Here is a 115,343-nt window from a genome sequence, read left to right as displayed (position 1 = left end):
TATTAACGCGCTTGTCGCGTGGAGAGCTATTTAATGACTCAGTCGCATGTAATGAACACCTATGGTCGGCTACCCGTTAGCTTCGTCCGTGGTGAGGGCGTGCGACTGTTTGATGAGGCCGGAAAATCTTATCTAGATGCCATCAGTGGTATTGGCGTAAACGCCCTTGGCCATGCTCACCCTGCGGTTACCGAAGCCATCTGCCAACAAGCCGGCGCGCTGCTGCACACCTCTAACCTTTACAATGTGCAGCGCCAAACTCAACTGGCCGACGCCCTCTGCGACGCCAGCGGCATGAGCAATGTGTTTTTCTCCAACTCCGGCGCCGAAGCCAACGAAGCGGCCATTAAACTGGCACGGATGCACGGCCACAACCGGGGCATTGAAATTCCACACATCATTGTGATGGAAAGCGCCTTCCACGGCCGGACGCTAGCCACCATGACCGCCTCCGGCAACCGCAAAATTCAAGCGGGCTTTGAACCCTTGGTGCAAGGTTTTACTCGCGCGCCCTATGGGGATCTCGCCGCTCTGGAAAGCATTGCCAAAAACAACGACAGCGTTGCTGCGGTATTGCTAGAGCCATTACAAGGCGAAGGTGGCATTAATATGCTGCCAGAAGGCTTCCTCGCCGCACTGCGTGAACTCTGCGATGCCCATAATTGGCTGCTCATGCTAGACGAAGTGCAAACCGGCAATGGCAGAACCGGCAAATACTTTGCCTTCCAACACAGCGGCGTTATGCCCGATGTTGTTACTACCGCTAAAGGCCTGGGTAATGGCCTACCTATTGGTGCCTGTTTGGCCCACGGCGCCGCCGCAGAATTATTTAAACCCGGCAATCACGGCTCCACGTTTGGCGGTAACCCATTGGCCTGTGCCGCCGCATTGAGCGTGGTGAACACGGTCGCACAAGACAGCTTTTTGGCCGACGTTACCCAGAAAGGCGAGTTGCTGCGCCAAGGTCTGCGGGAACGGCTAGCCGACTGCGAACAGTTTGTCGAAGTTCGCGGCTTGGGTTTGATGGTGGGCATTCAATTGAAATCACCCTGTGGCCCGCTGGTCGGCAAAGCCCTTGAACAGGGCTTGCTGATCAATGTCACTTCCGAGCGCGTGGTACGCCTGCTGCCACCGCTAATTATTAATCAACAAGAGATCGACCAATTGCTCGATCTCCTCTGCCCACTCATTAAGCAGTGGTGCCCCGATGCCAGTTAAGGCGTCGTTTTATTTGTACAGGATTTGCCAGCATGGCTGTAAGACACTTTTTAACCCTGAATGATTTAAGCCCCGAAGAACTGGATCAACTCATGCAGCGCGCGATTGAACTCAAAGCGCTGCACAAGGCCCGCCAACCGGAGCCACAATTCCCTAACTATGTTCTCGGCATGGTGTTCGAGAAGGCATCGACCCGCACACGTATTTCCTTTGAGGCCGGCATGGCCCACTTCGGCGGCCACGCCATGTTTCTTTCGCCCCGTGACACCCAGCTGGGTCGCGGCGAGCCAGTAGAAGACAGCGCCCGCGTAATCTCGTCCATGTGCGACATCGTAATGATTCGCACCTTTGAGCACAGCATTATTGAACGCTTTGCCGCTAATTCTTCGGTTCCCGTTATTAATGCTCTGACCGATGATTTCCACCCCTGCCAATTACTGGCCGATATCCAAACCTTTATCGAACACCGGGGCAGCATCAAGGGCAAACAAGTGGCCTGGATTGGCGACGGCAACAATATGTGCCAGTCCTATATCAATGCCGCCTGCCAATTTGACTTCACCCTCAAAATTGCCTGCCCGGAAGGTCACGAACCCCGCGCCGACCTGCTTGAGCAAGCCGGGGACCGCGTTGAAGTATTGCGCGACCCAGCCGCGGCCGCCAAGGGCTCTGACCTGCTGGTCACGGATGTGTGGGCGTCGATGGGACAGGAAGATGAAAAAGCCGAGCGCCGTCGTGCCTTGGCCGGTTATCAAATCAATCGCGCCCTGCTCGACTGCGCCAACCCTGATGCCTTATATATGCACTGCCTGCCCGCCAAACGCGGCGAGGAAATCAGCGCCGACCTAATGGACGACCCCAAGAGCGTCATTTGGGATGAAGCCGAAAACCGCTTACATGCGCAAAAGGCATTGATTGAGTTTTTGTTAACGCACTAATCAGAATTCTTGGTGGATTAACCTCGCTCTTTTGCCCAATCAAAGAGCGAATATCTACCCCTTATTTCTCCCCAAATTCAGTTCCTGCTAAAAAAAATTTTTCTTATAAAAACTCGTTCTAGAACAACAGAACACAGACTTATCCACACCCTTTTTCCCCAAGTTCAGAAACGGCGCGGCCTGCGCGGCTTCGCCCCTTATCACCGCGCAATTTACCCACAAGTTGCCCACAAGACACCCACAATATTTAGTGCTTGCACCCCAGGATAAACCGCATTATCTTGTATCCAAGTTTTTCGAAACCCCATATATAGCGTTTTAACCCAAACAGAAACACTAGACCGAAACCAGCGCGATACAAGAGAGACACAAGCGCCCAAAAGGGCCAAAAAGTCTTCAAACTGACGCCGTTTGGTCGCCTAAAACGCCATGCTTCCACAGTATTAATCACAACAATAAGTACTGCGCATTAAGCAGTCGGTTGAAAACAAACAACAAAGCCAGCAGAGCAAGGGTCTACCATGCAAACTTATCAAGACAGCGCCAGTTCAAGTAATACCGTCCCCCCCGCCGTTCCGCAAACCGACGACCTCAGCAGCACCGCCCCAGGGCAACTGCGTGTCATCAAACGCAACGGCTCCGTAGTGCCCTACACCGACGACAAAATCAGCGTTGCCATCACCAAAGCCTTTTTGGCGGTAGAAGGCGGCAATGCAGCGGCCTCTACCCGTATTCACGAAACGGTTAAGCAACTGACCGAACAAGTGAGCGCCATTTTCAAGCGCCGTATGCCCTCTGGCGGCACCATGCACATTGAAGAAATTCAAGATCAGGTCGAGCTGGCCCTGATGCGCAGCGGTGAACACAAAATTGCCCGTGCTTACGTTCTCTATCGCGCGGCCCGTGCCGAAGAGCGCGCCCGCCAAGTACCCGAGCCCGACAAAGCCCACCCCAGCATTCGTGTAAAACAAGCCGATGGCACTTTAATCCCGCTGGATCTGGGACGCTTGGAATTTATTATTAAAGAAGCCTGCGACGGCCTGCCTGAAGTCTCTTACGAGCACGTTCTAGCGGAAGCGCTGAAAAACCTGTACGACGGTGTATCAGAGAAAGAGGTCAACACCTCACTGGTTATCACCGCCCGCGCCATGGTGGAAAAAGAGCACAACTACAGCTTGGTAACTGCCCGTTTGCTGCTGGACAAACTGCGCGCCGAAGCTCTGAACTTCCTGGGTGTGGCCGACAACGCCACCCAGCACGATATGACCGTGTACTACCCCAAAGCACTGGCTGCCTATATTGAAAAAGGCATCGAGCTGGAACTGCTGTCTCCAGAATTGCGCGACTATAATCTGGCCGAACTCGGCGCCGCCCTCAAACCAGAGCGCGACCATCAGTTCCATTACCTCGGTCTGCAAACCCTGTACGACCGCTACTTTATTCACAGCAACGATGTGCGTATTGAATTGCCACAAGTTTTCTTTATGCGCGTTGCTATGGGCTTGGCCGGACGTGAAGCCGACAAAAACGCCCGCGCGATTGAGTTCTATAACCTGCTGAGCTCCTTCGACTATATGAGCTCGACCCCAACCCTGTTCAACGCTGGCACCCTGCGTCCACAGCTTTCAAGCTGCTACCTGACCACCGTTCCAGACGACCTGCACGGCATTTACGGCGCGATTCAAGACAACGCCATGCTGTCTAAATTTGCCGGAGGTCTGGGCAATGACTGGACCCCAGTACGCGCACTGGGCGCTTACATCAAAGGCACCAACGGCAAATCGCAAGGTGTGGTTCCGTTCTTGAAAGTGGTGAACGACACCGCCGTAGCAGTTAACCAAGGTGGCAAGCGTAAAGGCGCTGTGTGTGCGTATCTGGAAACGTGGCACCTCGACATTGAAGAATTCCTCGAGCTGCGTAAAAACACCGGTGACGACCGTCGTCGTACCCACGACATGAACACCGCCAACTGGATTCCCGACCTGTTTATGAAGCGGGTTTTCCAAGACGGCGAATGGACCCTGTTCTCGCCAAACGACGTGCCCGATCTGCACGACCTGTACGGCAAAGCCTTTGAAGAGCGTTTCGAACAGTACGAAGCCATGACCCGCAGCGGTGAAATGAAGCTGTTCAAGCGCGTAAAAGCCGCTGACCTATGGCGCAAAGTGCTGTCTATGCTGTTTGAAACAGGCCACCCTTGGATCACCTTTAAAGATCCTTGTAACCTGCGCAGCCCGCAGCAGCATGTTGGTGTAGTGCACAGCTCCAACCTGTGTACTGAAATCACGCTGAACACCAACAAAGATGAAATTGCGGTTTGTAACCTCGGCTCGGTAAACCTCGCCCAACACATTGTTGATGGTGCGCTGGATATTGCCAAGCTGGAAAAAACCGTTAAAACCGCTGTGCGCATGCTCGACAACGTTATCGACATTAACTACTACAGCGTACCGCAGGCGGAAAACTCCAACTTCAAACACCGCCCTGTTGGTTTGGGCTTGATGGGCTTCCAAGATGCGCTGTACAAACTGCACATCCCTTACTCTTCAGACGAAGCCGTACAGTTTGCCGACACCTCAATGGAAGCAATCAGCTACTTTGCTATTAAATCGTCTAGCGATCTGGCGGTAGAACGTGGCCGTTACCAGAGCTACGAAGGTTCACTATGGAGCCAAGGCATTCTGCCCATCGACTCTGTACAAATCCTGCAAGAACAGCGCGGCGCCGACTTTATCGATGTAGACGTGAGCATGACCCTCGACTGGAACAGCCTGCGCGACACCGTTAAAGCCCAAGGCATGCGCAACTCCAATGTCATGGCTATTGCACCTACCGCCACCATTGCTAACATCACCGGTGTGTCGCAATCCATTGAACCGACTTACCAGAACCTGTACGTAAAATCTAACCTGTCTGGTGAGTTCACCGTTGTGAACCCCTACCTCGTTCGCGACCTGAAAGAGCGCGGCCTGTGGGATGCGGTTATGGTTAACGACCTCAAATACTACGAGGGTAGCGTTCAGAAAATTGATCGCATTCCAGACGACCTCAAAGCGCTGTACTCCACCGCCTTCGAAGTGGAGCCACGCTGGCTGGTAGACGCCGCAAGCCGCCGTCAAAAATGGATCGACCAAGCCCAGTCGCTAAACCTCTACATTGCTGGTGCATCCGGTAAGAAATTGGATATCACCTACCGCATGGCATGGCTGCGCGGCCTGAAAACCACTTACTACTTGCGCGCCTTGGCCGCCAGCAGCACCGAGAAATCTACGGTGGATCGCGGCTCAATGAACAAGGTTGCCTCCGCCCCGGTTGCCGCTCCCGTTGAGGCAGCACCGGTACCCAAGGCTTGCTCACTGGACGATCCAGACTGCGAAGCCTGCCAATAACCAACACCATCGCGAACCGGGGCGCTAAGCGCCCCGACTTAAACAACGCCGGAAACGATCACACAAAGAGGTGAATACACAATGCTGAGCTGGGACGACTTTGAAAGCGAAGATCCAATTGCGCCAATCAAACCCAACCAATCTGCGGTCGCTAAACCTGCTGAAGCCAAGGCATCTCTGGCCGAAGCCGCAAAACACAAACCCGTTGCGCAAGAAGCGGTAGAAAAGCCTGCGGCCAAACCTGCCGTAGCCAGCCAAACACCACCCGCTGCTAGCGTAGACAACAGCGCGTCTATCGTTGAGAAAGCCGCCGCTGCGGTAGAGAATCTTGACGTTGCCGCCGGTCTTGAAGAACTCGACATGGGCGCCGCGCGCCTGCGTGTGGAAGACAAGCGCATCATCAACTGCCACCTCGACCTCAACCAACTGGTTCCCTTCAAATACGACTGGGCGTGGCAAAAATACCTGGACGGCTGCGCCAACCACTGGATGCCACAAGAAGTAAACATGACCGCCGATATCGGTCTGTGGAAAAACCCAGAAGGCCTGACCGATGACGAACGCCGCATCGTAATGCGCTCGCTGGGCTACTTCTCCACCGCCGACTCACTGGTCGCCAACAATCTGGTGCTGGCCGTGTATCGCCACATCACCAACCCAGAGTGCCGCCAGTACCTGCTGCGCCAAGCCTTTGAAGAAGCCATCCACACCCACGCCTACCAATACTGCGTAGAATCATTGGGCATGGACGAAGGCGAAGTCTTCAATATGTACCGCGAGCTGCCCTCCATCGCCAAAAAAGCCGCATGGAGCCTCAAGCACACCCGCGCACTGGGCGACCCGAACTTCAAAACCGGCACCCCAGAAACTGACCAGGAACTGCTGCGTAACCTGATTGGCTTCTACGCCGTGACCGAAGGCATCTTCTTCTACTGTGGCTTCACCCAAATCCTGTCTATGGGCCGCCGCAACAAAATGACCGGTGTTGCCGAGCAGTTCCAATACATCCTGCGCGACGAGTCCATGCACCTGAACTTCGGCATCGACATGATCAACCAAATCAAACTGGAAAACCCACAACTGTGGGGCGAACAATTCCAGCAAGAAGTGGCGCAAATGATCGTAGAAGGCACCCAGATCGAAATCGAATACGCCAAAGACTCAATGCCCCGTGGCGTACTCGGCATGAACGCCGCCATGATGGAAGAGTACCTGCAATTCATCGCCAACCGCCGCCTGAACCAGCTCGGCCTTAAAGAGCAATTCCCCGGCGCGCAAAACCCCTTCCCGTGGATGAGCGAAATCATGGATTTGCGCAAGGAGAAAAACTTCTTCGAAACCCGTGTTATCGAATATCAAACGGGCGGTGCACTGAGCTGGTAAGGTCAACTCATCTGCCAAAACTTATTCCCACCCATAAAAAAACCGCTTCACAGCGGTTTTTTTAATTGGCTAGCTTCAAACTCACAATGCCATTATTTCAAATAAATCGCTTCGTACCTTTCTAAAGCATCACCCAATCCAACTGCCATTTGCTGCATATGCGGCACGGTATCGCGACAAGCGGTAAGGCCAAAATTCAGCACGCCGTCATAACTAAAGCAGGTGAAGTTAATAGCCGAGCCGTGAGTGGGAATACTCACTGGATAGAGGTGACGCAGCGGAGCGCCGAATAGGTATCGCGTTTCATTTGGGCCGGGCACATTCGACACCACAATGTTAAAGGTGGGGCGAATACGGCCCGCAAGCCCAAACAATACCGTAGCGGTATACGGAACAAGGGCCAACGAACCAAACACACCCTGCGCACCATCGGGCAGTGCGCGCAGGCGTTCTTTGGCGTCGTTGGTGGAATCCATAATGGCTTCTAAGCGCGACTGATCATCGGCGATGTTGGTGCCCAGTGTTGCCAGAATCAGCGCGATATCATTTTTGATTTCGCGGGTTCCCGGCTTGTGTAATGACACCGGAATATTGGTAGTCAGGCTTTCACGTGGAAGGGCATCATGGGTTTCTAGATATTCCCGCAGCACCGTGCCACATAGCGCCAGCACAATATCATTTAAGGAACATTCGGCAGCCTTGGCCAAATTTTTAATACGCGCCATTTCCACCGCGAAAGTGGCAAAGCGGCGCTGACCGTGAATGCGCTGATTAAGCATGGTCATTGGCGCCGAGCGCAGAGATACTAATTCATCGCCACTGCTAAACCAGGTGCGTCCCGCTTCTTTAGCGATATCTATGGCGCCGTCCAGATTCGGGATTTTCGGCAGCGTTAGTTTGCTGCGCTCTTTTAATACTGGCTTTTTACTGCGTTCTTTCTTCGCCGCCGCCCAAAATGGCATTTGCGCGGGATCATTGGCACTGGCTGAAAGACCTTCAAAAAGCAGCTTGGTGGCAGACACCCCATCAGCAAGGCAGTGATGAATTTTGATGTAAACCGCAAAACGATTGTTTTCCAACCCTTCAATCACATGCAGTTCCCACAGGGGTCTACGGAAGTCCAAACGCTGGCTGTGAATACGCGAAATCAATTGCCCCAATTCGCGCTCACCACCGGGAAAGGGCAAGGCCAAATGGCGCACATGGTATTCCATGTCGATATCAAAATTTTCTTTCAATACCGGCTTGAATTGTAAACGGCCCGGACGTTGTAAGCAGTAATTCCACGGCGGACGAAACACCTTGCAGCCACGAAACCGTGCAACTAACTCAGAAACAAATTCCTTACCTGCACCTTCTGGAAGATCAAAGATCAACAAGCCGGCAACATGCATTGGCGTTTGCGCAGATTCCAGTTGTAAAAAACTGGTATCCAAAATAGATAACTTCCTATCACCCATAGAACACACCCTGAATCGTTTTTTTAGTCTGGGTATCCTAATCTCGATTTTGTGTCATTGCCTTGTGGCAGCTGGACAGCATTTTGGGAAATTAGGTCAAATGAGGCGTTATAAAACTTGCTGTTTCACAGTTATGTAAACTGCCTTTACGATTGATGACGCTTTCGCCATTGCAATGGAGAAAACCCAGTCCATTTTTTGAAATTGCGACTGAACACCGCCACCTCGCTATAGCCAAGATGGATTGCCAACTCGGTCATACTGACATCACTGCGCAACAAATGTTCGCGAGCGAGCTGTTCCCGCGCCGACATTAAAATCTGGCTAAAACTCTGCCCTCTGGCCTTTAGGTGTTCTTGTAAAACGCGGGGATGAAGATCAACGATATGCGCGACATTATTCAGATTGCAGTCGCCGGTTGGCAACAGGGCCACCACCGCCCGCTCGACCTGTTGAGAAAGACTCAAGCCCAATGCCTCGCCGCGATCAAGACGCCAAATTCGACTTAAGCGCTCGCGCAATTCCAATTGCACCTTCACCGGCTTGAGCAATAAATTAGCGGGATATCGCAGCCGGTCATAGGCCTGCTCATAAAGAATATTCTGACCAAATAATTGAATGCAGCCAGATTCTGAAGCGGGCCGGGCCTGCCGAAGTTCTACCCGCAGTGGCGCCAACACATCGCCATAGAGTTGAGTCAAAATACGGTGTAATAACCCTAAACTGAGCTGGGCCAATTGATCGCAATCCACTTGCCTAACAAAGGCAAAATTCATGCTTAAGACCAGTTCCGCGTTTTCTTTTTCTGCGGTAATCAACACACCCCGCGCATGAAAATCCACATGCCGTTGAATCATTTCCAAGGCTCGCGCCATCGTCGATTGCAGGCACAGCATAGAGGCCAATGCACCGGTCACTTCCAAGCCCTGATAAGCCCCAAGCAGGGCACCAAAATCATCGCGAGCGCAGCGCCGCGCAGAAGAATTAAGCAAGCGCGCTAAGTTGAGATAGGAAAGATAGAGTTCACTATTTTGAAAAATCGCCGGCGGTAAACCCTGCTCAGCAATCAATTCCGCAGGGCTTTCACCCAGAGAAGCAACCAGCTCCGGGTAGCCCAGTAATGCACCGCTGCGAACCAAATAATCCACTCTTCACCCATTAAAATGGCAATATAACTCGTAAATAATCAAAAATTACTCGCAAAAAATCAAGAAATTCGACGGATATCCCCGCAGTATTATTGCCCTCTATAACAACAAGCGATCCGCAATCGGAGGCAACACCCTATGATTCCAACTCCAATCATCGACCACAAAACCCTGCTCACCCTGAATACCAATGAGCTGCCGATCTTCGAAGAAGCCATGCCCGGTGTTGATGCACAGCCGTTGTACCTCGACCCACACGAAAACGTTTGGGTTGTTCGCGCGATCTTCAAACCCGGTGTGACTCTGCCCAAGCACTACCACACCGGCACCGTGCATTTGTTCACCCTGTCTGGCAAATGGAACTACGTGGAATATCCCGACCAGCCACAAACTGCAGGCAGCTATTTGTACGAGCCCGGCGGTTCTATCCACACCTTTATGACCCCAGCGGACAACACCGAAAACACCGACACCCTGATGGTGGTTCACGGTGCCAATATCAACTTTGATGCTGAAGGTAACTATGTAGGTATTATGGATACCACATGGTTTATGCAGATTTTCGACACCTTGGTGAAAGAGCGTGGTATGGAACCGGCCAAGTACATTACGCCAGCCCAACACCGCTACACTACCGACAAGTAAGTCGCTAAATAAGCGATAAAATCGAAGCCCGGTCAAAAGATCGGGCCTACCGAGAACAATAATGACAATTTCTGAAATGCCCAAAGGCAGTCAGGGACAAAGCCCGGCTGTACCAAAATCCGTATTTATTACCGGCGCCAATGGTTTTATTGGCCGCTGCTTAATGGCACGTTACCGCGCCGTTGGCGCAGAAGTGCGCGGCATGGACTTAATGGCCGACCCCGAGCGCAATGTGATTGCCGGTGACTTAACCCGCCCCTCGGAGTGGGCCAAACACGCCGAAGGTTGCGAGCTGTTTATTAATACCGCTGCGGTAGTGTCTTTTGCCGCCGAATGGCAAACCTATAGAGACATTTCAGTGCAGGGCGTACGCAATGCCTTGGACGTGGCAATTGCGGCTAAAGCTAAGCGTTTTTTGCAATATTCCTCTGTTGCCGCCATGGGTTACGACTTCAGCGATGGCGCCGATGAAACCTGCCCCACCGTAGTTGGTGAACAACTCCGTTACGGAGTGACTAAAGCCGCCAGCGAACATTTAGTATTGGCCGCTCACGCTGCCGGCGAAATTGACTGCACCATTGTTCGCCCCGGCGATGTTTACGGCCCCGGCTCTCGCGCGTGGTTGATTGAGCCGCTAAAAATGGCTCGCGCAGGTCAATTGCTGTTACCCAATGGCGGTCAAGGCTGCTTCGCACCCGTGTTTATCGATGACCTGTTAGACGGCACCATGCTTGCCGCAGGGCTGCCAGAGGGCATCGGCCAAATCTTTATTTTATCGGGCGATGAGGCCATCAGCTGCCGCGACTTTTTTAGCCATCACTGGCAGTGGGCAGGCCGCAAAGGGGCACCGAAAAGCATCCCCTTAAAACTGGCGCTCGCCTTAACCACCACCATTTGGAATATTAATCGCAAGTTGGGACGCGCCGCCGAAGTCACGCCCGACACCATGCTGTGGTTCAGCCGCAAAGGCAATTACTGCATCGACAAAGCCCGTACCAAACTAGGCTATGAGCCCAAAGTTAAACTGGACGAAGGCTTTAAACGTTCAGAGCAGTGGCTTAAAGAAATCGGTGAGCTATAACGTTCTTTCTACAAGAAAAGATAATTTTTAGCACAAGAAAAATAGTAATTAGAGACAACAATAATGAGCACAGCAAAGCACAATCTCATCACTGGCGCAGGTAGCGGTCTAGGTTTGGGCGTGGCAACACGCGTACTGCGTCGCGGTGAAAATGTCAGCGTTTTAGATTTGGCAGTCAGCGATGAAAGCCGCGCCAAACTGGATCAAGCTGCAACTCAGGGTAAATCAAGCTGGGCGTTTTTCGAAACCAATATCACCAACGACGAGCGGGTTCACGTTGCAGTAAATGAGGCAGTAGACCAATTTGGCTCCGTCGATTTAGCACTAAACTGCGCCGGCGTAGTACTCAATAAAACCATGACCAATATGAGTGGTGAAGAGTTTAAACGAGTTGTCGACATCAACCTCAACGGCAGTTTTTACTTTGCCCACGCGCTAATACCAAAATTAAAAAGCGGTGGCAGACTGGCCTTTATCGCCTCGCTCGCCGGCTTTACCAGCAACTATGCGTACACCGCCTATGGCGCTTCTAAAGCAGGTGTTATCGCCTTGGCAAAAACCCTGCGCTATGAATATGGCGACAGTGATTTTGAGATCAGCTGTGTCTGCCCACCTGAAGTTGAAACCCCTCTAGTCTACGGTGAGCGCGCCCACGGCGACCCCATTGCACTGGCGATAAAAGAAGTGGGCGGCTGCCTGAATGCAGACTTTGCCTGTGACAAAATTCTTGAAGGATTGGACAAAGGCGATTGGTTAATTATTCCGGGCTTCCAAGCCAAGTTGTTAGCCAAAGCCTCGCGCTTTGTCCCCGAGTTTTTTACCCGCTATATCCAGCGCCTGGTCAGAACTCATCGCAAGCGCCTGTCCGCCAGTTAAACGGCTTTCGCCAAAAGGATAAAACCATGTCTGCCGACTTTCCCATTCGCAACAGCTTCACAAACCGTGGCTTAACCCTGTCTTATCTGGACTCTGCTCCGGGCGACACCGAGCGCCCCGTGGTTTTATTTCTACATGGTTTTCCCGATACCGCCGAGATGTGGCAAGCGCAAATTCAGTTTATGCACGACGCCGGTTATCGCTGCCTTGCACCAGACACCATCGGCTGCGGACACTCGCAAATTGCACCGAAATTAGCGGATTACAACGCCCGCACCATTATCGAAGACAGTGTCGCCCTAATGGATCAACTCGGCATCACCAAGGCCGATGTCGTCGGCCACGATTGGGGCGCCGCACTGGCTTGGTTGCTTACCGCATGGCATCCGGAGCGCGTTCGACGCTTGGTTGCCATGTCGGTTGGCCACCCCAGCGCCTATGCCAAATCTGGTTTGGAGCAAAAACTGGCTGGCTGGTATATCGCGTTTTTTACCCTCGGCGCCTTGGCAGAACGCCTACTGCTTGGCAGCGGTCGCTTCAGTTTACGTCGCGTATTTGGCTCCCACCCCGAAATGGACGAAGTGATGAGTCGCGTTTCCCAACCCGGACGACTCCGAGCGGCCTTGCGTATTTATCGCGCCAGCTTAGTGACGGCACTGCTGAAAACCCATCCTCGCGTCACCGTACCCACCCTCGGCATTTACAGTCGCGGCGATGTCTTTTTAGTAGAAAGCCAAATGCGCAATTCCGAAAAGTGGGTGGATGGACCTTGGCGTTTGGAAATTGTTAACGGCGGACACTGGATTCCACTGGAGCAGCCAGACTACGTTAATGCACAACTGAAGGAGCACTTTATCGACGCTTAAGTGCATTTTTCTTCTTATTTATTACTAGCAATTTTCATCATTGCCGGGGGCTCAGTCGCAATTAGTTAGCGACTTCCCAACCAAAGTTAGGTTTATCGTCGCCCCCAATTGACTAGCATCCGTTTTATTTTTCGACATCCCATTACAAAAATTCTAAGCCCACTGACAGGGCTCAATAATCTATAAGCAGAGGACAATAATGACTACGTTTTGGACGCCCGTAGAAGGCGCGCAGCATTGGGCGGAGCAACAACCAAACGCCATTTACCTGAGCCAGCCGAATAAAGGCGAAGTGCGTGACTACACGTGGGCGCAATGTCTGGATGAAGCCAAACGCATGGCCAACTACATCCAAGGCATGGACCTGCCGCAGGGCAGCCGCATTGCCGTTTTGTCCAGCAACTGCGCGCATATGATCTTAGCGGATCTGGCAATTTGGATGAGCGGTCATGTCAGCCTCCCAGTTTACCCATCGCTCAATTCAGAAACCCTTGGCTATATTCTTGAGCACAGCGAATCGCAAATGCTGTTCGTCGGTAAACTCGATAATTGGGCAAGTATGGCTCCCGGTGTTCCCGACAATATGCCAATGGTATTAATCAATGGTGCGACTCACACGGGAGTAGAGGCACCAAGCTGGGACGAAATTGTTGCCAATACCGTACCCACCGAGACGATCATTCCGCGCGATAAAGACGAACTCGCGCGAATGATTTACACCTCGGGCAGCACCGGCCAACCCAAGGGCGTCATGTGCTCGTTCACCGCACTGGAAGCCGGCTCACGAGTCATTGGTCACCTGCTGGAACTGACCCCTGAAGACCGGATGCTCTCTTACTTGCCACTGGCCCACGTATTTGAAGCGGCTGCAGTAGAAATGAATTCCCTGCGCCACGGCTTCCGGGTTTATTTCAGCGAAGGACTCACAACCTTTGCCACCGACCTGCAACGCGCTCGCCCCACGGTATTTCAATCGGTTCCGCGCCTGTGGGTGAAATTCCAACAGGGCGTTTTAGCGGCAGTTCCGCAGGAAAAACTCAGCGAGCTATTAGCCGATGAAAACACCGCCAAGGCCACCCAGCAAAATATTCTGACCAAACTCGGCCTGCAAGACACCCGTATTGCCGTAACCGGCTCAGCACCACTGGCACCTTCAGTGATGGAGTGGTACCGCAGCATCGGTCTGGAATTGCTGGAAGGCTACGCCATGTCTGAAGACTTTGCCTATTCTCACCTCTCCTTCCCCAACCGTTCGCGCATCGGCTACGTGGGCGAGGCCGTTCCCGGTGTAGAGCGTCGCCTTTCTGAACAGGGCGAAGTGCAAATCAAAAGCCCCGGCGGCATGATGGGTTACTTCAAAGATGCGGAAAAAACCACTGAAGCCTATACCGATGACGGCTGGTTCCGCACTGGCGATCTCGGTGAGGTAGATGAACTGGGTCGCCTTAAAATCACTGGCCGCCTGAAAGAAATTTTCAAAACCAGCAAAGGCAAATATGTCGCCCCAGTGCCAATTGAATGCAAGATTGGTCACCCACTGGTGGAATCGGTTTGCGTAAGCGGTGCGAATCAAGCTCAGCCCTTTGTATTGTTAATGCCTAGTGCCATTGCGGGTGAAAAACTGAGCTGCAACGAGGCAAAACGCCAGTTCGAATCTGAAATCAGCGAGCTGCTGGAACAGGTGAATCAAACCCTTGATCCACACGAGGCGCTTTCATTTGCAGTCATGGTGAAAGACAGCTGGACCATTGAAAACGGTATGCTGACACCGACCATGAAAATCCGCCGCAACATTATTGAAGAGCGGTATTCTGAAACGGTTGATGCCTGGTATGCCGAGCGTAAAACCGTAGTCTGGGAATGCCCAACACTCGCCAGCGCGTAAATACCCTTCACGAAAAAAATCGCACGCAAATAAAAAGGGGCGCCCCAATTGAGCGCCCCTTTTATTAAAAAACTCAGAGTAAAAACTTCTGAGCAGAAACCTGAGCAAAGCGAGCGAAAACTTATTCGCTCTTAATCGCCAGACTCAACACCTGATCCACCAAGCTCTCCAAAGGCATCGGCCCCTGCGGCTGATACCAGTGAATACTCCACACAATTGCACCGTGCAGTAATTGCCGCAGGCAATCCGGCTCAACCGTAATCAAAGCCTCTTCTTCTGCCTTAATCAGGGTGTCGTGCCAAAGTTTAAAATACGCCCGACGACGCTCTAGAATTTTTTGCTGCAAGGGTTCAGAAAGCGCACGCCATTCATAGATCAATACCGCCGTGGCATCACCCGTTGGGCCGTGAATAAATTGCAGCTCGTTTTCGATCAAAGCGCGCACTTTATCCCGCGTGGAAGTTGCTGCCGACAAACGAACTTGCAGACGCTCCTCCATCGCGATCACCACTTCGTTCATCACCGCAAATAAGATTTCATCTTTGTTTTTAAAATGATGAAAAATACTGCCAGATAAAATGCCCACCTCGGCCGCCAGATCACGCACCGTGGTACGACTAAAGCCCTTCTGCCTAAACTGTCGCGCTGCCGCCGCCAGTAAACGCCCTTTGGGACTCTCAGGATCAGAAACACAGCCCTCATCAATCAGGCGGCGCAACAAGACTCCCATACTCACATTCGCATCTCCATCCAGCTCCAATCTGGAATCACTTGAGGAGAATTGTACCGGCTGCAGCATAAGGGGCCAAACTCCGTCTTAAATCTGGAGTTGTTTTGAAATGATTTCGTTCATGATTTCCCGCGTTCCGCCGCCAATGGAAAGAATTCGGTTATCACGATACAAGCGCTCAACAAGGCTTTCGCGCATAAAACCCATACCGCCAAAAATCTGCACCGCATCGTAAGTAATCTTATCGCTTACATCGGTGGCAAAATTCTTAGCCATCGAGATTTCTTTCATAATCTGCTCGCCATTATCCATTCTCGCGGCACAGCGATAAGCCAACTCACGACTCGCCTCTAGCTGCGTCGCCATATCCGCCAGCTTGTGGCGAATCGTTTGCAAACCTGACAATGACTGACCAAAGGCCTTGCGCTCTTTTACGTAATCAAGGCAAGCGTTTAACGCCAGCTCCGACGTCATATTGGCCATCACCGCCAAAGTCAGCCGCTCACTCTGAAAATTGGAGGTAATCATAAAGAACCCCTGATTTTCCTCGCCGATTAAATTTTCAGCCGGCACCAAACAGTCATCAAAAAACAGCTCGGCGGTATCCGAGGCCCACCAGCCCATTTTTTTCAAGGGATTACCCACGCTAAATCCGGCAGTGTCTTTCTCCACCATCAACAGGCTTACGCCCTTATAGCCCTCGCCACCGGTACGCACGGCCACGGTAAAATAATCCGCCCGCGTACCACTGGTAATAAAGGTTTTGCTGCCATTCACTCGAAAATAGTCTTTGCCATTCACGGTTTCTCGCACAGCGCGGGTTTTCAAATTAGCCACATCCGAACCGCCGCTGGGTTCAGTAATCGCCAAGGCATAAATTTTTTCTCCGGCAAGAACCTCCGGCACTACCCGCCGCTTCAACGCCTCATCGCCAAACTTCACCAGTGGCGGCAAACCGATATCCAAAGAACCCAAGCTCGCGGTTAAACCGCCCGAGCCAGCGCGCATTAGCTCCTCCAGCCAAACCACTTTTTGAAACAGATCGCCGCCGGTGCCGCCGTACTCTTCTGGGTAATTAATGCCCAGCAAACCCGCATCTCCGGTTTTTTTATACAGCTCACGGGGAAAGCTCCCCGCCTCCTCCCAGTCATCGATGAAAGGCAGGATTTCCTTACGCACAAAGCTGGACGCGGTTTCCCGAATAATTGAATGAATTTCACCAAAGTAGCTTAATGCTGCCATCTCTCACCTCTAACACCATCTAAAGACCCGAAACAGCGAACTGTACCGGATTTGATCGAATGATCATAAAATAACAAACCAAGCGCTTGCTTGGTAGTGAATTTTCTCGTTATAGTACACCCCACCAATAAATCGGGGCCTGCCTGCGGGCAAGCAAAACCGTCCAACACCGTTTTGAAGAAGGGCTATTCCTATGCCATCACTGGAATCACAGCTAGACGTTCACTCTGGGGAATTCGCCGCCAACTGCGAAAAAATGCAGGGCCATGTGACTGAATTTCGGAGCATTGAGACCAAAGTGGTTGATGCCGCCGAACGCGCCCGCGAACGCTACGCCAAACGCGGTCAGTTACTTCCTAGAGATCGCCTTAACTTGTTACTCGACCAAGGCGCGCCCTTCTTGGAGCTCTCTTCCCTCGCCGGCTTTATGATGTACGACGACAAAGACGGCACCGGAGCCGGCGCCGGCGCTATTGCCGGTATCGGTTATGTGTCTGGCGTGCGCTGCTTAATTATTGTCGATAATTTTGCCGTTAAGGGTGGCACCATTTCCCCCATCGGCTTACAGAAAAAACTGCGCCTGCAAGACATTGCCCTAGAGAATAAATTGCCGGTAGTGGCACTGGCACAAAGCGGTGGTGCGAATCTCGCCTACGCCGCAGAAATGTTTGTTGCCGGTGGCCGCACCTTTGCTAATCAAGCGCGTCTTTCTGCCGCAGGTATTCCGCAAATTACCGTAGTTCACGGCAGTGCCACGGCGGGCGGCGCTTATCAACCCGGCCTTTCTGACTACATTATTATGGTGCGCGAACAAGCCGCGATGTATCTAGCTGGGCCACCGCTGCTGAAAGCGGCGACTGGCGAAATTGCCACAGATGAAGAATTGGGCGGAGCGGAAATGCACACCGGCCAATCTGGTGTGGGTGACTATCTGGCAGAAGACGATGCCGACGGCATTCGTATTGCGCGCGATATTATGGCGCAGCTACCGTGGAATGATCAGCTTCCACAAAAATCGGCAAAAGCCTTTAAAGCGCCGCTGTATTCACCCGATGAACTGCTTGGCGTAGTTCCCAGCGATCCGAAAAAGCCTTACGACTGTCGCGAAATAATCGCCCGCATTGCCGACGGTTCTGAGTACTTAGATTTCAAACCGGAATACGACAGCCAAACCGTTTGTGGCCATATCAAAATTGAAGGCAATGCCTGTGGCGTCATCGCCAATAACGGCCCAATTACCGCGCCCGGCGCAGCCAAGGGTGGCCAGTTCATTCAACTTTGCGAGCAGAGCAATACGCCTATTTTGTTCTTGCACAATATCACCGGCTTTTTGGTCGGCACCGACCCCGAGCGCAACGGCATTATCAAACACGGCTCCAAAATGATTCAGGCGGTGGCCAACGCTAAAGTTCCAAAACTGTCGATCAATGTTGGCGGCTCCTATGGTGCCGGTAACTACGCCATGTGCGGTCGCGGCTTTGATCCGCGCTTCTTGTTCTCTTGGCCCAATAGCCGCACCTCGGTCATGGGTGGCGCGCAAGCCGGCATGGTGCTGCGCATTGTTGCTGAAGCCAAAATGAAACAAGCCGGCCAAGTGGACGAAGCCAAACTGGCCGCGATGGAAAAATCCACCTGTGAGCAAATGGAAAGCCAAACCACCGCACTGGCCTGTACCGCGCGCATGGAAGATGACGGCCTGATCGACCCACGCGACACCCGCAAAATTCTCGGCTTGTTGTTGGATATTTGCCGCGAGTCTGATCAGCGGCCTCTGCGCAGCAATACCTTCGGCATCGCCCGTTTCTAATTTAAGGGGAGAAATACATCATGCTCTTTACTCAGGAACACAATGAATTGCGCCGCTCGGTGCTGGCTTTTGTAGAAGCGGAAATGAACCCCTTTATCGAACAGTGGGAGGCCGAAGGCATCTTCCCCGCCCATGCGCTGTTTCGCAAATTAGGCGAGCGCGGCATGCTCGGCATTACCAAGCCCGAAGCCTATGGCGGAATGGGTTTGGATTACAGTTTTGAAGTGGTGTTTGCCGAAGCCATTGCCACGGCACATTGCGGCGGCGTGCCACTGGCGATTGGTGTGCAAACCAATATGGCGACACCGGCACTGGCGTCGTTTGGCAGCGATACACTGCGCGAAGAATTCCTCGCTCCCGCCATTAGCGGCGAAATGGTCGCCTCTATTGCCGTATCTGAGCCCGATGCCGGTTCCGATGTTGCCGCCATCACCACCACCGCCCGCAAAGACGGCGATGACTATATTTTAAATGGCAGCAAAATGTGGATTACCAATGCCACTCAGGCCGACTATTTCTGCGTGCTAGCCAATACCGGTGACGGCCCCAAACACGCCAATAAATCCCTGATTATCGTCCCCGCCAATACCCCCGGTGTGAGCGTGGCGGGCAAGCTGAAAAAAATGGGGATGCGCTCTTCAGATACCGCACCGGTGTTTTTTGACAATGTACGGGTGCCCCAGCGTTACCGCATTGGTGAGGAAGGCAAAGGCTTTATCTACCAAATGCAGCAGTTCCAAGAAGAGCGTCTGTTCGGCACCGCCATGGCACTGAGCCAGTTGGAAACCTGTGTAAGCAGCACCATCACCTACACACAGGAACGCAAAGCCTTTGGCCAGCCGCTGATCCACAATCAAAGCATTTACTACGCGCTGGCAGAAATGCAGAGCGAATGCGAGGCCTTGCGCTCGATTCTCTACCGCGCTACCGAATGCCATATCAACGGCGAAGATATCACCAAACTGGCTTCTATGGCCAAGCTGATGGCGGGCCGACTCAGCCGCAGCATTCCCGATAAATGCCTGCAATTCTGGGGCGGCATGGGCTATGTTGAAGAATCCATTATCAACCGTTTTTACCGTGACTCTCGCCTGGTTCCCATCGGCGGTGGCGTCGATGAAGTGATGATTGGCATTATCGCCAAGCAATTGGGCATTCACCCCGGCAAGGGGGGCTGAGTCATGAGTCTTCCTGTTTGTGAAGAAATTCTATTGCGCGAAGAAGCCGGTGTACTGCACCTGACGTTGAACCGCCCTCAGGTTCGCAATGCCATGAACCTGAAACTGGTGAACGAAGTGATGGCGACTTTTGATGCCATTGCCGATCGCAGTGATATCCGCGCTGTTGTATTACGCGGCGCCGATGCCAATTTCTGTGCGGGCGGCGACATTAAAGATATGAGCCGCGCGCGTGAAGCCGCTAGTCAAAACGATGGCGAAGATCCCTTCTTTGTTTTAAATCGCGCGTTTGGTCGCATGATTACCAAGGCCAACTATGCCCCGCAAGTTGTAATCACCCTGCTCGAAGGTGCGGTTCTCGGTGGCGGCTTCGGTCTCGCCTGTATTTCAGATATCGCCATTGCCGACATCAACGCCCAGTTTGGCTTACCGGAAACCAGTCTCGGTTTACCACCTGCGCAAATTGCCCCGTTTGTTGTTAACCGCGTCGGTTTAACTCAAGCCCGCCGACTCGTGCTAACCGGTGCGCGTTTCAAAGGGGAAGAAGCAAAAGCCTTGGGCGTGGTGCACTTTACTACCGACTCTCCCGAGGCGATGGACGAGCTACTTGCCCAGCAACTTAAACAAATTAAACGCTGTGCACCGCTGGCCAATCGTGTCACCAAAGAGCTGATTTTAAGTGTGGGACAAGTGGAGCATGAAACCCTGCTCGATAAGGCCGCACAGCAGTTCTCAACGGCAGTACAAGGCGACGAAGGCCGCGAAGGTACCCAAGCCTTTGTCGAAAAACGCGCTGCCAGTTGGGCACAGTAAGACCTGCTCAAGCGCAGAGATAAATAACAAATTGAGAAACGAGTGATGAATAGCATTCAAAAAATTCTGATTGCCAACCGTGGTGAAATTGCCGTTCGCGTTATCCGCACCGCAAAAGCACTGGGCTATAGAACTGTCGCCGTATACAGCGAGGCCGATGCCAATGCCCTGCATGTGCAAGCTGCCGATCAAGCGGTTTGCATAGGTGCCGCCCCCGTCGGCGAATCTTACCTAGTCGCGGAAAAAATTCTGGCCGCAGCCAAACAAACTGGCGCCGATGCCATTCATCCCGGCTACGGCTTTCTCTCTGAAAATGCCGGTTTTGCCCGCGATTGCGAAAACGCTGGCATCACTTTTATTGGCCCCTCGCCAGAAGCCATTGAATTAATGGGCAGCAAACGCTTATCCAAAATTGCCATGATCGAAGCTGGCGTACCTTGTATTCCCGGTTACCAAGAAAGCGATCAAGATGCTCAGCGCTTGATTAGCGAAGCCCAACGAATTGGTTTTCCGCTTATGGTCAAAGCCTCCGCCGGTGGTGGCGGTCGCGGCATGCGTTTGGTTATGGAAGAGTCAGAGCTGGAAGCCAGCATTAAAACCGCAGCCTCCGAAGCCAAAAGCGCCTTTGGCAGTGGCGAGCTAATTTTGGAACGCGCGGTTATCCAACCCCGCCATATCGAAATTCAAGTGTTTGCCGACCAACACGGAAATGCCGTGTATCTGGGTGAACGCGACTGCTCTATTCAACGCCGCCACCAAAAAGTGGTTGAAGAAGCGCCCTCGCCTTTTGTCAGCGAAGCCCTTCGCGCCCGCATGGGCGAAGCGGCGGTGAATGCCGCCAAAGCCTGCAATTATCGCGGCGCGGGCACGGTCGAATTTTTGGCCGACGCCGATGGCAATTTCTACTTTCTGGAAATGAATACCCGTCTGCAAGTAGAGCACCCCGTTACCGAATTAATTACCGGACAAGATCTGGTCGCCTGGCAAATTAAAGTCGCCGCCGGTGAAACGCTACCACTGACTCAGGAACAAATTTCGCTAACGGGTCACGCCATGGAAGTACGGCTCTACGCCGAAGACCCACGCAATAACTTTATGCCGCAAACCGGCGATGTGATCCGCTGGCAATTACCAGAGAGCGAAGGCGTGCGTATTGACCACGGTATCCGCGAGGGTCAAACCGTAAGCCCGCACTACGATCCCATGTTGGCTAAAATCATCGCCTACGGTAGCAATCGCGAAGAAGCTCGCCGCCGCTTGATCTGCGCGGTAGAAGATACGCTGTTACTAGGCGTAAACAACAACCAGCGCTTCCTCGCCAATATTTTGCGTCATCCAGTATTTGCCGAGGGCGGCGCCACCACCGCCTTTATCGAACAGCATTTTAGTGACGATGTCAGCATTCAAGCCGCCCCGCCGTCATTACAAGCCCTCGGCCTGGCTGCAATTTTGATGTACACCCATAGCGGCGTGAACAGCGCCCACAACGCCGAATTACTGAGTTGGCGAAATGGTGCCAGCGCGCCTTGGCAATATCGCCTCAGCCACGAAGGTGAAACCTATAGCGTTGAAATGAATGTGACGGCTTCAGGCCAGCAGCCAAGCTATGAAGTGCGTCAGGGCGAAAATACGCTCAGCCTGCAAATAATCAGCGCCGATGCCAAGCAATGCGTGTACATCAAAAATGGCGTGCGCGAAAAAGTCAGCTATCACATTGATGGCGACCGCTTATTGCTCAACAGTGAATTCGGCAACGCCTGCTTTGAAAACACCACTTACGCTGCCAAGAAAGGTAGCAGTGCCGGCAATGGCCGCATCCTCGCCTCGATGGACGGCGCCATTGTCGATGTCTTGGTGAAGGAAGGCGATACCGTCAGCAAGGGCCAAACCTTGGTTGTTTTAGAAGCCATGAAAATGGAACACCAACTCAAGGCCGACGTCGATGGCGTTGTTGAAAGCCTCACCGTGAAGGCCGGTGATCAAGTCAAAATCCGTCAGCTTCTGGTCAGCGTAACCGCCGACAGCGCCGAATAAATACAGGAGATAAACCATGTCATCCCTAGCAAACAAAACTATTTTTATTACCGGCGCCAGCCGTGGCATTGGCCGCGAGATCGCACTGCGCTGCGCCCGCGACGGTGCCAATATCGTTATCGCCGCCAAATCAGATGAACCCCATCCTAAACTGCCCGGCACCATCCACACCGTTGCCGCAGAAGTTGAACAAGCCGGCGGCAAAGCCTTGGCACTGAAGTTAGACGTGCGCGACGAAGCCCAAGTTCAAGCGGCGATGGAACAAGCGGCAGCCACCTTTGGCGGCATAGACGCACTGATTAATAACGCCAGCGCGATCTTTTTGGAAAACACTCAAAACACGCCAATGAAGCGTTTCGATCTGATTCACTCCATCAATACGCGCGGCACCTTGGTGTGCTCGCAAGCGGCAATTCCCTACCTGAAAAAATCCAGCAATGCACACATCATCACCCTGTCACCGCCAATCAACTTGGGCAAACACTGGCTAGGCGTGCATATTCCCTACACCGTCACCAAATACAGCATGTCGCTGATTGCCTTGGGACTAGCTGAAGAGTTGCGCCATGATGGCGTGGCCTCTAATGCACTGTGGCCACAAACCACCATCGCCACCGCAGCAGTAGAGTTCGCTATAGATAAAGCATTGCTACATTCTTCACGCACTCCGGCGATCATGGCCGATGCCGCTTATGAAATTTTGATTAGTAACAGCAAAGAAGTGACCGGCGAAACCTTTATCGACGAAACCCTGCTGCGCGAGCGTGGTGTTACGGATTTTGATCAATACAAAAATGACCCGAGTTGCACGGAAGTGGGTTTAGATATTTTTGTTGACCCCTAAAAGGAAGCCCTGATTAATTACTGCACTCGCGACATTAATCAGAACTTCCTTGTATAACTAGTTTAATAATTAGCGCGGCAGAACCAAGGAGACATTATGACAACTTCCAGCATTCGAATCGGTGGTGCCAGCGGCTATTGGGGTGACGCCTCACTAGCCACGCCTCAACTGCTTGCCAGTGGCAATCTGGACTATATCGTTTACGATTATCTGGCCGAAGTTACCATGTCGATCATGGCCAAAGCTCGCGCCAAAGATCCCCAGTTAGGTTATGCCACCGACTTTGTTAGCGCCGCACTAAAACCCAATTTAAAAGAAATTTCCAAGCAGGGTGTAAAAATCATCTCCAATGCTGGCGGTGAAAACCCAACAGCCTGCGGCGAAGCCATTCGCGTTCTAATTGCTGAACAAGGTTTAAACCTTAAAGTCGCGATTATTACCGGCGACGACTTGATTGAAGAAAAGCAAAAACTGGCCGACGCCGCGTATACCGAAATGTTCTCCGGCAAGTCGTTTCCGGCGCTAGAAAAAATCGTCAGTGCCAACGCCTACCTAGGCGCTTTTCCCATAGCCCAAGCACTGGCCATGGGCGCCGATATTGTCGTTACCGGGCGCGGTGTCGACAGCGCGGTAACGCTGGGGGCATGTATTCATGAGTTTTCATGGCAAGCCGAGCAATGGGATCATCTAGCGCAAGCCAGTCTTGCCGGCCACCTCATTGAATGCGGCACCCATATGACCGGCGGCAACTACACCGACTGGGAAACTGTAGCCGATACATTGGCCGACGCGGGCTACCCCATTGTTGAAATCAACGCCGACAGCCGCTTTGTTTGCTGCAAACCGGAAGGCACCGGCGGCGCCGTGACCATTGGCACCGTTGCCGAGCAATTGGTTTATGAAATTGGTGATCCCCAGCGCTATATTCTGCCCGATGTTATTTGTGATTTTTCAGAGGTTACGCTCAATCAAATCGCAGAAAATCAGGTCAGCGTTAGCGGCGCTAAAGGCTACCCCGCCCCCGATCACTACAAAGTCAGCCTGACTTGGGAAGACGGCTTTCGCGGCGGACAAATCTATACCTATTACGGCCGCGATGCCGAACGCCGTGCTCGTGTTTTTGCCGACAATGCGCTTATCCGTGCACGCCGCGCCCTCACCCAAGCAGGCCTACCCGACTTCACCGAAACCTGCATTGAAGTGATCGGCTGCGAAGGCCATTACGGCGCAGAACGCAGCCAACAAAGCTCGCGTGAAGTAGATATTAAAATCGCCGCCATGCACCCCTCCCCCAAGGGCGTAGCATTATTGATAAAAGAAACCTTAGGCGTTGCCTTGGCGGCACCTCCGGGGCTCAGTATTTTTCAGGGCGGCATGCCCAAGCCCTCGATGGTGGTGCGTCTGTTTTCGCTGCTAGTGCCAAAAACCGAATTCGATATCCGCATAGAAATGGATGGCCAGTGTGAAAGTTATTGCGCGCCTGTCGCCAGCACTGACCCTGCTGTGATTAGTGAGCATGTTGTACCCTGCCTCGCCGCAGCAGAAGCAGATTGGGTAGCCGTTTCTTTAGAAGATTTGGCCTGGGCGCGCAGCGGCGATAAAGGCAATAAAGCCAATATCGGCGTGATTGCTCGCCGTGAAGAATACCTGCCGTATATCGCCCAAGCATTGACCGAAGAACGGGTCGCTCGCGCCTTTAGTCACTTTTTAGAAAATCCCGAACAGGCGGATGCGGTAGAACGCTTTTATTTGCCCGGCATCAATGGCCTAAACTTTTTGCTGCACGATGTACTCAGTGGTGGTGGCGTGGCCAGCTTGCGCAATGACCCTCAAGGCAAGGGTTATTCTCAGTTGTTATTGGGTATGTCGATCAAAGTGCCGCCAGCTTTATTAAGTAAATACTAACAATAAATATATGGCGCTAAATTCTATTTTTTATCGATAAACTTAAAAGGATTCGCAATTTGTCAAGTTGACGCCGCTTACCGTCAAGCAAAGTCTAAATAAAGACCTATACTTCTTTCAAAATAGTCATTTAATTTGACTGCAATAAAAATAAATATGAAAGGAGACATTATGTCTATTGTGCGTGGTAAGCGCGCGAAATTAGCGCCAAAATTTCGCCATAAATTGATCTATTCATTTATCGCCTCGGCGCTGTCCATCACCACCCAAGCTGGCAGCGAACAAGTTTATTCGCCCTATGCCAGTGCTACTTCCACCAAACGAGTATTGTGGGGCGACACCCATTTACATACCGACTTATCACTCGATGCCCGCGCATTCGGGGTAAGACTGGATACTGCCACAGCGTATCGCTTTGCCCGTGGTGAACAAGTTAACAGCACTAGCGGCCAGCCTGTGCGTCTGTCTCGCCCATTAGATTTTCTAGTCGTTGCCGACCACTCCGACGCGATGGGCGTGATGAAAAAGGTACTGGACAGCAATGACCCTAAATTCACCAAAGAACCAATTATTCAAGGCTGGCGCCAGCGTTTGCTCAGCAAAGGCGGTGATGCCTACCAAGCAGGTATGGATGTCGTTGCAGCACTGACTCTCGGCAATGCACCTAAAGTTGTCTATGAAAAAGACGGCTTTAAAGAGGTCTGGAAAAAACAGGTAGCAACCGCAGATCAATTTAATGAACCGGGCCGTTTTACCGCACTTATTGGCTATGAATGGACCTCAACACCACAGGGCAACAACCTGCACCGCAATATTCTTTATCGCGATGATGCCAGCTTTGCCGAGCAAGTTCTTCCGTTCACCTCAGCGGAGAGCAGCAATCCGGAAGACCTCTGGAAGTGGCTGGAAAGCTACGAGAAAAAGACCGGCGGCAAAGTAATCGCCCTTGCTCATAACGGCAATCTCAGTAATGGTTTGATGTTCCCAGACATTAACCCAGCCACTCAAAAACCCTTCACCAAAGAATATCTGGAAACTCGCGCGCGCTGGGAGCCACTCTATGAAGTCACTCAAATAAAAGGCGACGGCGAAGCGCACCCCCTGCTTTCGCCCAATGATGAATTTGCCGACTTTGAAAACTGGGACACCGGCAATTTGGGCCCGTCCTTAAAGCAAGACGACATGCTCCAATATGAGTACGCCCGCGAAGCGCTAAAAAACGGCCTTAAATTTCAAACCGAGCGCGGCCTTAACCCCTACCAGTTCGGCATGATTGGCTCCACCGATGCACACACGGCGCTGGCCACCGCCGATTCCGATAACTTTTACGGAAAAATGGCCTATATGGAACCCAGCCCAGATCGCTGGAAGCACCTGCTGGGCAGCTTTGGCGAAATGAAAGTGTTTGGCTGGGAAATGGTCGCCTCGGGTTATGCCGCTGTGTGGGCAGAAGACAACACCCGCGAAGCGATTTTTGACGCCATGCAACGCCGCGAGGTTTATGCCACCACTGGCCCGCGCATTACGCTGCGCTTTGATCTACAAAACGGAAAAAACACTCTGCCCATGGGCAGTATCGTTAAAGATCAACAGTCGGCACCAACCTTCCAAGTAGACGCGATGATGGATCCCACCGATGCCAAACTGGATCGCGTGCAAATTATTAAAGGCTGGGTGGATGCCAATGGCAAAACCCAAGAAAAGATTTACGAGGTTGCCTGGGCCGGCAAGCGCAAACTGTCACGCAAGGGCACGCTAAAACCCATTGGCAGCACAGTGAACGCAAAAACCGCTGAATACACCAATGATATTGGCAGCCGCACCCTTCGTGGCGAATGGCAAGACCCTGACTTTACCCCCGGACAATCTGCCTTTTATTACGCTCGGGTTTTACAAATTCCAACCCCCCGCTGGACCACCTACGATGCCGCCCGTTACGGCATCAAGCTGGATTCCAAGATTCCTACTGAAATTCAAGAGCGTGCCTATAGCTCACCAATTTGGTTGAACTAGCGATAAATGCATTTTGAGCTACAGTACAAACAAAAAACTAACTTTTTACATTAGCCGCAAAAAAGGAGATAGCGCTGACAATTTCAAGGATAAGACAAGGACCGTCCACCCTTTAATAACCCACTAACAATAATCATTTTAAAAGCATCAGGAAAAACGCTAGAGAGGCAAACCATGAGCATAATGCATAAGAAACTGTCCTTAAGCCGCACCATTCAATCCCTTTGCCGAGGCACTTTGGCAATGGGGCTTGCCAGTTCCGCACTTGCGGCACCGGTACTTGAAGAAGTGCTTGTAACAGCAACCAAACGCGCAGAAAGCCTGCAAGACGTACCCATCTCGATGATCGCCATGAGCGGCGAATCCATTCGTGAAATGGGCGTAACCCGCGCAGAAGACTTCGCCGCCGATATGCCCGCCGTGACCATGGCGCAAAACCCCATCGGTAACTTTGTATTTATTCGCGGTATCGGTACCCCCGGCGCCAACCAAGGTATCGAGCAATCTGTTTCCATCTTCCACGATGGTATTTACATGGGCCGTCACCAACTCACCCGCGCTCCGTTTATGGACTTGGCTCGAGTAGAAGTATTGCGTGGCCCGCAGTCGATTTTGTTTGGCAAAAACACCATCGGTGGTGCGATCAGCGTAATTACCGCTGACCCCACCGAAGAGTTTGAATCGTCGATTACCGCCATGGCCGGTAGCTACGGCGAAAAAGAAATCAGCGCGATTGTCTCCGGCCCATTAAGCGACACTTTAAGTGGTCGTTTGGCCGTGCGCGGTTATCAAATGGATGGCTATATCAAAAACGTGATGACCAACGAAGACGGCCCCGAGCGCGACGATAAAACCCTGCGCGGTAAACTGCGTTGGGATGCCGCAGAAGACCTCACCATTACCGCCAAGCTGGAACACAGCAAGTTTGACTCTACCCAACAATCGACCCAGCTTGCCGATATCAATCCCTACAATGCCGGCGCTCAAGCTACCTACGACTTGAACAAAGCCCTGGTCGCAGCGGCAACCGGGGGCGATGGTTCAGAGCGTTACGATGATGAACGCGCGGTCGATAACGACGGCGGCGCCCTATTATTCCAACTCCAGCCCGCCTTTATTGGCTCGCTGGGCTTCCCTGACAAAGAGGAAGGCAGCACCAATACCATGGATCTGGCCACGCTGATTTTTCAGTGGTCACTCGGCGAGCACGAACTAACCGCCACCACCGGTTACGCGCACTACGATTACCGCGACATCTGTGACTGTGACTTCTCCGCCCTGCCACTGATTCAAGTTGACGCCACTGAAGACTACGACCAGTACAGCCAAGAGATTCGTATAGCGTCTCCCGTAGGGCAGCAACTGGAATATATTGTTGGCGCTTACTATCACAGCAGTGACTTGGTTTACCGCTCTGGTGAAGCCTTTGGTAGCACGCTGGCCTTCCAGCAACTCGGCCTGGCAGACCCACGCGAACTGGCCAACCTCACCCGCGACTACGGCATGGATCAAAAACAGGAAATGTGGGCGGTATTCGGCTCGGCAACCTGGAGCTTTACCGACGCCACCCGCTTAACCGCCGGCCTGCGCTATTTCTCGGAAGATAAAGAAGTCGATCACTTCCTGAATAAACGCATGACTGGCGGTTGGGTCTATCGCGCCGGACAAACCGTGGGCAGCACCGCCGCTGATTACGACGCCTTCCTGACCAGCCCTACCGGCTCCACCCTAGCCAGCAACGGCTTCACCTATGCACAAATTACCGAGGAGGTTTACGACGGCTTATTGGGCACCTATGAACACGATATTCGCGACCGCAAACGCGACGAATCCGATGTTAACTACCAGCTAACACTGGAACATGACCTCAGCGCCGACACCATGATTTTCGCAACCGCCTCCAGCGGCACCAAGGGTGGTGGCTTCGATGCCCGCTTCCTGCGCAGCGATACTTCGCCGTTCTTCGAATACGAAGAGGAAAAAGCACAAAACTTCGAAGTGGGTATCAAGACTTATCTGTTTGATAACTCCATGACCCTAAACGCCACCGCCTTTATGGTCACTGTTGAAGATTATCAGGTCAGTATTTTCGACGGCGCCACCGCCTTCTTTGTACAAAATGCGGCGGAGATTGAAGCCAAGGGTCTGGAGGTGGATCTAAACTGGGCCGCCACCGAAAAACTGCGGGTTGGTTTTGCGGGCAGCTATCTGGACAACACCTACAAAGACTTCCCCAATGCGCCTTGCTGGGCAACACCTGCTTCACCCGCTAGCGCGGTTCGTGGCGACTGTGTAAACCCAGGCACAACTACGGCTTACCGCGATGCCTCTGGCGATACCAATGTGTTCTCACCTGAACTCGCCTTTAACCTCAATCTGAACTACACCCAGCCAGTGGGCAACAGCTTGATGGCTCGCTTTATATTCAATGCCAATTACAGCGATGAGCAATATGTATCGGCTGACCTTGACCCTATCTACGGCTACCAAAAATCATTCACCAAATATGATGCCCGCATCAGTCTTGGCGATGTGAACGAAAAATGGGAAGTGGCGCTGATTGGTAAAAACCTCGGCGATGAACTGACCAGCACCGGTAACGCCAACGACCAGCCACTGGTCAACGGCAACGGCTTTAAACAAACCGACCGCCTGCGCTCCTTTGCCCTGCAAGGTACCTACCGCTTCTAATTTCAGAAGCGTTCTAACTTAGCAATCTCTCTCGCCTATGGAGCCCTTCGGGGCTCCCTTTTTTTATCTATCGGGACATTTGTCTCTAGGCCGCATTTTCGCTGCCGCGACGGATTGTTATAAGTTGGCCCAATCAAGAACGTACTAATTTAACCTGTAGTTTATAGCCCACCGCATGTGCATACTTTTGCAGAGTGGCCAGCGAAGGTGAATGCTTGCCATTACCCAATGACGACTCGAGCCGTGTTACTGCCGGTGGTTTCGTACCCATGCGCTCAGCAACGTCAGCTTGGCTCAGACCTGCACTTTGCCTTGCCTTAAGCATTTGTCGAAGCAGCGCAAACTCCGGAGCCATTTCATCATATGCAGCTTTCACTTCGGGCTTGGAAAGTGCTGCTTCCTTTAATTCACTATGCTTCATTTTTAACCTCGCTCAAACGCTGCTGAGCTTTACGCAATTCTTTACTTGGGGTCTTTTGTGTTTTCTTTACAAATCCATGCAGCATAATGATCCGCTTGCCCACCTTGGTGCAGTAAAAGACCCTAGCGATACCTTCCTTACCCTTGACCCTCAGTTCAAAAAGACCATCAGACATAGCCCGTGTGTGAGGCATGCCCAAATAGTAACATATTTGTTACTTCCAACAAGCGACTAATGAGAGGGGCGCAGAGGAAAGGTAAATCTATCCGCAATCGGCTCTATTTGCCTTGCGATAATTACGGGGCGAGCAACCAAAGTGGCCGCTAAAAAAGCGGCTGAACGCACTCAATTCAGAATAACCCAGCATACTCGCCAAATCGGTTAAGGAAATATCAGACTCCAATAAATATTGAGTGGCCATTTCCGCCCGTACATTATTGAGCAAGTCCCCAAAGCATACGCCCTCGGCCTTGAGTCTTTTTTGCAAGGTTCGCGGATGCATGTCGAGCACTTCCGCAATCACTTCCTGGTCGCAACCGGTACTCAATAGGGAACGGATCAAGTTTTCAACCAGCTCTGGCAGCCCCCCGAGATTTTGACGCTTCAGCTCTTCGAGATAATTCAGAAAAAACTGCCGCATCGCCGGGTCAGTTTGGCTAGATCTGGCCGTTAATGCCTCGGCTTCAAACTCGATAGCGTAAACATCGCTGTCAAAAAACAGGGGGCAGGCAAAGGTTTTTTCATAAAGGCTGCTATCGGCAGGTTTACGGTGTTTGAAAAACATGGCCGAGGGTGTCCAAGCTCGCCCAAGAAATGAACGGAAAAAATTCACACCCACGGTCAATGAGCGGTCACAAAGATGGGGGTTACTGTTCATTCCCGGAGTGACATCATCGTAAGTCAGCAAGCATTTTTTACCGTACTGACTCATCGCGATTTGCGAGCTTTGATTGTGCAAAGAGATATAGCGGCTCAAGGCCTGCAAGGCTTCACCCAAGGTCTCGCTTTGCTTAGCTAGCAAACCCGCCGGGCCGATAAAGTCGATGGAATTACGCAAACCCAGCCGCAAGCCAAAATCGGCCTGTCCGGTTTTTTCCGCCGCGAGGTTCATTGCCCTCACAATTTGCCGGGAGGGAATAATATTGTCCGGGTTAGTCAGATGTGTCTCATTCAACCCGGTTTGCGCATAGATTTCTGCAGGATTTGCCCCCAATTCGAGGAGCAGCTCTGTAAATCCGCGGAACCCAGCTGCGCGAAGAATATTCGCCATGTACTACCTGATTTTATTATTTAGGGTGTTAGCAGCCCAAGAATGCGACAGATTGGAATTTCTTTGCAAGAAAAAATTTCCCCCTAACTCCTCTCCAAGTAGCTCCACATATACAGACAACACCAAGCAAAGCGGCAACCACACTGCAAAATGCCTTTTTGCAAAAGTGGTATCCGGCGAAAAAAATGACTACAGTGGTGCCCATCATTTCAGCAACATAAAAGAAATAAAGGACTCAGCTCCAATATGAACGTTGCCAGAAAGCTCGTCACACTGTCATTGCTTGTTTGTTTTATTGCGCTATTCACTGCGTATGCAAAGGGCGCGGCTTGGGACGAGGTAAAAAGCTATCTCTACCAGCATTATTCAAACGATAAACTCAATTTTATCGGCGCAATGCTGGCTGCATTTATTCTGTGCTCAGGGCCGTGGGGCATCGCATTTATAAAAGCAAAGCATCGGCGGTTTTGGCCCGGTGCAATCACCTTTTCGCTCATCGCCATACTGATTACCGGCTACTCCTACATCGAGATTACCCGTACCGAGAACATCGGCACCACTCCGGTTCTTATGCTGTGCCTGTTTCTTTTATGGCTTGCGTCGCTGCTCTCACTGATAAAAATTAGCGCGTTGGATAAGCCAATAGAAAACACTGATTAATATAGAACTTACTCAGAACTTGCTGCAGGGGTATACCAAATCGCGGAAGAATAAGCCCGCTCTTGAATGGTGGCTGGCTGACCACTGGTTTCCGGCGAAACGCCGAGAGCAATGGTGTCATACAGCGAATGACGCGCAGTGGGAATTTGAATAACTCGCACATAATAGGCGGCATATTGATCGGGATTAAAATCCGGGTCGTGCCAGACACCACTCAGCTCTGTTGCCCCAACCGAGTTTTCCAGCTCGCCGGTCAGTAAATTCACCGTATTTTTAACCGGCTCAGGAAAACCATTACTGGCCAATGGGCGCTGCCCGCTCCACAAGGCCGGGTAAACTTTTTCCTGAGGCTTGCCCTCACTATCCAGCCAAAGTTTAACAATATGTACCTGATCCAGATTCGCACCTTCGGCATCACGCAGTGCTTTTATGGCAATTTTCAGCGGCCGCTTTTTTGTATCCGCCATTAGCTCACCGCCCATCGGCACTCCACGCTTATAGGCTTCAGAGACAAATTGCGTTGAATTCAACATGGCCTCATCAAGATCGAAACCGCCAAATACCCGCAAACTAATGCGCGGCCCGGTTGAGGCATAAACCTCACGCTGCTTAAACGCTTTAAAAATCGCTTCGCGGGTATTTTCTTCGGCCCATACCGCCGCAATACCCGAGGCCGACACGCCCCAACCATTCGAAGGCAAGCCGGCTCGGCTGGCCTTATTTTCTGGCACCGAATCAAATGCCATCTTACCGAGGAAATTATCATCATCCGGGGTAGAAAATCCGGTATGGGTGTCGGTTGAGCCAATCACGCCCAATTTAAAGGGGTTGATGCCGAGGCTTTGCTCCAACTCCATGCCACTCGCAATGGCCTGCCGCACAAAGTCCGCCCGAGTTGCACGGTAATCACCATCTTGGTTTGGCTGCAGATAGTGGGGATAGCCCTCAAAATCGGCAAAGGCATCTTCTGGCGACAGGTCAGGCCAGGTTTCGCTATCGCCCTTCATTTGCGTGATTTCAACCACCGACTCGAATTTGGAACGAAGCTGCGCGTACTCCTGCGTCATTGCCTCGCCCTTGAGGGTCGACTTAGCAAACATATAACCTTTGGAGACATTGGAGTTATGCGGAATGGCAATAAATTGTGAGTCCGTCGTCTCCGCCGTACTTTCCAGCCAACGCCAAAGATCTTCAGGATATTGACTATCTAAAGAGCTGAACGGCATGTACTGGCTTGCCTTATCCGCGCCATCTGGTGTAAACACCACCCGATGAAGATTCGCGCCCATCGGCGTTGAGCTCCACTCCCAACCAATAAAGGCGGTGAACGCTCCCGGTTCATTATGGCGCTCGGCGGCGGCAATAATTTTATGCCAGATATTTTTCTCAATACCGGAAACATCGCCAAATAAGGTCATGCCCTTGGGTAGGCGATTCTCTGGATTAGCAACAGGATCACCCACAACATTGCCGGCAATCGGAGCCTGAATATTGCGAAAGGTAGCCGCGCCATTACCGCTATTTAATAGCGTTTTAACTAACCAGCCAGACAGTTTCCGGCGCAGGCTCAACCAAAAACCGACCTCGTCGAAATTGGACTGAAAATACATACTATCGACCACACCAAGGGCTTCGGCATGATCGCTCACCACCAAGAAATCCAGCGGCCGCGCTAATTTCACCTCACGGTTATTATAGGGATGATGAAGCACCTCACCCTTGGCAAAGCGAAAGGCCTCATCGGGGCCGATAGAAAAATTGCCGTTGAGAAATGCATCGCTGGAATACGCGGTATGCACGTGGGTATCGCCCCAATAAAGCTGGGTTTGCGCGCTGGCACTGCTTGAAAGCAGTAACAAAAATGACGCTGCTAAAAAATTTTTTCTTCTCACAACCATTGAACCTGTAATTAGTAATTCCAAGTAACCTGCATAGTGAGGGTTCGCGGCGGCGCCGTACCGGCAAAATGCGCACCGATAAATCGTGGCACATCATTGCCATTGGTTTTAGTAATTTCATCGGTCAGGTTTTTTGCCAGTAATGAAAACTCCCAGTTTCCATCGGGTTGTTTCAGTGCCAAACGCGCATTGACCTTGGCGTAGTCGCTTTGGTAATCCTCGTCATCTATATCGGCAGATAAGTAATAACCCGCGGTGTAGTTCACATCTACACCCAAACTAGCTACCCAGTTTTCGCTCACGGGCAAGAACATCACCGCGCCTAACGATGCGGTCCACGGTGCTGCGTACTCTGTAGTTTTGCCGGACAAATCCTGGACACAGGCGCGATTACCCGGATCTTGCTCCACTTGAGTTGCCGTACATCCCGCATCGGTAAAGCTCTCGTACTCGGAATCCAAATAAGCCGCTGAACCGTTTAACACCAAAAAGGTGGCCGCTCGCCAACGAAAATCCACTTCAAAGCCTTCGCTTATTGATGAAGCGGCATTACCCACTACGGTGCCCGTTGGGGTCAGCGTGGCGAACTGACGGTTATTGAATGTGGTATTAAAATAAGCCGCATTCACGGTAGCTGCACCGTTGAGCAGCGTCAGCTTGGCGCCCAGCTCTATGTTTTCAGCTTCTTCATCATCAAACTCAAATTTGGCGGGATCGCCACCACCATCCGAGGCATTAAAGCCACCGCTTTTAAAGCCACGGGCAAAACGCAAATAGGTCATCACATCGTTGTTTACAAAATACTGTAAATTCAGTGTTGGCGAGAGTGAATCTACGGTTGTAGAACCTTGCAGCTCATGGGGAACCACACCAATAACAAAATCTGACATTGCCAGCTTTATTGGGTCGTTAGTGGGTTCACGTTCACCAAAGCTAGCCACTACTTGCGACTTATCCACGGTTTTGGTTTCACGCCCTTGGCGCAAACCCAAGGTAATTTGAAAATCTTGGTTCAACAACCAGCTCACCTGGCCGAATACACCCAGTGATTCTGTTTGCTGATCAAAATCAGCAATGCCGCTGGTTTTAAGAGGGGCCAAGGGAAAGAGGCTATCAATAATAGTTCCGGCGGGAATAACCGTACTTAAATCGCCATCGATAATTTGAAAATTGTACATATCCTGTTGCGAGGCAAAAACACCGGCAACAAAATCGATACTGTCACTCAGCTGACCACTGAAGCGAAACTCCTGGCTTAGCTGGGTGAAATCTTCATATAGCTCCAGACCAATAATCGCGATATCCGTGGTATCGCCATCTACCGTCTGCTCGTACTCATAGGCGGAATAGCCGGTAATCGACGTAAAGATCAAGCTGTCGCTTATATCGTAATTAGCCGTTAATACCACCGCTTCGTTATCGGTAATGGAATAGGGATCTTTGCCGGCAAAATTACGCTCGGAGTTTTTATCATCGAGAACCCCGTCTTCACGTGGATCGAGATAATCCTCCAACTGGCTGAGCGGAATCGCATTGAGATAAAAGGTACCGGAAATATCACTGAGCTGATGATGCGAGCCTTCGGTATCAAAGCTGCCTTTTTCGAGCTTCAAGGCAAGATCCAGTTTATCGCTAGGTACCCACTGCCACACCAATCTGGCGATGGACTCCTGTTTCGCCGGAGCGTCTTCATCAGTCACGATATTGTGTAAGTAGCCATCACTTTCCGACCACTTGCCGGTAAAACGTAGGCCCATATTGTCGGTCAGCGGCCCCGAAGCAATCACGGAATAATCATTGCTGCCGTATTCAGGCTCCACCGCCGCGATCACTTCGGCAAAGAATTCCTGTGTCGGTTTAGCCGTGGTGATATTAATTGCACCGGCGATGGTGTTTTTACCGAATAGGGAACCCTGCGGGCCTTTCAATACTTCAATATGTGATACATCGGTAAACGGTGAGCGAAATTGATTGCCCCGGCCGGCATAAATATTGTCGATAAACATACCCACCGACTGCTCAAAACCCCGGTTCACCCCGGAGCCAACACCGCGAATAAAAATGGCATTGCCGATTAAGGTCTGCGACATTTTCAGGTTGGGCACATAGGCCGCAAGGTCTTCAATATTTTTTATGCCCGCCTGCTGAATCTTTTCGCCCGTGACCACCGACATGGAAATCGGCACATCCTGCAGGCTTTCACTTTTCTTTTGCGCGGTAACGATAATTTCTTCCAGCGCCAGTTCGGCTGAGAATACCGCAGCGGCTTCCAAAGCAAGAAACAGCCCCACACTACTTACAAGCAAATATTTTTTTACGATTCGGGCAGACATCAATCCACTACTCCCAATTTTATTTTTATATTTTGGCTAGGCCTTTTTCATCGACTTAATTTAATCGGGTAAAACTCAACGGCAATCGATCAGATGGAAACGTCAATGGAACATTATTGTATTTATATAAGGTCATTTTTTTATTCTTCTCTACTCGAAAATTTTTGAGCAGGTGAAACAGAAACATTTTGGCTTGTATCTGGGCGAAATGCAGCCCAAGACATTTATGCGATCCGCCCCCAAAGGGAATATATTGATAAAAATGTCCTTTTTGCTCCGCCCTTTCTGGCGAGAAGCGATAGGGATCAAAGGTTTCAGGCTGGCTCCAATATTCTTTCATATAGTGGGTGAACACCGATGAAATCGCGACCAGCGTCCCGGCGGGAATACGGTAGCCATTAAATTCAAAATCGTGTAACGCAAAGCGTGGCATCATCGACAAGGGCGGATACATGCGCAGCGACTCTTGCAGTACCAAGCCCATTTTTTCGAGTTTATCGACGTCATCAAAGCCCAAGCTCTCGATATTCAAAGCGTTTATCTCTTCCCGCAATGCTTCCTGCCACTCGGGATGAGCCGCCAGAGAATACAGCGTGCTGCTTAACGCACTGGTAGTGGTGTCATGCGCGGCAAACAATAAAAACAGAATATGATCGCGCACTTCTTCAGCCGAGAAGAACTTGCCCTGCTCATCTTTCATCTGACAAAACTGAGAGAAAAAGTCTTGGCCAGCTCCTGAGCGGCGCGCCGGTATCGCCTGCAAAATGTAATTTGATAAATACGCTCTTGCCCGCACGCCACGAGCAAAGGGTGAAAACCACAGCGCCTTGCTGCGAATAGGGTCAATAGTGCCCGCCACAACGCGCTCAAATGCCGCATTGAGTTTATCGGCCTTGCCACCAACTTCCATTCCCAGAAAGACTTGCGCACCGGTGTTTAACAGCAGCGATTTTACAAAATCCATCGCCTTTATTTCTCGACCGCTCTGCAGCTTACTGATGCCATTGCGCAGCAAGGGCTCCATCAGGCCCATATGCCCTTCTATTGCTTGGCGTTTAAACGCCTGCTGTAAAATCTTGCGCTGTACCTTGTGATCGCTGAAGTCGCGTTCAAGAAGATTATTATCAAACAATTGATCAAAGGCCTGATCCCAAGCCAGAAAATTTGAGAAGACCTTATTATCGTTCTGAAAAACCAGCTCGTTCGCCTGCGGCCCAAGCAATAAGACCATCTCGCCGCGCGGATCTTTCATCTTAAAAACCGGGCCATGCTTTTGATATTGGGTTTCAAGCCAGCCGTGAAGATTGGTCAAAAACCAATAGGTATGCCCTAAAAACGGCATACCGTAATCACCGGGCACATGCGCCAGATCCGGTGCGCTCAGGTTGCGCTGATATTTTCTTATTGCGCCTAGATCATAGGCCGACAAGGCATCAGAAATAGTGGGCTTATTATTATATGTTGCCTGTTCCAAAACGCTCTCCTCTCAATGGTGGAAGCTTGTCAGATTATCTATTGCGGTTTCCTCAGCGCCTATACTAGAATCGGTTACAAAGGGGTGATTTTCGGCCAAACTCAATGATAAAAACGACTCCTCCATACCCTTCATGTCGGCACCCAAAGCAATGACCGCAAGCAAAACCACCGCCACAGCACGACAAGAATCGCCGCTGCGCATACCCGGCTACTTCCTGTCTTACGCGGAGAAATTCCTCGAGGAGAACGGCTTCGAATCTTTACCTTTATGGCAAGCGGCCTCGCTAGCCAAGGAAAATTTTAATCCCATTCTGGATTCGGTCAGCGAAGCTCAATTCCAGCAATTTATCCTTGCGGCCAAGTCCCAATATGGCGAGCCCAGCTTTGGTTTTGAATTGGGGCGCAATATCAATATCACCGGTTTCGGCACACTAAGTCAGGCCTTGGTGAATTGCGAAAATGTCAGAGATACCACACAGCTTATGTCACGCTATTCAACGCTGGCATTTCCCTTAGTCAAATTCTCATGTTTTGATACAGACGACGGCTTTATTGTTGAATTTGATACACGCTCCCACTTTCAGAACTTAAACAGCATCATTGTCGAAATCCTACTTTCAACATTAATTCCCTCAATTCAATTTCTGACCGGCCAAGCTATTAAACCCGTACGCGCCGATATCGCCTTTACCAAACCCACTTACTGGGCGCGTTATCAAAATATTATTGCGGATGAAATCTATGACAACAGTCCGCGAAATCTTATTTATTTCCCTAGCCATGTCGCTGACTTGCCATTGCTGACGGCAAACAGAACCAACCGTGCGGTAGCCATCGAACAATGCGAACTGGCAATGGAGCAAAAAGGTGATATTAGCGACCTGCCAGAAAGGGTGATTTCTCAAATTCGCAGCAAGCTGGCGCAAAGCCCCAATGCGCTGGATATTGCTCGATCATTGAATATGAGTGAACGCACATTACGTAGAACACTAGCAGCAAGCGATGCAAGCTTTCGCGATTTATTGAAACAAGCACGCGAAGAAATGGCTAAGTTTTATCTAAGCAATAGCGCCATGCCAATCACCCTGATTGCGGGGAAATTAGGCTACCAAGAAACGGCGAACTTTCGCGCCGCTTTTAAAAGCTGGACAGGTTACACACCCGGCCACTGGCGCTCTGAATTTGGCCACGCCAAATAAAACGGTGAAGAAGCAAGCCAGTGCCTAGCAACCCAACAACAATAAACATCCCTCCCCGCTGGGACATATTTTGCTGTGTTGTCGACAACTTCGGCGATATCGGGATTTGCTGGCGTCTGGCCCGACAACTGGCCAATGAATACTCTTTAGCTATTCGGCTTTGGGTAGACAAACCTGAAGCCTTTCTAGCCATCTGCCCAAGCGTCACATTCCTAAACGAACAAGCGCAATTTGAAAACGTGGCCATCCACACATGGCCCGAACACTGGCCGCAAACCACGGCAGAGCAAACCGCCGATGTGGTGATAGAAGCATTTGGCTGCGACTTACCCGCCACCTACCTCAAGGCCATGAGCGAGCGAGAACAGGCACCGCTATGGTTAAACCTTGAATATTTAAGCGCTGAGGATTGGGTAGAGAGCTGCCATTTATTGCCCTCTCCGCAAACCAATGGCTTAAAGAAAACGTTTTTCTTTCCCGGCTTTACTGACAAAACCGGTGGTTTGCTGCGAGAAGAAAATTTAATCGAACAGCGCCGCCGCTTTCAAAGCAAGGGCGGGGCCAAGCAACAGTTTTTGGCCAGCTTGGGCGTTCACCAAACAAACCAAGCCGTATTAGTTTCCCTATTTACTTATCCCAATACCGCCTTACCGTTGTGGCTGGATGAATTAGCGAATGGCACGCAGCGCTGTCATTTACTGATCCCCCAAGGGCTCATTTCCCAAGCGGTAGCCAAGTATCTTGCGCAGCAAAAATTAAACGTAGGTGAGCGGTATCAAAAAGGGCAATTATGTATTCAAGCCATTCCCTTTATTAGCCAACAGGAATACGACCAATTGCTTTGGAGCTGCGAGCTAAATCTGGTTCGCGGTGAAGATTCGTTTGTTCGCGCGCAGTGGGCTGGCCAGCCCATGCTTTGGCATATCTACCCCCAAGCGGAAGCCGCCCATCTGATCAAGTTAGAGGCTTTTTTAAGCCATTATACCCGCACAATGACAGCCGAAAATGCGGCTCAATATCGTTCAATTTCAATGGCTTGGAATTCCGCCGAGGCCCCGCCACACAAGGGCTGGCTGGAGTTTTTATTGAGCGCCACCAACCGCGCCCACGCCTCAAATTGGTGCACCGATCTAAGCCAGCAAAAAAATCTTGCAGAATCACTTTGGCGTTTTTACCGAAACTGGTTATGATGCGCGGCCACCTCACGCGGCTGGCATCCCTATTTTCCTTTTTCGGATTCCAATATGAAAACCGCACAAGAAATGAAAGCCAACAGCGTGATGCTGATTGACGGTCAGCCCTGGATGGTTCAGAAGGCTGAGTTCACCAAATCCGGTCGCAACAGCGCGATTGTTAAGATGAAACTCAAGAACCTGCTCAGTGGTTCCACCACTGAAACTGTGTTCAAAGCCGACGACAAAGTTGAGCCTGTTATTCTTGAAAAAGTTGCCGTAACTTACTCCTACTCCATGGATACCACCTACGTATTTATGGACGACAACTTCAACCAATACGAACTGAACGCCGACGATATTGAAAGCGTGCTGCCCTATATTGTGGATGGCATGACCGATATCTGCGAAGCGGTTTTCTTTGAGGGCAAAGTGATTTCCGTTGACCTGCCGACGACCATCGTTCGTCAGATCACTTACACCGAAGGCTCTGCCCGTGGCGATACTTCTGGCAAGGTAATGAAACCCGCCAAGCTGAGCAACGGCACTGAAGTAAAAGTTGCCGACTTCTGTGAGATTGATGACTGGATCGAAATCGATACCCGCACCGGCGAATACAAATGCCGCGCTAAAGCACCCGCCTAAGCATCAGCCTTAACTATTCGAACAAACCATCGCCAGCTCGCTTGAGTAGGCGATGGTGATTCCATTTCTAATCTAAGTTTTTTAATAACTGGTCGTATTGCCGGGATTGCTGCACGCCTTTTCCGCGATCACTGTTAGAATAGCCACCACCCTACAACTCCCCTCCAACCTGAACGCCGCCCCTTATGAGTAACACCTCTTTTTCCACATTGAATCTGCGCACTGAACTCACCGAGAACCTCAGCACGCTCGGCTATCAGGATATGACACCCATTCAAACCCAAAGTCTGCCACCGGTATTGGAAGGCCGAGATGTGATTGCTCAAGCGAAAACCGGCTCCGGTAAAACCGCCGCTTTTGGTCTGGGCCTACTTAACAACCTAGAGGTAAAACGCTTTCGGGTTCAGGCACTGGTATTGTGCCCCACCCGCGAGCTGGTCGATCAAGTCGCCGTAGAGATTCGCCGTCTGACCCGTGCTATTCACAATATCAAAGTCTTAACCCTGTGCGGCGGCACCGCGTTTGGCCCACAGCTGGGCTCGCTGGAACACGGCGCCCATATCATTGTGGGCACACCGGGCCGGGTAGAAGAACACCTGCGCAAAGGCTCTCTACAAACCGCCGACATTAGCTGCTTTGTACTCGATGAAGCCGACCGCATGTTGGATATGGGCTTTGAAGAAACCCTGAATAAGATCGTTGCCAAACTGCCGACAAAACGGCAAACCCTGCTGTTCAGCGCGACCTACCCCGACACCATAGAGAGCATGGCTAAACGGGTTTTAAACAAGCCGGTCATGGTGCGGGTAGATGCCAGCCACAGCGCACAAAGTATTCCAGAGCGCTTTTACAAAGTGGAAAGCAATGAGCAACGCCGTGAAGCACTGCGACGCTTATTACTCGAACAACAACCTTCTTCAGCGGTGGTGTTTTGCAATACCCGCCAAGAAGTCAAAGAGGTCAGCGAGCAACTTCAGCAATGGGGTTTCAGTGTTTTAGCCTTGCACGGCGACTTAGAACAACGCGATCGCGATGAAATGCTGGTGCGCTTTGCCAATAAAAGTGCCACGGTTTTGGTCGCTACCGATGTTGCCGCTCGGGGCTTAGATATTGATAACGTCGAGCTGGTGCTGAACTATCAGGTGGCCCATGACCCAGAAGTGCATACCCACCGGGTGGGCCGTACCGGGCGCGCCGGACAAACCGGCTTGGCGCTTACTTTATTCAGCGACCGCGAAGCCCATAAAGTGGCCGCCCTGAATCTTTCAATTGATCCAATCATGGATGCCTTGCCGCTGCCGGGCAAAGCCATTCTCAATGCCGCGCCCCCGACTCCGCCTATGGTCACGCTGCAAATTGACGGCGGCAAAAAACAGAAACTGCGGCCCGGCGATATTTTGGGCGCACTCACTGGTGAAGGCGGTATTGCCGGCAAAGACGTTGGCAAGATTCAGATTTTTGACACTAAAAGCTATCTGGCGGTCGCCAGAAATAGCGCCAAAAAAGCCTATAACAAACTGGCTACAGGCAAATTGAAAGGCCGCAATTTCCGTTTGCGGCAAATCGGCTAAACCTACAAATTCCCGCCCATCTAGATAGAAGTGCAACAGCGCTTCTTCTCTCGTCTTTAAAGATTCCTCAATAACACTTGCGTTATTTTTACACTATGGTGTAAAAATATACTAAGTTACAAATACAGTTTCTGAGTCATAACAATAATCATGGCGGTGAACCTTCCTCAGCGGTAGATCACCCGCCCAGAAATGAGGTGTCTCTTGATCACTCGTCATGCCGTTTTGAAACCGCTTCCGCTTGCCTCCGTGCTTCTGCTTGTCTCAGGACTACTGGCCACGGCCAGCATGGCAGAAACTCTGCCCAAAACCCTGCCAGAATCGACAGCAAGCAAGTCTAGCGCCGTGCTGGAAGAGGTCTTTGTTACCGCCCGTAAACGCAGCGAAAGCATGCAGGAAACGCCCATAGCGGTTACCGCGATCAGCGCCGAAGCACTGCGTGAACGGGGCATTACCAATACTCAGGAACTGACTAAATCTGTACCCAGCTTGGAAATTCGTAAAGGCCAAGCCAACCAGATTTATATTCGCGGTATCGGTGAGCGCACCGGCTTTGCGCGGGTTGATCCCACCGTTGGCGTGTATCTCGATGACTTGTTTCTACCGCGCTCAGATGGGCAGTTACTCGACACGGTAGATGTTCGTAGTATTCAGGTGTTGCGCGGTCCGCAGGGAACCTTGTTCGGCAAAAACACCACCGGCGGCGCCATGGTTGTCAGTCTGGAAAAACCCGACGATAGCCGCGATGCCTATGTCGATTTTGGCGTGGGCAATTACGCGCAACATCATTTAAAAGCGGGCGCCAACTTTCCAGTCAGCGAGCATTTCTTTGTGCGCTCCGCCATCAATATCACCAAGGACGATGGCTACTTCAAAAACATTGGCCAAGGCAGCAATAACCCCACCAACGACCGTCAGGCCTTCTTGCTACAAACCCGCTGGGAACCGAGCGCAAGCTGGAGCTTAGACACCCAATTCTTTTTAGGAAAAATTCGCGAAAATATGACCGGCACCAACTGTAGCCTGCCCAATAAAAAAGCCCTCTATTACGAAGGTTTGTGGGTGGCACACCCCGGCGATACTGACCCCAGCAATTTAACCAAGTTTAAGGAAAACTGTGACGCCAACTCCCGCGCGGTATTGGGCGATCTAACCTCCAACCAAGGCGCTAACCCTCGGCTCACCAAAGATTTGGATACCATTTTGCTGGCCGCCACCACCGAGTGGCAACTCAGTGAAGATGTAAATATGAAGCTGGTGCTGGGTATTCGCGATGAGAAAGAAGGCCCGATTCAAGCTAGTGATCCCGACGGCGGCCCCGCTCTGTGGACCAGCTATATCAATACCGAAGACAGCGAACGTGATTCCTACAGCCTTGAATGGCAAATCAATGGCAGCGCCTTTGATCAACGCCTGCGCTACACCACCGGCCTTTTTGCCATGCGCGAAACCAATACCGAAAACTTCAGCACCTCGAATGTCATTCGCGGTATCGACACTCAAACTCTGGCCGAGATTGCCGCGGGCAGTGCACCAACGCGCCCCGCTCCCGGCGGCACCGTACCACTGGTCGGCTTTGTCGGATTGCCCTTAGTGGTGTCTGATTTTGATTTAAAAAATGAATCCCTCGCGCTTTTTGCCCAAGCCTCTTATGACATTACCGAGCAACTTGAGTTAACCGTGGGCTATCGCATGACCGAAGAATTGCGCTACTCCACGCTGGGCACAACTGAGGCGGATATGGCGGCCATTGAGCAACGTTTAATGACCAACCCCTTGTTTGGCAGCACGACCAGCCTCGGCCTGTTTGGGCCGGGTTTAGAAGGTTTCTTCCCCTATCTCGGCCCACTCGGCTGGCGCGATGACCCCGTCAGTATTGCCGCCGCCTTATTCCCCGATGCCAATGGCGATGCCTTATTGGATTACCCCATTGACCCCAATTCATTTCGCAGCGAAACCCGCGAGGAAACCTTTCGGCAAAGCACACCGATGGTATCGCTGTCCTACACCCTGCCGGAGCGCTGGTTAAATCAAAGCGTGATTAATAGTGGCCTGGTTTACGCCACGTGGAGCCGGGGATTTAAGTCGGGCTTTTTTGAGCCACGCGGTGTCGATGGACTACAGCGGATTAATCCTGAAATTGTCACCAACCATGAACTGGGCTTTAAATTCGACGCCTTTAATCAGCGGGTTCGCCTAAATGGCGCGATCTACCTGATGGATTTTGATGACCAGCAATTGATTGCCGTGGCATCGGATTCGGCGCAAAACGCCGTGGTGGTATTTGGCAACGCGGGTAAATCAGAAATCACCGGCACCGAGCTGGAATTTCTCTGGTTAGCCGCCGAAGGTTTGCAGCTCAACGCCAGCCTGAGCCTGAATAATTACCGTTACTTGGAATTTAATGAATTGGATTTACAGGCTGCGATTATCGGACAGGAAAAATGGATAGATCGCAGCAAGGAAACCTTCCCCGTATCACCTGACAAATCCGCCTCGGTAGGCGCGCAATACAGTTGGCGCAGCGAGCTTGGCGACTTCACCGCCCGGCTCGACATCAGCTATAAAAGCGATATTTTTTACGGCTTCGACCCCGGCTCCTATACCGCATTTAAAGAAGACCCCGCCAAGGCCGGGCAGCCCGCTTACACACTTACCGACGCTCGTCTAAGTTGGCAAAACGATAGTGGTGATCGCATTATTTCGGCTTGGATTAAAAACCTAACCGACGAGCGCTATCGCATTGGCGTGGTCGCGGTTGCGGATTCTTCCGGGGTGTACAACGAGGCCTGGGGCGAGCCCCGCATGTTTGGCTTGGATATGCGCCAGGCGTTTTAAGCCCGGCGCAAGCAAGAGCAAGACTTAACTCGACAGGGGCTTGGCCAAGGGCGGATTCACCCGCACCGAAAACGGCATAGTGATTTCATAGGTCACACCGGCAACACGGGTAGGGATCAATGAACCCGGTTCCAGCTCAGGCGGGAAAATTCCCAGCGGACGACTGCGCTGACCAGACACATAAATTTTATTGCCAGTTGGGCCAATCGCCACACCGGTTACTTCGGTTAATGAAGCGCTGCCCGGCAATTGCAGTAATGGAATGGTGCGGCGATCTGGCAGCAATACCATGCAGCGCATAAAGCCGCCGTCTTCCACCACCAGCATTTCACCATCTAGGGTCATGGCAATATTATCAACGCCGGTTAGCGGCTCTTCATCAAGATCGAAGGGCGAACCGGGCACGCCATTTTCAGGGTTGTAAATGCTTTCAATGGTGCCGCCATCAATATCCATCGCCCAGATATTGTCATCACTTTTGGTAGAGAAGAAGACGATACCGTTGAGATACCACACGCCCTCATTACCGCCAAAAATGGTGGCATCGACCCTATCCACCGTGTCTGGCTGCGGCGTGCCATCATCAATCGCATCACTCCACTCGAAGGGGGTTGGACCTTCGCGCGCAGCATCAATACCAGCAGGAACATACAACACCTGCAATTTACCGGCATCCATATTGGGGCGCTGATCGGCCACCGGCCAATCGCTCAATTCCCAAACGGTGCGATAGAAACGGTCGGTATCGGAATCTATATCTTCGGTGTGGTAAATAGCGCGATGATCAACATCAATCGCCACCATCTCATGGGCTTTACGACCAAAGCACGGCAGCTCTACCGCCTCACCACCATCGCGCAGCGGGCTGCACTCAAACATTTTGCCGTCGTAAATTTCTTCACCATTAATCCAGGTGCCCCAAGGAGTTTCACCGCCTGAACAATTTGTGGTGGTGCCACGCTGGCAAGCATAGGCATCAATCAAATTACCCTCGGCATCAAAACGTAACGCGCTCACACCACCACCAAAAAACGGCGGCAAATACTGCGCGGTATCCCGATCCAAACCCTGACGGAAAATACCCGTGGGGTCTTGGTCGCGAATTGTGGTTAGATCGCGGGCCTCTGAATTACTCACATAAATCCAGCCGCCGTCCTCGGTGCGGAAAGTACCACCTCCATCGGGATCGGAGTGCCAGAAAAACAAGGGATCAACCGAGGGCAGTGTTGGCTCACCGAAAAGCGCAACCATGCGCGAGGTAAAACCGGCGGGCAAGCGAATGCCGTCTTCATTGGGCTCTAACAGTGGGCCAATGGTATTAAATTTACTGCGAAAAACCGCATTAGAACCGCCAGATCCACTACTGCTACTGCTGCTACCGCCGCAAGCGGTTAGCCAATTTGCTGTGGCCACACTGCCGCCAGCGAAAAACAGATTGCGAAGAAAAACCCGACGTGACCAGCCTTTACGCTCCACGTCTTTCAGAATGGGGTTCATGGGAAGTCCTTAATGCAGATAAATAACGATCTAATTTAGCGCACTAAGGTTTCAAAAAAATGAAATATCCGCGATCAGCCGCAAATATCCAGAATAGATTTCGCTTATACAAAGTCGTCCATTGAATGGCGCTCCGCCAACTGTCCCTCCGGCGCACCCCATACTCTATTTACCCGCCGGCCCCGTTTTACTGCCGGGCGCGCATCAATCTCCTGCGCCCAACGCAATACATTGGTATAGCTCTGTACATCGAGAAATTCCGCCGCTTCATAAAGCCGGCCTAACACCAGCACCCCATACCAAGGGTAAGTCGCCATATCGGCAATGGTGTATTCATCACCACAAAGAAAACGGTGACTCGCCAAATGCTGATCCAAGACATCCAATTGGCGCTTCACCTCCATGGTGTAGCGGTTAATGGGGTATTCAAATTTCTCCGGCGCATAGGCATAGAAGTGCCCAAAGCCGCCGCCGAGAAAGGGCGCACTGCCCATCTGCCACATTAACCACGACTGACACGCCGAACGCTCCGGCAAACTGCTGGGATAGAACTTGCCGAATTTTTCCGCGAGATACAGCAGAATTGCGCCAGACTCAAAAATGCGTTGCTCCGGCGAAACCGAGCGATCTAACAAGGCGGGAATTTTTGAATTGGGATTGAGCGCGACAAAGCCACTGCCAAACTGATGGCCCGATTCAATATCGATGGGATAAGCATCGTACTCCGCCTCAGCAATTCCCAGCTCGACCAGCTCTTCCAGCATAATCGTGACTTTAACTCCATTAGGCGTCGCCAAAGAATAGAGCTGGAAAGGGTGCTTACCCGACGGCAATGCCTGTTCGTGAGTGGCCCCGGAAACCGGACGGTTAATAGAAGAAAACTTGCCCCCATTGGGGTTATCCCATGTCCAAACTTTGGGCGGAGTATAGGGTTGCTGCTCAGTCACGGTTTCTCTCCCTTTTCACTTTTTTCGGCCAGTCTAGCCTATTAGCGTAAAGACTAAGGCTCACCCTAAGCCCATGTAAAGAAAGGCCCAAAAATTATCTGCCCATAATTCCAAACATCTGACATTCAATTCTGCGTGAGACAAAATGAAAAGTGCTCACGACCTTGTTGCTGCCGCCAAAGCCGAAATCCAAGAAGTGAATTTAGAACAAGCCGCTGCATAGCAGCTCAACACCAAAACCAAGGTTTGCCAAAAATGCCACACGCGCTGAATCCCTCTTGAACTGCGTCCTAGTTTCTCTCTGCAAAAAATCGCACGATTTAATCGTATTGATTGTTTCGCACGACAAACTATAATCTTACTGTAATTCCAGATTTGGAGATTGATCATGCACACATTAACTGCAAATGAGGCGAAACGTAATTTTGGTGAGCTTCTTCTGAGCGCACAACGTGAGCCAATAAAAATTAGTAAAAACAGCAAAGACGCCGTAGTTGTGATGTCGATAAAAGATTATGAAGAGCTAGAAGCCATGAAAGCCGATTACCTAAAACATTGCTTTGAGTCCGCGAAAAAAGACCTAGCGCAAGGCAATGTGGCTGAGGGTGAAGACTTCTTGAGCGCTTTGTAGGCTGCTATGCAAAAGAGCAAATATAAACTAAGCAAATTAGCTCAGGCTCATTTATTAAAGATAAAAAACCACACTGTTAATAATTTTTCAGAGACGCAGTGGCAAAACTACAAAGATACATTACAGACTGGATTTCAAATGCTTGCTGACCATCCAGAAGTTGGTCGAAGTTGCGATGACATATACCCAAAAGGGTTTTACTTTCCTGTTGGTAAACATACCGTTTACTTTACAAAAGAGGATGGCTTCATTTTGGTTGTAGCTGTACTCAGTCAGTCACAGTTACCACAAAACCACTTATGACCAATCTCTAAATGAGAATAGCCGGGAAAAGGAAGCACTGATTGATCAGTGCTTCCTTAAAAATACTACTCGGCTGTTGCGGCTTTAAACGCTGGGGCGGATGAGTCGCTGCCTTTCTCAAAGCTCAGCACGCCGTCATTAATCCGCGCAAAGCGGGTGGCAAACATATCTTTGAAGTAGTTTTGGTGAACGCGCCAAGGCTTTTTTGATCCCTGTTTTGGCATGACATGTTGGGCGCGGTTGATGTAGCCCGAATCCAGATCCAGCATTTTTTCGGGCTCTACCGAGGTATCGCTCTGCACTTTGCACACCGCATAATTTTGCTTTTTCATGCGATTCAAAATGCGGCAGATATAGTTTGCTGTGAGGTCACACTTTAGCGTCCACGAGGCGTTGGTGTAGCCAAAGGCAAAGGCAAAATTGGGCAGACCGTCAATCATCATGCCTTTGTAAATCATGCGCTCAGCAACATTGACCGGCTGACCGTCATTAGAAATTTGGGCTCCGCCGAACATCTGCACTTCCAAGCCGGTGGCAGTAATCACCATATCGGATTCAATCAATTGGCCGGATTCGGTTTCGATACCATTTTCAACAAAGCGGGCAATGCGGTCGGTGACGATGCTGGCTTTTTTCTCGCGTAACACTTTAAACAAATCACCACCGGTCGCCACACAAAGACGCTGATCCCAAGGGTTATAGCCGGGCTGAAAATGTTTGCGCGCGTCTACATCGGGGCCGAGCTGCTTTTGGGCCAAATGCAAAATGGTGTTGCGGGTAGCATCGGGACGGCGGCGGGCAAAGTTGTAAAACCACGTCGTTACAAACAGGTTTTTCCAGCGGGTCATAAAACCGGCCATACGATTGGGCATTATTTTGCGCAGCGCGGTGGCGATTTTGTCGCGCTTGGGCATATTGATCACGTAGGTTGGGGTGCGCTGCAACATGGTGACATGGGCCGCCTCTTTCACCAGATTCGGCACCAAGGTAATCGCGGTTGCGCCGCTGCCGATTACGGTGATTTTCTTGCCCGCCACACCGGATTGCTGATCCCAAAATTGCGGATGCACCAACTCGCCTTTAAAGGTTTCAATACCGGGAAAATCAGGCGTATAGCCCTGGGCATAGTTGTAGTAACCGGAGCAGCTATACAAAAAATTACAGGTAAAGGTTTGCTCGCCCTCTGGCGTGCTCACAGTTAGCACCCAGCGACTATTGGCCGACTCCCAGTTTGCCGAGAGCATGCGATGACGGTAGCGAATGTTTTTGTCGATGCCGTATTTCTTTGCCGTGCGCACAATGTAATCGAGAATATCGCCACCATCAGCAATGGTGACATCACTATCCCAAGGCTCAAAGGGAAAGCCCAGCGTGCTCATATCGGAATCAGAACGAATACCGGGGTAGCGGAACAAGTCCCAGGTCCCGCCCATGGCCTCGCGCCCTTCAAGAATCGTATAGCTTCGATCCGGACATTCGGTTTGCAAACGGTAGCCGGCATCAATACCGGACAGGCCGGCACCGACCAGAATCACATCAAAATGGTTGCCTTGGGTGGTTTGTGCTGTGGATTGCATCGATCTGTTCCTCATTGTTATGGCGGGCCGTATCCAAGTTAGTGAATGGAATAGAACCCAAGGTCATTCTGACTACAGACGATGTCAGTTTACATATGAGGACAGATGTAGTCAAATACTCTTTGTCGAAAAAATATTCTCTTTCTTTTATGGCTAAAGCAGCAAAATCCAAGCGCATCTACGGCGGCACACCACTGGAAGAGCGGGTGGCAGAACGCCGCCAAAGTCTGCTGGACGCGGCCTTTGAAATTGTGGGAAATCAGGGTTATCGAGCGCTGACTGTGCGCTCCATCTGCAAGCAGGCCGGTCTTACTGATCGCTATTTCTACGAATCTTTCGCCAATGGCGAGGATGTGCTGGTTGCCCTGCACCAGTCGCTTCAGGATGAGCTGCTGGCCTCTATGGCTGAGGCTTACTCGCAACATAATCAGAATTTAGAGCAATTGGTTCGGGCAGGTATTAAGGCCTATTTGGACTTTATGCGCGACCCGCGCAAGGCCCGCATTTTGATGATGGAAATTCTGGGGGTAAGCGATGCGGTGACCGACCACTATCTGGCCACCACTATCGTGTTTTCGGAGTTGATGCTGAAGGCCTACGAACCGCTCGTTGCAGGTCTTAATGCAGAGCTCCCCGAGCGCATTTTGCTCGGCGAGTCACTGCTGGGCACCATGATTTACGTGGGCAATACTTGGGTAATGACCCAGTACGAATTTCCGGAACAAATGGTCGAGGATACCGCGGCCAATGTCATTCTCAGTACGCTTGCTAAATACGCCTAGGCGCTCGCTTTTACCGACATTAATCCTTTTTCGGACCGCCGTTTTCACCGGGCCAACGCGAACCACCAATGGTATCGGCATAGGGCCAAAACGCCTGTTCATCGAGCTTACCTTCAAGGGTGATTTGTCGATCCAAAAAGATCGGCGTCCACAAATGCGCGCTGGCCTCTGAACGCATTGGCAGCAAACGCGACACTGGGTCCCAAGGGCTGTCGTTGAGCTTTAGTGTGCCCTCCAACTTCTCCACACAAGCGGTGCCATATTTGCTGTAAACGCGAACCACATGGGGTGGAAAATCCCAACTCGGGTTCATCATATCCACGCCGCGCAAATGTTTAATCCACCATTCATTGGTTTCAAATTCTGGCGGAATCTCACCCGCGCCACTGACCTTGCCGGTAAATTCAAGGAAGGTATAACCGCGATGCGTTACCGAGGCAGTGATTTGATCCATCAAGCGGAAGTAACGGGTTTCACCGAAATATTTCGGCTGTCCCCAGCGCTCATGACTGCCGTAAATCGCCGCTTCTTGGTCAATGGCAATACCCAAAGTGTACTCGCCGGGAATGTCGTTATAGGTCGCATCGACATTCACCACACAGCCATATTCCGGCTCATTCAAAACCGGAAAATTGTAAATTGTGATGGTTACGCCGGGTTCTTTGCCGGGCTGGATACCGGGCGGCAACAACTTGGCAATGCTGTCTTCATCGGTGAGATAGCGAATTTTCAGCATCGGCCAATTCAGAATATCGCCGGGAATTCCCATAGGAGGTTGTGCTGTGCTCATGATGTTTTCCTCATCGTTGTTATTGTTTTTTTACTATTGTGCAGAACAGCCTACGCCGCATCCGCATAAAACTGGCTGAACCATTTCCGGTACTTGGCGATTGGGCCATCGCCGTCACAGAGGGCGGGATCTTCCAAATAGACTTTGTTTTCCCAGATCGGAATATCCTGCTGAACCTGCCGCACAATCTCATCGCGGAAGGCATAGGCAAATTGGGTATGTTCTGCCGTCTGTGCCTTGGGCAAGCTGAAGTTAAAGCGCATTTGCAAGGTTTGGTCGTCAATCGGAGTGACCGTTCCCATCATCACAATATCGAATAGGCGGGTGAATTTTTGGTAGGTCTGACCCGGCCCAAAATTCCACGACTCCAAACGACCCATATCGAAATTCTCGCCACTGAGGTCGATATTGCCGTCTTCATCAATATGGTGCTGAAGGCTGTCCATAATCATCGAGCGCTTATGGCCATCCCAACTAATTTCGCCAGTCGGCATTTCCGGTGAAGAATGCACGGTAACGAAGTGAGCAAAGTCCGCCGCATTTTCAGCAGTTTCCTGCGGAATGGAATTAAAGGTCCACTCGTACACATCCATTTCTGTCCACTCAGGAGAAGACAGCTCCGCCAGAGGCTGCACCTCAAATAAAGGATCGACGCCCTGCGGGTGATACCACGCCCAAATCATCTGATTGGATTCCACAATCGGGTAGCGCCCCAATACCTGCTTGTCTTGCACTTTGGGCGGCATATTCTTGGCGTAAGGCACCTTGCTGCACATGCCCTCGCCATTAAATTCCCAAGCGTGGAACGGGCAGGCAATATTCTCGCCCACCACTTTGCCGCCATGCCCCAGATGCGCCCCCAAATGCGGGCAGTACGCATCCAGCATCACCGCCTCACCGGATTCCGTGCGAAACAACACGAGATCGCGGCCAAAATATTTAAGGGCTTTCACTTCGCCTACTTGCAGGTCTTTGCAGTAATCCACTGCAAACCAGCCGAAGGGAATCGGTTTGTTATAGCGCGAGGCCATGAGCACACTCCTTCAATTCTTATATTTATAAAAAGGTAACTATGGTGTAAAAATATATTCTATTAGAGTTTTTAGTCAAGAGCTGGCGGCGATTATTTTTAGCGCAAAAAATCGCAATAGCTGACACTGAGCTCAAGATAGAGCTCAGGTGAGAAAGAAAGAAATGGGAAGTGGCGTTTACGCTTTCGCCAGCATACTGCTTTTCAGAAATGTCAGTAACTCAGCGTAACGCTTGTCGGTATTGTAGTCGGGGTCATGCAGGCGATTGAGGGTAATCGCATTGAACATCCCCACCGCCATCTCGGAACAGAAAGCGGGTGATAGCCCAGGTTTCAATTCATGGGCATTGAAGTCGAAGAGTTTGCGGAACATGCCGTTGATCACCGCCAACTGCTGGCCGCCCTCGTTTAGGTTGGTACTGAGCGCTCCCACAGAGTAGGCAATTAATTCGCGCTCCAGGCCGCTGCTATCGTGATCGCGCTCAGAAAAGACCTCTAAAATCAGCTCCAATTGACCGGCAAAGTCACGACCGCTTTCAATCACGCTATCAATAAGCTGCTCGGTGCGCTGTAGTAATTCGCTGCGCAAAATATCATTGAGCAAATCGCCCTTGGTCGCGTAATAGTTGTAGAAGGTCTTTTTGGCAATATCGACGCAATCGCAGATCGCGTCGATAGTGACCCCTTCCACACCGTAGCGCTCAATAAGGCGCACCGTTTCGCGACAGATATTGTCGCGCACGGCCAGCTTTTTACGTTCGCGCCGCCCCAGTTGTGTCGCAGGCAATGGCTGATCCCCGTGAATCCTCAAAACGCCAATACTATCCTATAGTTAGCGGATTCGTCTAAATGCGAATTTAGAGCACATCGGGCGCGGTTGGGGTTTTGCCATTCAGGATATTGTCGATCCGCTCCTGCATCGCGGCGCGAGACTTGTCGGTCATTGCAGTAATCCAGAATTTTTCATCGCGAATACCCTGAATTGCCGTGGCCGCAACTTCTTCCGGCTCGGTGGTTTGCAGCTCCATATTGTATTCGGCCATGATGGCTTTCATATCATCGACCGAGTGAATACCCGAGTCGGGCTTGTCAGGATTGCCCGGCAATGCCTCAGGACGATTCCGCTCCGAATTAAAAATACCGGTATTCACTACGTGGGGACCGGGAAAGAGCGCGTTAACCTTAACTGGCGATTGCAGCGCCTGTAGCTGGAAGTGCAGGTTTTCAGTTATCGCCTGCGCCGCCGCCTTGCTCGCCGTATAAATTGGCGTGTTTGGCAACATTAAAAAGGCACCATTGCCAGAACCGGTCACCACAAAATGAGCCTCAATATTTTGCGCCACTAACTTAGGCATAAAGGCATTGATGGTATGGATTAAACCCCAGGTGTTTACCCGCAAGCCCCACTCCCAATCGTTCTTTTCATACTCCCACATATTCCCCGCTTCACCAGTGCCGACGCCAGCATTGGCAAACACCAAATCGATCTGACCAAACTTGGCCATCACCGCATCAGCTAGCGCATTCATAGAGGCTTGATCGGTCACATCGGCACGCTGGCCCATGCACTCACAACCCTGCTCAGCCAGTTCAGATACGGTACGATCGAGCGCGTTAGCCTCAATATCGGCAATCGCAATTTTGGCACCTTCCCCGGCGAGCAGCCGTGCAATTGCACGCCCTACACCACTCGCACCACCGGTAATTACCGCGACTTTATTCTGAAAATTTTGCATAGCACAACCTCGTCATTATTGTTGTATGGATGATTTTCACGGGCGCTATCTGCCCAAAAACTTGTACTTGCGACTAAAAGTACACCGTAGTATATTTTTTGGCAATCCTGAATAACAATAAATCTGCGGAGCACAATCCCATGGCGCAAGAAGCCACTGCACAAGAACCCATCGAAACCCTGTTTAACCCCAACTCCATGGAATACGCTCTCGATCCCGGCCCTCAGTGTTTGGCGCTGGCAGAGCGTGGCCGACTGGTTTGGTATGCGCCGTGGATGTGCTGGATCATGACTCGTATGCCAGACATTATGGATTGCTGGAAACACGAGTATTTGTCTTCGGATTTTTACGACTGGGAATTTGCCCCGCCACGCCCCAAGGAAGAAGATTGGAATAATTTCGAGCGCGCACTGGTCGGCCATAGCCTGCTTGCCGACCCCGGCCATCACCGCCTGATCCGTAAAATTACTTCACCGGCGTTTTCCCGCAACGTGGTCGACAATATCAATGCCGCCATCGAGCCTGACATCATCAAACTGTTTGATGATCTCGGCCAGCCTGAGGAATTCGATTACATCGAGCAAGTTGCCCGGCACATTCCCTTTATCTCGATTAATCGAATGGTCGGCATTCCCGACAAATACTGGGATCAAATTAAACAAGTGGTGCTGACCTTTACTGAAACTTGGAATCCGACCATTTCTGAAGAGCGCCGCCAAAAAGCGCAAGAAGACAGTAATCGCGCCATAGATATTTTGTTTGAAGTGATTGCCGAGCGCCGCGCGGCACCGCAGCAAGGTGATTTCCTCAGCACGCTGCTTAAAATTGAGCAGGAAAATGAAAACTTTGACGAGTGGGATATTGTAACGCTGATTCTCGCCTTGATTGGCGCTGGCGCCGACACCACCCTAGTCGCCCAGCAGTGGTCTGCTTATGCGTTTTTGAAAAACCCCGATCAAATTTCCCCCGCTTTAGAATCCACCGAAGCGTTTAGCAATGCCTTTAGTGAAATTATGCGCTGGGCGGCCAACTCTAAAATGGGCTTTGCCCGTTACGTGCCTGAAGATAGAGAACTGCTTGGTGAGCAGGTTAAAAAAGGGCAGATGGTATTGATGATGCCGCACCTTAAAGACCGCGACCCGAGTGTATTTGCCGACCCCGAACGTTTTGATGTGCGCCGGGAGTTTAACCCCGATGCATTGTTTGGTTATGGCCCGCGCTTCTGTATTGGTGCGGCCTTGGCCAAGCAGCAGCTTTACTTGACCATGCGCGAGCTGTTCCGCCACTTTCCTAATGCGAGCTTAGTCGAAGAGCCAGAGCGCGATCTTGAGGATCACAACTCCATCACTTTTAAACAATTAAGAGTGAAAACGAATATTTAGAAAAGCAGTACAAAAGATGGGAATTTTGAGCGCCGTAACCCGGCGCTTTTTTGTTTATCTGCATTACTTTTCGGTATTACTTGTCAGCATTAGCATCAAAGATTTTTCTGAAAGAAAGCTCAGGCTGTTGCAGGCTGCCTGAAATGCTATACACCGCACTGGAGAAGCGATCTACCTGTTCTTCAAAAACTTTACTAACCACATACATACCCGCCGCCGCAGGCAAGCCGCCTACCAGCGCTGCCACCCACGGCAGGTTACTGCCTACCGGCAGGGTAGCGACCAAGCCCATGTCTAATAGGTCATCCCGCAGATTAATGCTGCCGGTCATTTCAAACTTGCTCGATGGCCCATCCACTTTCAACGGACTGGCCAGCAGGACTTGTCCGTTTTCAAATTTAAGCTGCGAGTGCATATCATCAAAATAGATGCCTTTATTAAACACATCGCGAAAATCAAATTGCAGGCGGCGCACAATATTCGCCATATTGAATACGCTGAACACCCGCAACGCGCCGCTGGCCGCATCTGAGGTTTTCAAGAAGCGCCCTTCTTTTAAACGGAAACCCAAATCACCTTCAGCGAAATCCAGATTGAATTTTTCGGGGCTGCCCGGCCAAACCAGATCGGTGCTAAATACGCCAGATTTGGTTTCAATGATTTTGTCATAACCCAAGGCACGCAATGGCTGGTTGAGGTCGCCCACTCGGAAACTGCCTTGTAAATGGCTTTGCTGGCCTTGCTCACCGACTAACCAACTCAGTGTATTGCCTTTATTCGATGACGAACTATCTGAGCCACTTGGGGCCGACAGCGTTACGCCAAAAACCTTGCCGCGCAGTTTTTCAAAATAGGCGCCATCCTCATCGGCGCTTAAATCAAAGCCGACAGATCCGTACTGTTTTGAGCCAATCCAGAAATCAGCGATATCGGCTTTAACGCGCGGGAAAGTACGCGGGTCAATTTCACTATCATCCGCACTACTGCTTTCTGAAGGCGGTAATTTAAGGGTTTTTAAATCCACCCGAATAGGGCCGTCATTCAAACGAGGCATCGCCACGCTACCTGTTAACGACTGACCAACAAAAGTGAATAACCAGGTATTGGGTGTTGAGTCGCCGGTGAGCGTAACACTGGAAAATACTTGCCCAAGTAATGCCAATTCGCCGAACTGCAAATCATCAAAGGAGAGCTGAAGGCTGCTGTCTTCGTCACTACCGGTCTGGGCGAATTGGGTAATCCATTGCTGCCATTGATCTAGAGAAGCGTAAGGCAGTGCTCCACCAATAGACATATAGTTGCTGCGCAATTCTGGTATAGCTGTGCTACCAAGTTGAATACTGACCGCCGACTGATCGCTTTCCAAACTGATACTGGCCGCTATTTGATCTCCAAGTGACAGTTCTACTGCTCTATTTTCACCGGTTAAAGGCAGGAATAAATTAAGTGGTTGTTCTTCACCCATCACTTTATACAAGGGCTGAGGCAAGCGAAATTCCACCCCGCGCATACCGGAATTCAGGCTGATACCGGGGCGCTCACCCCCGGTATGCAATTCAAAATCGGCAACGGTTCTGCCCTGTAAAAACTTGAGCACCGGCTGATTAAGCCAAGCTGAAACCTCCGCCATATCGAGAGGCAGTTCGGTCTTGATATCAATACTGCCTTTCGTGTTTGTCACCTTGGCAATAAACGGCTTACCCAACCATTGCGCTTCTATGCCATCACTATGCAGACCTTCGGCTGAGGTGTAGTACAGCGGCCCATTCAATTTGGTCAGGCTGAGTCTGGCGCTGGGGATTTGAAAGCTTCTGAGATCAAGATCCGAAGCCACATAAACATCCAGCTTTGCGTCTTCGATAAAGGGATAATTCAGTAATAGATTTACGTTTGCAGCGCCCTCGGCTTCGGTAGTGGCAAAAAATCCGCCGGTCATTTCACCGAGAGGCGACTGCTCAAACAAAGTTTGAAGCTGAGGATAGTTCAAGCGCGTTTTCGCATTCACCTGCAAGGTGGATTGCTGATTTTGCGGACTGACCTTGATCGCCAGCGAAGCGATATCGGCACCGGCAATACTCACTTGTTTTAAATTTCGTGCTTCAACCAAGGCATTGCTTATCACCAGCTCCGCATCTTGCGCCTGCAAGCTTGGCCAATCACTGAGAAACTTCACGTTTAAATCAGCCAACGCCATGCGCAACTGAATTGAACGGTCTTGATGATCTGCTTCGACTAATGAGCCGCGATAGAGAAAGGCTACATCTTTGGCTCGGCCCTGCTTAAGGCTATCGTCTAACCATTGCAGCAGCGATGGCTGCAACGTAATGGGCACATATTGGCGCGCATGATTGAGGCTGATATCACTGCCGCCAATCCCCAAGGTCATTGTCGGTGAAACCGGATCATCTTTTTTCAGACCCAAATCGAGCCGCAATAAGGCCGTGAGGTCAGTTTCATTATCTGTGGCAAGTAAGGGACCGCTGTAAAGTTTCAGGCGATCGTTTTCAAGGCTCCAGCGCAGTTCACCTCGCAAAGATTTAAGCGCCAGCGGGGATGAATACAAATGTGGAAAATCCAGCTCAGTTTGAGCGTTATTAATCAGCAATTGCCCCCGATTGGGCTCCACTTGAATATAACCACTTAAGCCGCGAATACCCGGCGCGCCCTGAAACGGACGCAGTTGCGTGTCCGCAAGTTCCGCTTTCACAAGAAAGGTAAAGGGCGGTTGCTCCTCTCTTTTTTGATCCGGGGTTTTAATCACATCGAGTTGAATATTGTTGATACGGCCCTGAGGCGACAAGCTCACTAACACATCCTGTAGCGACTTAGCCACTTCACCGTCAATCAATAAAGAATTGAAAGACTCCAGATCCATTGTTGGCATGCGGAACTGCCAGCGCTGCAATTCAGGGTGACTTAATGAAAGTCCGGCAAGATCGAGGCTGGTATCTTTCCAATCCGCTGCGAATTGGGAAAAACTCAACCGCCAACTGCCATCGCGATGACTGCCAGCAAATTGCATATTCACATTGCGGAAGCTGTCTGGACTGCCCCACAAAGCCCCCGCTGAAAATGCGCCTGAAGAAAGTTGTCCGGTCGCACTGAGCCGCCCGCCTTGACGCCAGTTAAACCAAAGCTGACCGTTGACGGTACTTTCCAGTTTGATCAGTTCGGGGGAAACCAGCGGGCCAAGGGCATTCAACTCAGCCTGTAGTACTTCAAGATAAGCGGTCGCGGTAAAGCTGGCTTTGTTTCGCGGATCGCCATAAGCCTCGGCAATCACACCAATGCCACCGCCACCCGCCGCCGCCGTAACCAACACCCGTCGAAAAGTCCCGTCGCTTTTTAGTTCTAGCTGCTCGCTGCTCAGTTGCTGCTTGCGACCATCGCGATAGTTAAGATCAACGGTGACATTTTTAAGGCTGGCTAAACGGACGCCCAGTACGATATCTAGCAGCGTGTCTAAAGCATCTTCCGCAGCGGCCTGAGCATCTGCAGAAGGTGCCTGCGACTTAGGCAAACCCGGCACTGACCACTTGCCATTGCCCACCTCTTCAAGCACGACCTGCGTGGAGCCAGCTTTCAGTCGACTGACACGTGGCCCCAAACCAATCACGCTGCCCAATACATTTACGTTAATGGAAAAGTCGCGCAGCTCAATCGCACCGGCGGTGCCGATACTGACGGTATCGAAATGTAAAATGGGGGCCAAGCCCGACCAATCGGTATCTAGGCCGGAAACCTCGATGTGCAAACCTGAGGCGTTTTCCAGCTCACTGAGCAAGCGCTTTTGATAATTTTCCAGCAGGCCAATGTACTGCCGCCCCAAACTGGCATATAAGGCCAACAACACCAATACCGACAGGCCCAGCACCTTTGCAAGCTGGGTAAGCCGGATGATCAGCTGTTGTAGGCTTTTCATTTCGGGGCTCGGACTTAAAGCAGAATGACGTCAAACTGTTCCTGAATGTACACCGACTCTACCTGGAACTTGATACTCGCTCCAATAAACTCTTCGAGGTCGGCAACGTTAGCTGACTCTTCATCCAGAAGGCGATCCACCACTTCCTGTGATGCCAATACCAGTAAATTTTTAGACTCGTAGGCGCGAGCTTCCCGCAGAATTTCACGAAAGACTTCGTAACAAACGGTTTCTGGCGACTTCAGCGAACCGCGACCTTCGCAGTAACGGCAGGTTTCACACAGCACATGCTCAAGGCTTTCCCGCGTGCGTTTGCGGGTCATTTCCACCAAGCCCAATTCAGAAACGCCAGTAATACTGGTTTTGGCGTAATCCTTCTCCATCGCCTTTTCCAGCGCGCGCAGCACTAGACGGCGATGCTCAGGATCTTTCATATCAATGAAATCAATGATGATAATGCCGCCCAGATTTCGCAGACGGAGCTGACGCGACAGTGAGGCCGCCGCCTCAAGATTGGTCTTGAAGATAGTTTCTTCAAGATTGCGGTGACCGACAAAAGCACCGGTATTGATGTCGATAGTGGTCATTGCCTCGGTCTGATCAATAATCAGATAACCACCGGATTTCAGCTCGACTTTACGCCCAAGTGCTCGCTGAATTTCATCTTCCACACTATAAAGATCAAAGATCGGCCGCTCGCCGGGATAATATTCCAGAATCGGACGAATCTCTGGCAAGTAATCTTCAGCAAACTGATCTACGCGCTGAAAACTTTCCCGAGAATCGATGCGAATTTTTTCCAAACCGGGCCGCACTAAATCGCGCATGGTGCGCATAAACAACGGCAGGTCTTCATAAATAATGGCCGGCGCAGAATCGCGCTTCATACGGCGCTCTACCGCCTGCCATAAGCGGCGCAAAAATTTAATATCAGCGGTCAGTTCATCTTCGCCCACACCCTCGGCGGCGGTGCGCAAAATATAGCCGTGACCATCGCCAGATTCAGGCTCACCCTCGGCGGGAGCGGCGGATTTTTCCAGCAAGGCCTTCAGACGCTGCCGCTCTTCATCATCATCAATCCGATGAGACACGCCGATATGATTTACGCCGGGCATAAACACCAAATAGCGCGACGAAACCGAAAGCCGTGTTGTTAAACGCGCGCCCTTGGTACCGATAGGATCTTTGGTCACTTGTACCGTGAGTTGCTGGCCTTCACGAATTTTGGTGCGAATATCGGCGTGTTCGCCGCTTTCTTGATCCAATACCGCAATATCCGAAGCGTGAATAAAGCTGGTGCGCTCAAGACCAATATCGACAAATGCCGCCTGCATACCCGGCAACACACGCACCACCTTGCCCTGATAGATATTGCCGACAATGCCCTTGGCGCGGGTGCGCTCGATATACACTTCTTGCAACACACCGTTTTCGACCACGGCTACCCGCGTTTCCGCCGGGGTCACATTAATCAGGATTTCTTCACTCATTATTTACTCCTGCCGCACGCAACAGGGCTGCCGTTTCATATAAGGGCAGGCCCATCACGCCAGAATAACTGCCGGACAAATGGCGGATAAATGCTGCCGCACGGCCTTGAATACCATAGGCCCCGGCTTTGTCATCGGCTTCACCTGTTTCAAGATAGCGCTCAATTGCCGCCGCTTCAATTTGCCCGAAATGCACTTCGCTACGAGATAGAGCGGCTTGAGCCGACCCACCTTGTACAATCACATATACCGAGGTCAACACCCAATGGCTTCGATTCGCTAAGCGCTGCAACATGGATTTGGCATCGGCCCTATTCAGGGGTTTTCCCAGAATATCGCCATCGACAATCACCGAGGTATCGGAGCCGATCACCACATCGCCCTTTGGGCGCCCGGCCACTATCGCTTCGGCTTTCTCTTTAGCCATTCTTTGCACATAGGCTTCCGCCAACTCCCCCTCTAGGGGCCGCTCATTAATATCAGCGGGAATGACTTCGAATTGATAGCCAATCTGGGCTAATAATTCGGCGCGACGGGGAGAGGCAGATGCCAGAATCAAGGCCATTAACTGACCTCAAAAACATACTGAAAGCGCCGTAAAACCGGGCGCAGCACCAACCACAACAAAGCTGTGGTTAATACCGGCAGAAACACCCACCAGCTCGCCTCATTCAAGCCATTAATGCTCTGCGCCCACTGATCTACCAACACACGAAACAAACACAACAAAGCAATCAGCCCCGCCTGACGGTTAAGGCCAAACATGCGCAGACGCTGGTAAGAAACTTGAAAAATATAGGCGATAACAACCAGAGAAAAGGCGTGCTGCCCCAGCACGGCACCGGTGAGCACATCTTGGGTAAGTCCGATAAACCAACAGGTCATCAAGCCGAAACGGTCTGGCAGGGCTAACAACCAAAACGCACAGACCAGCAACACCCAATCGGGTCGGCCCCAGGTCAGCCAGCCTTCATGGGGAACAATACCCATTAACAGGGCGCCAATCAGGCAGAGCAGAACAAACCAATAACCGTGATGCGGGGCTTCAACCATTATGCCCCCGGCACAGCTTGTTCCGGTTGGACGCTGCTGTCGCCCTCAGAAAGCATCCCGCTCTTGCCGAACACCAAGAGCAAATTACGGCCCCGGTCCAATTCCGCCAGTGGGCGCGCCCTCACCTCGGCAAAGGGTTTGCCGGGATCAATCAAGACTTCAGTCACTTCCCCTACAGGATATCCGGCGGGAAAACGGCCACCGAGGCCGGAGCTAACCAAAATATCACCCACGCGAATATCGGTGGTCGCGGCCACATGAGCCAAACGCAACTCGTCAATTAAACCCGTACCTTGTGCTACCGCGCGCAGCCCATTACGGCTGACCCGCACCGGTACCGCATGAGAGGCATCGGTAATCATCAGCACACGGCTGTAAAGTTTGCCGACTTCAATTAGCTGACCAACCAAGCCCTGAGCATCAATCACTGGCTGTCCGACAAAGGCATTTTGGCGACTGCCCTTATCAACAGTAATAACATGGCGATTGGGATCCGCGGCGACGCCAACGACCTCAGCCACCACAACGGTATCGCGCAGACGCTCCGCCGAATTCATCAACTCCCGCAGGCGAACATTCTCGGCACTGAGCTCAACATATTTCTGCATCCGCGCTTCCAGAATCAGCGCTTCGGCGCGCAAGCGCTCGTTTTCGGCAAGCAGCTCGTTGCGGCTGGCAAATTGCAGACGAATATCAGCAACGATTTTAGAAGGGGTATCCACCAGCCAGTAAAAAGGCGCAACCAGCCAGCTACTCTTCTCGCGGAGTTTTTCAAAGAAAGGAAGGCGCTGACTGAGGAAAATCAACATCAGCGCGAGGCCGCCAAGAATCAGCAGCCGTTGGCCAATGGAAGAGCGCTGGCTAAAAACCGGTTTAATAGCCTACCCCCCAAGCCATCGGCACAGCTAGCACCCCAGCTTATTCTGCAGACAGAACGTCAAGGTGGTGACGGTCAATCATCTCCAGAGCCTTACCACCACCGCGCGCAACACAAGACAGCGGATCTTCGGCAATCACCACAGGCAGAGCACTTTCATCGGCAATCAACTGGTCGATACCACGCAATAGCGCGCCACCGCCGGTCAACACAATACCGGTTTCCGCAATATCGGCCGCCAATTCTGGTGGCGACTGCTCCAGCGCACGTTTTACGCCCTGAATAATCACTTGCAGCGGCTCTTGCAGTGCTTCAAGAATTTCATCGCTGTTCAAAGTGAAACGGCGGGGAATACCCTCGGCCAGATTGCGACCGCGCACATCAATTTCACGCAGCTCGCTGCCGGGGTAAGCACAGCCGATTTCCTGCTTGATACGCTCAGCGGTGGCATCACCGATCAGGCTGCCGTAAGTGCGGCGTACATGGGTCACAATCGCTTCGTCGAAGCGGTCACCGCCCACACGGACTGAATCGGAATACACCACGCCGTTCAGGGAGATAATGGCAATTTCTGTGGTACCACCACCGATATCCACCACCATCGAGCCAGAGGCTTCTTCTACCCGCAGGCCGGCACCAATCGCCGCCGCCATAGGCTCTTCAATCAGACGAACTTCACGAGCACCGGCGCTAAGCACGGATTCACGAATCGCACGGCGCTCAACCTGTGTGCTTTTACAGGGCACGCTGACCAATACCCGTGGGCTTGGACGAATCAGGCTGTTTTGGTGAACCAGCTTAATAAAATGCTGCAGCATTTTTTCGGTAACTTGGAAGTCAGCAATAACGCCGTCTTTCAATGGACGGATCGCGGTGATATTGCCGGGAGTACGACCCAGCATACGCTTGGCTTCGATACCTACCGCTTCAATCGCTTTTTGACCGTTGTGTACCCGGATGGCCACCACCGACGGCTCATCGAGCACAATGCCCTGACCACGGACATAAATAAGAGTGTTGGCTGTTCCTAAGTCGATCGATAGATCATTGGAGAACAGGCCACGAATTCGTTTAAACATGTGTGATTATCACCTTATTGGAATCCATTCCGAATAAAAACAGAGGAGCAAACACCGCGCACTGCGGGAATTGCCACGGCTGGCGCCGAACTTTAAAACGTTGCAACTCTATCAACGGCGGGGATTCAGGGCAAGGCACAAATATGATAAGTTTAGCGGCTTTACCCGGTTGACCGGCTGTACCCGAAAAATGCCGACTTTCCGAACCCGAGCTGCTATGAAAATAGCCAAATCGCAAACCAGCTTTGTACTGGTTTACCCCCCGACAGGTGGACAATGAGCTTAGACCAAAACGACATTGCCAAACTGGCCCGTTTGGCACGGATTCGCATTGAACCCGAAAGCGTTGCCGATTTGCAGCAACGCCTTGGCGATATTCTGAATATGGTAGATACCATGCAGGCCGTAGATACCACTGGTGTCGACCCAATGGCCAACCCCTACGATGCTTTCCAGCGCTTGCGCGCCGATGAAGTGACTGAGACCGATCAGCGCGAGAAGTTTCAGGCGATTGCGCCCAGCACCGAAGACGGCCTGTATCTGGTTCCTAAAGTTATCGACTAAACGTTATCGACTGAGCCCCAGCCCAGCGAAAAGTTAAAATACGAGTTTCAAACCATGCCCAGCTATACCGTTGCAGAGATTCTGCAAAAACTGGAAAGCCGCGAATGCTCCAGTGAAGAAATCACCCAGAGCTATCTGGATGCGATTGCCAAACAGGATGGCACCATCAACAGCTACATCACCGTGACCGCCGAACAGGCACTCGCCCAAGCCCGCGCCGCCGATGAGCTGCGCGCCAAAGGCGATGCGCCAGCCTTGTGCGGTCTGCCAATTGCCCATAAAGACATTTTTTGTACCGACGGCATTCGCACCTCCTGCGCCTCCAAGATGCTGGATAATTTTATTGCGCCCTATAACGCCACCGTGGTTGAAAAACTGGCGGCAGCCGGCGTGGTAACGCTGGGCAAAACCAATCTCGATGAATTCGCCATGGGCTCGTCTAACGAAACCAGTTTCTACGGCCCAGTGCGCAACCCTTGGGACATAAACTGTGTTCCCGGCGGTTCATCCGGTGGCTCTGCTGCCGCAGTTGCAGCTGGCTTGGCGCCCATTGCCACCGGCACCGATACTGGCGGTTCTATCCGCCAGCCCGCCGCGCTATGTGGCCTGACCGGCCTGAAACCCAGCTATGGCCGGGTCTCTCGCTACGGCATGATCGCCTTTGCCTCCAGCCTCGATCAGGGCGGCCCCATTGCCCGCACCGCTGAAGACGCCGCCATTATGATGCAAGCCATGGCCGGCTTTGATCTGCGCGACAGCACCAGTATGGATGTACCGGTGCCGGATTATCGCGCAGCGCTGAACAACGATATAAAAGGCAAGAAAATCGGCGTACCCAAGGAATACTTCAGCGCCGGCCTGCACCCGGATATCGCCGCTGCGGTGCAAACCGCCTTGGCCGAATACCAAAAGCTCGGCGCCGAATTGGTGGAAATCAGCCTGCCGCACACCGAGCTGGCCGTACCCTGTTATTACGTGATTGCCCCAGCGGAAGCGTCCACCAATCTGTCGCGCTATGACGGCGTGCGCTACGGCTACCGCTGTGAAGATCCGCAAGACCTCGACGATCTTTACACCCGCACCCGCGAAGAAGGTTTTGGCGAAGAGGTTAAGCGCCGCATTATGGTCGGCACCTACGCCCTGTCTGCCGGTTTCTACGATGCTTACTATCGCAAGGCTCAGCAAATCCGCCGCCTGATTCGCAATGACTTTGTCGAAGCCTTCAAGCAGGTTGATTTTATCGCTGGCCCCACCGCGCCCAACCCGGCGTTTGCGCTGGGCGAAAAAGCCAACGACCCGGTCACCATGTACTTGGAAGATATCTACACCATCTCCGTCAATTTGGCGGGCCTACCCGCCATTTCACTGCCTGCGGGCTTTAGCAATGGCAAGCCCGTGAGTTTGCAGCTTATTGGCCGCGATTTTGACGAAGCCGGCTTACTTGCCGCCGCCCACCAATACCAACAAATCAGTGACTGGCACCGCCAGATTGCGCCCCACGCGGTATAAAGGAGAGACGCAATGGAATGGGAAACCGTGATCGGCCTGGAAGTCCACGTCCAGCTGAATACCCAATCAAAAATATTTTCAGGTGCCAGCACCGCCTTCGGCTCTGCACCCAACACCCAAGCCTGTGCCGTTGATCTGGCGCTGCCCGGCACTCTGCCAGTACTCAATGAGCAGGCGCTAAAAGACGCCATTCTGTTTGGCCTCGCAATTGATGCTGAGATTTGCCAAGCCTCAGTGTTTGAGCGCAAAAACTACTTCTACCCCGATCTGCCCAAGGGTTATCAAACCAGCCAGATGGATGCCCCTATTGTTGGCGCAGGCGTAGTTGAAATCAGTTTGGAAGATGGCAGCACTCGGCAAATTCGCGTTCACCACGCCCACCTTGAAGAAGATGCGGGCAAATCGCTGCACGAAGCGAACTTTGAACACCACGGACAAGGCCAGTCCGGCATCGACCTAAACCGTGCCGGCACCCCGCTGATTGAAATTGTGTCCGAACCGGATATGCGCAGCGCCGAAGAAGCCGTGGCCTATTTGCGCAAACTACACTCCATCATCACCTATCTGGGCATTTCCGATGGCGATATGTCTCAGGGCTCTATGCGCTGCGACGCCAACGTTTCCGTGCGCTTTAAAGGCGAAGAGCAATACGGCACCCGCGCCGAGATTAAAAACATCAACTCCTTCCGCTTTGTCGACCGCGCCATCAAAGTTGAGGCCCAGCGCCAAATTGATGTACTGGAAGATGGCGGCAAAATCGTGCAGGAGACCCGCCTGTACGACAGCGACAAGAACGAAACCCGCTCCATGCGCAGCAAGGAAGAAGCCAACGACTACCGCTACTTCCCCTGCCCCGACCTACTGCCGGTCAAAATTGAAAGCAGCCTGATCGAGCAACTTCGCACGCAATTGCCAGAACTGCCCGATGCCAAACGCCAGCGCTTTGAATCGGAATACGGACTTTCCGCCTACGATGCCGGCCTGCTCACTGGCGAACGCGCCATTGCCGACTACTTTGAAGACGTCGCCAAATTAAGTGGCGATGCCAAGCTGGCCGCCAACTGGGTCAACGGCGAACTTTCCGCCGCGTTAAACAAAGAAGATATGAACATTGCCGCCAGCCCGGTTAGCGCCGAGCAATTGGGCGGTCTGATTCAACGCATCCGCGACAACACCATCTCCGGCAAAATTGCCAAGCAGGTGTTCGAAGGTTTGTGGAATAAAGAAGCCGACAGCGCCGATGCCTATATCGATGCCAAGGGGCTAAAACAGGTTTCCGACACCGGCGCGCTGGAAGCGATGGTCGATGAAGTTATCGCCAATAACCCCGAACAAGTTGAGCAGTACCGCGCCGCCGATGACGGCAAGCGCAAAAAACTGATCGGCTTCTTTGTCGGCCAAATCATGAAAGTATCAAAGGGCCAAGCCAACCCCGGCATGGTCAATAAATTATTAAATGAAAAACTGGGCGGCTAAAATTTTGTAAGCCGCCCCTTAAAAGGGATCAGACATGAAAAAAGACAAGCAAAAAGTATTGGATGAGGTGTGGGACGAGTCTCGCATCGAGAGCTTTTTAGAGCTGCAACCAGCCGATGCCTGCGACGCGGATTTCTACCGCCTGCAAAAAGCCTATCAAGGTATGCGCGCCGATGATTTTGCGGTGTTTTTGGGGCTGTTCGCCAAGGGCAATCACAATATCAATGCCACTGACCTGAATGGCCGCAGCCTACTGAGCTATGTAAAAGAACACAAAAGTGCCGGCGATTACGCCGCTGCGCTGCAACAACACGGCGCCTGCTAAGACGCCGCTCGCGCTCAAGGCCGGGTTAAGGATTAACTCGGCCGCGAGACATACGGTCGCGGTTTTCCTGCTTTTTACGCTCGCTTTTCTTCAGCATCACATACACTGCGCCAGCGCCACCATGTTGCGGCTGCGCGCTGCAATAGGCCTGCACCTCGGCAATTTGCGGCAGCCAGTGATTGAGGTGAGACTTAAGCACCGACGTTCCCGACTTACTGTTATGACCCCGGCCATGAACAATAATCAGACTGCGAAGATCTAAGGCCATGGCCTCGCGGATAAATTCAAACACCTGCTGACGCGCCTGTTCTACCGTCATTTTATGCAAATCCAAACGCGCCTCGGCGGGATAGCGGCCCTGCTTTAGCTTGCGAAAAACACCGTGCTGAATTCCTTCGCGCTGGAACTCCAATAGCGTAAAACCATCCAGCATCTGCACTTCATTTTCTGCCAGAAAATTAATCCGCGCACGGGTTGCCACCGCCGCTTCGCGGCGCGCTTCAAGTGCCTTGGCATCGGCCACCGATTTCTTAAGCGCCACACGAAGCTCAGACTGCAATGGCTTAACACCGGACATTTCCTCGGCAAATAACTGCTCTTCCTCGGTCATGACTCCTCCGGCTGACGACAATGAAACAAAACGTTATTATCCAACGATGACGAAAGATAATTCAAACACTGACTACTGCCCGCTCTGTAGCAAGCCAAACAACTGCGCGATTGCAGCAGGGCAAGCCGCTGAAAGCTGCTGGTGCATGAGCGCCACCCTTAATCCAGCCGTGTTAAAAACCCTAGCCGCTCAAGAACGCCATAAACGCTGCGTTTGCCAAAGCTGCGGAACTCAAACCAATAAGCCGGGTTCTGAACTATTCTACGAATGCTAAACCGAATCCGTTTAGGAACAATGCAATGAACCACACCCCCAACCCCAGCGCCCCACTCTCCGGGCCACAATATTTTTTTCGCGGGTTTAGCCTGTTGAAACTGCCGGGCATTCGGCTGTTTGTCATTCTGCCGCTGCTGGTAAACACCATTATTCTAGGCGGCCTAAGCTATCTCAGCCTGAGCTGGATCGGTAGCTGGATAAACAAAATCATCAACTGGCTACCCGAATGGCTAGGATTTCTTAGCTGGCTGCTATGGCCCCTCGCGGTGATCTTGGTACTGGCCATCATCATGTACATCTTCAGCAGCATCGCCAACCTGATCGCCGCCCCGTTTAACGGCCTACTGGCAGAAAAACTGGAAGAACACCTCACCGGCAAAGAAGTGACCGCCAGAGAAACCATTGGCCAAGCCATTGCCAGCTTCCCCCGCAGTATCGGACGCGAATTCAGCAAACTCGGCTACTACCTCATCTTCGCCCTGCTCACACTCATCGCCAGTTTTATTATCTCCCCTGCTGCCCCCATCCTCTGGTTCTGCCTCAACGCTTGGATGATGGCAGTGGAATACTGCGACTACCCGATGGACAACCACAAACTCAGCTTTAAAGAAGCGCGCTCGCGGATAGGTGGGCAACGCGCTACCAGCTTTAGCTTTGGCGCACTGGTGATGCTGGGCACTATGGTGCCGATATTGAACTTGTTTGTGATGCCTGCGGCTGTGAGTGGTGGGACACTGATGTGGGTTGAGCGGTTGAAGAAAACCGACCCGTTGAAGATGGGGTCCTAAGCGGAGCGGCTTTTAGCCCTAAGCGGACGAGCTTAGAAAGATTTTTGTCCCGGTGGGACGACTTATAAAAGGTTTCGCCCTTCTTGGGCGACTTCATTTTCTTTTAAAAGAAAACGAAGCAAAAGAAACTTTCCCCGCTCACTCGGCCTACGGCTACCCTCACTTCTTAAAATTCAATGAAATGCTGCGGAACTCGACCTTCACTGCGTTTCGGTCTCAAACAGTCCTCGCAAAATCCTTTCATTGAATTTCTACGATGTTCGGCGAGTTCGGACGGGGTTTGGGGTGGCACCGATCACCCCCTTCAGGGCCGTCGAGCACTGAAGAATCTGAACGGAAATATCGCGAGGACTGTTTGAGGCCAAAGGCCGAGTTCCGCAGCGCCCGTTCAGGTTCAAAGCGCGCAGAGTACCGATGGCGCTGTTTGCCATCGGCGGCAATGCGGGGCGTGTTTTCTTGCTTACTTCTTTTTCACGAAAAAAGAAGTAAGTCGCCCAAGAAGGGCGAAACCATTCTAAGACCGTCCGCTCAGGACAAAAATCCTACCCCAATAGGGCTTCCGGCGGCTGCTCACACGGCAATTTCATGCCGAGTTCAGCCTCTATCGCCGGTAGCAAGAAGGCATCATCCTCACAGGCAAAGCTGATGGAGGTGCCCGTTGCACCGGCGCGACCGGTACGCCCAATGCGGTGTACGTAGTCTTCGGGTTCTTCCGGCAGAGTGTAGTTCACCACGTGGCTGATGCCGTCAACGTGAATACCACGGCCCGCAACGTCGGTCGCAACCAAGCAGGTGATTTTACCGTCTTTAAAGTCCTGCAAGGTGCGGGTGCGTTTGTTCTGCGGAATCTCGCCAGAGAGAATGCCACATTTCACGCCGGCCTTGGTCAATCGCTCGTGCAAACGACGGGTTTCATCGCGGCGATTGGCAAAGATAATAATGCTGACCACATCGGGCTGGCGCACGATATTGCGCAGTACTTTGAATTTGTCGCTGGATTCAACCAGATAGATTTTCTGGTCAACGGTATCGGTGGCGACACGTTCCGGCTCAATTTCTACCCGCACCGGCTCGTGGGTCCACTGTTCGGTCAGGCGAATAATATCTTCGGTAAAGGTGGCGCTGAACAGCAGGGTCTGGCGGTGGGTTTTGCGCGGAGTGAGTCGCACAATGCGCTTCACTTGGGGGATAAAGCCCATATCCAGCATGCGGTCGGCTTCGTCGATAACCAGAATTTCAACCTGATCCAGATACAGGTCGCCGCGGCCGGTGAAATCCAGTAGACGCCCCGGTGTAGCAACCACGATATCCACTAGGCCTTCAGCGAGACGATCAAGCTGCTTTTGGTAATCCATACCGCCAATCAGGCTGACCACTTTAAGTCCGGTGTGACGCCCTAGTTCTTTGGCATCATCCGCAATTTGCGCGACCAGTTCGCGGGTTGGTGCAATCACCAGTGCGCGGGGCTCGCCGACAAAACGTTCGGTTTCAACCGGGTTTAGCAGTAGGTCGTTAAAAATTGTAATCAAGAACGCGGCGGTTTTGCCGGTACCGGTCTGGGCCTTACCAATAACATCATTGCCGCGCAGGGTATGGGGCAGCGCTGCAGCTTGAATTGGCGAGCAGTATTGAAAGCCGCTGTCAGCAATACCGTGCATCAAGGTCAGGTCTAGGCCGAGATCATGAAAACGGGTTTTGCCCTCTTGCTCAGCCACTTGGAACTGATTTAGCGACCAGCTTGGCTTTGGCGGCTCCGCTTTTTTCGAAGAGGAAGGACGCTGCTTTTTAGGCTTGGCTGCCGTATTCTTGGAATCAGCAGAATGCTCTACCTCTGATTTTTCAGGGGCAGACGAGGTGTGGTCGGCTTTTTTGCCGCGCGGTTGAAACAACTTGTTTAACAAAACGAAGGATTCTCAGCTGATCGAAAAAGCGGCATTCTAGCACTATTCGGCGATCAGATGAGACAGCCGTATTTTTCAGTGTTGGCTACAGACCAGACATGCCGGGTCCTTGGCCAATTTGAGTTGTCGAATGTCCATGGTTTTGGCATCGACAATCAGTAAGCGTCCGACCAGCGGCTGGCCAAATCCCGCAAGACATTTAATGGCTTCCAGCGCCTGCATACTGCCGATCATACCCACCAGCGGCGCCAATACGCCGCTATTGGCACAATCGAGCCGAAGATCATTACTTTCTTCATAAAGGCAGCGATAACAAGGGCTGTCTGACTTGCGAAAATCAAACACACTGAGCTGTCCCTCCAGTGCGATTGCCGCCCCCGACACCAGTGGTTTTCCCTGTTCAAAACAGGCTTTATTCAGGGCGAAACGGGTTTTGAAATTATCGCTGGCATCCACCACTAAGTCGGCCGCCGCAACTGCTTGTGCAAGTGCCTCACCCTCCAGCCGAAGGGCATCTGCCACCACCTGAACATCGGAATTTAATCGAGCGGCACTGCTGGCCGCCGAGTCTACTTTGGCGCGGCCTATATCTTCGGTGCCGTGGGCAATTTGGCGCTGGAGATTGCTTAACTCAACCAGATCATCATCCACCAAATGCAAACAACCGACACCAGCGGCCGCGAGATACAGCGCCACCGGGCTGCCCAAACCGCCCAGACCGACAATCAGCACCCGGCTATCAAGCAAGGCTTGCTGACCGTCGACATCCAGCTCCGGCAGTAAAATATGGCGGCTATAGCGCAGTAGCTGCTCGTCTTTCATTGTTCTTTCACTCCCGAACCGGGCTGCCAAACACCTTTGCTCACCCGTGGATTTCCCGCGTAATCGTCAAAACAGGCGATCTCAACAAAACCTCTATTTTGAAGCAGTTTGGCAACGGGCTCGGCCTGCTGATAACCGTGCTCTAGCAATAATGCCGCCCCCGGTTTTAAAAAGCTCGGCGCGGCATTAATAATCTGCGCCAAATCAGCCAAACCATTATCCGCTGCCACGAGTGCCGAATGTGGCTCAAAGCGCACATCGCCTTGCTCAAGATGCGGATCGTCTTGTGCAATATAGGGCGGATTGCTAACGATGAGATCAAACGTTTGACGGGAAATGTTATCGAACCAATTTGATTGCTCAAATCGCAGGTTTTGCAGGCCGAGTTTTTTCGCATTTCCCGCAGCCAGCGCAACGGCTTCTGCCTGTAGATCAACACCCAACACCGACCAAGCTGGCAGCTCGCTTGCCAGCGCCAATGCGATGGCGCCGGTTCCCGTCCCCAAATCCAGAATAGCACCCGGCACGGCGGGAATAAGTTTCAGAGCCTGTTCAACCAAACATTCGGTATCTGGCCGGGGAATAAGGGTGCTGTTATTAACATCAAGAGGCAGTGACCAGAATTCCCGTTCACCCAATATATGCGCAATGGGCTCACCGCGCTCGCGGCGGGTAAAAAGGGCGGCAAACTCGGCAAACTGCTCGTCGCTCAGGCGTTTTTCTGGCCAACTGTAAAGATAGCTGCGGGGCTTTTGCAGGCAATGGCAAAGTAACAGGGCAACATCCAAGTCGGGGCTATCGCTTTCACTCAGACGTGATCGCCACGCCATAAGCTCCGCAATACTCGCCGCTGCACTGCCCTCCCCCGAGTCGGACATTATTATTCCGCCATCGCGGCCAGCAGATCCGCCTGATATTCCTGACGCAAAGGCAAGACCACTTGATCCACATCGCCCTGCACAAATTCCTCTAATTTATAGAGGGTGAGATTAATGCGGTGATCGGTCACGCGGCCCTGAGGAAAGTTATAGGTGCGGATACGCTCGGAGCGGTCGCCACTGCCGACCAAATTGCGTCGAGTAGTCGCCTGTTCCTGCTGCTGGGCACTGGTTTGCGCATCATTTATTCGCGCAGCCAGCAAAGACATCGCTCGCGCCCGGTTCTTATGTTGTGAGCGCTCATCCTGACACTCCACCACAATACCGGTTGGGATATGGGTTATGCGCACCGCCGAATCGGTTTTGTTAACGTGCTGACCACCGGCGCCGCTGGCGCGGAAAGTGTCTATGCGCAAATCGCCTTTATTAATTTCGATGTCGTCCTGCTCTTCCGGCTCGGGCATAACCGCCACGGTACACGCCGAGGTATGAATGCGCCCTTGGGATTCGGTTTCTGGCACCCGCTGCACACGGTGAGCGCCAGACTCAAATTTCAAATGGCCGTAAACATCGCTACCGGCAACGCGACTAATAATTTCCTTATAGCCACCGTGCTCTCCTTGACGCTCGCTAAGCACTTCAACCCGCCAGCCTTTGTTCTCGGCATAGCGGGAATACATGCGAAAGAGATCACCGGCAAAAATTGCGGCTTCATCGCCGCCGGTGCCTGCGCGAATTTCCAAAAAGATATTGTGCGAATCATTGGGATCGCGAGGCAACATCAAGGTCTGCAATTCACCCTCAAGGTCTAGCAGCTTATCTTGGCCCTCACGAATTTCTTCTTCCGCCATGGCGCGCATATCGGCGTCGTCTTCTTCCAGCATGGCTTTGGCATCAATCAAATCCTGCTGCTGTTGCTGGTAGCGCCCAAAGCACTGAACAACTTCTTCCAGCTCGGCATATTCTTTAGAGAGCTGACGAAATTTTTCCTGATTGGAAATAATTTCGGCGTCACTCAGCAGGGCCGCAATTTCTTCATAGCGATCACTCAAACTATCCAGTTTGGTAAGCAGGGAGGGTTTCATTTAGCCTCGTAATACTCGTGTTATAGGTCTTGGTCGGAGGCGTCATCGGCGTGACCCTCATCCAAGGCAGCGCCCGGCACGGGCAGTTGATACAGATCTCGCACCCAGGCGAGCATGTCATTACGACCTTCGGCACCCGCCAATTTTATTTGGGTTGTGGGGGTATGAAGTAATTTATTGGTTAGGCCGCGCGCCAATTTTTCCAGCACCACATCCGCGGGCTCGCCCCTTTCAAGCAAGCGTTTGGCGCGCTCCAACTCACCATCTCGCAAGTCTTCGGCCTGCGAACGAAATTCTTTGACGATATCTACCGCACCGCGACTACGCAGATGCTGCTGCCATTCGTCCAGTGATTCAATGATGATCTTATCGGCTTTGCGCGCTTCATCCTGCCGGGCGCGCTTGTTTTCGTCCACAATGCCTTTCAGGTCATCGACACTGTAAAGATAGACATCGCGCAGCTCAGCCACCTGCGGCTCAATATCCCGAGGAACGGCAATATCCACCATTACCATAGGCCGGTGCTTGCGCTTTTTCAGCGCTGCTTCAACCGCCCCTTTACCCAAGATGGGCAACTGGCTCGCAGTGGAGGCAACCAGCACATCGGCCTCGGCCAGGCACTGGGGAATATCGGAGAGCAGCACGGCTTCCGCATTAAACTGCTCGGCCAGATCGCGAGCGCGCTGCAAGGTACGGTTGGCAATAATGATGCGGCGCACGCCTTTTTCATGCAGGTGTTTGGCAACCAGTTCAATTGTCTCGCCAGCGCCAACCAAAAGCGCCGTACATTTACGCAAATCTGAAAATACGTGCTGGGTAAGGCTGACCGCCGCATAGGCAACCGAGACCGGATTTTCGCCAATCGCGGTATCGGTGCGAATTTTTTTCGCCACTGAAAAAACATGGGAAAACACTTGGTGTAAGGCACTGCTAATAGTGCCCGCCTCTTGGGCAACCGCAAAGGCAGATTTCATCTGACCCAAAATCTGCGGCTCGCCAAGCACCATGGAATCCAAGCCCGCCGCCACTTCCATCATATGTTGCAGCGCGTCGCGACCGAGATAGTGATAGCTGTGATCCGCTAATTGCTGATGATCGACATGGTGGTAATTGGCCAGCCACTCCAATAAGCGCTCAGCGCCATCATCCATACCGGTTTCAGCTAGGCCATACACTTCCGTGCGATTGCAGGTAGAGAGAATTGTCACCTCACCCACACCGGCCGCAAGAGCCGCATCCTGCAATGCCGACTGCATTTGCTCGGGCACAAACGCCACCCGCTCGCGGAGTGCGAGTGGTGCCGAGGTGTGGTTAATTCCGATTACAAGCAGATTCATGCAAACACATCAGTTACTGTCCGGAGGTCATTTCCGAACGGGCAAACGCGGCTTTGGCGTTACCAGAGTCAAAATAAGCACGGGATTTTATCAAGAAGGCGTACAAAAGTGGATGCCAAACCGCCGACAGTAGTTCACGACCTCAACTACTCCCCAGCAAATACCTCGTGCTAAGATGCTTTCACGATAAAAGTCTGGTCCAATCAATGCGTTTTTTCTTCAGCACCACACTGGTTTTCGCCTTGTTAAGCGGCTGCGCCAACACTCCAGCCCCAATATCAACGGCGCCAGTACCCCCCCCAGAACCCGAAATTATCGCCAGCCGTCCTTTTCCCGCCGACAGCATTTTTGATCTACTGGTGGCGGAAATCGCCATGCGCCAGCACGATATGCAAACCGCCTATCAGCATTTTTCTACTCAGGCCCGCAAAACTGGCGACACTGAACTGTTACGCACCTCAGCTAAACTGGCCCGCTATTTAGACCTCGACCAAGAGGCCACGGAACTGGCCAAACAATGGCTAAGCAAAGAACCCGACAACGCCGAAGCCCACTTTATTTTCGCCATGGGACTTTCTCGACAGCAGCGCCCCATAGAAGCCTTACCGCATATGGAGCGTGTTCTTGAGCTGGGCGGGGCCAGTAATTTTGCCGCCCTTGCCGCCACCGCACTCGCCCTCGATGAGGCCGAAAAAACACAGTTTCAAGATGCCCTCAACCGCTTGGCCATCAAATACCCCAGCAATAATAGCCTCAAGATTGCCCGCGCCTTGATCTTGCAATACAGCGACCAAGAAGAAGCCGCACTGCTCGTCGCCAGAGAGGTGTTATTGAGCGAGCCAGAAAATCCTCACGCCCTATTGATAGAAACTCGCACGCTACTGCAACAGGGGCGCAATAGCGAAGCCCTGGAACGCTTGAAATTTGCGGTCGACAGCAATCCCAATAACAAACGCCTGCGCCACGACTTAGCGCGAGCACTGGTCAAACAGGATATCTACCAAGCTAAAGCCCATTACGAAGTGCTCGCCCGCCAGTTCGCCGATGACAATGAAATTCTGTTGGAGCTCTTGCTAGTCAATCATGAATTGGAACAAGACGGCGAAGTCGCAAGACAATTACAGACCCTGAGCCAAGACCCCGAACAAAGCAGCCGCGCCCACTATATTTTGGGGCGACTGGCGGAAGAAAGCCGGGACTGGGAAGGCGCCATGAACCATTACCGGCAAGCCAACGGCGGCGAATTCGATCAAGCTATTCGACGCATGACCGCCATCAGCCTGACCGTAGAGGGCCCCAAAAAAGCGGTGGAGCGCTTGCAAGCACAGCGCTCAGCCTACCCCGAACAAAGCACTATCATTACCTTGCTCGAAGCGGAAATTCTGCGCAAAGACAAACAACATAAAGCCGGCTTTGCACTACTTACAGAGGCACTGCAACAAACTCCGGACAATATTCCACTGCGCTACGCCCGCTCTTTATTTGCCGAACAGCTCGGCGATATCAACTCAGTTGAAAAAGACTTACGCCATATTCTGGAGCTTGAACCGGACAACGCCACAGCCTTAAATGCCCTCGGCTACACCCTTGCCAATCTCACTTCACGACTCGATGAAGCCGAAGTACTGGTACGGCGCGCACTAGAACTTGAACCCGATGAAGCCGCCATTATCGACAGCATGGGTTGGATTTTATTGCTCAAGGGCGATACCGCGGCGGCTAAAATTTTACTGGAACAGGCCTTCAGCAAAACCGAGGATCACGAAATTGCCGCCCATTACGGCGAAGCGCTGTGGCTGCTGAATCAGCACGAAAAAGCACAGGAAGTCTGGCAGAAAGGGCTGCAGCATACGCCCAACAGCCCTATCATTATGGAAACCCTTCAACGCCTGCGAATCACTAATGAGTAAACACCTTCTTTTTATATTCACACTGATATTGTCTGGCTGCGCGATCAACCCACCCATACCAACAGAAAATGAAGGCTGGCATCTGCGCGGGCGGATTGGTTACTGGGACACCAATACCAAAGAAAGTGGCAGCATCGACTGGCAATACTGCGACCCCGAAAATACCGTGTTAAAACTCCAAGGCCCACTGGGCATTGGCGGCCTGAAAATCATTACCCAGCCCGGCTTGGCCACACTTGAATTGGGCGAACAACAATATCGCGCCGAAAGCGCGGAAGAACTCGCTGCTCGCGCCGGCTGGCCACTGCCAGTTGAAGCACTGCAATATTGGGTGCGCGGTCGCGCTGCACCGCACAGCCCACTCAAAGGTCAAATGAATCCCAGCGGGCAACTTATCGAACTGGAACAATACGGCTGGCATATTCAATATTTAAGTTACGATGACAGCAGCTCGCCGCTGCCGCAAAAAATAGAAGCCACCCAAGGTAGCCAAAGGCTAAAACTGATTATTCGGGACTGGCTAACGGCCGACTGCCAATGACAACTACGCTAACCCTGCCCTGCCCGGCAAAAATTAATTTATTCCTACGCATTACCGGACGCCGCGCAGACGGCTACCACAATTTACAAACAGTATTTCAACTACTGGATTACGGCGACACCCTAACGCTGACTCTCCGAGACGACGGCGACATTCGCCTTGAAAACGCGCTTCCCGGTGTCGCTCATGACGATAACCTGATTGTGCGCGCCGCAAAAATGTTGCAAGAAAAATCCGGCAGCACCCTTGGCGCCACACTACAGCTAGAGAAGCGACTGCCCATGGGCGGCGGCATTGGCGGCGGCAGTTCTGACGCCGCGACCACCCTACTCGGCCTGAATCATCTCTGGCAGTGCGAATTGCCGCTTGAGCAACTGGCAGAGCTGGGCGCCACCCTTGGCGCCGATGTTCCAGTATTTGTTCAAGGACACAGCGCCTGGGCAGAAGGGGTAGGCGAGCAACTTCAAGCAATTGAAATTCCCGAACAATATTATGTGGTGCTGCGCCCACCCTGCGAAATCGCCACTCGGGAAATTTTTTTGCATGAACAATTGACACGCAACGACCCACCCATCAAAATAGCGGCCTTTCTTGGGGGGCACCTGGAAAACAGCTGCGAAAAATTGGTTCGCAAACTGTATCCAGAAGTCGATAAGGCCTTGATTTGGCTGAATCAATTTGCTTCCGCAAAGCTGACAGGCACAGGTTCTTGTATCTTTGCTGGCTTTGAAAACAAGCGCCAAGCTGAGCAAGTTTTTGCTCAACGGCCCGAGCAGTACAGCGGCTTTGTCGCCAAGGGAGTTAACCTCTCTCCTCTGCATCGCGCTTTGGCAATTGTGTAAAAATTGCAGCTCTATAAATAGCAGCAATAAGGTTTACTGGGGTGTCGCCAAGCGGCAAGGCACTGGGTTTTGATCCCAGCATTCGTAGGTTCGAATCCTTCCACCCCAGCCATTTTCTGTTTTGTAAGTTAAGCAAAACGCAGAAAACAACGGCTTCAGGCAATTTCAGAGATTCTGAATAAGTGTAAGACCCGGAGCCAATTGCACCAATCAACTGGCACAATCGCAAACGTGTCATTAGCGTGCAGAGAAAATTCCCCATGCAGCCCAACAGCAGGACTACCGCCGTGCACAACATGATGGTCTTTTCCGGCAATGCCAACCGTGAACTTGCCACTAAAGTCGCCCATCAGCTTTGCCTACCACTGGGTGATGCTACCGTTAGTAAATTCAGCGACGGCGAAATCTTCGTAGAAATTAATGAAAACGTCCGCGGTGCGGATGTGTTTCTGCTACAACCGACTTGCGCACCCACCAACGACAATCTGATGGAACTGGTCGTAATGGCCGACGCCATGCGCCGTGCCTCTGCCGGTCGCATCACTGCCGTGGTGCCTTACTTCGGCTATGCCCGTCAGGATCGTCGCGTTCGCTCACAGCGTGTACCGATTTCTGCCAAAGTCGTTGCTGATATGTTAAGTGGCGTAGGCATTAACCGCGTACTGACCGTTGACCTGCACGCCGAGCAGATTCAGGGCTTTTTCGACATGCCGGTAGACAACGTTTACGGCTCGCCGATTCTGCTAGACGACATCAACCGCCAGAGCTACGAAAACCAAATGGTGGTTTCGCCCGATATCGGTGGCGTAGTTCGCGCCCGTGCAGTAGCAAAGCAACTTAACGATGCCGACCTCGCAATTATCGACAAGCGCCGCCCCAAAGCGGGTGTTGCTCAGGTTATGCACATCATCGGTGAAGTCGAAGGCAAGACCTGTATTCTGGTCGACGACATGGTCGATACCGCCGGCACACTCTGCAAAGCGGCCACCGCATTGAAAGAAAACGGTGCCAAGAGAGTTGTCGCTTACTGTACACATCCTGTATTATCCGGGCCCGCCGTTGACAACATCAATGGTTCGGACCTCGACGAGCTGGTCGTCACTGACACTATTCCACTGTCAGATGCCGCCAAACAATGCTCTCGTATTCGCCAACTAACCTTGGCAAACCTGCTGGCCGAGTCGATTCGTCGGGTCAGCAATGAAGAGTCGATCAGCGCCCTGTTTCGCTAAGCACTTACGCTTCGCAACAAATTGCTAACGACATTTTATCCGCCGCACTGGTCGCAAGTTCGGCGGTTTTTCGCTTTTATAGGAGATCACCATGAGCGAATTTACTATTAACGCCCAAGCGCGTACTGATGCAGGGAAAGGTGCGAGCCGCCGCCTGCGCCGTGAAGAAGGTCTGGTTCCAGGCATCATTTACGGTGGCAGCAAAGAGCCGCAAAACATCAGCCTGGCCCACAAAGATCTGGTTTGGTTCTTGGATGACGAGGCGTTTTTCACCTCTGTTCTGACTCTGAACCTAGACGGCAGCAACGAATCTGTTGTTCTTAAAGATCTGCAGCGTCACCCGGCTAAAGCGCAAATCCTGCACGCTGACTTCCTGCGTGTTAGCGCTGACACCAAACTGACCCTGCACGTACCACTGCACTTCATCAACGAAGAAAGCTGTGTTGGCGTTAAAATGCAAGGTGGCAACATCACCCACGCGCTGACCGACCTTGAAATCACCTGTCTGCCTAAAGACCTGCCTGAGTTCATCGAAGTTGACCTGAAAGAAGTTGAAGCGGGTACCACTCTGCACCTGTCTGATCTGGTTCTGCCAGCCGGCGTAGAAATTCCTGCACTGGCACTGGGCGAAGATCACGACACTGGCGTTGTTACTGTTCACAACAAACGTGGCGGCAACGACGACGCAGCAGAAGAAGAAACTGCATCTGAGGAATAATCCTCTCCAAGGAACCAGGTGGCCCATTGGACACGATTAAACTGATTGTCGGACTGGCAAATCCAGGACAGCAATATCAGGAAACGCGCCACAATGCCGGCGCCTGGTTTATCGAGGAGCTCGCCCGCCAACAGGGCGAGCGCCTTAGCACCGAACCCCGTTTTTTTGGCGAAACCAGCCGACTATTTATCAATGGTCGCGATGTTCGCTTGCTCGTTCCCAGCACTTATATGAACCGCAGTGGCCAAGCGATTGCAGCCATGGCGAGCTTCTATAAAATCGCACCCGAAGAAATTCTTGTCGCCCACGACGAACTGGACCTCCCTCCCGGCACCATCCGCTTTAAAAAAGGCGGGGGCCATGGCGGCCACAACGGCCTGCGGGATACCATCTCCAAACTCGGCAATAACAAAGAATTCTATCGTCTGCGTATTGGTATCGGTCATCCCGGCAGCGCCGATCAGGTCACCGGATTTGTGCTCGGCAAACCCACCGCCGACGACCGAACCAGCATTGATTACTGTATAGATGAAGCCATACGCTGCCTGCCCCTCGCCCTCAATGGCGATTGGGACAAGGCCATGCAAAAGCTCCACAGCTACAAACACACACCACTTTAAACAGAATCCAAACAGGTAGAGACAACATGGGTTTTAATTGCGGCATCGTCGGTCTTCCCAATGTGGGCAAATCCACCCTCTTCAACGCCCTGACCAAAGCCGGCATTGATGCAGAAAACTTCCCCTTCTGCACCATCGAACCTAACGCGGGCATTGTGCCAGTTCCCGACCCACGCCTCGAAGCCCTCGCTGAAATCGTAAAACCCGAGCGCGTTCTACCCACTACCATGGAATTTGTGGACATCGCCGGACTGGTTGCCGGCGCCTCAAAAGGCGAAGGCTTAGGCAATAAATTCTTGGCCAATATCCGCGAAACCGATGCCATTGCCCATGTTGTACGCTGCTTTGACAACGACAACGTCATTCACGTAGCCAACAAAGTTGACCCAGCGGCAGACATTGAAGTCATCAACACCGAACTCGCCTTGGCCGACCTCGACAGCGTTGAAAAACAACTGCAAAAAGTCACTCGCACCGCCAAAGGCGGCGACAAAGAAGCCGTGGCCATGAAAGCCCTGCTGGAAAAATTGCAGCCACACCTAGATGAAGGCAAACCCGTTCGCTCACTAAGCCTAGACAGCAACGAACAAGTACTGTGTGACTCGCTGCACCTGCTCACCAGCAAACCCACCATGTATATCGCCAACGTCAACGAAGACGGCTTTGAAAACAACCCGCACCTAGACACCGTGCGCGCCATCGCAGCCGAAGAGAACGCCATTGTTGTGCCCATCTGCAACAAACTGGAATCCGAAATCGCCGAACTTGAAGACGACGAAAAAGACATGTTCCTCGAAGAACTCGGCATGGAAGAGCCCGGCCTAGACCGCGTTATTCGCGCCGGTTACGAACTGCTCGGCCTGCACACCTACTTCACCGCCGGCGTTAAAGAAGTCCGCGCTTGGACCATTCCACTCGGCGCTACCGCCCCACAATCGGCGGGTAAAATTCACACCGACTTCGAAAAAGGCTTTATTCGCGCCGAAGTCATCGCCTACAACGACTTCATCCAATATCGCGGCGAACAAGGCGCAAAAGACGCTGGAAAATGGCGCTTGGAAGGCAAAGACTACATCGTCAAAGACGGTGACGTCGTCCACTTCCGCTTCAACGTCTAAGTCCATAAACCCCCGCGCGTTTTCAACTCAGCAGGCTTGACAATGGCAGCCTAACTAAGGAAAATGCGCGCCTTCTTGAATGGCAAGGTAGCTCAGTTGGTTAGAGCACAACACTCATAATGTTGGGGTCGGCGGTTCGAATCCGCCCCTTGCTACCATTCAAAGATCAGTTCTCCGCACTACCCGCTACCCTCTCAAATTCTTTTGAACTCCAATGCCTATTGGGCGGATGAGAAGCGCCGTGCGGTTCGACAAAATGCGACAGCATTTTAAACGCTTGAGCACCGCGAAAGCGCCCGAAGGGACAAAACAGGCCATAGCCTGTTTTGGTTAATCGCCCCTTGCTACCATTCAAATTAGCACCTGCTCACACATTAAAATCAGTTCACAACTGGTTCACATTCCCACGCATAATTCTCTATATGCTCACAGCATCAAAGTTGCGTAATCCGCTTGTCTAAAGGTAAAGTCATCGCCGTTATTACCCATGCGTAAAGGCCACCAATGAATCAAAGCGTTACCGACAAGGAGCTAAAGGAGCCTATAAACCTCCCCACGCTGCTATCGGGAATAAGTGTAGGTACTTGGCAGGAAGACTTTCCTTTAACAGGCAGAGATTTCGAACATCTCAAGCAAGGCAATCCATTCATAATCACTTGCGGGCATTCCATGTTGCTGACCTCAGCAGGATTGGCCCTAAGCTTGATCGGCAAAAATGCGTCAAAAATCAAACACCCTGACATCATTATTTATGATGGCGAATATGTAGCACTAATCACAGGTCTTGCTCTCTCAGCTCTTTGCTACTTGATCAGCCTCTTCATACCAAGTGACAAAAAGAAGCTAATGAAAAGATTGAAAAAACATTTTGACACATCGCAAAAAAAAAGGGCTTATATGCCTGAGGGAGAGACTGAACAATGATCACTCTTGAAAAGCTTCCCGATGACTATGTGCCATACGAGACTCTAACCATTTGTAGCAACAAAATGATTGGTGGCGGCCATATTGTGTCCGTGGGCGGTAGTCTTCCTGTAGTTATTGGCAAAGGGGGCAAACCCCAAATTTGGCTCCAAGCGCTTGTAAACCCAGAAACAAATGAATTTCTTCCTATCGTCGAGGCCTCCATATCCACACACCCAGCGGTAAAGGTCTTGGAAAAGGACAAATTGATTATTGTCGAAATACAGAAACAAAAAGTATTGTCAGTAAAGACACTTTCAAAGGATAGCGCCGAAGTGACCCAGCTTGATCTTCGCCCTATTGGACTTAATCTAATTGGTGACACATCCAAGCTGACGGCGGGCAGTTCAACTTTTTCAAGAAATACTATGTCTGGTGGCGGGTCAGTGCTTATTGGATTTGGCTGACAAAAACATACATTCAATTCATATAAAAGACGATCAACAACATCACAACCTCCGCTAGGGCGCGAAATTGTTTATCCTAGTCTCGATATCGGCTGCCGCTCTTAATCTACACAAATAGAGCTTGTCGCCATTTTTTTGAGGAAGGATGCGCAGAATCTGAGGGTTCGGAATGCCTCCACTCCGCCCAAAGTCCTGACAAAGCACAGCAAGCGGACTAGGCTCGATCAAAGGGCTTTTTTTGGCAAAGCTTGGCAGTTCAGACGAATACATTCCAAACCAATCACCCTCACGGCAATAAGCGAGGTCGCCGATTGTACAAAATGTCCCATTGCTATCTTGAACATCTGAAGGCACATCATCCATCTTATTTACGACCAAAAAAGGTAGCGCGAATAAAGTACCAAGCACCAATGCGGCCAATCCTTTTTCTTTCACAAATCACCAGTCCGTTTTAATTGCCAAAATCAGGAAAGCCAATACTATCACCAATGGCAATTCATAAAGGCGCTGAATTCCAATGCCGTTTCACCGTGGCCAAGCTGATACCCAAACGCTTAACCGCCGCTGACTGGCTTAAACCATCCAAACGAGCCGCTTGGACAATTTTTGATGTTCCCGTGGCCTTGGGCCTTCCCAGCTTCACACCACTCGCCTTGGCCGAAGGGACAAAACAGGCCATAGCCTGTTTTGGTTAATCGCCCCTTGCTACCATTCAAAGATCACTTCTCCGCACTACCCGTTACCCTCTCAAATTCTTCTGAACTCCAAAGCCAATGCAACCCCAGCCAAGCCCTGTGTTAAAATTCGCGCTTTTGCTAAATGGCTCCAGCCATGACTCAACAACGCGACACGATTTATTCTGCACAGCGCGAACAACTCGGCCGTTTTGCTTTTGACGAGCAAGTGGTGGAAGTATTTCCCGACATGATCCAGCGCTCGGTGCCCGGCTACGCCACCATCATTGCCATGACCGGCGTCATCGCCGGACGCTATGCCCAGCAAGGCAGTAATATCTACGATCTTGGCTGCTCACTCGGCGCCAGCACGCTGGCAATGGCTCGCGAAGTTGGCGATAAAGCCAAGCTCATTGGTGTCGACAATTCGGCGGCGATGATTGCCCGCTGCCAGTCTTATGTTGCCGAGTCAAAAACCACATCTAATATCGAGCTTATCGAACAGTCTATTCAGGAAACTGAGCTGCAAAATGCCTCGGTGGTAGTTCTGAATTTCACCCTGCAATTTATTCCGGAAGCAGACCGCCAGACGCTAATCCAGCGCATTCAGGAAGCCATGTTACCCGGCGGTATTTTGGTGTTGTCGGAAAAAATCTGCTTTGCGGACCCTCACCTGCAAAAGCTAAATGAAGAATTGCACTTGGAGTTCAAACGCGCCAACGGCTATTCCGAAATGGAAATTGCTCAGAAACGCAGCGCACTGGAAAATGTGCTCATTCCTGAAACCCTCCACTCTCACCGCCAGCGCTTATTAGACAGCGGTTTCAGTAGCGCAGATGTCTGGTTTCAGTGTTTTAATTTTGCCTCAATGGTCGCGATCAAATAATGGATTTCAGTCCCTTCCTCGAAAACCTTAAGTTAGCCGGACTTGAAGAATGGGCCGCGCAATTGCCAGAGCAGATCGCCAAAGGCCTTAATGAACAGCGTTACGGCGATATTCCGCGCTGGCGTGAGGCATTGAATGCGCTACCTGACCTGCCCATTACACAGCGTCATTTTGATATATCTCGTGTCGGCGTCAGCGGCCCAGCAAGCGAGGCCGAACAACAACAATTAAAAGACGCACTGATGGGCTTACACCCTTGGCGCAAGGGGCCTTTTGAGCTTTTCGGTGTGCATATTGATACCGAGTGGCGCTCAGATTGGAAATGGGATCGACTTGCCGACGCCATTGCACCACTGGCCGGGCGAAAAGTGCTGGATGTCGGCTGCGGCAGTGGTTATCACTGCTGGCGGATGCGCGGCGCTGGGGCTGATGTAGTGGTGGGCATTGATCCCACACCGCTATTTGTTATTCAGTATTTCGCACTACAGAAATACCTACAGGATTGGCGCGTAGGCGTATTGCCAATGGGCATTGAGCACGTTCCGCCACAGCTACAACAGTTTGATACTGTGTTTTCCATGGGTATTCTTTACCACCGCCGCTCGCCGCTAGATCACCTTTTAGCGCTGAAAGATTGCCTGCGCCCGGGCGGCCAACTGGTACTGGAAACCTTGGTAGTCGATGGCCCCGAGGGCTACAGCCTAGTGCCCGAAGGGCGCTACAGCAAAATGGGCAATGTCTGGTTTATTCCCAGCCCAGCGACCCTTGAGAGCTGGCTACGCAAACTCAACTTTCGCAACATCCAAACCGTGGATGTCAGCCCCACGTCTACGGATGAGCAACGCAGCACGGACTGGATGCAATTTCATTCTCTGGCCGACTTTTTAGACCCGCAAGATCCGTCAAAGACAATTGAGGGCTACCCTGCCCCCAAACGCGCAATTGTTCTTGCCGATGCGCCATAGAATTTTTGCTTAAAAAATGACCAAATCCACAGAAACGACACATTTATTGCAATTTGACTAAGATTATGTGTTATTTTTGGCTCTAACTGGGGTCTGTAATTGATTGAAAACCCCGCCAAACGAGCAAGATCGAACCATCAAGGTGAAACACCTGCCGCTGAATACTGCGACTGATACCAGCGACATAAAGGACGATAAACGCGGGTAATGGATTGTGGAAGATCGCAACGATTATTTAGAGATACGACAACGGCTACAAAGGTCGTGCACGGACTGGCTTGAAAAACAGTCCGCAAGCTATCTCATTCGCCTGCAAGACAACCTCGTTCGGCGTGCCAGTTGCCTTCCAGCCTCTGCAGAACGCAGCGCTTTATTTTCCCAACAACTATTGATTGCCGCCGCCAGTCCGCGCGCAACAGCGACCCTACTCAGCGATCTACACTCTAATTTGCAGGGCAAGCTGCCCTACCAAACAGCGAGTAATTCTGCACTCGATCAGCTTAACCGATTATGGCAAGACATTTTTCCCGAGCAGGCTGAAGCACTATTGACCAGCTTGCGCGCCATTTCGCCGGTTGTAGTATTAGCTCAGTTCCCCAATTACGCCCATCAGCTTGAATTAGAGCCTAACCAGCACAATCAGGCCTTAAATCTATTCAATATATTGGTCGTTAAAGAGCTACCAAAACTGTACCGGGAATTACAGCGCCAACTCCACAGTGTCAAAGACCCACAAGCCGAACTGAGTGGCTGGCTCAGCCATACCAGCACCCAACTTACCCAGTCCCCCCTCAATGGCCAACAACGGGCGCTGGGCCAACTTCGCTTACAACGGCTGCAAAATCGGCTGCAGAACAAATCCCGGCCCAAAATACAGCCCGTTAGCGATGAGACCCTACTGGAAGTGGTCGCCAATATTTTTGCGAATGTGCAAACCTTGTCAAGGCTCCCCAATAATTTGCGCGCCACCCTGAATAATCTTCAAAATCACTGTAGCCGCACAGCCCTAACTGACCAACAGTCATTTATGAATCCGCTACACCCCGCGCGCGTCATCTGCCAGGAAGTCGTTTCAAGCTGCCATCTTTTTGAGCAAGCCACAGCAGAGGCCCAAATCCAATTTGTGGCCGACTTGCGCCACGGGGTCGCCCAGTTAGAGAATTCCAGTCACAACGACAACACCGTACAAGCACTGTTTCACACCAGTTGCAGCCAACTACAAAGCAGCGCTCAACTCAGTAAAAGACGCGAAAGCCAGCGCCAACAAGGCCAAGAAAACATGGCCCGCCTGCGCCTTCAGGTTCACAAACTGATCGACCGCAAAACTGAAAATTGCTCACTATCACCAGAAATATCCGAACTCTTTTACGGGCCATTAACCACCATCGTGATCTATTTCTGGTCGCGCCACGGCAGCAATAGCCAAGCCATACAGGGCTATTTAAAACTGATCGACGATATTATCTGGTACACCCACGCTCACCAGAACTGGAATTCCTTGCGCGAGGCCAAAGACCTCGGCCCCCGCATTGAAAGTCAGCTTGAAGAAGGCCTCAAGCGCATCAACTACGATCAGATCGAAACCCAAAAATTGATCGCCAAGTTACACCAGCTACGTTACCAAGCGCTCGAACGCAGCCACATCAGCTAGCTGACTCCCCTGCCCGATACAGGTATAATTTGCCGCGTCGTTTTGACTTGAATTTCTCTAGGTCCTTGCGACAACAATCATTCACATCGCCAGCGCTTAATTTAGCGCCAACTGTTCAGGGTGATAATTTTGCAAATAGCACACGCCTCTACCGAGAGCCTGCGTGAGTGGGAAGCCCAGCTCACTGCAGAGTTTCAATCTTACAAAAATGCCGGTTTGAATCTGGATTTGACTCGCGGCAAACCCAGCGGCGAACAGCTCAGCCTGTCTGATGCCATTAATGAAATTCTGGCTGGCGATCTGAGCAATGAAACCGACACCGATCTGCGCAATTACGGCGGACTCGACGGCATTCCCGAATGCAAGCGCCTGTTCGCACCGGTTTTGGGTGTGAATCAAGACGAAGTATTAATCGGTGGCAACAGCAGTTTGACGCTGATGTATTTCGCCGTGCTGTTCGCCCTGCACCAAGGATTTGGCGAGCTGGGTGATAGCTGGGCAAGCGAAGGCGGCCCGGTAAAATTCCTGTGCCCCGTTCCAGGTTACGACCGCCACTTCAGCGTTTGCGAACACCTCGGCATTGAAATGATTCCGGTTGGCATGGACGACAATGGCCCATTGATGGATGAAGTGGAAGCCCTGCTAAAAGCCGACGCCAGCATTAAAGGCATTTGGTGTGTACCTCGCTTCAGCAATCCCAGCGGTATTGTTTACAGCGATGAAGTTGTTACTCGCATCGCCAAGCTCGGCCAAATTGCCGGCAAAAATTTCCGTGTATTTTGGGATAACGCCTACGCGGTTCACAATTTAGATGACAATGCCCCCGCACTAGCCTGCTTGATGACAGCTTGCCGCGCAGCGGGCACCGAAAACAGCGTTTACCTGTTTGGCTCCACCTCAAAAATCACCTATGCGGGTGCGGGCGTCGCGTTTGCAGGTATGTCACCTGCCAACTTGAAGGCCTTTAAACACCATTTGGGCATGACCCAAATCGGCCCAGACAAAATCAACCAATTGCGCCACGTGCGCTTGTTGAAAGACAGCAACGGCCTTGCCGCTCATATGCGTCAACACGCCAATGTTCTCAAGCCGCGTTTTGATATTGTGCTGAATAGCCTGCAGGAAAATCTGGCCGATACCGGCATGATGCAATGGACCGTACCACAGGGTGGCTACTTTGTATCCGTTGATACATTGCCCGGTCTGGCCAAAAAAGTGGTTGCCATGGCGGCTGAAGCCGGCGTGAAGCTGACCCCCGCCGGTGCCACCTACCCTTACGGCAAAGACCCACAAGACTGCAATATCCGCATTGCTCCAAGTGTGCCTACGCTGGATGAAATCGCTAAAGCGATGGATGTGTTTGTGTGCTGCGTAAAGTTGGCGTCAGTTCAGCAAAAATTAGCCGCCTAATCACCACATTGGCAGGCACAAAAAACGGGGCTTTTTAGCCCCGTTTTTTTATGGTCAAGAACGAGCGATTATTCGCTATCTGGGCCGCGACTAACAGGGCGACCAGATGACATTGGAAAATGGCGGACATTGCTATTATTGCTGCCAGACTGGCCCTCAATAATTTTCCCGGTGCCCTCTTTTTCCACCTCGTCAATGCGAACAATGGCAAACATGGGAATATAGCTACGCACCACACCGGCAAACTCATTTTTGAGTTTTTCCTCACCGGGATTTACCACTAGCTGGTCGGGGTCGGTAAACACAAACTCTTCGACCTCGATAAAGCCGTACATCTCACTTTGGTAAATCGCACGGGCATACAGCTCGTATACCTGATTGTTATTCTGAAAAATAACTTTATAAATCGGAGACTTAGGCATAATTACAACAACACAGTAAACGGCGGAGAAACCGCGCTGGAACAACAGGGCGGCGGATCATAGCACAAATACCCGAATTTCGCCCGCCATTTAAGCCCTCAGGTCTGTCAACCAAGGCCCCAGAGTTCTATAATAGCGCCCCATTTTTACACGGCTCCCAGCCTAGCTGATGGCAGCCTTTGAGCACGAGCACTATCTCGCAAGAGCATTATGAGCCAGACCACGGAACAACCGAAAAAGCTGTACATCAAAACCCACGGCTGCCAGATGAACGAATACGACTCAGCGCGTATTCAGGATTTGCTGGGGGTCAGTCACGGCTTTATCACCACCGACAATCCCGAAGATGCGGATGTATTGCTGCTCAACACCTGTTCTATTCGTGAAAAAGCGCAGGAAAAAGTCTTTCACCAACTCGGCCGCTGGAAGCACCTCAAAGAGAAGAACCCGAATTTGCTGATCGGGGTTGGTGGCTGTGTAGCCAGCCAGGAAGGTAGCGACATCAGTACCCGCGCGCCCTATGTCGATATGATTTTTGGCCCGCAAACCCTGCACCGGGTGCCCGATATGATCGACACCAAAAAGCTGGATGGCCCAGCGATTGTCGATGTGACCTTCCCAGAAATTGAAAAATTCGATCGCCTGCCAGAACCCAAAGCCGAAGGCCCCAGCGCCTTTGTTTCCATCATGGAAGGCTGCAGCAAATACTGCACATTCTGTGTAGTACCCTACACCCGTGGCGAAGAAGTTAGCCGCCCCTTTGACGATGTGATTGCGGAAATTGCCCAACTCACCAGCCAAGGTGTAAAAGAGGTTAACCTGCTGGGCCAGAACGTAAATGCCTATCGCGGCGAAAACCATCAAGGCGAGATTGTCGACTTTGCCGAGCTGCTCGGCTTTGTTAGCCAGATTCCGGGGATCGAGCGTATTCGCTACACCACCTCGCACCCCATGGAATTCAGCGATGCGCTGATCGAAGCCTACCGGGATATTCCGCAATTGGTCGATCACCTGCATCTACCCGTACAGAGCGGCAGCGACCGCATTTTGGCCGCCATGAAACGCGGCCATATCGCCGATGACTACCGCGCCAAAATAGCCAAGTTGCGCGCTATTCGGCCCAATATCAGTCTGTCTTCAGACTTTATTGTCGGCTTCCCCGGTGAAACCGAAGAAGACTTCAACGACACTATGGCTTTAATCGCCGATATTGGTTTCGATCACTCTTTCAGCTTTGTTTACAGCGCGCGCCCCGGCACCCCGGCAGCGCAACTGGATGACGACACCTCGGAAGACGTGAAAAAAGAACGCCTGCAGCGTCTACAACACCGCATTCTGCAACACGCCAACCAGATCAGCCGACAAATGGTCGGGACTGAACAACGCATTCTGGTTACTGGCGTCTCCAAAAAAGATCCCGGCCAACTGCAGGGGCGCACCGAAAATAATCGGGTGGTGAACTTCGCCTGTGACGATCACAGTCTGATTGGCGAATTTACCAATGTGCTCATTCACGAAGCTCTACCCAACTCCCTGCGCGGAGAGCGGCTCGCCTAATGCCTGGTCAAAAGCCTCTATCAAAACCGAAAGCCAAAACCGCTCTACAGCAGCGGGTGTTAAGTCTAGAGACCAGTAATAGCCAACAACTGGCAGCACTAGCGGGCAACCTCGACAGCCACCTCAAACTCATTGAAGAACGGCTTGGGGTGCATATTGCCAATCGCGGCAACAATTTTCAGATCAGCGGGCAGGAAGCGCCGGTAGAAGAAGCGGTCAGCCTGCTCAAGCACCTCTACAACGAGAGCAATAACGGCACCTCGATTACCCCGGAATTAATTCACCTGTTTTTGCAGCGCTCCGGACTCGCCCAAATCGCCGAAGGCGGTGATCCTACTCCCGTGGTTATTCGCACCAAAAAGGGCAGTATTAAACCTCGCGGCGGTAATCAGCAAAACTATGTTCGTGCGGTGCGCGACTGCGATGTAAATTTCGGTATTGGCCCTGCTGGTACCGGCAAAACCTATCTCGCAGTGGCCTGTGCGGTAGAGGCGCTACTGAATCACGATGTACAGCGGATTCTGCTCGTTCGCCCAGCAGTAGAAGCTGGCGAAAAGCTCGGCTTTCTGCCCGGCGATTTAGCTCAGAAAATTGATCCCTATTTACGCCCTCTATATGACGCGCTCTACGAAATGCTGGGCAATGAGACCGTCAACAAGCTGATTGAACGCAACGTCATTGAAATTGCGCCGCTGGCCTATATGCGCGGTCGCACCCTGAACGACTCATTTATTATTCTGGATGAAGCGCAAAACACCACCCGGGAACAAATGAAAATGTTTCTAACCCGGATTGGTTTTGGCTCCACCGCCGTGATTACCGGCGATGCCACCCAGATCGACTTGCCGCGCGGCACGCCTTCCGGCCTGACTCACGTTATGCAGGTACTCAACGACGTTGAAGGTATCAGCATTACCTATTTCCAATCGCGGGATGTGGTACGTCACCCGCTGGTTCAGAAAATTGTGGAAGCCTACGAGGCCTTCGACAATAAGAACAACTGATCTCGATGCCAAACTCTACACTCCCCAAGCTTGAGCTCGATTTACAAGTCGCCTGCGAAGCGGGCGCGCTGCCCTCAGAAGCCGATTTTGCAAATTGGGTAACGGTCGCCCTGAGCGGTTTGCGGGAGCAGGCTGAGCTGACTATTCGCTTGGTCGATGAAGCGGAAAGCCAAGCGCTGAATCACCAATACCGAGGCAAGGACAAGCCCACCAATGTGCTGTCCTTTCCCGCTGATTTACCCCCAGAGCTGGAATTACCACTGCTGGGCGATCTGGTGATCTGCAAGCAAGTGGTTGAGCGCGAAGCCGTGGAACAACACAAGCCCCTGCAACACCACTGGGCGCACATGGTCATTCACGGTATTTTGCACTTGCTGGGCTTTGACCATATTGAAGATGATGAAGCCGAATTCATGGAAGCACGGGAAATTGCCCTGCTTGCACAATTAGATATCGACAACCCCTACCACTTTGTGGACTAATAATCCCAAATTTTACCCAAGAGGACAGCACCCAAAATCATGAGCGAAGACCGATCTAGCAACGATCCAGGCGATAAATCCTGGATCGAGCGAATTGCCCATGTATTTTCATCCGAACCCAAGACTCGCGAGGATCTTCTCGAGACCCTAGCTGCCGCTAGAGATAACGAGGTGATCGACGATGAAGCCATTAATATCGTGCAGGGCGCTGTTCATATCAGCGATATGCAAGCCCGCGAGATCATGGTTCCCAGACCGCAGATGTCTGTTCTCAAACTTGATCAGCCGCTCAGCGAACTGCTGCCCATCATTATTGATACCGGCCACTCCCGCTATCCCGTGATTGGCGACACCCTCGACGATGTTCGCGGCATTCTGCTATCAAAAGACCTGCTGCCCTTATTGTGGAAGGCCAACGACACCGACGAAATTGATATTTCCAGCGTGTTGCGGCCAGCCAAGCTGGTGCCGGAAAGCAAACGCCTAAATGTGTTGCTGCGCGACTTCCGCGAAAACCGCAACCATATGGCGATTGTTATCGACGAGTACGGCGGCGCTGCCGGCCTAATCACCATCGAAGATATTCTCGAGCAGATTGTTGGCGAGATTGAAGACGAATACGACGAAGATGACGATTTGCCGATTCGCAAAATCAGCGACAACGATTACGTGGTGCAAGCACTGACCCCAATCGAGGACTTTAACGAACACTTTGAAGCGAAACTGAGCGACGAAGAGTTCGACACCATTGGTGGATTGCTGCTGCAAGCGTTTGGGCATCTGCCCGGCCGCAACGAAGTTACCCAGCTCGACAATTTCGAGTTCCGGGTCGTTAATGCCGACAATCGCCAAATCCATTTATTGCGCATGCGCAAAATTCTGGAGTAACTCCTTTCGCAGCGGCCCAAACGGGTCGCTGCTTTTTCCGCCTCAAACTGGTTTACAATCAAAGCCATCCCACAATACCCAGAATAAGGTGGCAGGATGGATTTCCTCAACGCACTCGCTCATAACGTTATTACTTACAGCGTGCTGCTGTTTATTCTCGCCGTTGGTCTGGGCGCGCTCTATATCCTCTATCTTTATATTCGCGACACCACTCAAACCCAACATGCGGTGCGGCGCAATTTTCCGGTTATTGGGCGTTTTCGTTATTTCTTCGAGCACCTCGGCGAATTTTTCCGTCAGTATTTCTTCGCCCAAGATCGTGAGGAACTGCCCTTTAATCGCGCCCAACGTTCTTGGGTTTATCGCGCCGCAAAAAATATCGACACCACCATTGCCTTTGGCTCAACACGCCCGCTGAACCACACTAACGAAGTGTTGTTTATGAACACCGCCTTCCCAACACTCAGTCAGGATGCGGTGCACACCCACCCGGTAACCATTGGCGAAGGCTTTGCCAAACACCCTTACACCAGCTCGGCGATTTTCCATATTTCCGGCATGAGCTTTGGCGCGATTTCCAAACCGGCTATTCAAGCACTAACAAATGGCGCCCGCGAAGCCGGCATTTGGCTAAACACCGGCGAAGGTGGACTTTCGCAATGGCATAAGGAAGGTGGCTGCGATCTGGTTTTTCAAATCGGCACCGCCAAATACGGAGTGCGCGATGAACACGGCCACTTGAGCGATGCCAAACTCGCTGAGATTGCCGCCATCCCCCAAGTGCGCATGTTTGAAATCAAACTGTCTCAGGGTGCCAAACCCGGCAAAGGCGGGATTCTTCCGGGCGCCAAAGTCAGCGCCGAAGTCGCAGGCATACGCGGCATTCCAGAAGGCAAAGACTCCATCAGCCCCAACCGCCATCCCGATATCAGCAATGTCGATGAACTGCTGGATATGATCGAACATATTCGCACCGTGACTGGCAAACCGGTCGGTTTCAAAATGGTCTTAGGCGGGCCAGAGTGGCTAGACGATATGATGCGCCGTATTCACGAACGCGGCCTAGCCAGTGCACCGGACTTTATCACCCTCGACAGCACTGACGGCGGCACCGGCGCCGCACCGCAAAGTTTAATGGATTATGTCGGCCTACCCCTGCGCCTCAGCCTGCCGCTACTGGTAGACAAGCTGCACGAATACAATCTGCACACCCGTACGCGAGTGATTGCCTCCGGCAAAATGATCAACCCCGCCGAAGCGGCGTGGGCGCTTTGTGTCGGTGCCGACTTTGTGGTGAGCGCACGCGGTTTTATGTTTGCGCTGGGCTGTATTCAGGCATTGCAGTGCAATAAAAACACCTGCCCCACCGGCATCACCACCCATGACCCGGAACTACAACGCGGTCTGGTGCCAGAAAATAAAGCACTGCGGGTAAAAAATTATGCCTTGAACTTAATGCATGAAGTGGGGGTAATCGCACATTCCTGCGGCGTGAAAGAAGCGCGTTCTCTGCAACGCGAGCACGTGTATTTAATTGATGAACGCGGTGTGCCCGAGCCGCTGACTAATCGCTACCCTCACCAAGCGCCAAGAACAGAATATCTACGCGACCCACAATAATTGAGGTCGACTAGCGCCAAGCCACATATCAACGGGACAAGGTCATAATCGCTGACTAAACTAAGCCCTCTTTAACGAATTAGATTTACTATGAACCGTCTACTTGCCCTGCTCTGCGGGGCCATTACTCCTCTTGCACTGGCGCCACTGGACTGGTGGCCACTGGGCATTGTCGCCATGGCCGGGCTCGCCATCAGCTTGCGCAACGCCACGGCGAAAGAAGCCTTTTTCCGCGCATGGCTATTCGGTTTTGCCAGCTTTGCCACCGGCGTGTCATGGGTGTTTGTGGCCATGAATCACTTCGGCCAAGTCTCGGCACCGCTGGCCATTATTATGACCGGGCTGTTCTGCGCCGGCATCGGCTTGTTCACCGGCATTTTTGGATATGTGTACGCGCGTCTGATTCGCGGCCAGGCTGGTATTGACCTCCTCGGCTTCGCCGCCTGCTGGATGTTAGCGGAATGGTTACGGAGCTGGGTATTAACCGGCTTCCCTTGGTTATATCTCGGCTACGGTCACCTCAATAGTCCACTGGCCGGTTGGGCGCCGGTTATTGGTGTGCACGGTTTGAATTTTATTATTGCCCTATGTGGCGCCGCGCTGGCAAATAGTTTGCTTCCGCAAAACGATGGCTCAACAAAACTAAACCGACTTGCCCCAGTGCTGGCTTGCGCCGGCCTGTTCATCCTCGGCAGCTCGCTAAATCGTATCGAGTGGACTGAACAAAGCAGTAAATCGGCACTCACTATTGGCGGTGTACAGGGCAATATTCCCCAAGACCAAAAGTGGAACTATGACAATTATTGGGCAACATTGGAGCTATACGACAAAGCCAGCGAAGCACTGTGGCCAGAAGTGGATGTGGTGATTTGGCCGGAAGCCGCCATTCCCGCGCTTTACCATCACGCACAGCCATTCTTCGACTATATGCGCGAGCGGGCAGAAGCCAATAACGATGCGCTGATTACCGGGGTTCCCGTCAAGGAAAACGGCATCATGCACAACGCGGCAATGGTCGTCAGTGGCGGCGAAGGCATCTACCATAAACAGCGACTGGTGCCCTTTGGCGAATACGTGCCACTCGGCAGCCTGATTCGCGGGCTGATTCCGTTTTTCGACCTACCCCTATCAAGTTTTTCCCTTGGCGCCCCCGATCAATTACCCCTAACCGTCAAAGGTTGGCAATGGGCGCCCTCCATTTGCTACGAAATTGTCTACCCCGACTTGGTCGCCAACGGCGCAAAACAGGCTGACATTCTCTTTACCATCAGCAATGACGCTTGGTTTGGCCATTCACTAGGGCCTGACCAACACATGCAGATGGCGCAGATGCGCGCACTGGAAAATGGCCGCGAACTGATTCGCGTCACCGGTAGTGGCATCACCGCCACCGTCGATTACCGAGGCCGAATTCTGCAAAGCATCCCGGCGTTTACCAAGGATAATCTGATTGCCGAGGTTCATGCGCGCAGTGGCCACACGCCCTTTACTCAATATGGCTCCAATCCGGTTCTGCTATTTGGCGGCCTATTATTCGGCCTTCGATTATTAGCGGCCCGGCGCTGAGATTTCCTGCTCACAGACCGGGACGCATCCGCAGCGAGCTGCTAAAATACCGCCCTTTCGCCGCAGCTCAGCAAACCAACAGGCGCTTACGCGGCAAACCAACAGGCGCTTACGCGGCCACCGCGTTGTAATTGAGAGATCGAAATTGGCAATGGATACACACTACCGCCCCGAAGAAATTGAGCCCCGTGTTCAGGCGTTCTGGCAAGATCAAAGCAGCTTTGTTGTACAGGAAGATCCCAGCCGGGAAAAATACTACTGCCTAGCCATGTTCCCCTACCCCAGCGGCAAGCTGCATATGGGGCATGTGCGCAACTACTCCATTGCCGATGTTATTTCTCGCTATCAGCGTATGCTGGGCAAAAATGTATTGCAGCCTATGGGCTGGGATGCCTTCGGTTTGCCCGCTGAAAATGCCGCCGTTAAAAACAAAACCGCACCGGCAAAATGGACCGTAGAAAATATTGCCTATATGCGCGGCCAGCTCCAACAATTGGGCTTTGCCTACGATTGGCAGCGCGAACTGGCCACCTGCAAACCTGACTACTACCGTTGGGAACAGTGGTTCTTTACCCGCCTGTATGAAAAAGGCTTGGTCTACAAAAAAACCTCAGCGGTAAACTGGTGTCCGGTCGATGAAACCGTACTCGCCAACGAGCAGGTTATCGACGGCTGTTGCTGGCGTTGCGACACCCAAGTTCAGCGCAAAGAAATTCCCCAGTGGTTTATCAAAATCACCGATTACGCCGATCAATTATTGGCTGACCTCGACCAGTTAGATGGCTGGCCGGAACAGGTCAAAACCATGCAACGCAACTGGATTGGCCGTTCGCAAGGCGTACAAATGCGCTTCGATCTGGCTGCACCTGTCGGCGAGCACGATCACTTTGAGGTCTACACCACTCGCCCAGACACCTTAATGGGCGTGACCTATGTCAGCTTGGCGGCAGAGCACCCCATCAGCCTGCTGCTGGCACAAAACAATCCCGAACTAAAAGCGTTTATTGAGGAATGCCGCAATAGCTCCGTGGCCGAAGCCGATATGGCAACCATGGAGAAAAAAGGCATGGCCGCAGGCATTACCGCCAAACACCCCATTACCGGTGAGCCTGTTCAAGTCTGGATCGCCAACTATGTGTTGATGGACTACGGTTCAGGTGCGGTGATGGCAGTACCTGCTCACGACCAACGCGACTACGAATTTGCCCAGAAATACCAATTGCCAATCAAGCAGGTGATTGCCCCCAGCAATGGCGAAGCGATTGATCTGGAAAAAGCGGCGTTCACTGAAAAAGGCATCTTGGTAAACTCAGCCAACTTTGACGGCTTGGATTTTAGCGCCGCCATTGACGCCATTGCCCAAACCCTTGCCGACGCCAATAAAGGCCGCGTGACCACCAATTTCCGCCTGCGCGACTGGGGGGTTTCTCGCCAGCGTTACTGGGGCGCGCCCATCCCGATTTTCAATCTGCCAGAAGGCGGTGAAATTCCAGTTCCCGCTAATAAGCTGCCGATTCTGCTGCCTGAAGATGTAGAAATGGACGGCGTACAATCGCCTATTAAAGCCGACCCAAGCTGGCGCGTTGACGAGCTAAATGGCGAGGCTGTTGAGCGCGAAACCGACACCTTCGATACCTTTATGGAGTCGAGCTGGTACTACGCGCGCTTCACCTGTCCCGATTTTGAAGACGGCATGCTCGACCCCGAGCGCGCCAATTACTGGCTGCCAGTCGACCAATATGTCGGCGGCATCGAACACGCCATTCTGCACTTGCTGTATTCACGCTTCTTCCACAAATTGATGCGCGACGAAGGCTTGGTGAATTCCGATGAACCCTTCAAGCAATTGCTATGTCAGGGCATGGTGCTAAAAGACGGCTCCAAAATGTCCAAATCCAAGGGCAATACCGTCGACCCACAAGCCTTGATCGAACAATACGGTGCCGATACCGTGCGCTTGTTCATCATGTTTGCCGCACCGCCAGAACAAAGTCTGGAATGGTCAGACAGCGCCGTAGAAGGCGCCAATCGTTTTCTGCGTCGCCTGTGGAAACAGGTACAAACCCATGTTGAAGCCGGCACTGCACCCGCGCTAAATACCACTGATCTCAATGAAGCTCAGCAGGATTTACGCCGCAAAACCCATGAAACTATTGCCAAAGTTAGCGATGATTTCGGCCGCCGCCTGACCTTCAATACCGCCATTGCCGCAGTAATGGAATTGGTCAACGATATCTCCCGCTTCGAACGTCAGAATGAACAAGATCTGGCCGTAGAACGCGAAGCGCTGGAAACTGCCGTACTGTTGTTGGCGCCGATTGTGCCGCATATCTGCCACCAACTTTGGCAGGAACTAGGCAATAGCAACGCCATTATTGATGCACATTGGCCCAGCACCGATGAAGCCGCACTGGTGCGCAACACCATCGAGATGGCTGTTCAGGTCAACGGTAAAGTACGCGCCAAAATTCAGGTGCCTGCAGAGGCCGACGCCGAGACCATTAAAGCTATGGCCAAGGCTCAGGAGAACGTGCAGAAATTCCTTGAGGGTGTCACTATTCGCAAGGAAATTGTTGTGCCCCAGAAACTGGTCAATATTGTTGCAAACTGAGCTGAGCATGGGACTTTCGAAAACCGTTAAATTTGTACTTTGCGCCTGCCTTTGCAGCTTGCTTCTTAGCGGTTGCGGTTTTGCGCTGCGCGGCAGCGCCGCTATTCCCATGCAACTACAACCCATTTATGTGAGCAGCGCCGTCGAGAGCCAAGAATTTGCACAGTCGATTCGGCGTCAATTAGAGATCAATAATATTGCGGTTAGCTCCCATGCCAGTGAAGCCAGACTGCGCGTTGAAATCGAACTCATGAAACCACAGCGCCGCAGTACCGCATTGGATTTTGAAGCTCGCGACGCCGAATACGAGTTGTTTGAACGCTGCGAACTGATTCTTAGTGATGGCAGCGGCAAAATGTTGCGCGGCCCGCGTGTACTGGAACAACGCCGCTTGATTGTAAACGACACCGACAACCCGGTTGGCGAGCAAACAGAATCCAGTATTGTGCGAGCAGAAATGCTAGAACAGCTCAGTATTCAGGCCGTGAAGCAAGTAGAATACTGGGTTGCCCGACTGAACGAGAGCCAACCCTGAGCCATGCGCCTGCAAGCGGAAAAGCTCAAATCCCACCTAAGCAATTCACTACTGCCAGCCTATTTGGTTAGCGGCGATGAACTGTTATTGGTGCAGGAATGCTGCGATGCTATCCGCAGAACCTGTCGCGACAACGATATTCTCGAGCACGACATTCTCGAAGTAGATCGCTACTTCGACTGGAATCAGTTACTGGAAGCAGGCCAAAACCTTTCCCTGTTTGGCGACCGCAAACTGATCGAGTTACGCCTTGGCGGCGCCAAGATGGATCAGAAAAGCTCCGCCGCCCTGCAACAATATCTCGAGCTATCTGACGGCAGTAATATTTTGCTGATTAGCTGCGAACGCATGGACAAGCGCAGCATGAGCAGCAAGTGGGTAAAAGCCGTTGATGAGATCGGCGGCGTTATTCAAGTATGGCCGGTGGAGCGGCGCCATCTCGGCGGTTGGATCAATCAGCGCTTAAAAGAAAATGGCCTCAGTGCTGACCGTGAAGCCTGTGAGTTATTGGCAGATCGGGTGGAAGGTAATTTATTAGCGGCCAATCAGGAAATTCAAAAACTCAAAGTCTTGCTGGGCGAGCAGCATATCAATGCCGAAATGGTCGCCCGTGCTGTGAGCAGCAATGCCCGCTACGATATTTTCAAATTAATTGACGCCGCCCTAGCCGGAAAAAGCGGCGATGCGCTGACCATGTATCACAGCCTGATCGCCGAAGGTAATGAAGAAATCGCCATGCTCGGCGCAATCAGCCGCGAGCTGCGCAACCTTTACCAGTGTGCGTGGCAAATAGAACAAGGTAACGGTATTGAGCGCGTCTTGGATAATGCCCGAGTGTGGGATAACCGCAAGGCGCTGTATAAAGCTGCACTGCGGCGTTTCAATAGCCAACGACTTACCACCCTGCTGAAAAAAGCCACCCACATTGATGCAGCTCAGAAAGGCCAAAGCCCAGACAGCCCCGGCCTATTATTCAGCGAGTTAGTCTTGGAGTTCTCTAGTTAAGAAAGCTAACTAAGAAAGCTCGCCATCATCTGCCCCGCTTTTCCATACGCTGTAAAAACACTTCCATCACCGAGTGATACAGGCCCTCGCCCATAAACTTGTCTTCTACGCCCGCATCAATACTGGGGTTATCGTTGACTTCAATCACCACCACACGATCATCTTTCTGTTTCAGATCGACGCCATAAAATCCATTGCCGATTAGGCGGCAGGCTTTCACCGCCGCATCAATCACCTTGCGCGGCACCTCGTAGGTCGGCATGGTTTCAAAGCCACCAGACTTTGCTGCCCCGCTGCCGTGTTTATAAATCTGCCAGTGATTGCGCACCATAAAATAACGGCAGGCATACAAAGGCCGACCATCTAACACGCCAATCCGCCAATCGTAATCGGTGTACATATATTCCTGCGCTAATAGCAGCGCCGATTTTTCCAGCAGGCGTTCACTTTCCAGCGCCAACTCCTCAGGATTATTGACCTTAACCACCCCGCGAGAAAACGAACCGTCGGGCACTTTTAATACAATAGGAAAACCCAAGGTCTCACTGATGCGTTCCAACTCACCAGCTTTTTCCGCCCGCAAAAATTCGGTTTTGGGAATCGGCACTTTATTGCTGCTGAGTAAGTCCGCCAAAAAGATTTTATTGGTACAACGTAAAATAGATGCGGAATCATCCAGCACCACCAAGCCTTCAGCCTCCGCTTTTTTGGCAAAGCGATAGGTATGGTGATCCACCGCTGTGGTTTCGCGAATAAACAATGCATCGTATTCCGCAATACGCGTGTAATCGCGCTTGGTGATCATCTCTGCGGAAATCCCCAAACTCGCCGCGGCCTTAATAAACCGCTTGAGTGCCACGCCATCACTGGGCGGCAGTTTTTCTTCCGGATCGACCAAAATAGCCAAATCATAACGCAGGGTTTTACGTGCCTTAGGCGCGCGCCACATCTTGCGACTGAAGGCTTCAAAACGCCGAGCGAAGGCTTCTTGTTCCGCAACAGCTTTTAGTGCTTTAAGTCCGACCGGTGTAATTTTTCGGATTTGCCAACCAGACTTATAAACCAACTCAATTTCAGCCAATGGCAGTGGGAAACGCTCAAAAACAGCGCGACAAAGCGGTTCCAGCTCAGGTTCTAAACAATCGCCAAACCAACAACGAAACCGCCGCTTAGCGCCTTCCTCACCGGCCACCAACTTGGATAACACCAACTCCAAACCCTGCCACTGAATAGCAGAAAGGGATTTTTTAGACAGCTCACTAAGGGTTTTGACCGAGGGCAATACATTGTGGCCCCGCGCTTCCGCCAATAGAGAGCAATAATAGCCTGTGCCCAAATACCGGTAAGAGCGACACAAATTAATCAGGCGCACACGCTCATTACGATTTTTTTCAGTACCCGATTCCAAGTAGGTATCAAAGCTGATGACATCCTGACTTGGGTAATACGGCGACCAGTCTTTCAGCTCATCCAACACAACATAAAAACGCGACATATTGCGGCCTCCCGAGCCGACTTGATAGCACTGCTAGCCAGTGCTTGATGGGGAAATTGTGGGGCTAAATGACGCCTCCAGCAATATCTTTAAACTCGGTGGTTTTTGCTAAAAAAACGGATTGTAGAACTGAAATCAGTGGAGTTATTATCGGGCTTGGCGCTCACTCACTCGCGCCGGAGTTGCTATGCCAAAGGCCCAACCAAAATCCCTGTCCACCCCAGCCGACACCGAATCACAACAGGCCTTACTGGCAAAGACCGGGGCCGCCGAATTGCGGCTAGCAACACTGAATGATCTACCCTCACTGCTACACATTGAGCAATCATGTTTCAATTCTGACCGACTTTCCAAACGCAGCTTTCGCGGCTTGATAAAGCCCGGCGCGCACAAATTACTGGTTCTGGAAACCGGCGGTGCAGTGGCCGGTTATAGTCTATTGTTGTTTCGGCGTGGCACTAGTTTGGCACGCCTGTATTCCATTGCCATTCACCCCGATTACAGAGGCAAGGGATTTGCCAAAACACTACTTTTGGCCTCGGAAACCGCCGCAAAGGAACAGGGCTCTGTTTTTCTGCGGCTGGAAGTGAATGAATGCAACCAAGCAGCCATCGCTCTCTATGAACAATTAGCCTATCGAAAATTCGACCGGGTTGAAGACTATTATGAAGACGGTGGCACCGCACTGCGTTATGAAAAACGCTTGAGTCAAAGGGCGGAAATTCGTGCCACTCTCGCACCGGATTATTACGCACAGACCACCGAATTTACCTGCGGCCCGGCATCCCTGATGATGGCGATACACGACCTAAATCCTGCCTACGCCATGACCCGCAGCGAAGAATTGGGTATCTGGCGTGAAGCCACCACCATTTTTATGACCAGTGGTCACGGCGGTTGCTCTCCCCACGGCCTTGCGCTGGCCGCATTGCAACGAGGTTTCCGCAGTACCCTGTATATCAATACCGCCGACACTCCTTTTCGCGACAGTGTACGTGATCCCCAAAAACGGGAAGTCATTGATCTGGTCCATCAAGATTTTCTGCAGGAAATGCAACAGCAAGGATTGCCGATAGAAATTAATCCGCTCGGCCCTGCACAATTTAAATCGCTGCTGGAAAGCCATGAACATATTATCGCCCTAATAAGCACCTGGGCACTGGATCGCAATCGGGCACCTCACTGGGTGTATATTCGCCGCAGCGATGCTCAGTTTGTTTACATTAACGACCCAGACAATCGCGATGCTCCCTGGCCCTCAGACAGTGACTACCGTCATGTTCCTATTCCCCTAGATGCCTTTATCAGTATGGCCAGCTTTGGCCGCAGCCGTTTACGCTGCTTGCTAGTGATTCACCCCGGAGATAAACAAACCCAGTGAGTATTTCAGAACAATACAAAACCAGCCTCCGCGAACTCTCCGACGAGTTGATTGCGATCCAGAAACCCATTCTGATTTTGGATGCCATCAAGTGGCCACAGGAATATGAAAACCGTTTTTTGGCTAACAGCGGTAAGCGCCTGCCAGATATAGATGCCGCGTTTTATCAGGCAAAAAACCCCTTAGCTTTCGATCCGAAAACCAAGCGTGAAGAGCTGATTTCCCTACGGCATAAAATTGAAAAGCGCCTTGGCAAGCACGATGCCCTCGCGAAAATGTTGTGTGACACCACCGCTCAATATGAAGTGGTAATCGATATGCTGACCCAGCGCGGCCACCGCGGCTTTATGGATGCCAGCCGGCAATTATATGGTTCTGCCAGAGAACATTTGCGCGGCGATAAACTCACCCTTATTGAAATGGGGCAGCGCCTCTGTGAGATTTTCTCGCTGCCAGCAGCCGGGCATCTCAGCGCACATTACAGCGTTGATATTCCGGCCACTGAAGCGGTGAAGCAGTTGCAAGATCGCCTGCAGCATTTTTTTCACGACAGTAATTTCACTGTACGCGAAACCGACGGCATTGTTTCCGATGCCGCCGCCGGTGGCGATTGCATCAAGGTCAATACCCACGCCAGCTTTTCCAGCTTGGACATTAGAGTATTAGAGGTTCACGAAGGCTGGGTGCATGTTGGCACCACACTTAATGGCCGCAATCAGCCTTGGGCAACCTGGCTAAGCGTAGGATCACCGCGCATTACCGCGCTACAAGAAGGTTTGGCGGTGCTCATTGAAACGCTAACGTTCAGCTCCTATCCCGGTCGCGCCCGCAAAATCAGCGACCGGGTAGTGGCCATTGATATGGCCGAACAAGGCGCAGATTTTATTGAGGTCTATCGCCACTTTGTTGAGCAGGGCCTAACGCCAAAACAGAGTTATAAAATTGCCCAGCGGGTTTTCCGTGGCGGTGATGTCAGTGGTGGTAGCTGTTTCACCAAGGATTTGTCTTACGTGAAGGGATTTGTCGAGACGGTGAACTTTATTCGCAGCACCATTCTGTCTGACCTGCCGCAATTGCTGCCCTTACTGTTTGTCGGCAAGATCGCGCTGGACGATCTTCCCGCCCTGTACGAGTACCAACAACTCGGCGTGATTGCTCCACCACGCTACCTACCGCCCATGTTCCAAGACTTGAATGGCCTGTATGTGTGGTTTGGTTTTTCCAGCGGGATGTCGGCGGTAAATCTGGAGAGTATTCAGCAGCACTTTAAGGTGCTATTTCAGCACCTTAAAGTCTGAGAGGAAGAGGCTTAAGCTGTAAATGCCTTAACCATAAGTACCTTATCCATAAATACAGAGATAGGCAGTATTAACGGCGACTTTCAGGTCAAAACCGCTATTGGCAGGCACATCAAAACCCTGACCAGCCGCAAAGGTTTGCCATTCAGTTTGGCCGGGAAGTAATACAGTCAGCGCACCGCTAACCACTTCCATGCGCTCGGCCGCTTCAGTACCAAAATGGTACTCACCGGGAGCCATTACGCCCACTGAAGCGGGTTTGTCCGCCGTAGCGAAACCCAAGGACTGAACATTATTGTCGAAATAGGTATTGTGTTTGATCACGCGGAAAACTCCTGAATCAGATAAACAAATTTTCGCGCGGATCATACTTGGCAGAAGCGGCTTTGACCAGTGCCGCTAACATTAGCCAGTACCGCTAGCGGCGGCCAACTATCGACGCCAACACTGCGCCACCGATTTACTGGCATCAACCAAACCATTTTCTCCAGTTTCATCAAAGGTTAAATCACCGCATTCATCGGCACTCATCACGCCAGTACGGGTCGCCCTCAGGGTAAAACTATTCGCGTCGGGGGTACCAGAGGCCGCAATGGTGTAATACGCCGTGCCATTCTCCGGCACTTTACTGGGAAAAACGCTGGGTAAAGTACTGCCACCCGCCGTGGTGGTATAACGTCCATTTGTGGAATAGTAACGCTCCAGTGCTTGAGCGCCGGTCATCAAAGCATTAGCAGCTTCATTGCGGCGCGAAGCCGCCACCTGCTCTCTATAACTGGGATACGCAACAGCGGCCAAAATACCGACAATGGCGACCGTCACCATAAGCTCAATCAGGGAGAACCCCCTGTTTATCCCACGGGAATTCATCGCAACTGTCTCCATGATTGACGTCCAACATTACCCAGTCCACGGCCTTTTTCCGTGATGACATTCATCGAACCATCACTACCCGATGTGAATTTATATTCCACTTCACCTGAGGCAATAATCCCCGGCGTTTTGATCATTTCTTCATAGCCCATGCCGCTGATTGGGTAGTACACCCCATCGATAAGCACCATATCGTTTTCATCGACAATGCCATCGCCATTCGCATCCAGCACCGGCTGTTCAATACGGCCACCGGTTTCAGCATCAATTTCCATCAACCAGCTACGTCCACCGACACCACACAGGCTTTCATTGGGAATAATCGTGGTAAAGATAATACGACCATCGCGCAGCAATGGCCGCGAGACAGAGCGTTCGCCCTCCACTCCGTTTACCGGCGAGATTAAATCGAGATACCAACCATTTTGAGGACGACTCCCCGCGCCGTTATTACTCACAACCCGAATGGGATCTTCCGTTTCCGCACCGCTCCCTAAGGTCGCCCTACCCTCATAAATAATGGTTTGTTCTAGCAAGCTACTTTTGGCGACAACAGCACCATTATCTCGAATGCCGTAAAAGCTCTGAACTTGGGGGGAAGAAGAGGCGTGGGAATCGGACTCCATGATGTAGCGTCCGGTGCCAAAATAAACCATATAACCGCCGTCTTTGTGACGCCCTACGGTGGGCCGGGCTGTAATCGGCTGCGAATTTCCGTCATCGTCCACCGCCTTAAATAACGGAGTAGGAACACCACCGGTATTGTAGGCAACACCCCAGTTGGCAATGGAGTCGCCGCTAAGATCGAATTTCCAGAGATTGCCACCAAGGTCACCGGCGTAAACATAATCGGTAATGCGGTCGCCATTAACATCAACGGGCACCGCAGTACTCAATCCGCTTTTAACGCCACCAACGCCAGTATCGATGGCTTTAATTAATTGCCCAGTGGCGGCATCAAGGATAAATACCTTACCGGTATCGCCCGACTGGTAACCATTTCCGAAAATCACCACCCATTTATTGCCCGCCTTGACCTTGATAACGGAAGGCTCACTAAAGCTATATCCCAGTTTATCGCTGGCATCTGAAGCGGTGGCAAACTCCCACATAAAATCATTTTTACTAAACGCAGTGGGATTACTAACATCAAGGGCATAGACCGAGCGTCCACCCGCTCCCAGCCCGGCAACCAGAATCGACTTCCACTGCCCACCGAGATAGGCATCGCTCACTTTTACCGGGCCGTCCACATAGAAGCGATGGGAATAATCCAGTTCAGCCAAGTCCGGCAGTGCGGAGAACACCCCAGCCGGAATAAACGCCAGTTTCTCCTCCCCGGTTTTAGCGGCAAAACCGTGCAACATGCCGTCATTCCCTCCCACATATAACATCGGGGTTCTGCTCGCTTTCGCGCTCATAAACGCGTCGTAGCTACTTCCTTCAACACCGGCTAACTGGGCGTAGCCAAAGTTGTCACTACTGTTCGAAAAGAAGGGATCGGAATTAATAATATCGCCCAATACTCTGAGTCGTGGCCGAAAATCCACGCCTTCGTTACTGCGGTCGCCACGAAGCCAATCGATAAGACTTTTACCCTCTTTAGGCGGACCACCATTACGCAATATCTGCTGTTGCTCATGGGAGAAGCTGGACCAGTTATCGCTTGCAAACTCAATGGCGGTGGTGAGCAGTTGGCCGGCATCACCCTCAGAGGTAATAATATTTCTCAGCTCATAGGCCGGCAGCCCTCTCTGATCGGTATCCCAGGCGACGCTGTCTATCTGTCCATTTGGCTGTAAGGAAAATGCCTGAATACGCCCTACCCATTCCAAGCTGTCAAAACTGGCCTGAAAAACCAGCGAGTCGGATTCAAGACGGCGCGAACTGGCCGCCACTGACGCGGAAGAAGACTTACTTTCGCTGGCAATGCTATTGAGTGTCGCGGATAGCTGCTTAGCAAATAAAACGGGATCAGCGGCGCTGAAATACCCCCCTCGGCTATTCACCCCGGCATGGAGCAGGTCATCAATCTTGTGCTCCCCCCTTGTCCAGGGATCAGGCCATTCAATGGACTCGCCGGTATGGATTGCGGCAAAAGCTTCCTTAGGATCAATCACCCCCTCAACACCGAAGCCCACACCGTAGGTGGTCATATGCTGCCAAAAGGCCGGATTGGTTTTAGTCACCGAAACTTCATTGGGCATATCGGGCCGAAGATCAATTTTCCAGTAATACATGGCCACATCGGCCAAGGTCAGATTGCGGTCATCGGTAAACGGCGACACCGCTTTGTAAATGTATTGCTCTCCATTTGGTGCAATGTGGGGAGGATAGGGAGAACCATCATTTCCATCTGTGCCATCGTTATTATCTGCCGCGCCCCCGCTGGGATTAGGGCCACCCCAGAAGCCATCCGTCATCAAAATGGAATAGTTACGACGGCAGGCCAATTGCTCCTCACTACTGGCCACCCCCGGTGTATCGCTCCAAGGGCCCTTACTGTCGCGGCGCATAAAATACTGCCCCACCTCATCCAAAGGCCTACGCAATGGCGTGCCCATATAAGGAATAGGACGGTTATAAAGTGAGTTAAAAAAAGTCTCTCGGCCACTGCCGCTAAATTCACGCACCCCATCTACGATGGCGACCGCACTCTCGCCATCAACATTCGATGTGCCCTTATTGATGGCGGTAAAGCCCACCCGAATATCACTACCCTGCTCGGCAAACGCAAAACCGGTACCGGCTCGAGCTGTACCAATACGCGCACGGTAGTAGGTATACCAGTTGGCGAAGTTCTGCATTTCTTCATCGTAGGTGCAGCTTCCGTCCTTTTTCTTAACGCAGTCAGTGCGATTTTCTCGGCCATGACCGGAATAGGTATTGCCATGCCGAATTTCGACTTTTTCATAGCTGTCCCAAAGCCAGGGATCACTGCTTGAATCGCTCAGCCAAAAGTAGGTCGCAGGCCAAAAGACTTTATTTGCCGCCGTTATTTGGCAAGTATCGGAAGGCTGGCAGTCGTACCACCGAACGCCATTAAAGTTTTCATTATCCTCGGTCAGATTGCGGCAGGATGCCTTCCACGTATTGGTGTTATTCCGCGTAGGGTTGTGCCAGGCACAGCGTGGATTAGCATCGGGGAAATAACTGCCATCCGCCTTAATCCAAGGGGTATAGGTCACGCTGGGGTTGTAGTAAATAAAATTAATTTGAGGCGACCGACTGCGCGCATTATAGGGCGAGCCATCGTCTACCGTGGGCACCCGATTGGGATAATCCCAGGTACTCATATAGATATTGTTCGCGCGGGGAAAAAGATAAACACTGGCCCCGTACATAATGCCATCGGGGATAAATTCAAAGTGCATCGACACCGAATCATCCAGAATATACATAATATTCGGCGATACCGACTGGGTTAAAAACAACGGTACTTGGGCGACCGTTTCCTCGCCCTGTGACCACGCCCCGCTTGGATTAAGGCAAAGTAGAGCAAGAAGACATTGTGCCAGCGTAGTATTGATTTTCGAGAGCGAATCCTTTCGCGGCTGTTTCATCCTTGTTTACTCCTCTCGCCGATAGGTGGTACTTAGCACCACCATGCTGCGGTCGCTGGCACCAAAGCCACGCGCAATAATCCGGTAATACCCGACTCCAGGAATTGCCATGTCCGCATCGAGTACTTCGTTATGAACCTGATCTGCAGCCATACGCTGGATAATAAATTCCGGTTGCTTCGCTGCGTTTTCATTGAAATTATTCATGGCTTGCCAACCTTCCGAGTGGTAATCCTTCCAGTCTGGGCTTGAGCACCCCGACCGACTTTGACTTCCGCCGGCACAGGACTCGTACATTCCATTGCTTCCATCAAAGGGACCAACCGTATTGCCATCTAACACAAGTTCAGCATCTCTAAGCGCCGCTTCTGCAGCTTGAAATGCCAAATTAGTTTCCTTGGCATTGCCCGCCATACGTTCCTGCAAGGTCGCACTTTGCATCGCTTCGGAAGCGATAATGGTGATGATTAACATCAATACCAGGCACACCAATAAAGCCATACCGTTTTGAAGCTGACTAGGACGCTCAACAATCATGGCAAGGTATTCCTGATAGAAAAAACATTGGTGTATACCCGGCGCATCCGGCCATCACTCACATCAAGCGATTCACCCGCTGCCGAGATAAAATTTTGTCCAGCGCCGTTCACCGCGGCGCTATTGCTGCTTACCATCTGCAGCCGGACTTTAACGCTAAGCACGCGCTCCCAATCAGCAACGTCATCTGCCGACAAGTATTCATCAACGGCCCGGTCGCCATTGTTATCCACCCCCAACTCCAACTGCATATCCTCAACCCCTTCCAGCAGCTCAATAGCCTGCCCAGTTACGCCGGCAGATCCGGCAAGTCGGCGCTGCACATACAGGCTGTTAATGGCACTACCTCGGTGGGTTTTGCGACCGCTGTCGCGAATGAAAAAATCCAGGTTTTCTAAGGCAAAAACTTCAGAGTCTTCACCGTAAGTATTGGACAGGCGGTTATCAGAATTCAGCGCGCCCTGCTCGTAGGTAAACTTTGTCTCCCCCTCTCCCGCCGCCTTGGGAGTATTGGTCACACGAAAAACATCAGCCCTCTCACAATCGGAAACCACAAGAAAATCGCCTTGTTTAAACCCCGCCGAATTATCTTCAACACGAATGCTTGAAAGGTCGGCAGCAAGATCGCCAGTAATACGAATGGAGTTATTAGAACCGCGTTTGATACGAAGAACATCGGTCTCGTTCACGGCATCGAAGGCGTTTTCATCGCCGACATTATTTTCAACAATAAGCGAAGACCCCCGAGTGAAATCCGCTTCCGAATCCGGTAGCGCGATGGAACTTGCCTCAATATTCGCCAGGGTATTACAGCCGAGATAACCCGCCATGCGTAGCTCTTTACCAATAAAGTGCATGGAAAACCGCGCATTTTCCTGGTTTTGAGAAAGCGCATCCTGCACATTGTCACTAACCCGACTGGCGATCAGCACCTGTGAAACGGCGAGAGTCAGTAACACGCCGATGGTCATTGAAATCATCAACTCGACCAGCCCGAATCCTTTTACACTCTTCATCGCCGACACCTATAAACGAGTGATAAAGGTAAAGGATTCCGCATTGCCAGAATCCGCTTCACGACTTGCCGAGACGCGTTTCTCGTCCCACTGCACAACAATGGTAAAAGTGTTGCCGTCGCGGCTTATGCCACCGTCACCCAGAGGTAAGCGGCTTTGCAATTCACTCACCCACTCCTGTAAATCGAGTTGGAAAATTTCATCGCCATCTGGAGCGTCAGAATCCAGCTCTAAGTCGTAGTTGCCTGAAAGCGCATCAGGACGATTCGCTCGCATACGGTCAGAAATATCACTGGCAAGAAATACTGCCGTTGAACGGCTATTCGCGGTTTGGTTGAATTTAACTGCGTTCATTTGCAGCAATGCGGCACCCAACACGCCCACGGCAGACACCAACACCGCGACCATCACTTCGATCAAGCTAGTACCAGCTTGCTTGTAATATCTGCTCATGAACAGACCCTCTCAGTAGTACTGAGTAGGCCGCTTAAATTCAGGGTTAAATTTCTATCAAGCGAGCAAACTTCCGGAGAGCTACGGTATTGAAGAGAGATTTCGGCAACGCCGCCGAGAAACCCCTCACTACTAAAATTAAATTTATCCACGGGGCTGCCAGAACGGCTTACTAAAATAGCGGCATGGCTACTAATCGCGCTTTGCGTTTTTAGGGTTTCACCGCTATCCAACTCGCCGTTGCCATTTTCATCAATCCAGCTCTGCCAACCCTCCGACCAAGAATCAGCAATAGGAGAAATATTAACGACCTGTCCACGGGCGATCGCCTCAGCGCGAGCAGCGGCAATAAAGCGCGACAAACTCCGCACCTCGGCATGGGCGCGTGAACTGACAATGAAGTCTTGCATATTGGGAACGGCGATCGTGGCTAGAATACCCAGTACCGAAATCACTACAATGAGTTCGATAAGAGTGAATCCCGCCACCCGTTCTGGGGGGAGATGACAATCCATGTCCGCTATCCTTAGCATTATAAGAAGCGCAGATTTTAAGCCGCACTTTCCTAGTTACTTTTTTATTCTAACGCCCTGTTAGAAGAATGCAAAATACGCACTTACAACCATCCGCCAGCAAGCCTTACATTCGCGAACTCTTGTGAATTAGTCTACATACTAAATTAGCGATATATTTTCTACGTTAGCTCTGCGTTAGCACTCATGGAAAGGATGCCATGCAAACTCAAAAGGGAACGACCCTCATCGAACTTATCGTTGCGCTCTGCGTCATTGCCATACTGAGTCTTGTCGGCGTACCAGCGTTTTCCGAGTTTATTTCAGAACATAAGCAGCGCAGTGTCGCGCAATCCCTACAGCGGGCGCTTAACCACTCTCGTGCAATGGCTATTTATCACCAGCAACCGGTGACCCTATGGAATATTAATGGGAGCTGGCAGGGCAAGCTGGAGATGTTTCTCGATACCGACGGCAATGGCGAAAAGGCTGATGAAGAAGCGGTTTTGCGAACAATAACGACCCACAGCGATATTAATATTCTAGGGAATCGTCATCTGAAAAAAGCTGTCACCTATTATCCCGATGGCAGCGCGCGGCGCCCCTCGGGAGCATTTCAAACGGGCACGTTGACGATTTGCCGAGCGGGAGAGCCGGGAATCACCGAGCTGGTTCTCAGTATTGGCGGCCGACTAAGAAGGGAGTACGACGCGAGCGAAGTCTGCGAGGAGTAGCGTCAATCGACATTAATCAAGCGCAATTCCTTGGGCAGCGAGAAGGTGATGTTTTCCGGGCGGCCGGCTAACTCTTCTGGCAGTGAGGCGCCCAATTCCTGCAAGCGCTGAATAACGGCTTGCACCAAAATTTCTGGCGCTGACGCACCGGCAGTTACCCCCACTTTGAGGCCATTTGAAAACCACTCCGGACGAATATCTTCTTGGTTATCAATAAGGTAAGCACGACAGCCACGGCGCTCGGCCAGCTCCCGCAGGCGGTTGGAGTTAGAGCTATTCGGTGAACCGACCACTAACACCACGTCCACTTTTTCAGACAGGACTTTAACGGCATCCTGCCGATTTTGCGTGGCGTAGCAAATATCATCTTTGCGCGGCCCTTCAATATTGGGAAAACGTTGACGCAGTGCTTCAATCACCGCCGCCGTATCATCCATCGACAGCGTTGTCTGAGTGACATAGCAAAGCTGATTGGGGTCATTAACCTCTAACTGCTCAGCTTGAGCAACATCCTCCACCAGGTACATTTTGCCGCCATGCTGGTCATCGTATTGCCCCATGGTGCCCTCTACCTCGGGGTGGCCCTTGTGACCAATCAACACGCACTCACGACCATCGCGGCTGTAATGCGTTACTTCCATATGCACCTTGGTGACCAGCGGACAGGTTGCATCAAAGACTTTTAGCTCGCGCCGCTCGGCTTCATTTCTTACTGCCTGTGAAACGCCGTGAGCACTGAAAATAACGATTTTTCCGTCTGGAACTTCATCCAGCTCATCGACAAAAACGGCGCCGCGATCGCGTAAATCATCGACTACAAATTTGTTATGAACCACTTCATGGCGGACGTAGATCGGCGCACCGAACATGTCCAGCGCCCGATTTACAATTTCGATAGCACGATCCACCCCCGCGCAGAAACCCCGCGGATTCGCCAGCATAATCTGCATATCGTTGTTGAGCGCACTCATCGTCGTAGCCTCGTCTTTACTTATTCGGCGGCAACCGGCGCAACCGCCAGAATTTCCACCTTAAATTGCAGGGTTCGCCCCGCCAGCGGATGATTAAAATCCACCTCGATCACTTCGTCTTCAATAGCGCTGATCACGCCGGGCAATTCGGCACGGCTGGCATCGGCAAAGGAAATCACCAAGCCTTCTTGCAACTCCATATCCGCCGCAAACTGACTGCGAGGAATACGCTGAATATTAGCGGGATTGCGCTGACCAAAAGCATCTTCTGGCGGCAAATCAAACACCTCGGCCGCACCGGCAGTCAGGCCAATCAGCTTCGCTTCAACATTGGGCAGCAAATTACCATCACCAAAAACGAAGGTCGCAGGTTGGCGATTAAAGGTGGAATCCACCTCGCTACCATCTTCCAGCATCAGTGCAAAATGCAGACTGATTTCAGTGTTTGGCCCTACGCTTACATTACTCATTTCAAACCTTTATTTATGCTGCTGGGGATTAATCAGCATATCCAGAATCATGCAGGCCGCACCCACGGTAATCGCGGCATCGGCAATATTGAACGTAGGGAAATAACTATTGCCCCA

At 51.8% G+C, this 115,343-nt stretch carries 102 protein-coding genes and 2 tRNA genes (1 of these 104 only partly in view); 62 read left to right on the top strand and 42 right to left on the bottom strand.

What is annotated here, in order from left to right:
* Nucleotides 1-33: 33 nt before the first annotated feature.
* The 4 genes from IB286_RS07295 to IB286_RS07280 all read left to right on the top strand — a co-directional run bounded on the left by IB286_RS07295 (nt 34) and on the right by IB286_RS07280 (nt 6,928).
* Entirely contained in the window at nt 34-1,218 is a 1,185-nt protein-coding gene (locus tag IB286_RS07295) for an acetylornithine transaminase (protein WP_190764032.1), read from the top strand.
* A gap of 32 nt (nt 1,219-1,250) precedes the next feature.
* Complete coding sequence (gene argF, locus IB286_RS07290; protein WP_190764030.1) at nt 1,251-2,156, top strand: ornithine carbamoyltransferase; 906 nt, start codon at nt 1,251-1,253, stop codon at nt 2,154-2,156.
* Between the two features lie 521 nt (nt 2,157-2,677).
* Complete coding sequence (locus IB286_RS07285) at nt 2,678-5,545, top strand: ribonucleoside-diphosphate reductase subunit alpha (RefSeq protein WP_190764028.1); 2,868 nt, start codon at nt 2,678-2,680, stop codon at nt 5,543-5,545.
* Nucleotides 5,546-5,626: 81 nt separating this feature from the next.
* Entirely contained in the window at nt 5,627-6,928 is a 1,302-nt protein-coding gene (locus tag IB286_RS07280) for a ribonucleotide-diphosphate reductase subunit beta (protein WP_190764026.1), read from the top strand.
* A 92-nt stretch (nt 6,929-7,020) separates the two neighbouring features.
* Here IB286_RS07280 and IB286_RS07275 read toward each other — a convergent pair whose 3' ends face one another.
* Both IB286_RS07275 and IB286_RS07270 read right to left on the bottom strand, forming a co-directional pair.
* The gene (locus IB286_RS07275; protein ID WP_190764024.1) at nt 7,021-8,388 is read right to left on the bottom strand and encodes a WS/DGAT/MGAT family O-acyltransferase; all 1,368 of its coding nucleotides are present in this window, start codon (nt 8,386-8,388) and stop codon (nt 7,021-7,023) included.
* Between the two features lie 146 nt (nt 8,389-8,534).
* A complete protein-coding gene (locus IB286_RS07270; protein WP_190764022.1) occupies nt 8,535-9,536 on the bottom strand; it encodes a helix-turn-helix domain-containing protein in 1,002 nt (333 codons plus the stop codon).
* Between the two features lie 138 nt (nt 9,537-9,674).
* Between IB286_RS07270 and IB286_RS07265 the strand changes: the two genes are divergently transcribed.
* From IB286_RS07265 to IB286_RS07245, 5 genes are all read left to right on the top strand, one after another.
* The gene (locus IB286_RS07265) at nt 9,675-10,181 is read left to right on the top strand and encodes a 2,4'-dihydroxyacetophenone dioxygenase family protein (protein ID WP_190764020.1); all 507 of its coding nucleotides are present in this window, start codon (nt 9,675-9,677) and stop codon (nt 10,179-10,181) included.
* A 61-nt stretch (nt 10,182-10,242) separates the two neighbouring features.
* Entirely contained in the window at nt 10,243-11,262 is a 1,020-nt protein-coding gene (locus IB286_RS07260) for an NAD-dependent epimerase/dehydratase family protein (RefSeq protein ID WP_190764018.1), read from the top strand.
* Nucleotides 11,263-11,325: 63 nt separating this feature from the next.
* Nucleotides 11,326-12,138, top strand: a complete 813-nt coding sequence (locus tag IB286_RS07255; protein WP_190764016.1) for an SDR family NAD(P)-dependent oxidoreductase — start codon at nt 11,326-11,328, stop codon at nt 12,136-12,138.
* A gap of 26 nt (nt 12,139-12,164) precedes the next feature.
* Entirely contained in the window at nt 12,165-13,004 is an 840-nt protein-coding gene (locus IB286_RS07250) for an alpha/beta fold hydrolase (protein WP_190764014.1), read from the top strand.
* A 199-nt stretch (nt 13,005-13,203) separates the two neighbouring features.
* On the top strand, nt 13,204-14,889 hold the full coding sequence (locus IB286_RS07245; protein WP_190764012.1) for an AMP-binding protein: 1,686 nt from the start codon (nt 13,204-13,206) through the stop codon (nt 14,887-14,889).
* A 121-nt stretch (nt 14,890-15,010) separates the two neighbouring features.
* Here IB286_RS07245 and IB286_RS07240 read toward each other — a convergent pair whose 3' ends face one another.
* Nucleotides 15,011-15,688 carry a TetR/AcrR family transcriptional regulator gene (locus tag IB286_RS07240; RefSeq protein WP_223826192.1) on the bottom strand — a complete coding sequence of 226 codons (678 nt, stop codon included), beginning with the start codon at nt 15,686-15,688 and terminating at the stop codon, nt 15,011-15,013.
* A gap of 18 nt (nt 15,689-15,706) precedes the next feature.
* Nucleotides 15,707-16,861, bottom strand: a complete 1,155-nt coding sequence (locus IB286_RS07235; RefSeq protein ID WP_190764010.1) for an acyl-CoA dehydrogenase family protein — start codon at nt 16,859-16,861, stop codon at nt 15,707-15,709.
* Between the two features lie 193 nt (nt 16,862-17,054).
* Between IB286_RS07235 and IB286_RS07230 the strand changes: the two genes are divergently transcribed.
* From IB286_RS07230 to IB286_RS07195, 8 genes are all read left to right on the top strand, one after another.
* Nucleotides 17,055-18,668 (top strand): acyl-CoA carboxylase subunit beta, encoded by a 1,614-nt coding sequence (locus IB286_RS07230; protein ID WP_190764008.1) that lies wholly within the window; start codon nt 17,055-17,057, stop codon nt 18,666-18,668.
* A gap of 20 nt (nt 18,669-18,688) precedes the next feature.
* Complete coding sequence (locus IB286_RS07225; protein ID WP_190764006.1) at nt 18,689-19,846, top strand: acyl-CoA dehydrogenase family protein; 1,158 nt, start codon at nt 18,689-18,691, stop codon at nt 19,844-19,846.
* Nucleotides 19,847-19,849: 3 nt separating this feature from the next.
* On the top strand, nt 19,850-20,659 hold the full coding sequence (locus IB286_RS07220; RefSeq protein ID WP_190764004.1) for an enoyl-CoA hydratase/isomerase family protein: 810 nt from the start codon (nt 19,850-19,852) through the stop codon (nt 20,657-20,659).
* A 45-nt stretch (nt 20,660-20,704) separates the two neighbouring features.
* Entirely contained in the window at nt 20,705-22,693 is a 1,989-nt protein-coding gene (locus IB286_RS07215) for an acetyl/propionyl/methylcrotonyl-CoA carboxylase subunit alpha (RefSeq protein ID WP_190764002.1), read from the top strand.
* Between the two features lie 16 nt (nt 22,694-22,709).
* Nucleotides 22,710-23,537 carry an SDR family oxidoreductase gene (locus IB286_RS07210; protein WP_190764000.1) on the top strand — a complete coding sequence of 276 codons (828 nt, stop codon included), beginning with the start codon at nt 22,710-22,712 and terminating at the stop codon, nt 23,535-23,537.
* Between the two features lie 96 nt (nt 23,538-23,633).
* A complete protein-coding gene (locus tag IB286_RS07205; RefSeq protein ID WP_190763998.1) occupies nt 23,634-25,442 on the top strand; it encodes an acyclic terpene utilization AtuA family protein in 1,809 nt (602 codons plus the stop codon).
* A 171-nt stretch (nt 25,443-25,613) separates the two neighbouring features.
* Complete coding sequence (locus tag IB286_RS07200) at nt 25,614-27,455, top strand: DUF3604 domain-containing protein (protein ID WP_190763996.1); 1,842 nt, start codon at nt 25,614-25,616, stop codon at nt 27,453-27,455.
* A 174-nt stretch (nt 27,456-27,629) separates the two neighbouring features.
* Complete coding sequence (locus tag IB286_RS07195; protein WP_223826191.1) at nt 27,630-30,146, top strand: TonB-dependent receptor; 2,517 nt, start codon at nt 27,630-27,632, stop codon at nt 30,144-30,146.
* A gap of 133 nt (nt 30,147-30,279) precedes the next feature.
* Here IB286_RS07195 and IB286_RS07190 read toward each other — a convergent pair whose 3' ends face one another.
* From IB286_RS07190 to IB286_RS07180, 3 genes are all read right to left on the bottom strand, one after another.
* Nucleotides 30,280-30,567 carry a helix-turn-helix domain-containing protein gene (locus tag IB286_RS07190; RefSeq protein ID WP_190763994.1) on the bottom strand — a complete coding sequence of 96 codons (288 nt, stop codon included), beginning with the start codon at nt 30,565-30,567 and terminating at the stop codon, nt 30,280-30,282.
* On the bottom strand, nt 30,557-30,760 hold the full coding sequence (locus tag IB286_RS07185) for a type II toxin-antitoxin system RelE/ParE family toxin (RefSeq protein ID WP_190763991.1): 204 nt from the start codon (nt 30,758-30,760) through the stop codon (nt 30,557-30,559). The genes IB286_RS07190 and IB286_RS07185 overlap by 11 nt, the downstream gene beginning before the upstream one ends.
* Before the next feature lie 69 nt (nt 30,761-30,829).
* A complete protein-coding gene (locus IB286_RS07180) occupies nt 30,830-31,837 on the bottom strand; it encodes an AraC family transcriptional regulator (RefSeq protein ID WP_190763989.1) in 1,008 nt (335 codons plus the stop codon).
* On the opposite strand from IB286_RS07180, the gene IB286_RS07175 reads away from it, so the two are divergent.
* Both IB286_RS07175 and IB286_RS07170 read left to right on the top strand, forming a co-directional pair.
* Nucleotides 31,836-32,087, top strand: coding sequence for a hypothetical protein (locus tag IB286_RS07175; protein ID WP_190763987.1), 252 nt, complete (start codon nt 31,836-31,838; stop codon nt 32,085-32,087). The two genes, IB286_RS07180 and IB286_RS07175, sit on opposite strands and share 2 nt — an antisense overlap.
* Nucleotides 32,084-32,497 carry a hypothetical protein gene (locus tag IB286_RS07170; RefSeq protein ID WP_190763985.1) on the top strand — a complete coding sequence of 138 codons (414 nt, stop codon included), beginning with the start codon at nt 32,084-32,086 and terminating at the stop codon, nt 32,495-32,497. Before IB286_RS07175 ends, IB286_RS07170 begins: the two co-directional genes overlap by 4 nt.
* 8 nt (nt 32,498-32,505) lie before the next feature.
* Here the strand turns inward: IB286_RS07170 and IB286_RS07165 are convergent, their stop codons facing one another.
* From IB286_RS07165 to IB286_RS07155, 3 genes are read right to left on the bottom strand one after another with little or no spacing between them, the layout of a single operon-like run.
* Nucleotides 32,506-34,356, bottom strand: coding sequence for a DUF3604 domain-containing protein (locus IB286_RS07165; RefSeq protein WP_223826190.1), 1,851 nt, complete (start codon nt 34,354-34,356; stop codon nt 32,506-32,508).
* A gap of 50 nt (nt 34,357-34,406) precedes the next feature.
* Nucleotides 34,407-36,728 carry a TonB-dependent receptor gene (locus IB286_RS07160; protein ID WP_190763981.1) on the bottom strand — a complete coding sequence of 774 codons (2,322 nt, stop codon included), beginning with the start codon at nt 36,726-36,728 and terminating at the stop codon, nt 34,407-34,409.
* Nucleotides 36,729-36,783: 55 nt separating this feature from the next.
* Nucleotides 36,784-38,202 (bottom strand): cytochrome P450, encoded by a 1,419-nt coding sequence (locus tag IB286_RS07155; RefSeq protein WP_190763979.1) that lies wholly within the window; start codon nt 38,200-38,202, stop codon nt 36,784-36,786.
* Nucleotides 38,203-38,353: 151 nt separating this feature from the next.
* On the opposite strand from IB286_RS07155, the gene IB286_RS07150 reads away from it, so the two are divergent.
* From IB286_RS07150 to IB286_RS07130, 5 genes are all read left to right on the top strand, one after another.
* Nucleotides 38,354-39,403: an AraC family transcriptional regulator gene (locus IB286_RS07150; RefSeq protein ID WP_190763977.1), complete on the top strand. Its 1,050-nt coding sequence runs from the start codon at nt 38,354-38,356 to the stop codon at nt 39,401-39,403.
* Nucleotides 39,404-39,423: 20 nt separating this feature from the next.
* Nucleotides 39,424-40,593: an elongation factor P maturation arginine rhamnosyltransferase EarP gene (gene earP / locus IB286_RS07145; protein WP_317889721.1), complete on the top strand. Its 1,170-nt coding sequence runs from the start codon at nt 39,424-39,426 to the stop codon at nt 40,591-40,593.
* A gap of 54 nt (nt 40,594-40,647) precedes the next feature.
* Entirely contained in the window at nt 40,648-41,220 is a 573-nt protein-coding gene (efp, locus tag IB286_RS07140) for an elongation factor P (protein WP_190763975.1), read from the top strand.
* Nucleotides 41,221-41,405: 185 nt separating this feature from the next.
* Nucleotides 41,406-42,791 (top strand): ATP-dependent RNA helicase DbpA, encoded by a 1,386-nt coding sequence (gene dbpA, locus IB286_RS07135; RefSeq protein ID WP_190763973.1) that lies wholly within the window; start codon nt 41,406-41,408, stop codon nt 42,789-42,791.
* Between the two features lie 288 nt (nt 42,792-43,079).
* The gene (locus IB286_RS07130; protein WP_190763970.1) at nt 43,080-45,629 is read left to right on the top strand and encodes a TonB-dependent receptor; all 2,550 of its coding nucleotides are present in this window, start codon (nt 43,080-43,082) and stop codon (nt 45,627-45,629) included.
* Between the two features lie 24 nt (nt 45,630-45,653).
* Here IB286_RS07130 and IB286_RS07125 read toward each other — a convergent pair whose 3' ends face one another.
* Nucleotides 45,654-47,126 (bottom strand): alkaline phosphatase PhoX, encoded by a 1,473-nt coding sequence (locus tag IB286_RS07125; RefSeq protein ID WP_190763968.1) that lies wholly within the window; start codon nt 47,124-47,126, stop codon nt 45,654-45,656.
* 104 nt (nt 47,127-47,230) lie between these two features.
* Entirely contained in the window at nt 47,231-48,073 is an 843-nt protein-coding gene (gene yghU, locus IB286_RS07120) for a glutathione-dependent disulfide-bond oxidoreductase (protein ID WP_190763966.1), read from the bottom strand.
* Between the two features lie 388 nt (nt 48,074-48,461).
* On the opposite strand from yghU, the gene IB286_RS07115 reads away from it, so the two are divergent.
* Nucleotides 48,462-48,704, top strand: a complete 243-nt coding sequence (locus IB286_RS07115; RefSeq protein WP_190763964.1) for a type II toxin-antitoxin system Phd/YefM family antitoxin — start codon at nt 48,462-48,464, stop codon at nt 48,702-48,704.
* 6 nt (nt 48,705-48,710) lie between these two features.
* The gene (locus tag IB286_RS07110) at nt 48,711-49,007 is read left to right on the top strand and encodes a type II toxin-antitoxin system RelE/ParE family toxin (RefSeq protein WP_190763962.1); all 297 of its coding nucleotides are present in this window, start codon (nt 48,711-48,713) and stop codon (nt 49,005-49,007) included.
* Nucleotides 49,008-49,072: 65 nt separating this feature from the next.
* Here the strand turns inward: IB286_RS07110 and IB286_RS07105 are convergent, their stop codons facing one another.
* Nucleotides 49,073-50,584 carry a flavin-containing monooxygenase gene (locus tag IB286_RS07105; RefSeq protein ID WP_190763960.1) on the bottom strand — a complete coding sequence of 504 codons (1,512 nt, stop codon included), beginning with the start codon at nt 50,582-50,584 and terminating at the stop codon, nt 49,073-49,075.
* A 149-nt stretch (nt 50,585-50,733) separates the two neighbouring features.
* Between IB286_RS07105 and IB286_RS07100 the strand changes: the two genes are divergently transcribed.
* Nucleotides 50,734-51,366, top strand: coding sequence for a TetR/AcrR family transcriptional regulator (locus tag IB286_RS07100; protein ID WP_190763958.1), 633 nt, complete (start codon nt 50,734-50,736; stop codon nt 51,364-51,366).
* Between the two features lie 19 nt (nt 51,367-51,385).
* On the opposite strand, the gene IB286_RS07095 is transcribed toward IB286_RS07100, so the two are convergent.
* From IB286_RS07095 to IB286_RS07080, 4 genes are all read right to left on the bottom strand, one after another.
* A complete protein-coding gene (locus IB286_RS07095) occupies nt 51,386-52,156 on the bottom strand; it encodes an acetoacetate decarboxylase family protein (protein ID WP_190763956.1) in 771 nt (256 codons plus the stop codon).
* A gap of 50 nt (nt 52,157-52,206) precedes the next feature.
* On the bottom strand, nt 52,207-53,187 hold the full coding sequence (locus IB286_RS07090) for a Rieske 2Fe-2S domain-containing protein (protein ID WP_190763955.1): 981 nt from the start codon (nt 53,185-53,187) through the stop codon (nt 52,207-52,209).
* A 177-nt stretch (nt 53,188-53,364) separates the two neighbouring features.
* Nucleotides 53,365-53,973, bottom strand: a complete 609-nt coding sequence (locus IB286_RS07085) for a TetR/AcrR family transcriptional regulator (RefSeq protein WP_190763952.1) — start codon at nt 53,971-53,973, stop codon at nt 53,365-53,367.
* A gap of 70 nt (nt 53,974-54,043) precedes the next feature.
* Nucleotides 54,044-54,922, bottom strand: coding sequence for an SDR family NAD(P)-dependent oxidoreductase (locus IB286_RS07080; protein WP_190763950.1), 879 nt, complete (start codon nt 54,920-54,922; stop codon nt 54,044-54,046).
* Between the two features lie 140 nt (nt 54,923-55,062).
* Here IB286_RS07080 and IB286_RS07075 point away from each other — a divergent pair, with 140 nt between their 5' ends.
* Entirely contained in the window at nt 55,063-56,304 is a 1,242-nt protein-coding gene (locus IB286_RS07075) for a cytochrome P450 (protein WP_190763948.1), read from the top strand.
* A gap of 76 nt (nt 56,305-56,380) precedes the next feature.
* On the opposite strand, the gene IB286_RS07070 is transcribed toward IB286_RS07075, so the two are convergent.
* The 6 genes from IB286_RS07070 to IB286_RS07045 are packed head-to-tail and all read right to left on the bottom strand — an operon-like array spanning nt 56,381 to nt 64,725.
* On the bottom strand, nt 56,381-60,226 hold the full coding sequence (locus IB286_RS07070; RefSeq protein ID WP_190763946.1) for a YhdP family protein: 3,846 nt from the start codon (nt 60,224-60,226) through the stop codon (nt 56,381-56,383).
* Nucleotides 60,227-60,240: 14 nt separating this feature from the next.
* Nucleotides 60,241-61,716 carry a ribonuclease G gene (rng, locus tag IB286_RS07065; RefSeq protein WP_190763944.1) on the bottom strand — a complete coding sequence of 492 codons (1,476 nt, stop codon included), beginning with the start codon at nt 61,714-61,716 and terminating at the stop codon, nt 60,241-60,243.
* Nucleotides 61,709-62,281: a Maf family protein gene (locus IB286_RS07060; RefSeq protein ID WP_190763942.1), complete on the bottom strand. Its 573-nt coding sequence runs from the start codon at nt 62,279-62,281 to the stop codon at nt 61,709-61,711. Before IB286_RS07060 ends, rng begins: the two co-directional genes overlap by 8 nt.
* Nucleotides 62,281-62,769, bottom strand: a complete 489-nt coding sequence (gene mreD, locus IB286_RS07055) for a rod shape-determining protein MreD (RefSeq protein WP_190763940.1) — start codon at nt 62,767-62,769, stop codon at nt 62,281-62,283. The genes IB286_RS07060 and mreD overlap by 1 nt, the downstream gene beginning before the upstream one ends.
* A complete protein-coding gene (mreC, locus tag IB286_RS07050; protein WP_190764309.1) occupies nt 62,769-63,647 on the bottom strand; it encodes a rod shape-determining protein MreC in 879 nt (292 codons plus the stop codon). Before mreC ends, mreD begins: the two co-directional genes overlap by 1 nt.
* Before the next feature lie 40 nt (nt 63,648-63,687).
* Nucleotides 63,688-64,725 (bottom strand): rod shape-determining protein, encoded by a 1,038-nt coding sequence (locus IB286_RS07045; RefSeq protein ID WP_190763938.1) that lies wholly within the window; start codon nt 64,723-64,725, stop codon nt 63,688-63,690.
* A 276-nt stretch (nt 64,726-65,001) separates the two neighbouring features.
* Between IB286_RS07045 and gatC the strand changes: the two genes are divergently transcribed.
* The 4 genes from gatC to IB286_RS07025 are packed head-to-tail and all read left to right on the top strand — an operon-like array spanning nt 65,002 to nt 68,599.
* Nucleotides 65,002-65,289 carry an Asp-tRNA(Asn)/Glu-tRNA(Gln) amidotransferase subunit GatC gene (gene gatC / locus IB286_RS07040; RefSeq protein ID WP_190763936.1) on the top strand — a complete coding sequence of 96 codons (288 nt, stop codon included), beginning with the start codon at nt 65,002-65,004 and terminating at the stop codon, nt 65,287-65,289.
* 54 nt (nt 65,290-65,343) lie between these two features.
* Nucleotides 65,344-66,798: an Asp-tRNA(Asn)/Glu-tRNA(Gln) amidotransferase subunit GatA gene (gene gatA / locus IB286_RS07035; RefSeq protein ID WP_190763934.1), complete on the top strand. Its 1,455-nt coding sequence runs from the start codon at nt 65,344-65,346 to the stop codon at nt 66,796-66,798.
* 12 nt (nt 66,799-66,810) lie between these two features.
* A complete protein-coding gene (gene gatB / locus IB286_RS07030; protein ID WP_190763932.1) occupies nt 66,811-68,274 on the top strand; it encodes an Asp-tRNA(Asn)/Glu-tRNA(Gln) amidotransferase subunit GatB in 1,464 nt (487 codons plus the stop codon).
* 34 nt (nt 68,275-68,308) lie between these two features.
* Nucleotides 68,309-68,599 carry a PA4642 family protein gene (locus IB286_RS07025; protein ID WP_190763930.1) on the top strand — a complete coding sequence of 97 codons (291 nt, stop codon included), beginning with the start codon at nt 68,309-68,311 and terminating at the stop codon, nt 68,597-68,599.
* 25 nt (nt 68,600-68,624) lie between these two features.
* Here the strand turns inward: IB286_RS07025 and smrA are convergent, their stop codons facing one another.
* Complete coding sequence (smrA, locus tag IB286_RS07020; RefSeq protein WP_190763928.1) at nt 68,625-69,209, bottom strand: DNA endonuclease SmrA; 585 nt, start codon at nt 69,207-69,209, stop codon at nt 68,625-68,627.
* Between smrA and IB286_RS15785 the strand changes: the two genes are divergently transcribed.
* Both IB286_RS15785 and cysZ read left to right on the top strand, forming a co-directional pair.
* Complete coding sequence (locus IB286_RS15785) at nt 69,208-69,483, top strand: cysteine-rich CWC family protein (RefSeq protein ID WP_398284781.1); 276 nt, start codon at nt 69,208-69,210, stop codon at nt 69,481-69,483. The genes smrA and IB286_RS15785 overlap by 2 nt on opposite strands.
* Nucleotides 69,484-69,508: 25 nt before the next feature.
* Entirely contained in the window at nt 69,509-70,273 is a 765-nt protein-coding gene (gene cysZ / locus IB286_RS07010) for a sulfate transporter CysZ (RefSeq protein WP_190763924.1), read from the top strand.
* A 542-nt stretch (nt 70,274-70,815) separates the two neighbouring features.
* On the opposite strand, the gene rhlB is transcribed toward cysZ, so the two are convergent.
* From rhlB to hemA, 5 genes are all read right to left on the bottom strand, one after another.
* Nucleotides 70,816-72,174 carry an ATP-dependent RNA helicase RhlB gene (gene rhlB / locus IB286_RS07005; protein ID WP_190763922.1) on the bottom strand — a complete coding sequence of 453 codons (1,359 nt, stop codon included), beginning with the start codon at nt 72,172-72,174 and terminating at the stop codon, nt 70,816-70,818.
* A gap of 75 nt (nt 72,175-72,249) precedes the next feature.
* On the bottom strand, nt 72,250-72,996 hold the full coding sequence (locus IB286_RS07000) for a HesA/MoeB/ThiF family protein (protein WP_190763920.1): 747 nt from the start codon (nt 72,994-72,996) through the stop codon (nt 72,250-72,252).
* On the bottom strand, nt 72,993-73,874 hold the full coding sequence (prmC, locus tag IB286_RS06995; protein WP_223826189.1) for a peptide chain release factor N(5)-glutamine methyltransferase: 882 nt from the start codon (nt 73,872-73,874) through the stop codon (nt 72,993-72,995). Before prmC ends, IB286_RS07000 begins: the two co-directional genes overlap by 4 nt.
* A 2-nt stretch (nt 73,875-73,876) precedes the next feature.
* Nucleotides 73,877-74,959 carry a peptide chain release factor 1 gene (gene prfA, locus IB286_RS06990; RefSeq protein ID WP_190763918.1) on the bottom strand — a complete coding sequence of 361 codons (1,083 nt, stop codon included), beginning with the start codon at nt 74,957-74,959 and terminating at the stop codon, nt 73,877-73,879.
* A gap of 20 nt (nt 74,960-74,979) precedes the next feature.
* Entirely contained in the window at nt 74,980-76,296 is a 1,317-nt protein-coding gene (gene hemA, locus IB286_RS06985; protein WP_190763916.1) for a glutamyl-tRNA reductase, read from the bottom strand.
* A gap of 206 nt (nt 76,297-76,502) precedes the next feature.
* Here hemA and IB286_RS06980 point away from each other — a divergent pair, with 206 nt between their 5' ends.
* The 11 genes from IB286_RS06980 to IB286_RS06930 all read left to right on the top strand — a co-directional run bounded on the left by IB286_RS06980 (nt 76,503) and on the right by IB286_RS06930 (nt 84,647).
* Nucleotides 76,503-78,206: a tetratricopeptide repeat protein gene (locus tag IB286_RS06980; protein WP_190763913.1), complete on the top strand. Its 1,704-nt coding sequence runs from the start codon at nt 76,503-76,505 to the stop codon at nt 78,204-78,206.
* Nucleotides 78,199-78,747, top strand: a complete 549-nt coding sequence (gene lolB, locus IB286_RS06975; RefSeq protein WP_190763911.1) for a lipoprotein insertase outer membrane protein LolB — start codon at nt 78,199-78,201, stop codon at nt 78,745-78,747. Before IB286_RS06980 ends, lolB begins: the two co-directional genes overlap by 8 nt.
* Nucleotides 78,744-79,589: a 4-(cytidine 5'-diphospho)-2-C-methyl-D-erythritol kinase gene (ispE, locus tag IB286_RS06970; RefSeq protein ID WP_190763909.1), complete on the top strand. Its 846-nt coding sequence runs from the start codon at nt 78,744-78,746 to the stop codon at nt 79,587-79,589. Before lolB ends, ispE begins: the two co-directional genes overlap by 4 nt.
* A 37-nt stretch (nt 79,590-79,626) precedes the next feature.
* Nucleotides 79,627-79,701: transfer RNA gene (locus IB286_RS06965), tRNA-Gln, on the top strand.
* A 187-nt stretch (nt 79,702-79,888) separates the two neighbouring features.
* The gene (locus tag IB286_RS06960; RefSeq protein ID WP_450097555.1) at nt 79,889-80,821 is read left to right on the top strand and encodes a ribose-phosphate diphosphokinase; all 933 of its coding nucleotides are present in this window, start codon (nt 79,889-79,891) and stop codon (nt 80,819-80,821) included.
* Nucleotides 80,822-80,912: 91 nt separating this feature from the next.
* The gene (locus IB286_RS06955; protein ID WP_190763907.1) at nt 80,913-81,539 is read left to right on the top strand and encodes a 50S ribosomal protein L25/general stress protein Ctc; all 627 of its coding nucleotides are present in this window, start codon (nt 80,913-80,915) and stop codon (nt 81,537-81,539) included.
* Between the two features lie 26 nt (nt 81,540-81,565).
* Nucleotides 81,566-82,159 (top strand): aminoacyl-tRNA hydrolase, encoded by a 594-nt coding sequence (gene pth, locus IB286_RS06950; protein WP_190763905.1) that lies wholly within the window; start codon nt 81,566-81,568, stop codon nt 82,157-82,159.
* 26 nt (nt 82,160-82,185) lie between these two features.
* Entirely contained in the window at nt 82,186-83,277 is a 1,092-nt protein-coding gene (gene ychF / locus IB286_RS06945) for a redox-regulated ATPase YchF (RefSeq protein WP_190763904.1), read from the top strand.
* A gap of 81 nt (nt 83,278-83,358) precedes the next feature.
* A tRNA-Met gene (locus IB286_RS06940) sits at nt 83,359-83,435 on the top strand.
* A 346-nt stretch (nt 83,436-83,781) separates the two neighbouring features.
* Nucleotides 83,782-84,201, top strand: a complete 420-nt coding sequence (locus IB286_RS06935; protein WP_190763902.1) for a hypothetical protein — start codon at nt 83,782-83,784, stop codon at nt 84,199-84,201.
* Nucleotides 84,198-84,647: a hypothetical protein gene (locus IB286_RS06930; RefSeq protein WP_190763900.1), complete on the top strand. Its 450-nt coding sequence runs from the start codon at nt 84,198-84,200 to the stop codon at nt 84,645-84,647. The genes IB286_RS06935 and IB286_RS06930 overlap by 4 nt, the downstream gene beginning before the upstream one ends.
* A gap of 54 nt (nt 84,648-84,701) precedes the next feature.
* Here IB286_RS06930 and IB286_RS06925 read toward each other — a convergent pair whose 3' ends face one another.
* The gene (locus tag IB286_RS06925; protein WP_190763898.1) at nt 84,702-85,082 is read right to left on the bottom strand and encodes a hypothetical protein; all 381 of its coding nucleotides are present in this window, start codon (nt 85,080-85,082) and stop codon (nt 84,702-84,704) included.
* A gap of 53 nt (nt 85,083-85,135) precedes the next feature.
* On the opposite strand from IB286_RS06925, the gene IB286_RS15860 reads away from it, so the two are divergent.
* The 5 genes from IB286_RS15860 to IB286_RS06900 all read left to right on the top strand — a co-directional run bounded on the left by IB286_RS15860 (nt 85,136) and on the right by IB286_RS06900 (nt 90,233).
* Nucleotides 85,136-85,342 (top strand): hypothetical protein, encoded by a 207-nt coding sequence (locus IB286_RS15860; protein WP_190763896.1) that lies wholly within the window; start codon nt 85,136-85,138, stop codon nt 85,340-85,342.
* 136 nt (nt 85,343-85,478) lie between these two features.
* Entirely contained in the window at nt 85,479-86,207 is a 729-nt protein-coding gene (gene cmoA / locus IB286_RS06915; RefSeq protein ID WP_190763894.1) for a carboxy-S-adenosyl-L-methionine synthase CmoA, read from the top strand.
* On the top strand, nt 86,207-87,172 hold the full coding sequence (gene cmoB / locus IB286_RS06910; RefSeq protein WP_190763892.1) for a tRNA 5-methoxyuridine(34)/uridine 5-oxyacetic acid(34) synthase CmoB: 966 nt from the start codon (nt 86,207-86,209) through the stop codon (nt 87,170-87,172). The genes cmoA and cmoB overlap by 1 nt, the downstream gene beginning before the upstream one ends.
* Nucleotides 87,173-87,386: 214 nt before the next feature.
* Nucleotides 87,387-88,823: a DUF1631 family protein gene (locus IB286_RS06905; RefSeq protein WP_190763890.1), complete on the top strand. Its 1,437-nt coding sequence runs from the start codon at nt 87,387-87,389 to the stop codon at nt 88,821-88,823.
* 129 nt (nt 88,824-88,952) lie between these two features.
* Nucleotides 88,953-90,233: an aminotransferase class I/II-fold pyridoxal phosphate-dependent enzyme gene (locus IB286_RS06900; RefSeq protein ID WP_190763888.1), complete on the top strand. Its 1,281-nt coding sequence runs from the start codon at nt 88,953-88,955 to the stop codon at nt 90,231-90,233.
* A gap of 68 nt (nt 90,234-90,301) precedes the next feature.
* Here the strand turns inward: IB286_RS06900 and IB286_RS06895 are convergent, their stop codons facing one another.
* Nucleotides 90,302-90,655, bottom strand: a complete 354-nt coding sequence (locus tag IB286_RS06895) for a DUF1820 family protein (protein WP_190763886.1) — start codon at nt 90,653-90,655, stop codon at nt 90,302-90,304.
* A 210-nt stretch (nt 90,656-90,865) separates the two neighbouring features.
* On the opposite strand from IB286_RS06895, the gene miaB reads away from it, so the two are divergent.
* The 9 genes from miaB to holA all read left to right on the top strand — a co-directional run bounded on the left by miaB (nt 90,866) and on the right by holA (nt 101,923).
* Entirely contained in the window at nt 90,866-92,212 is a 1,347-nt protein-coding gene (gene miaB, locus IB286_RS06890; RefSeq protein ID WP_190763884.1) for a tRNA (N6-isopentenyl adenosine(37)-C2)-methylthiotransferase MiaB, read from the top strand.
* Nucleotides 92,212-93,216 (top strand): PhoH family protein, encoded by a 1,005-nt coding sequence (locus IB286_RS06885; RefSeq protein ID WP_190763882.1) that lies wholly within the window; start codon nt 92,212-92,214, stop codon nt 93,214-93,216. The genes miaB and IB286_RS06885 overlap by 1 nt, the downstream gene beginning before the upstream one ends.
* A gap of 5 nt (nt 93,217-93,221) precedes the next feature.
* Entirely contained in the window at nt 93,222-93,698 is a 477-nt protein-coding gene (ybeY, locus tag IB286_RS06880) for an rRNA maturation RNase YbeY (RefSeq protein WP_190763880.1), read from the top strand.
* 39 nt (nt 93,699-93,737) lie between these two features.
* Nucleotides 93,738-94,586 carry an HlyC/CorC family transporter gene (locus IB286_RS06875; protein WP_190763878.1) on the top strand — a complete coding sequence of 283 codons (849 nt, stop codon included), beginning with the start codon at nt 93,738-93,740 and terminating at the stop codon, nt 94,584-94,586.
* A 96-nt stretch (nt 94,587-94,682) separates the two neighbouring features.
* A complete protein-coding gene (locus IB286_RS06870; protein ID WP_190763875.1) occupies nt 94,683-96,206 on the top strand; it encodes an FMN-binding glutamate synthase family protein in 1,524 nt (507 codons plus the stop codon).
* A gap of 90 nt (nt 96,207-96,296) precedes the next feature.
* Complete coding sequence (lnt, locus tag IB286_RS06865) at nt 96,297-97,772, top strand: apolipoprotein N-acyltransferase (RefSeq protein ID WP_190763874.1); 1,476 nt, start codon at nt 96,297-96,299, stop codon at nt 97,770-97,772.
* A gap of 151 nt (nt 97,773-97,923) precedes the next feature.
* Complete coding sequence (gene leuS / locus IB286_RS06860; protein ID WP_190763872.1) at nt 97,924-100,383, top strand: leucine--tRNA ligase; 2,460 nt, start codon at nt 97,924-97,926, stop codon at nt 100,381-100,383.
* Between the two features lie 7 nt (nt 100,384-100,390).
* Complete coding sequence (locus IB286_RS06855; protein ID WP_190763870.1) at nt 100,391-100,918, top strand: LPS-assembly lipoprotein LptE; 528 nt, start codon at nt 100,391-100,393, stop codon at nt 100,916-100,918.
* A gap of 3 nt (nt 100,919-100,921) precedes the next feature.
* Nucleotides 100,922-101,923: a DNA polymerase III subunit delta gene (gene holA, locus IB286_RS06850; protein WP_190763867.1), complete on the top strand. Its 1,002-nt coding sequence runs from the start codon at nt 100,922-100,924 to the stop codon at nt 101,921-101,923.
* Between the two features lie 25 nt (nt 101,924-101,948).
* On the opposite strand, the gene IB286_RS06845 is transcribed toward holA, so the two are convergent.
* Nucleotides 101,949-103,418, bottom strand: a complete 1,470-nt coding sequence (locus tag IB286_RS06845) for a RimK family protein (RefSeq protein WP_190763865.1) — start codon at nt 103,416-103,418, stop codon at nt 101,949-101,951.
* 187 nt (nt 103,419-103,605) lie between these two features.
* On the opposite strand from IB286_RS06845, the gene IB286_RS06840 reads away from it, so the two are divergent.
* Both IB286_RS06840 and IB286_RS06835 read left to right on the top strand, forming a co-directional pair.
* Complete coding sequence (locus IB286_RS06840) at nt 103,606-104,799, top strand: peptidase C39 family protein (protein WP_190763864.1); 1,194 nt, start codon at nt 103,606-103,608, stop codon at nt 104,797-104,799.
* Nucleotides 104,796-106,097, top strand: a complete 1,302-nt coding sequence (locus tag IB286_RS06835; protein ID WP_190763862.1) for a flavohemoglobin expression-modulating QEGLA motif protein — start codon at nt 104,796-104,798, stop codon at nt 106,095-106,097. The genes IB286_RS06840 and IB286_RS06835 overlap by 4 nt, the downstream gene beginning before the upstream one ends.
* Before the next feature lie 42 nt (nt 106,098-106,139).
* On the opposite strand, the gene ppnP is transcribed toward IB286_RS06835, so the two are convergent.
* From ppnP to IB286_RS06800, 7 genes are all read right to left on the bottom strand, one after another.
* Nucleotides 106,140-106,421: a pyrimidine/purine nucleoside phosphorylase gene (gene ppnP / locus IB286_RS06830; RefSeq protein ID WP_190763859.1), complete on the bottom strand. Its 282-nt coding sequence runs from the start codon at nt 106,419-106,421 to the stop codon at nt 106,140-106,142.
* Nucleotides 106,422-106,529: 108 nt separating this feature from the next.
* Complete coding sequence (locus IB286_RS06825) at nt 106,530-106,967, bottom strand: type IV pilin protein (protein WP_190763857.1); 438 nt, start codon at nt 106,965-106,967, stop codon at nt 106,530-106,532.
* The gene (locus IB286_RS06820) at nt 106,964-110,533 is read right to left on the bottom strand and encodes a pilus assembly protein (protein ID WP_190763855.1); all 3,570 of its coding nucleotides are present in this window, start codon (nt 110,531-110,533) and stop codon (nt 106,964-106,966) included. The genes IB286_RS06825 and IB286_RS06820 overlap by 4 nt, the downstream gene beginning before the upstream one ends.
* 6 nt (nt 110,534-110,539) lie before the next feature.
* Nucleotides 110,540-111,070, bottom strand: a complete 531-nt coding sequence (locus tag IB286_RS06815) for a pilus assembly PilX family protein (RefSeq protein ID WP_190763853.1) — start codon at nt 111,068-111,070, stop codon at nt 110,540-110,542.
* The gene (locus IB286_RS06810; protein WP_190763851.1) at nt 111,067-112,086 is read right to left on the bottom strand and encodes a PilW family protein; all 1,020 of its coding nucleotides are present in this window, start codon (nt 112,084-112,086) and stop codon (nt 111,067-111,069) included. The genes IB286_RS06815 and IB286_RS06810 overlap by 4 nt, the downstream gene beginning before the upstream one ends.
* A 9-nt stretch (nt 112,087-112,095) precedes the next feature.
* On the bottom strand, nt 112,096-112,539 hold the full coding sequence (pilV, locus tag IB286_RS06805; RefSeq protein ID WP_190763849.1) for a type IV pilus modification protein PilV: 444 nt from the start codon (nt 112,537-112,539) through the stop codon (nt 112,096-112,098).
* A complete protein-coding gene (locus IB286_RS06800) occupies nt 112,536-113,054 on the bottom strand; it encodes a GspH/FimT family pseudopilin (protein ID WP_190763847.1) in 519 nt (172 codons plus the stop codon). Before IB286_RS06800 ends, pilV begins: the two co-directional genes overlap by 4 nt.
* 218 nt (nt 113,055-113,272) lie before the next feature.
* Here IB286_RS06800 and IB286_RS06795 point away from each other — a divergent pair, with 218 nt between their 5' ends.
* Complete coding sequence (locus IB286_RS06795; RefSeq protein WP_190764303.1) at nt 113,273-113,785, top strand: GspH/FimT family pseudopilin; 513 nt, start codon at nt 113,273-113,275, stop codon at nt 113,783-113,785.
* A gap of 2 nt (nt 113,786-113,787) precedes the next feature.
* Here IB286_RS06795 and ispH read toward each other — a convergent pair whose 3' ends face one another.
* The 3 genes in view from ispH to lspA are tightly spaced (at most 41 nt apart) and all read right to left on the bottom strand, a layout consistent with a single transcriptional unit that may run on beyond the window.
* Entirely contained in the window at nt 113,788-114,735 is a 948-nt protein-coding gene (ispH, locus tag IB286_RS06790) for a 4-hydroxy-3-methylbut-2-enyl diphosphate reductase (RefSeq protein WP_190764301.1), read from the bottom strand.
* A gap of 41 nt (nt 114,736-114,776) precedes the next feature.
* Nucleotides 114,777-115,226, bottom strand: coding sequence for an FKBP-type peptidyl-prolyl cis-trans isomerase (gene fkpB / locus IB286_RS06785; protein ID WP_190763845.1), 450 nt, complete (start codon nt 115,224-115,226; stop codon nt 114,777-114,779).
* A gap of 9 nt (nt 115,227-115,235) precedes the next feature.
* Nucleotides 115,236-115,343, bottom strand: the end of a protein-coding gene (gene lspA / locus IB286_RS06780) for a signal peptidase II (protein WP_190763843.1). The gene runs 372 nt beyond the window's last position; only the last 108 of its 480 coding nucleotides appear in the window; its start codon lies off the right edge, out of view — the gene reads right to left on this strand; its stop codon occupies nt 115,236-115,238.

It is taken from the genome of Spongiibacter pelagi, assembly GCF_014705705.1.
Classification (GTDB): domain Bacteria; phylum Pseudomonadota; class Gammaproteobacteria; order Pseudomonadales; family Spongiibacteraceae; genus Spongiibacter; species Spongiibacter pelagi.
The sequence above is the reverse complement of the archived record's forward strand: the minus strand, read 5'-3'. Positions and strand labels throughout refer to the sequence as shown.

Coding starts and splice junctions, on each gene's coding strand:
- IB286_RS07295 (WP_190764032.1), top strand. CDS start 34: ATGACTCAGTCGCATGTAATGAACACCTATGGTCGGCTACCCGTTAGC.
- argF (WP_190764030.1), top strand. CDS start 1,251: ATGGCTGTAAGACACTTTTTAACCCTGAATGATTTAAGCCCCGAAGAA.
- IB286_RS07285 (WP_190764028.1), top strand. CDS start 2,678: ATGCAAACTTATCAAGACAGCGCCAGTTCAAGTAATACCGTCCCCCCC.
- IB286_RS07280 (WP_190764026.1), top strand. CDS start 5,627: ATGCTGAGCTGGGACGACTTTGAAAGCGAAGATCCAATTGCGCCAATC.
- IB286_RS07275 (WP_190764024.1), bottom strand. CDS start 8,388: ATGGGTGATAGGAAGTTATCTATTTTGGATACCAGTTTTTTACAACTG.
- IB286_RS07265 (WP_190764020.1), top strand. CDS start 9,675: ATGATTCCAACTCCAATCATCGACCACAAAACCCTGCTCACCCTGAAT.
- IB286_RS07260 (WP_190764018.1), top strand. CDS start 10,243: ATGACAATTTCTGAAATGCCCAAAGGCAGTCAGGGACAAAGCCCGGCT.
- IB286_RS07255 (WP_190764016.1), top strand. CDS start 11,326: ATGAGCACAGCAAAGCACAATCTCATCACTGGCGCAGGTAGCGGTCTA.
- IB286_RS07250 (WP_190764014.1), top strand. CDS start 12,165: ATGTCTGCCGACTTTCCCATTCGCAACAGCTTCACAAACCGTGGCTTA.
- IB286_RS07245 (WP_190764012.1), top strand. CDS start 13,204: ATGACTACGTTTTGGACGCCCGTAGAAGGCGCGCAGCATTGGGCGGAG.
- IB286_RS07240 (WP_223826192.1), bottom strand. CDS start 15,688: ATGCTGCAGCCGGTACAATTCTCCTCAAGTGATTCCAGATTGGAGCTG.
- IB286_RS07235 (WP_190764010.1), bottom strand. CDS start 16,861: ATGGCAGCATTAAGCTACTTTGGTGAAATTCATTCAATTATTCGGGAA.
- IB286_RS07230 (WP_190764008.1), top strand. CDS start 17,055: ATGCCATCACTGGAATCACAGCTAGACGTTCACTCTGGGGAATTCGCC.
- IB286_RS07225 (WP_190764006.1), top strand. CDS start 18,689: ATGCTCTTTACTCAGGAACACAATGAATTGCGCCGCTCGGTGCTGGCT.
- IB286_RS07220 (WP_190764004.1), top strand. CDS start 19,850: ATGAGTCTTCCTGTTTGTGAAGAAATTCTATTGCGCGAAGAAGCCGGT.
- IB286_RS07215 (WP_190764002.1), top strand. CDS start 20,705: ATGAATAGCATTCAAAAAATTCTGATTGCCAACCGTGGTGAAATTGCC.
- IB286_RS07210 (WP_190764000.1), top strand. CDS start 22,710: ATGTCATCCCTAGCAAACAAAACTATTTTTATTACCGGCGCCAGCCGT.
- IB286_RS07205 (WP_190763998.1), top strand. CDS start 23,634: ATGACAACTTCCAGCATTCGAATCGGTGGTGCCAGCGGCTATTGGGGT.
- IB286_RS07200 (WP_190763996.1), top strand. CDS start 25,614: ATGTCTATTGTGCGTGGTAAGCGCGCGAAATTAGCGCCAAAATTTCGC.
- IB286_RS07195 (WP_223826191.1), top strand. CDS start 27,630: ATGAGCATAATGCATAAGAAACTGTCCTTAAGCCGCACCATTCAATCC.
- IB286_RS07190 (WP_190763994.1), bottom strand. CDS start 30,567: ATGAAGCATAGTGAATTAAAGGAAGCAGCACTTTCCAAGCCCGAAGTG.
- IB286_RS07185 (WP_190763991.1), bottom strand. CDS start 30,760: ATGCCTCACACACGGGCTATGTCTGATGGTCTTTTTGAACTGAGGGTC.
- IB286_RS07175 (WP_190763987.1), top strand. CDS start 31,836: ATGTACTACCTGATTTTATTATTTAGGGTGTTAGCAGCCCAAGAATGC.
- IB286_RS07180 (WP_190763989.1), bottom strand. CDS start 31,837: ATGGCGAATATTCTTCGCGCAGCTGGGTTCCGCGGATTTACAGAGCTG.
- IB286_RS07170 (WP_190763985.1), top strand. CDS start 32,084: ATGAACGTTGCCAGAAAGCTCGTCACACTGTCATTGCTTGTTTGTTTT.
- IB286_RS07160 (WP_190763981.1), bottom strand. CDS start 36,728: ATGTCTGCCCGAATCGTAAAAAAATATTTGCTTGTAAGTAGTGTGGGG.
- IB286_RS07150 (WP_190763977.1), top strand. CDS start 38,354: ATGACCGCAAGCAAAACCACCGCCACAGCACGACAAGAATCGCCGCTG.
- efp (WP_190763975.1), top strand. CDS start 40,648: ATGAAAACCGCACAAGAAATGAAAGCCAACAGCGTGATGCTGATTGAC.
- dbpA (WP_190763973.1), top strand. CDS start 41,406: ATGAGTAACACCTCTTTTTCCACATTGAATCTGCGCACTGAACTCACC.
- IB286_RS07130 (WP_190763970.1), top strand. CDS start 43,080: ATGGCAGAAACTCTGCCCAAAACCCTGCCAGAATCGACAGCAAGCAAG.
- IB286_RS07125 (WP_190763968.1), bottom strand. CDS start 47,126: ATGAACCCCATTCTGAAAGACGTGGAGCGTAAAGGCTGGTCACGTCGG.
- IB286_RS07115 (WP_190763964.1), top strand. CDS start 48,462: ATGCACACATTAACTGCAAATGAGGCGAAACGTAATTTTGGTGAGCTT.
- IB286_RS07110 (WP_190763962.1), top strand. CDS start 48,711: ATGCAAAAGAGCAAATATAAACTAAGCAAATTAGCTCAGGCTCATTTA.
- IB286_RS07105 (WP_190763960.1), bottom strand. CDS start 50,584: ATGCAATCCACAGCACAAACCACCCAAGGCAACCATTTTGATGTGATT.
- IB286_RS07100 (WP_190763958.1), top strand. CDS start 50,734: ATGGCTAAAGCAGCAAAATCCAAGCGCATCTACGGCGGCACACCACTG.
- IB286_RS07095 (WP_190763956.1), bottom strand. CDS start 52,156: ATGAGCACAGCACAACCTCCTATGGGAATTCCCGGCGATATTCTGAAT.
- IB286_RS07090 (WP_190763955.1), bottom strand. CDS start 53,187: ATGGCCTCGCGCTATAACAAACCGATTCCCTTCGGCTGGTTTGCAGTG.
- IB286_RS07080 (WP_190763950.1), bottom strand. CDS start 54,922: ATGCAAAATTTTCAGAATAAAGTCGCGGTAATTACCGGTGGTGCGAGT.
- IB286_RS07075 (WP_190763948.1), top strand. CDS start 55,063: ATGGCGCAAGAAGCCACTGCACAAGAACCCATCGAAACCCTGTTTAAC.
- IB286_RS07070 (WP_190763946.1), bottom strand. CDS start 60,226: ATGAAAAGCCTACAACAGCTGATCATCCGGCTTACCCAGCTTGCAAAG.
- rng (WP_190763944.1), bottom strand. CDS start 61,716: ATGAGTGAAGAAATCCTGATTAATGTGACCCCGGCGGAAACGCGGGTA.
- IB286_RS07060 (WP_190763942.1), bottom strand. CDS start 62,281: ATGGCCTTGATTCTGGCATCTGCCTCTCCCCGTCGCGCCGAATTATTA.
- mreD (WP_190763940.1), bottom strand. CDS start 62,769: ATGGTTGAAGCCCCGCATCACGGTTATTGGTTTGTTCTGCTCTGCCTG.
- IB286_RS07045 (WP_190763938.1), bottom strand. CDS start 64,725: ATGTTTAAACGAATTCGTGGCCTGTTCTCCAATGATCTATCGATCGAC.
- gatC (WP_190763936.1), top strand. CDS start 65,002: ATGAGCTTAGACCAAAACGACATTGCCAAACTGGCCCGTTTGGCACGG.
- gatA (WP_190763934.1), top strand. CDS start 65,344: ATGCCCAGCTATACCGTTGCAGAGATTCTGCAAAAACTGGAAAGCCGC.
- gatB (WP_190763932.1), top strand. CDS start 66,811: ATGGAATGGGAAACCGTGATCGGCCTGGAAGTCCACGTCCAGCTGAAT.
- IB286_RS07025 (WP_190763930.1), top strand. CDS start 68,309: ATGAAAAAAGACAAGCAAAAAGTATTGGATGAGGTGTGGGACGAGTCT.
- IB286_RS15785 (WP_398284781.1), top strand. CDS start 69,208: ATGACTCCTCCGGCTGACGACAATGAAACAAAACGTTATTATCCAACG.
- smrA (WP_190763928.1), bottom strand. CDS start 69,209: ATGACCGAGGAAGAGCAGTTATTTGCCGAGGAAATGTCCGGTGTTAAG.
- cysZ (WP_190763924.1), top strand. CDS start 69,509: ATGAACCACACCCCCAACCCCAGCGCCCCACTCTCCGGGCCACAATAT.
- IB286_RS07000 (WP_190763920.1), bottom strand. CDS start 72,996: ATGAAAGACGAGCAGCTACTGCGCTATAGCCGCCATATTTTACTGCCG.
- prmC (WP_223826189.1), bottom strand. CDS start 73,874: ATGTCCGACTCGGGGGAGGGCAGTGCAGCGGCGAGTATTGCGGAGCTT.
- prfA (WP_190763918.1), bottom strand. CDS start 74,959: ATGAAACCCTCCCTGCTTACCAAACTGGATAGTTTGAGTGATCGCTAT.
- hemA (WP_190763916.1), bottom strand. CDS start 76,296: ATGAATCTGCTTGTAATCGGAATTAACCACACCTCGGCACCACTCGCA.
- IB286_RS06980 (WP_190763913.1), top strand. CDS start 76,503: ATGCGTTTTTTCTTCAGCACCACACTGGTTTTCGCCTTGTTAAGCGGC.
- lolB (WP_190763911.1), top strand. CDS start 78,199: ATGAGTAAACACCTTCTTTTTATATTCACACTGATATTGTCTGGCTGC.
- ispE (WP_190763909.1), top strand. CDS start 78,744: ATGACAACTACGCTAACCCTGCCCTGCCCGGCAAAAATTAATTTATTC.
- IB286_RS06960 (WP_450097555.1), top strand. CDS start 79,889: ATGGTCTTTTCCGGCAATGCCAACCGTGAACTTGCCACTAAAGTCGCC.
- IB286_RS06955 (WP_190763907.1), top strand. CDS start 80,913: ATGAGCGAATTTACTATTAACGCCCAAGCGCGTACTGATGCAGGGAAA.
- ychF (WP_190763904.1), top strand. CDS start 82,186: ATGGGTTTTAATTGCGGCATCGTCGGTCTTCCCAATGTGGGCAAATCC.
- IB286_RS06935 (WP_190763902.1), top strand. CDS start 83,782: ATGAATCAAAGCGTTACCGACAAGGAGCTAAAGGAGCCTATAAACCTC.
- IB286_RS06930 (WP_190763900.1), top strand. CDS start 84,198: ATGATCACTCTTGAAAAGCTTCCCGATGACTATGTGCCATACGAGACT.
- IB286_RS15860 (WP_190763896.1), top strand. CDS start 85,136: ATGGCAATTCATAAAGGCGCTGAATTCCAATGCCGTTTCACCGTGGCC.
- cmoA (WP_190763894.1), top strand. CDS start 85,479: ATGACTCAACAACGCGACACGATTTATTCTGCACAGCGCGAACAACTC.
- cmoB (WP_190763892.1), top strand. CDS start 86,207: ATGGATTTCAGTCCCTTCCTCGAAAACCTTAAGTTAGCCGGACTTGAA.
- IB286_RS06895 (WP_190763886.1), bottom strand. CDS start 90,655: ATGCCTAAGTCTCCGATTTATAAAGTTATTTTTCAGAATAACAATCAG.
- miaB (WP_190763884.1), top strand. CDS start 90,866: ATGAGCCAGACCACGGAACAACCGAAAAAGCTGTACATCAAAACCCAC.
- IB286_RS06885 (WP_190763882.1), top strand. CDS start 92,212: ATGCCTGGTCAAAAGCCTCTATCAAAACCGAAAGCCAAAACCGCTCTA.
- ybeY (WP_190763880.1), top strand. CDS start 93,222: ATGCCAAACTCTACACTCCCCAAGCTTGAGCTCGATTTACAAGTCGCC.
- IB286_RS06875 (WP_190763878.1), top strand. CDS start 93,738: ATGAGCGAAGACCGATCTAGCAACGATCCAGGCGATAAATCCTGGATC.
- IB286_RS06870 (WP_190763875.1), top strand. CDS start 94,683: ATGGATTTCCTCAACGCACTCGCTCATAACGTTATTACTTACAGCGTG.
- lnt (WP_190763874.1), top strand. CDS start 96,297: ATGAACCGTCTACTTGCCCTGCTCTGCGGGGCCATTACTCCTCTTGCA.
- leuS (WP_190763872.1), top strand. CDS start 97,924: ATGGATACACACTACCGCCCCGAAGAAATTGAGCCCCGTGTTCAGGCG.
- IB286_RS06855 (WP_190763870.1), top strand. CDS start 100,391: ATGGGACTTTCGAAAACCGTTAAATTTGTACTTTGCGCCTGCCTTTGC.
- holA (WP_190763867.1), top strand. CDS start 100,922: ATGCGCCTGCAAGCGGAAAAGCTCAAATCCCACCTAAGCAATTCACTA.
- IB286_RS06845 (WP_190763865.1), bottom strand. CDS start 103,418: ATGTCGCGTTTTTATGTTGTGTTGGATGAGCTGAAAGACTGGTCGCCG.
- IB286_RS06840 (WP_190763864.1), top strand. CDS start 103,606: ATGCCAAAGGCCCAACCAAAATCCCTGTCCACCCCAGCCGACACCGAA.
- IB286_RS06825 (WP_190763857.1), bottom strand. CDS start 106,967: ATGAATTCCCGTGGGATAAACAGGGGGTTCTCCCTGATTGAGCTTATG.
- IB286_RS06820 (WP_190763855.1), bottom strand. CDS start 110,533: ATGAAACAGCCGCGAAAGGATTCGCTCTCGAAAATCAATACTACGCTG.
- IB286_RS06815 (WP_190763853.1), bottom strand. CDS start 111,070: ATGATTGTTGAGCGTCCTAGTCAGCTTCAAAACGGTATGGCTTTATTG.
- IB286_RS06810 (WP_190763851.1), bottom strand. CDS start 112,086: ATGAAGAGTGTAAAAGGATTCGGGCTGGTCGAGTTGATGATTTCAATG.
- pilV (WP_190763849.1), bottom strand. CDS start 112,539: ATGAGCAGATATTACAAGCAAGCTGGTACTAGCTTGATCGAAGTGATG.
- IB286_RS06800 (WP_190763847.1), bottom strand. CDS start 113,054: ATGGATTGTCATCTCCCCCCAGAACGGGTGGCGGGATTCACTCTTATC.
- IB286_RS06795 (WP_190764303.1), top strand. CDS start 113,273: ATGCAAACTCAAAAGGGAACGACCCTCATCGAACTTATCGTTGCGCTC.
- ispH (WP_190764301.1), bottom strand. CDS start 114,735: ATGCAGATTATGCTGGCGAATCCGCGGGGTTTCTGCGCGGGGGTGGAT.
- fkpB (WP_190763845.1), bottom strand. CDS start 115,226: ATGAGTAATGTAAGCGTAGGGCCAAACACTGAAATCAGTCTGCATTTT.